The sequence below is a fragment of the Actinotignum inguinis genome, from assembly GCF_051265835.1.
Lineage (GTDB): Bacteria > Actinomycetota > Actinomycetes > Actinomycetales > Actinomycetaceae > Actinotignum > Actinotignum timonense.
Genome location: NZ_JBOZDP010000007.1, coordinates 1 through 82,284, shown reverse-complemented (window position 1 = coordinate 82,284; position 82,284 = coordinate 1). Strand labels below are relative to the sequence as shown.

Annotated in this window: 70 protein-coding genes and 2 tRNA genes; 62 read left to right on the top strand and 10 right to left on the bottom strand. The window is 62.0% G+C overall.

Annotated features, from left to right (window positions below; genetic code table 11):
• Positions 1-348: 348 nt before the first annotated feature.
• The 20 genes from ACRQFC_RS05370 to ACRQFC_RS05275 all read left to right on the top strand — a co-directional run bounded on the left by ACRQFC_RS05370 (position 349) and on the right by ACRQFC_RS05275 (position 19,196).
• Entirely contained in the window at positions 349-1,095 is a 747-nt protein-coding gene (locus tag ACRQFC_RS05370) for a hypothetical protein (protein ID WP_284900983.1), read from the top strand.
• Positions 1,092-2,015, top strand: coding sequence for a hypothetical protein (locus ACRQFC_RS05365; protein ID WP_284900984.1), 924 nt, complete (start codon positions 1,092-1,094; stop codon positions 2,013-2,015). The genes ACRQFC_RS05370 and ACRQFC_RS05365 overlap by 4 nt, the downstream gene beginning before the upstream one ends.
• Positions 2,015-3,031 (top strand): HAD-IIA family hydrolase, encoded by a 1,017-nt coding sequence (locus tag ACRQFC_RS05360; RefSeq protein ID WP_284900986.1) that lies wholly within the window; start codon positions 2,015-2,017, stop codon positions 3,029-3,031. Before ACRQFC_RS05365 ends, ACRQFC_RS05360 begins: the two co-directional genes overlap by 1 nt.
• Positions 3,028-3,249, top strand: a complete 222-nt coding sequence (locus ACRQFC_RS05355; protein ID WP_087070728.1) for a hypothetical protein — start codon at positions 3,028-3,030, stop codon at positions 3,247-3,249. Before ACRQFC_RS05360 ends, ACRQFC_RS05355 begins: the two co-directional genes overlap by 4 nt.
• A 19-nt stretch (positions 3,250-3,268) precedes the next feature.
• Positions 3,269-4,105 carry a TlyA family RNA methyltransferase gene (locus tag ACRQFC_RS05350; protein ID WP_284900989.1) on the top strand — a complete coding sequence of 279 codons (837 nt, stop codon included), beginning with the start codon at positions 3,269-3,271 and terminating at the stop codon, positions 4,103-4,105.
• A gap of 34 nt (positions 4,106-4,139) precedes the next feature.
• On the top strand, positions 4,140-4,985 hold the full coding sequence (locus tag ACRQFC_RS05345; protein ID WP_026429285.1) for an NAD kinase: 846 nt from the start codon (positions 4,140-4,142) through the stop codon (positions 4,983-4,985).
• Positions 4,982-6,697, top strand: a complete 1,716-nt coding sequence (gene recN, locus ACRQFC_RS05340; protein WP_284900990.1) for a DNA repair protein RecN — start codon at positions 4,982-4,984, stop codon at positions 6,695-6,697. Before ACRQFC_RS05345 ends, recN begins: the two co-directional genes overlap by 4 nt.
• Before the next feature lie 5 nt (positions 6,698-6,702).
• Entirely contained in the window at positions 6,703-7,878 is a 1,176-nt protein-coding gene (gene steA / locus ACRQFC_RS05335) for a putative cytokinetic ring protein SteA (protein ID WP_284900992.1), read from the top strand.
• A gap of 12 nt (positions 7,879-7,890) precedes the next feature.
• Positions 7,891-8,943, top strand: coding sequence for a copper transporter (locus ACRQFC_RS05330; RefSeq protein WP_087070731.1), 1,053 nt, complete (start codon positions 7,891-7,893; stop codon positions 8,941-8,943).
• A gap of 15 nt (positions 8,944-8,958) precedes the next feature.
• The gene (locus tag ACRQFC_RS05325; RefSeq protein ID WP_200807183.1) at positions 8,959-9,816 is read left to right on the top strand and encodes an MraY family glycosyltransferase; all 858 of its coding nucleotides are present in this window, start codon (positions 8,959-8,961) and stop codon (positions 9,814-9,816) included.
• The gene (gene murJ, locus ACRQFC_RS05320) at positions 9,813-11,453 is read left to right on the top strand and encodes a murein biosynthesis integral membrane protein MurJ (RefSeq protein WP_087070733.1); all 1,641 of its coding nucleotides are present in this window, start codon (positions 9,813-9,815) and stop codon (positions 11,451-11,453) included. The genes ACRQFC_RS05325 and murJ overlap by 4 nt, the downstream gene beginning before the upstream one ends.
• An 87-nt stretch (positions 11,454-11,540) precedes the next feature.
• On the top strand, positions 11,541-12,131 hold the full coding sequence (locus ACRQFC_RS05315) for an NUDIX domain-containing protein (RefSeq protein WP_087070734.1): 591 nt from the start codon (positions 11,541-11,543) through the stop codon (positions 12,129-12,131).
• 237 nt (positions 12,132-12,368) lie between these two features.
• A complete protein-coding gene (locus tag ACRQFC_RS05310; protein WP_234984496.1) occupies positions 12,369-13,079 on the top strand; it encodes a helix-turn-helix transcriptional regulator in 711 nt (236 codons plus the stop codon).
• A gap of 15 nt (positions 13,080-13,094) precedes the next feature.
• Positions 13,095-14,546 (top strand): Fe-S cluster assembly protein SufB, encoded by a 1,452-nt coding sequence (gene sufB, locus ACRQFC_RS05305; RefSeq protein WP_200807184.1) that lies wholly within the window; start codon positions 13,095-13,097, stop codon positions 14,544-14,546.
• The gene (sufD, locus tag ACRQFC_RS05300; RefSeq protein ID WP_087070735.1) at positions 14,546-15,727 is read left to right on the top strand and encodes a Fe-S cluster assembly protein SufD; all 1,182 of its coding nucleotides are present in this window, start codon (positions 14,546-14,548) and stop codon (positions 15,725-15,727) included. The genes sufB and sufD overlap by 1 nt, the downstream gene beginning before the upstream one ends.
• Complete coding sequence (locus ACRQFC_RS05295; protein ID WP_026429292.1) at positions 15,724-16,071, top strand: Rieske (2Fe-2S) protein; 348 nt, start codon at positions 15,724-15,726, stop codon at positions 16,069-16,071. Before sufD ends, ACRQFC_RS05295 begins: the two co-directional genes overlap by 4 nt.
• The gene (gene sufC / locus ACRQFC_RS05290) at positions 16,071-16,832 is read left to right on the top strand and encodes a Fe-S cluster assembly ATPase SufC (protein ID WP_016442707.1); all 762 of its coding nucleotides are present in this window, start codon (positions 16,071-16,073) and stop codon (positions 16,830-16,832) included. Before ACRQFC_RS05295 ends, sufC begins: the two co-directional genes overlap by 1 nt.
• Positions 16,833-18,104: a SufS family cysteine desulfurase gene (locus tag ACRQFC_RS05285; RefSeq protein ID WP_087070736.1), complete on the top strand. Its 1,272-nt coding sequence runs from the start codon at positions 16,833-16,835 to the stop codon at positions 18,102-18,104.
• A 4-nt stretch (positions 18,105-18,108) separates the two neighbouring features.
• Positions 18,109-18,675 carry a Fe-S cluster assembly sulfur transfer protein SufU gene (gene sufU / locus ACRQFC_RS05280; RefSeq protein ID WP_234984497.1) on the top strand — a complete coding sequence of 189 codons (567 nt, stop codon included), beginning with the start codon at positions 18,109-18,111 and terminating at the stop codon, positions 18,673-18,675.
• Complete coding sequence (locus ACRQFC_RS05275; RefSeq protein ID WP_087070737.1) at positions 18,672-19,196, top strand: metal-sulfur cluster assembly factor; 525 nt, start codon at positions 18,672-18,674, stop codon at positions 19,194-19,196. The genes sufU and ACRQFC_RS05275 overlap by 4 nt, the downstream gene beginning before the upstream one ends.
• 62 nt (positions 19,197-19,258) lie before the next feature.
• Here ACRQFC_RS05275 and ypfJ read toward each other — a convergent pair whose 3' ends face one another.
• Positions 19,259-20,152, bottom strand: a complete 894-nt coding sequence (ypfJ, locus tag ACRQFC_RS05270; RefSeq protein ID WP_087070738.1) for a KPN_02809 family neutral zinc metallopeptidase — start codon at positions 20,150-20,152, stop codon at positions 19,259-19,261.
• A gap of 46 nt (positions 20,153-20,198) precedes the next feature.
• Complete coding sequence (locus ACRQFC_RS05265) at positions 20,199-20,519, bottom strand: hypothetical protein (RefSeq protein WP_143231878.1); 321 nt, start codon at positions 20,517-20,519, stop codon at positions 20,199-20,201.
• A 191-nt stretch (positions 20,520-20,710) separates the two neighbouring features.
• Here ACRQFC_RS05265 and ACRQFC_RS05260 point away from each other — a divergent pair, with 191 nt between their 5' ends.
• Positions 20,711-22,324, top strand: coding sequence for an ABC-F family ATP-binding cassette domain-containing protein (locus tag ACRQFC_RS05260; protein ID WP_087070740.1), 1,614 nt, complete (start codon positions 20,711-20,713; stop codon positions 22,322-22,324).
• 99 nt (positions 22,325-22,423) lie between these two features.
• Here the strand turns inward: ACRQFC_RS05260 and glgC are convergent, their stop codons facing one another.
• Positions 22,424-23,674 (bottom strand): glucose-1-phosphate adenylyltransferase, encoded by a 1,251-nt coding sequence (gene glgC / locus ACRQFC_RS05255; protein ID WP_035277237.1) that lies wholly within the window; start codon positions 23,672-23,674, stop codon positions 22,424-22,426.
• 198 nt (positions 23,675-23,872) lie between these two features.
• On the opposite strand from glgC, the gene glgA reads away from it, so the two are divergent.
• The 6 genes from glgA to ACRQFC_RS05225 all read left to right on the top strand — a co-directional run bounded on the left by glgA (position 23,873) and on the right by ACRQFC_RS05225 (position 29,236).
• On the top strand, positions 23,873-25,120 hold the full coding sequence (glgA, locus tag ACRQFC_RS05250; protein ID WP_087071193.1) for a glycogen synthase: 1,248 nt from the start codon (positions 23,873-23,875) through the stop codon (positions 25,118-25,120).
• Positions 25,121-25,155: 35 nt separating this feature from the next.
• The gene (locus ACRQFC_RS05245; RefSeq protein WP_087070741.1) at positions 25,156-25,941 is read left to right on the top strand and encodes an ABC transporter ATP-binding protein; all 786 of its coding nucleotides are present in this window, start codon (positions 25,156-25,158) and stop codon (positions 25,939-25,941) included.
• A gap of 188 nt (positions 25,942-26,129) precedes the next feature.
• Positions 26,130-26,552, top strand: a complete 423-nt coding sequence (locus ACRQFC_RS05240; protein WP_087070742.1) for an NfeD family protein — start codon at positions 26,130-26,132, stop codon at positions 26,550-26,552.
• A 65-nt stretch (positions 26,553-26,617) separates the two neighbouring features.
• Complete coding sequence (locus tag ACRQFC_RS05235; protein ID WP_087070743.1) at positions 26,618-27,709, top strand: SPFH domain-containing protein; 1,092 nt, start codon at positions 26,618-26,620, stop codon at positions 27,707-27,709.
• Positions 27,710-27,846: 137 nt separating this feature from the next.
• A complete protein-coding gene (locus ACRQFC_RS05230) occupies positions 27,847-28,704 on the top strand; it encodes a TrmH family RNA methyltransferase (protein ID WP_087070744.1) in 858 nt (285 codons plus the stop codon).
• Positions 28,705-28,939: 235 nt separating this feature from the next.
• Positions 28,940-29,236, top strand: coding sequence for a helix-turn-helix transcriptional regulator (locus ACRQFC_RS05225; protein ID WP_051278575.1), 297 nt, complete (start codon positions 28,940-28,942; stop codon positions 29,234-29,236).
• Positions 29,237-29,367: 131 nt separating this feature from the next.
• On the opposite strand, the gene ACRQFC_RS05220 is transcribed toward ACRQFC_RS05225, so the two are convergent.
• Positions 29,368-29,841 carry a tRNA (cytidine(34)-2'-O)-methyltransferase gene (locus ACRQFC_RS05220; protein ID WP_087070745.1) on the bottom strand — a complete coding sequence of 158 codons (474 nt, stop codon included), beginning with the start codon at positions 29,839-29,841 and terminating at the stop codon, positions 29,368-29,370.
• Between the two features lie 116 nt (positions 29,842-29,957).
• Between ACRQFC_RS05220 and imuA' the strand changes: the two genes are divergently transcribed.
• From imuA' to ACRQFC_RS05200, 4 genes are all read left to right on the top strand, one after another.
• On the top strand, positions 29,958-30,797 hold the full coding sequence (gene imuA', locus ACRQFC_RS05215; protein WP_087070746.1) for a DnaE2-dependent mutagenesis accessory factor ImuA': 840 nt from the start codon (positions 29,958-29,960) through the stop codon (positions 30,795-30,797).
• A complete protein-coding gene (locus tag ACRQFC_RS05210) occupies positions 30,797-32,491 on the top strand; it encodes a Y-family DNA polymerase (protein WP_087070747.1) in 1,695 nt (564 codons plus the stop codon). The genes imuA' and ACRQFC_RS05210 overlap by 1 nt, the downstream gene beginning before the upstream one ends.
• 2 nt (positions 32,492-32,493) lie before the next feature.
• Positions 32,494-35,745: an error-prone DNA polymerase gene (locus ACRQFC_RS05205; RefSeq protein ID WP_087070748.1), complete on the top strand. Its 3,252-nt coding sequence runs from the start codon at positions 32,494-32,496 to the stop codon at positions 35,743-35,745.
• Between the two features lie 153 nt (positions 35,746-35,898).
• Positions 35,899-36,363 (top strand): hypothetical protein, encoded by a 465-nt coding sequence (locus ACRQFC_RS05200; protein ID WP_180948616.1) that lies wholly within the window; start codon positions 35,899-35,901, stop codon positions 36,361-36,363.
• Here the strand turns inward: ACRQFC_RS05200 and ACRQFC_RS05195 are convergent.
• On the bottom strand, positions 36,360-37,412 hold the full coding sequence (locus ACRQFC_RS05195) for a GNAT family N-acetyltransferase (RefSeq protein WP_087070749.1): 1,053 nt from the start codon (positions 37,410-37,412) through the stop codon (positions 36,360-36,362). The genes ACRQFC_RS05200 and ACRQFC_RS05195 overlap by 4 nt on opposite strands.
• Before the next feature lie 170 nt (positions 37,413-37,582).
• Positions 37,583-39,607, bottom strand: coding sequence for a M3 family metallopeptidase (locus ACRQFC_RS05190; protein WP_234984498.1), 2,025 nt, complete (start codon positions 39,605-39,607; stop codon positions 37,583-37,585).
• Positions 39,608-39,856: 249 nt separating this feature from the next.
• On the opposite strand from ACRQFC_RS05190, the gene ACRQFC_RS05185 reads away from it, so the two are divergent.
• A tRNA-Leu gene (locus ACRQFC_RS05185) sits at positions 39,857-39,941 on the top strand.
• A 509-nt stretch (positions 39,942-40,450) separates the two neighbouring features.
• A complete protein-coding gene (locus tag ACRQFC_RS05180) occupies positions 40,451-40,861 on the top strand; it encodes a hypothetical protein (protein WP_087070750.1) in 411 nt (136 codons plus the stop codon).
• A 6-nt stretch (positions 40,862-40,867) separates the two neighbouring features.
• Here ACRQFC_RS05180 and ACRQFC_RS05175 read toward each other — a convergent pair whose 3' ends face one another.
• Entirely contained in the window at positions 40,868-41,824 is a 957-nt protein-coding gene (locus tag ACRQFC_RS05175) for an aldo/keto reductase (protein ID WP_435734651.1), read from the bottom strand.
• A 184-nt stretch (positions 41,825-42,008) separates the two neighbouring features.
• Here ACRQFC_RS05175 and ACRQFC_RS05170 point away from each other — a divergent pair, with 184 nt between their 5' ends.
• Both ACRQFC_RS05170 and ACRQFC_RS05165 read left to right on the top strand, forming a co-directional pair.
• Positions 42,009-42,830 carry an undecaprenyl-diphosphate phosphatase gene (locus tag ACRQFC_RS05170; RefSeq protein ID WP_087070752.1) on the top strand — a complete coding sequence of 274 codons (822 nt, stop codon included), beginning with the start codon at positions 42,009-42,011 and terminating at the stop codon, positions 42,828-42,830.
• A 124-nt stretch (positions 42,831-42,954) separates the two neighbouring features.
• Positions 42,955-44,223 carry a hypothetical protein gene (locus tag ACRQFC_RS05165; RefSeq protein ID WP_087070753.1) on the top strand — a complete coding sequence of 423 codons (1,269 nt, stop codon included), beginning with the start codon at positions 42,955-42,957 and terminating at the stop codon, positions 44,221-44,223.
• A 92-nt stretch (positions 44,224-44,315) separates the two neighbouring features.
• Here ACRQFC_RS05165 and ACRQFC_RS05160 read toward each other — a convergent pair whose 3' ends face one another.
• On the bottom strand, positions 44,316-45,137 hold the full coding sequence (locus tag ACRQFC_RS05160; protein ID WP_026429313.1) for a RecB family exonuclease: 822 nt from the start codon (positions 45,135-45,137) through the stop codon (positions 44,316-44,318).
• Positions 45,138-45,201: 64 nt separating this feature from the next.
• On the opposite strand from ACRQFC_RS05160, the gene ACRQFC_RS05155 reads away from it, so the two are divergent.
• The 6 genes from ACRQFC_RS05155 (at position 45,202) to ACRQFC_RS05130 (ending at position 52,311) form a co-directional block, all read left to right on the top strand.
• Positions 45,202-46,353, top strand: coding sequence for a tRNA (adenine-N1)-methyltransferase (locus ACRQFC_RS05155; RefSeq protein ID WP_234984499.1), 1,152 nt, complete (start codon positions 45,202-45,204; stop codon positions 46,351-46,353).
• 94 nt (positions 46,354-46,447) lie between these two features.
• Positions 46,448-48,112: a proteasome ATPase gene (gene arc / locus ACRQFC_RS05150; protein ID WP_234984500.1), complete on the top strand. Its 1,665-nt coding sequence runs from the start codon at positions 46,448-46,450 to the stop codon at positions 48,110-48,112.
• Complete coding sequence (dop, locus tag ACRQFC_RS05145; protein ID WP_087070754.1) at positions 48,109-49,698, top strand: depupylase/deamidase Dop; 1,590 nt, start codon at positions 48,109-48,111, stop codon at positions 49,696-49,698. The genes arc and dop overlap by 4 nt, the downstream gene beginning before the upstream one ends.
• 167 nt (positions 49,699-49,865) lie before the next feature.
• On the top strand, positions 49,866-50,045 hold the full coding sequence (locus ACRQFC_RS05140) for a ubiquitin-like protein Pup (RefSeq protein ID WP_026429315.1): 180 nt from the start codon (positions 49,866-49,868) through the stop codon (positions 50,043-50,045).
• 14 nt (positions 50,046-50,059) lie between these two features.
• Positions 50,060-51,430 (top strand): Pup--protein ligase, encoded by a 1,371-nt coding sequence (gene pafA, locus ACRQFC_RS05135; protein ID WP_101594704.1) that lies wholly within the window; start codon positions 50,060-50,062, stop codon positions 51,428-51,430.
• Positions 51,427-52,311 (top strand): FKBP-type peptidyl-prolyl cis-trans isomerase, encoded by an 885-nt coding sequence (locus ACRQFC_RS05130; RefSeq protein WP_101594706.1) that lies wholly within the window; start codon positions 51,427-51,429, stop codon positions 52,309-52,311. Before pafA ends, ACRQFC_RS05130 begins: the two co-directional genes overlap by 4 nt.
• 83 nt (positions 52,312-52,394) lie before the next feature.
• Here the strand turns inward: ACRQFC_RS05130 and ACRQFC_RS05125 are convergent, their stop codons facing one another.
• Positions 52,395-52,988 (bottom strand): nucleoside/nucleotide kinase family protein, encoded by a 594-nt coding sequence (locus tag ACRQFC_RS05125; protein ID WP_435734650.1) that lies wholly within the window; start codon positions 52,986-52,988, stop codon positions 52,395-52,397.
• 99 nt (positions 52,989-53,087) lie between these two features.
• Here ACRQFC_RS05125 and ACRQFC_RS05120 point away from each other — a divergent pair, with 99 nt between their 5' ends.
• The 12 genes from ACRQFC_RS05120 to ACRQFC_RS05065 all read left to right on the top strand — a co-directional run bounded on the left by ACRQFC_RS05120 (position 53,088) and on the right by ACRQFC_RS05065 (position 69,288).
• On the top strand, positions 53,088-54,029 hold the full coding sequence (locus ACRQFC_RS05120) for a hypothetical protein (protein ID WP_284890175.1): 942 nt from the start codon (positions 53,088-53,090) through the stop codon (positions 54,027-54,029).
• Positions 54,026-55,045 (top strand): prolipoprotein diacylglyceryl transferase, encoded by a 1,020-nt coding sequence (gene lgt, locus ACRQFC_RS05115; protein WP_284890176.1) that lies wholly within the window; start codon positions 54,026-54,028, stop codon positions 55,043-55,045. The genes ACRQFC_RS05120 and lgt overlap by 4 nt, the downstream gene beginning before the upstream one ends.
• Positions 55,046-55,175: 130 nt before the next feature.
• A complete protein-coding gene (gene pyk / locus ACRQFC_RS05110; RefSeq protein WP_284890177.1) occupies positions 55,176-56,606 on the top strand; it encodes a pyruvate kinase in 1,431 nt (476 codons plus the stop codon).
• A 255-nt stretch (positions 56,607-56,861) separates the two neighbouring features.
• Positions 56,862-56,943, top strand: a tRNA-Leu gene (locus ACRQFC_RS05105).
• A gap of 228 nt (positions 56,944-57,171) precedes the next feature.
• Complete coding sequence (locus ACRQFC_RS05100) at positions 57,172-57,789, top strand: ANTAR domain-containing response regulator (protein ID WP_284890213.1); 618 nt, start codon at positions 57,172-57,174, stop codon at positions 57,787-57,789.
• 178 nt (positions 57,790-57,967) lie between these two features.
• On the top strand, positions 57,968-60,646 hold the full coding sequence (gene polA, locus ACRQFC_RS05095; RefSeq protein ID WP_284890178.1) for a DNA polymerase I: 2,679 nt from the start codon (positions 57,968-57,970) through the stop codon (positions 60,644-60,646).
• A 236-nt stretch (positions 60,647-60,882) separates the two neighbouring features.
• Entirely contained in the window at positions 60,883-62,367 is a 1,485-nt protein-coding gene (gene rpsA, locus ACRQFC_RS05090; protein ID WP_284890179.1) for a 30S ribosomal protein S1, read from the top strand.
• Positions 62,368-62,543: 176 nt separating this feature from the next.
• The gene (gene coaE / locus ACRQFC_RS05085) at positions 62,544-63,221 is read left to right on the top strand and encodes a dephospho-CoA kinase (protein ID WP_284890180.1); all 678 of its coding nucleotides are present in this window, start codon (positions 62,544-62,546) and stop codon (positions 63,219-63,221) included.
• Between the two features lie 173 nt (positions 63,222-63,394).
• Positions 63,395-64,741 (top strand): gluconate:H+ symporter, encoded by a 1,347-nt coding sequence (locus tag ACRQFC_RS05080; protein WP_284890181.1) that lies wholly within the window; start codon positions 63,395-63,397, stop codon positions 64,739-64,741.
• A gap of 74 nt (positions 64,742-64,815) precedes the next feature.
• Positions 64,816-65,691 carry a D-hexose-6-phosphate mutarotase gene (locus ACRQFC_RS05075; RefSeq protein ID WP_284890182.1) on the top strand — a complete coding sequence of 292 codons (876 nt, stop codon included), beginning with the start codon at positions 64,816-64,818 and terminating at the stop codon, positions 65,689-65,691.
• A gap of 196 nt (positions 65,692-65,887) precedes the next feature.
• Positions 65,888-67,966, top strand: a complete 2,079-nt coding sequence (uvrB, locus tag ACRQFC_RS05070) for an excinuclease ABC subunit UvrB (RefSeq protein WP_284890183.1) — start codon at positions 65,888-65,890, stop codon at positions 67,964-67,966.
• Positions 67,967-68,232: 266 nt separating this feature from the next.
• Positions 68,233-69,288, top strand: coding sequence for a TerC/Alx family metal homeostasis membrane protein (locus ACRQFC_RS05065; protein ID WP_284890184.1), 1,056 nt, complete (start codon positions 68,233-68,235; stop codon positions 69,286-69,288).
• A gap of 93 nt (positions 69,289-69,381) precedes the next feature.
• On the opposite strand, the gene ACRQFC_RS05060 is transcribed toward ACRQFC_RS05065, so the two are convergent.
• Positions 69,382-70,356 carry a bile acid:sodium symporter family protein gene (locus ACRQFC_RS05060; protein WP_284890185.1) on the bottom strand — a complete coding sequence of 325 codons (975 nt, stop codon included), beginning with the start codon at positions 70,354-70,356 and terminating at the stop codon, positions 69,382-69,384.
• A 72-nt stretch (positions 70,357-70,428) separates the two neighbouring features.
• On the opposite strand from ACRQFC_RS05060, the gene uvrA reads away from it, so the two are divergent.
• The 9 genes from uvrA (at position 70,429) to secG (ending at position 82,046) form a co-directional block, all read left to right on the top strand.
• A complete protein-coding gene (uvrA, locus tag ACRQFC_RS05055) occupies positions 70,429-73,272 on the top strand; it encodes an excinuclease ABC subunit UvrA (protein ID WP_284890186.1) in 2,844 nt (947 codons plus the stop codon).
• 6 nt (positions 73,273-73,278) lie between these two features.
• Positions 73,279-75,267 carry an excinuclease ABC subunit UvrC gene (gene uvrC, locus ACRQFC_RS05050; RefSeq protein ID WP_284890187.1) on the top strand — a complete coding sequence of 663 codons (1,989 nt, stop codon included), beginning with the start codon at positions 73,279-73,281 and terminating at the stop codon, positions 75,265-75,267.
• Between the two features lie 92 nt (positions 75,268-75,359).
• Positions 75,360-76,307, top strand: coding sequence for an RNase adapter RapZ (rapZ, locus tag ACRQFC_RS05045; RefSeq protein ID WP_284890188.1), 948 nt, complete (start codon positions 75,360-75,362; stop codon positions 76,305-76,307).
• A complete protein-coding gene (locus ACRQFC_RS05040) occupies positions 76,307-77,263 on the top strand; it encodes a gluconeogenesis factor YvcK family protein (protein ID WP_087070769.1) in 957 nt (318 codons plus the stop codon). The genes rapZ and ACRQFC_RS05040 overlap by 1 nt, the downstream gene beginning before the upstream one ends.
• Before the next feature lie 84 nt (positions 77,264-77,347).
• On the top strand, positions 77,348-78,334 hold the full coding sequence (gene whiA, locus ACRQFC_RS05035; protein ID WP_026429333.1) for a DNA-binding protein WhiA: 987 nt from the start codon (positions 77,348-77,350) through the stop codon (positions 78,332-78,334).
• A 245-nt stretch (positions 78,335-78,579) separates the two neighbouring features.
• Positions 78,580-79,587, top strand: a complete 1,008-nt coding sequence (gap, locus tag ACRQFC_RS05030) for a type I glyceraldehyde-3-phosphate dehydrogenase (RefSeq protein ID WP_284890189.1) — start codon at positions 78,580-78,582, stop codon at positions 79,585-79,587.
• Positions 79,588-79,662: 75 nt separating this feature from the next.
• Positions 79,663-80,853: a phosphoglycerate kinase gene (locus tag ACRQFC_RS05025; RefSeq protein ID WP_284890190.1), complete on the top strand. Its 1,191-nt coding sequence runs from the start codon at positions 79,663-79,665 to the stop codon at positions 80,851-80,853.
• Positions 80,853-81,629, top strand: a complete 777-nt coding sequence (gene tpiA / locus ACRQFC_RS05020; protein WP_435734649.1) for a triose-phosphate isomerase — start codon at positions 80,853-80,855, stop codon at positions 81,627-81,629. The genes ACRQFC_RS05025 and tpiA overlap by 1 nt, the downstream gene beginning before the upstream one ends.
• A gap of 171 nt (positions 81,630-81,800) precedes the next feature.
• Complete coding sequence (gene secG / locus ACRQFC_RS05015; protein WP_016442760.1) at positions 81,801-82,046, top strand: preprotein translocase subunit SecG; 246 nt, start codon at positions 81,801-81,803, stop codon at positions 82,044-82,046.
• The last annotated feature ends 238 nt before the right edge of the window (positions 82,047-82,284 follow it).

The following is an 82,284-nucleotide window of genomic DNA, read 5'->3' as shown; positions in this document are numbered from 1 at the left end:
GAACCCGGTAGCTAAGGTTGTTTGCGCTGATGGTACTGCACTCGGTGGGGTGTGGGAGAGTAGGTCACTGCCGCCATGTTTTTGTAGTGTGTGGGGTGTGTTTATGTCTTATCTGTTAGGGCATAGAACACACCCCACATCTTTTTAATCTCTGCGCGCCAAAATTTACTGCTCAGCGCGCGGCCGAGCTGGAGTCGGCCTAAAATAAGCACAGCATCGTGATTCTTTACAATCGAACTGCGAGGAATGAAATGTCTGACCACGAAGAATGGAGCGAAGAACGCTCCGAAGACGACCGTCCGAAAGGACAATGGAGGTCCGCACGGCAACGGCGCGAACCCTCGCAGCATGAATCCGGAGAAGGCGGTGAGGGACGCGCTTGGAGCGATCCCCGCGAAGCTTGGAATGACCGCCGCGGAGGTTCACGGCGTCGGGATAACCGTGAAGGAAACTGGAACCGTCATAACAACGACCGGCGTGGGGGCCGTGGCTATGGCCGCGACCGCGACTCGTGGGAATCACGGGAATCTCGCGATGAGCGCAACGGTGGAAACCGGCGTTCTTCGTGGAATCGGCGTGGTGATTTCCAGGACGGCCGCGATGAACGAGGCTACAAGGGTGGATTCCATAATCGCCGCGACCGCGATGACCACCGCGGGTACCGGCGCGATTGGAACGATCAGGACTCAGGCGATTCACGCCAATCGCGCGGATCCTGGGAGAGCGGCGGCGACAGCCGCTACGACCGTCAAGACCGGCGCGGAGGACGCGGTGGCCAATGGCGTGATAACCGCCGAGGCCAGGACAAGCGATTCGGGGGCCGGCGCGATAATCGTTTCAATGAGCGCCCCGACCGTGAGGATCGTCGTCGTACCGAAGAACACGAGGTACGCGAAAACAGCAGCTACGGGCGCCGCGACCACTATGATGACAAGCCGCGCTTTGAGCGGGACGAACGCCGGCGTGCCGACCATCGGCGCGATGGTCAGCGTCGCGATAACTATCGCCGTGAGGACCGGCGGCACGAAGAACGCGGTAGATACCGCGAGGAAGATAAGCGTCGGCGTGATGATCGGCGCAGCCGCGGCGGTGTGAAGGATCCTTTCATTCCCGAAACGGTCAATGCGCAGGATCTCGCGGCGGAATCGCGGCGCAAGCTCAAGGTGCTCGCGCCGGCGGTTTCCGAAAACGTGGCGCGGCACCTCGTTTATGCCGGTTCCATGATGGATCAGAATCCTGAGCTGGCCTACGAACACGCGAAAGCGGCCTACCGGCACGCCGCGCGCATCGATATTGTGCGTGAGGCGCTGGGATTGACCTCCTACCTGACCGGGCGGTACTCCGAGGCTTTGCGTGAGCTGCGTACCTACCGGCGCATGACCGATGATTATTCGCATGTGGCCCTCGAGGCTGATTCGGAACGCGGGTTAGGCCGGCCCGAAAAGGCCCTCGCTTTTATTGCTGAGATTCCGCTCAAGCGGCTCAATACCGCCACCACGCTCGAATTGGCGCTGGTGACTTCCGGGGCCCGCGCGGATGCCGGTGATTCTGAGGCTGGCTTGGCTGTCCTCGAGAAAATCAAGGTCGAGAACCTCGACGAGGAATTGCGGGCCCGTGTTGAGCTCATCAAGGCGGATCGCCTCGAAGAACTTGGGCGTGAGGCGGAAGCTGAAGAGCTGCGCGCCCGCTGGAACCCCGTCTACAACGCGGAAGGTGAAGTCGAACTTTTCACCGCGGAGGAAGCGGATCCTGAAGCGGAGTCCGAAGTGGCGCCTGAATCCGAGCCTGAATCCGAGCCTGAAACGGCGCCCGAATCCGAGGTTGAGGCCGAAGCCGATGCGGATGCGAATGTAGCACCGGAAGCTGACGTAGCACCGGAAACGGAACCGGCGCACGAAGTTGATGCCGAAGCCCAGGCCGGAGCTGAATCTGCGCACGAAGCTGAAGCTGAGACCGGTGCGGATTCTGAGGCGACATCGGAGCAGGAGTCCGAGCAGGAGTCGGAAGAAGAGTAATGGCGAGCCTGGTATCCCATTTCGACGGCGCAATTTTCGATCTGGACGGCGTCCTCTACCTCGGCACCGATCCGGCCCCGAACGCCGCCGATGCATACGCGCGCGCCATAGCGGCCGGAATGCACCCGCTCTTCCTCACTAATAACGCCTCGCGCACCCAGGAAGAAGTCGCCGCGCACCTCGCAACCGTCGGAATCTCAGCCCCGGCTTCAACGGTGCTCACCTCCGCGATGGCCAGCACTCGTCTGGCTGCCGCGCAGGTGCCTGCTGGAGCAAAAGCCCTCGTTATCGGGGGTAATGGCCTGCATCGCGCGGTGAGCGAGACCGAGCTTGTCCCCGTCGCATCGGCCGACGATAACCCGGACGTGGTCATCATGGGCTTCTACCCGACCATTGACTGGGCGGCGCTCTCGGAAGTCGCCCTGGCCATCCGACGCGGAGCGCTTTTCGTCGCCACGAACCTGGACGCCACCCTCCCCATGGAACGCGGATTTATGGTCGGCTGCGGTTCGCTCGTGGCCGCGGTTGTCAATGCCACCGGGGTGAGCCCACTGTCCGCGGGCAAACCCGATCCGGCGATTTTCGCCATCGGGATGGAAATGCTCGGTTCCACCCATCCCCTCGCTATCGGCGACCGCCTCAATACCGATATTCGCGGAGCGCGCGCCGCCGGCATTCCCAGCCTCCACGTGCTCACCGGCGTGAGCGCCGCGCGCGATATCATGCTCGCCGCCCCGGACGAACGCCCCGATTACCTCGGTGATGACCTGCGCGTCCTCAACGAGGATTACCCGAATATTCACCGGGAAGGCGAACGCTGGGTGGCCGGCGGATCCTGGGCGCAGGTTGAAGAAGGGAACGACGGCGCAGCGGCCCGCCTGGTCACCTCCGATGGACGCGGGCTACACCTGGGTCTGGATACCTACCGGGCTGCGGTGCACGCGGTATGGGAGGTACGGGATCGCGGTATGGGGGAGACCCTTGTTCTCGAGGACATCACGGTGGAGCAGCGATGACGAAGCAGGATAAAGGCGCGGTTCCCCGGCCGGCGGTTCCCGCGTCGAGGGCTGCTGGGCCAGGTGCGCCCGGGCCGGCGGCACCGCTTCCGAGCGCACCACTCAATATCGAGGCAGCCCTGGATCAGCTCACCGAGCTCGACCTGCCCGAACAGATTGAACAATTGGAGGCGATTCACGCCGAATTGGGCCGGCGCCTCTCCCGGGCGCGGGTTTAAACCAGAAAGGTGCTCGGCTATGGGGCGTTTACGGCGCGTTGACGCGGAACTTGTGCGGCGCGGACTCGCGCGCTCCCGCCAGGATGCCGCGGTGCTCATCCGCGAAGGCCAAGTATTCCTGGACGGCGCTGAGGTTACGAAACCCGCCCGCCAAATGGACCCGGCTCAGGCACTTCTTGTTAAAGAAGCCGCCCGGGATCGTTACGTATCCCGCGGGGCATATAAACTCCTCGGTGCTCTTGATTACCTCGGGGAAGCCGGCCCGCGAGTGGAAGGCGTCCGGGCCCTGGATGCGGGTGCGTCCACGGGCGGATTCACCGATGTGCTGCTGCGGCGCGGCGCCGCCCACGTGGTCGCCGTGGATGTTGGCTACGGCCAGCTCGCCTGGAAACTCCGCGAAGACCCCCGCGTCACCGTGCTCGAACGCACGAATGTGCGCACCCTGGATCCCGCGGCGGTTGCCCCCGCGCCCGATCTGGTCGTGGGAGACCTCTCCTTCATTTCTTTGCGACTGCTAGTCGCACCCCTTGCTGCCGCGAGTTCGCCACGGGCCGATTTTTTGCTCATGGTCAAACCGCAATTTGAGGTGGGCCGGGAGAAGATCGGTTCGCACGGCGTGGTTCGTGATCCGGAGTACCACGTGGAGGCGGTATGCGACGTCGCCCTTTCCGCCCGCGCCGCCGGGCTAGCCATCCAAGCAGTCGCGCCCTCGCCCTTGCCCGGGCCGGCCGGTAACGTTGAATACTTCCTCTACATGAAGAAAAATGCCGCAGATCTGCTCGGAGAGAACCTCGAGGAAAGCGTGCGGGCGGCGGTGGCAGCCGGGCCGGCCGGGCAGGGACGGCCCGCGCGGTAGCGGGTAGGATACCTGAAGAGAGGGGAGGCATTCGATGGCACAACCAAAAGTCGCCCTGGTCGTCAATCGCACGTTACCACCGCAGATGGAACGTGCCGCTCACGATGCGATTGTCGCCCTGGAAGAACGCGGAATACAGGTGGATACCAGCGAAACGCTGGCGGGGGCCCGCGATGCGGATCTCATCCTCGTTATGGGTGGGGACGGCACGATTTTGCGCGGCGCGGAGCTGGGGCGCAGCACCGATGTGCCTATCCTCGGCATCAACTACGGGCATATGGGATTCCTGTCCGAAGCGCAACCCGATGAACTACCCGCGGTGGTGGAACGTATCGCCGCGCGGGATTGGGTTATTTCCGAACGCATGACCATTGATGTGCATGTGCAACGCCCGGATGGCTCGTGCATCGTGCAGTGGGCCCTCAACGAAGTATCAGTAGAAAAAGCTTTTAACTCCCGCCTTATCGAAACGTCCATCGGGGTGGACGGCCGCGAAATTTCCGCTTTCAAAGCTGATGCGGTCCTCCTCTCCACACCCACCGGTTCCACCGCCTATAATTTTTCAGCCGGCGGCCCGGTGGTGTGGCCAAGCGTGGAAGCACTCCTGCTCACCCCGGTGGCAGCCCACGCGCTTTTCACCCGCCCGCTCGTGGTCAGCCCGTACTCCACCTTAGAAGTTCGGGTTTTGCGCGATGAGGCCATGGTGTCCTGCGATTCGCGGCGCCGGCTTGTTGCGCCCGAAGGAACTGTTATTACCGCGGTGCGGGGAGAGCGGCCCGTCAAGCTTGCCCGGCTGAATGAAACACCCTTCTCCGGGCGGCTGGTGGCACGCTTCCACCTGCCGGTGCGCGGCTGGCGCGAGCGTGAGGTGCGCGAATGATCGAACAGGTACGCATCCGCAATCTCGGCGTGATCGCGGAAGCCGAACTCAATCTGGGGCGCGGGCTGACAGCCCTCACCGGGGAAACCGGGGCCGGAAAAACCATGGCGGTTACCTCCCTTACCCTGCTTTTGGGTGCGAAAGCCAATCCGGCCCGGGTGCGGGCCGGAGCAACCCAGGCGGAAGTGGAAGGAACCTTCCTCGTGGATGCTTCCTCCCCGCTCCTGGACCGTATCACCGAGGCCGGTGGCCGCTACGATGTTGAGGGCGATACCGCCGCCGTTATTATTGCCCGGCATATCCCCGCCAAAGGCCGCTCCCGCGCTTTTGTGGGGGGCCGTTCGGTGCCCACTGCGGTTCTCACCGATATCGCGGCGGAGCTTGTGACCGTGCACGGTCAATCCGATCAGATCCGTTTAGGTAACCCCAGCCAGCAGCGTGCCGCGGTTGATGAATTCGGGGGCGACACCATCACGCGGGCAAAAGCTACCTGGGAGCAGGCCTGGAAAAACTACGGTGCAGCACGCGAGGCTCGCGATGTGTTTCAGGCCGGGGCGCAGCGCGCCGCCCAGCAACGTTTGGCGTACCGCGCTTTGCTTGACAAAGTCGAGGCGGTCAATCCTCAGCCCGGAGAAGAAGAAGCCCTGCGGGCGCGCGCCCGGATTCTGGAAAACGCGGTGGAAATGTACGGGGCCTACTCGGCTGCCGCCGAAGCCCTCAGCGGGAATGATACCGAGGCCGGTGCTATATCCGCCCTGGGCGTGGCGTTGGCGCAACTCGAGCACGTCCTTGAACTAAGCGGTTCTGATATGCCGAACGCCCAGCTCGAGGAGCTCCGCGAACGCCTGGAAAGCGCCGAAGCGGATATCACCGATATTCACGCGGATATTGCGGAACTGGCCCGCGGTACCCAGGCCCAACCTGATGAGCTCTCCACTATCTATTCGCGCCGCTCCGAGCTGGCGGGGTTACGTAAAAACCTGGGGATGAGCGGCGAAGAAATCCTGCGGGCCGCAGCTGAAGCGCGCGCGGGCTTGGAGCAGCTTGATGACCCGGCCGCCACCTTAGAACGGCTCGAAAAAGAACTCTCTCAGGCCCACGCTGCCATGGAAGAGGCGGGCGCGGCCCTGCGGGAGGCCCGCACCGCCGCCGGAAGCGAACTGGCCCGCGCGGTGGAAGCGGAACTTCCCGAACTTTCCCTGCCCGATGCGCACTTCACCGTTCAGGTTGAAGCCGCGGAACCCGGAGCTAACGGTGCGGATTCCGTCACTTTTTTGCTGGCCGCCCACCGCGGCGCGCCACTCGCCCCGCTTGCCTCCGGTGCGTCGGGCGGGGAACTCTCGCGTGTCATGCTCGCCCTGGAAGTGGGATTGGCGGCCCGGCGCGCCCAGCAGGGTCACACGTTCCTTTTCGATGAGGTGGATGCCGGGATTGGCGGCCGTGCCGCCAGCGCCGTCGGGAAAAGACTGGCAAAACTGGTCGGAAGTGCCCAGGTTATTGTGGTCACGCACCTGGCCCAAGTCGCGGCCTGTGCCGAGCACCAACTCGTCGTCGTGAAACAACTCGAAGAAAGTGCCGCGCGCACCGAACTACGTGACGTTAGCGGGCCAGAACGCGAAGCCGAACTGGCGCGCATGCTCTCCGGAAGCGATACCGATGTGGCACGCGCGCACGCAGCTGAGCTACTTAAGGCCGCGAATGTGGCACTATAAAGCTTGTGGCATCGAAGTTATGGCGAAAAAAGAAGGTCGTTGCGGAAGGAACCCTGGCCGGTCCGGCCCGGGTGGACGCGCGCACCAAGAATCTCACTCGTCGTCTCCAAGCCGGCGATGTAGCGATTATTAACCACACGGATCTGGATCGGGTCGCCGCGGAAAACCTGGTGGCCGCGCAACCCGTTGCCGTGCTCAATGCCGCGAAATCCATCTCGGGGCGCTACCCGAACCTCGGCCCCGCGATCCTGGAAGAAGCCGGTATCCCGCTTATTGATGACCTTGGCCTGGAAATTATGGATATACCCGAAGGCCAGTGGGTCGATATCGACGGGGCCCGCGTGGTGGCCGGCGGGCGCGTTATTGCCGAAGGTACCTTGCAAACTGCGCAGAGCATTGCCCGCGATAGCGAGGCAGCCCGCGCCGGCATGACCGTGCAACTGCGTGCTTTCGCCGCCAATACCCTCGAATATCTCAACGAAGAACAGGGTCTCATCCTGGACGGGGTGGGGATCCCCGATATTCGCACGTCCATGGAGCATCGCCACGTGCTCGTGGTGGTGCGCGGCTACGACTACCGGGAAGACCTGCGCGCCCTGCGCCCCTATATTCGGGAGAACCGGCCCCTTATGATCGGGGTGGACGGCGGGGCGGATGCCCTCCTGGAACTGGGTTACACCCCGGATATTATCGTCGGCGATATGGATTCGGTATCCGATAAAGCGCTGCGCTGCGGCGCCGAAGTGGTGGTGCATGCCTACCGGGATGGGCGCGCCCCCGGCAAGAAACGCGTGGAGGATTTGGGTGTGGATCACGTGGTCTTCCCGGCCACCGGCACCTCCGAAGATGTTGCCATGCTGCTGGCTGATTCCAAAGGCGCCAAGCTCATTGTGGCGGTGGGTACCCACAATACGATTCTGGAATTCCTCGATAAGGGCCGGGCGGGAATGGCCTCGACCTTCCTCACTCGCCTGGTGGTGGGCGGCAAACTCATTGACGCGAAGGGCGTCTCGCGCCTCTACCGCTCCTCGATTTCCAATTGGATGCTGGTTGCCCTGATTCTCGCGGGAGTTTTTGCGCTCTTCGCGGCCCTGGCCGTTACCGGTGCGGGCCAAACCTTCCTGTCCGTGCTCACCACTCGCCTCGGGGATCTCGCCGAGTGGTTCCGTAATCTCTTCTAGGAAAGTTAGCTGATGGTTGATTTTAGGTATCATCTCGTTTCCCTGGTCTCGGTGTTTTTGGCGCTGGCCATCGGAGTGATTCTCGGGGCCGGCCCGCTGCAAAATTCCATTGCGCACGGGCTGACCGGCCAGGTGGATTCCCTGCGCGAATCGCGCGATAAGATGCGCGTGGAGCTTGATCAACGCGGGGCGCAGCTCGATGCGGCGTCGACGGCGCTGCTCGGTGCCGGCGAACAACTCAATGCTGGAACGCTGACGAACCGGCGCGTTGCTATCGTGGCGGCGGCCGGGGCAGACGGGGCTGTCGTGGAGAAAACCCGGCAGAGCCTGACCGCTGCCGGGGCGCGTATTACCGGGGAAATCACCCTGGCCCCGGCTTTCACCGATACCGAATATGCCACGTACCGTTCCACGCTTTCCGGTAACCTCGGTTCATACGTCAAGGATCTGCCCGCGGGCGGTTCCGCGGACGCGATTCTCGGTGCGGCCGTGGATACCGTGGTGCGTTCCGCGCCGGAAGATGCGGGGGCGACGACGCTCATCACGCTTCTCACCTCTCCGGAAAATAAGCTCATTGATGTGGCGGTTGCTCCGAGCGAAGCCGCCGAGGTGGTTGTTTTTATCACCGCTGATCCGGCGGAAGCCGCACCGGCGCCCGCAGAGAAGGAAACCACCTCTCCGCATATCGCGGATACCTACCAGGCGGCCTTCGCGGCCATGGCCGGGCGTGGCCCGGCGGTAGCGGTGGGCGCGGGGACTGATGGAAACTCCGTGCTGGGAGCCGTGCGCTCGGCCAAAGCCGGCTCCACGGTGGATTCGGCACAAACCGCGCTCGGCGATGTCAATATTCCCATGGCGGTGGCCGCTGAACTACATGAACGGCACGTGCACCTCGGGGTAGCACCGGGGGCAGATAGCGCAATTGGGGAGCGCCAGAGCGCTTCCGGGCCCGCGCCCGCGCAACCTGCCCCGGCTCCGCAGCCCGAACAGGCTCCCGCGCCGGCACCCGCACCCGCGGACGGCGGGCAAGCTCCCGAAGGTGGGCAGGCCCCGGCAGGGCAGTAACGGTACCATGGGTGCATGACCCTTTCTGCTTTCTGGAGGAACCAGGTGCGCCTGGGCGCTGCCGCCCTGGCCGGATACGCCGCCGCGCGTGCCGCTGAGAAACTGCTTTCCCGGCGGTCCGCGTCCTCCTGGCAACGCACCGCGAAAGACGGGCGGAGCGTGAGTTTGCGGGAAGGCCCGGTCGCGGTGGCGGGTACCACCGCGGGCTGCGCGGCGGGGGCTCTGCTCTCCGGAGGAAGCTGCTCGGCCGGTCCGGTGATCGCGGCGCTTAGCGGAGGGCTGGCCGGATATATTGACGATTTTTACGAGAGTGCATTTTCGCGCACCTCCAAAGGGCTGCGCGGCCACCTCGGGGCACTCTCCCGGGGCCACCTCACCTCCGGGGCGCTGAAAATAGTGATCATCGGGGTGGGTGCTGCGCTAGCCGGAAAGCTACCTGCCGATAGGGGACTGCCGTCCTCCAAGCGATTTGCGCTCCACGCCGAACGCACCATTCTTATTGCCGCCACCGCGAATCTTATTAATCTCCTCGACCTCGCGCCGGGCCGGGCCTGGAAAGGAACCCTCATCGCCGCGGCTCCCTTCTCCCTGGTCAGCTACCCGCCCGCGGGGCCCGTTGCCGCGGCTCTGGTAGGCACCGGCGCAGCCTGCCTGCCCGAGGATCTCGCCGGCACGGTCATGCTCGGAGATACCGGGGCAAATGCGCTGGGGGCGGCCCTGGGCTGGGCACTGGCCAGCCGCGGCCCGTGGGTGCGGCGCGGGGCGCTGGGCGCCGTCGTCGCCCTTAATATCGCGAGCGAAAAAATATCATTTTCGCGGGTCATCGCAACCCACCCGTGGCTGCGCGCCCTCGACCAGGCGGGCCGGGCATGAAAAAAGTTCTCGGAACGGCACTCGGAGCAGCCGGAACCATAGCGATTCTCACCCTGCTCTCGCGTGCCATGGGCTTCGTGCGCGCCTGGGTGCAAAACGGGGCGCTGGGGGACTCACTCGCCGGGGAATCGTACTCAACGGCGAATACAGTCCCGAATGTACTTTTCGAAATCGCCGCCGGCGGGGCCCTGGCCGCCGCGGTTATCCCGCTGGTCTCCGGGTTCCTGGCGAAAGCCCTCGCCGCGGAAGTCTCCCGCACCGCATCCGCCCTGCTCACCTGGGTGCTCGCCATTGGAATTCCGGTGGCCGGACTGGTGACCCTGGGCGCCCACCCCATTATGGAGGTGCTCCTGGGGGCGGATTCGCCGGCCGCCAGCGTGGATTTCGCAGCCACGCTGCTGCGGATTTTCGCCTGGCAAATACCGCTCTACGGACTCTCGGTGGTGTGCACGGGGCTATTGCAGGCGCATAAAAAATTCGTGCTTCCCGCCCTCGCCCCGCTGCTGTCCTCCGTCACCGTTATTATTACGTTCCTTATTTTCACGGAACTAGCCGCCGGTAACCAGCACGATCCGGCCCGGATATCCCGCACCGCCCTCTACGTGTTGGCCTGGGGCACCACGGCCGGGGTGGCGGTTTTTTCGCTGCCCCAGCTCATCCCGGTGCTGCGGCGCATCACGTTACGGCCCACCTTCCGTTTCCCACCCGGGGTGGGGCGGCGGGCGCTACGGCTGAGCGGGGCCGGGCTGGCCGGCCTGCTCGCTCAGCAGATTCAAATCATCGCGGTTATGCTTTTCGCCAATGCGCGCGGCGACGTGGGAACCTACCCGGTTTTCACGTTCGCGAACCAGCTCTATATGGTTCCCTACGCGGTGCTGGCCGTCCCCATTGCCACCGCGGTTTTCCCGCGCCTGGCGGAAGCGGCCGCGATTCCCGGGCGGCCGGGCCTGGCCCGTATTACCGCCCGTTCCTCTCGACTTGTTTTCGATATTGGCTTGCTGTGCGTGGCACTGCTGGTGGCGGTGGCAGAGCCCGCCCAGGCGCTGTTCGCGGTGGCGCGCCCGGTGGCCCATATGGATATTGCCATGCTGGCCATGGCCCCGGCCCTCCTCGGCTACGCCTTTATTTATCACGGCTCGCGGGTGCTTTACGCGGTGGAGGCGGCCCGCGCGGTCATTATCGTCAATTCGGCGGCATGGCTGAGCGTTGTGGTGGTGCTCATGGGCGCGGCCGGCCTGGGGGTGCGCGGACGCACCGAGGTGCTCATCAGTATTGGTGCGGCGATGTCCGTGGGCATGACGGTGGGCGGTATCGGCCATATCTTCGCGATCCGGCGCGCGGTGGGCCCCGGGGCGCTGCGCGGCGTGGGCTATTCCCTACGTATCGTGCTTCCGGCCGCGGTACTTGCGGGCGGAGCCGGATACGCCACCGGGCGCGGGATATTGCGCTGGTGGGGCGAAGGTGCCCTGGGTGCGCTGGGAGCAACCGGCGCGGCCGGGGCGCTCACCCTCGCCATCGGGGGAGTGGCGCTCTACCTGGTGGACCGGCGCGCGCTACGTTTGGCGCGTGACGCAGAGGCGCCGTCGACCCAAGAAATGCCGGCCATTGCCGTGGCCCTCGACGAAGCGAATACATAACGGCCCGGCCGCAGCGCGCACGCACCCGCACGAATGGACGCACGCGCCCGCCTGCACGCACCCGCCCCGCGAAGGAAAGGAAAGACAATGAACCTCGAGCTCAGCGATGAGTACCGCCCCGAGCATATGCGGCGCCTGGAGCGGCGCAGCATACTCGAATCGCCTTTTATTAACGTCTACGAGGACACGGTGGAACTGCCCAGCGTGGGGGCGCGCATGGAGCGCTATTGGGTGGAGCACCGTGACGCGGTTGCGGTACTGGCGGTGCGGAATAGCGGCGACGGCGCAGCTGAAGAAGTGCTTCTTATCCGCCAGTATCGGATCCCGGTCTGCTCGCTCCTGTGGGAAATTCCAGCCGGCATTCTTGATATTGAGGGTGAGGATCCCGCGGATGCCGCCCGGCGTGAACTCCGCGAAGAAACGGATTATGAGGCCGGGAACTTGGAGTTCCTCACCAGCTTCTACACCTCGCCGGGTTTCACCAATGAACATATGACGGTGTATCTCACCCGCGATCCGGCCCCGGCGGCAAGTGCCTTCGCCCGCGAGGATGAAGAGGCGGAAATCGAGGCGCGGTGGGTGCCGCTCGCCCGGGTGCGCGAGGCGATACTGGTCGGGCGGCTCGGCAATCCGCAGCTGGTGGCCGCGGTACTCGCCTACCTGGCCCGCAGCGCTTAGCCACGGGCGTAACCCGCGCGCACGGCGGGCCGGCACCGGCAAGCTCGCGCCTTTTCGCGTCCGGTTAGGCTGTCCAAACTAGATTACGCAACGCCCGTGTTGTTTAATTGGATGGCGAGGTCCTAGATATGGCAGGCCGGCACGTGATAAAGCAGCGGTGAGCGATGCGGGGGAGCCTCAGGCTACGGCCCAGGGTTCCGAGCAGCGCTCACGGATGCTCGGTGAAGGTGTAGAACAGTGGAAGGGGTGGTGATCCAGATGGCAGCGGAAGAAAGCGCAGGGATCCGCCCCCGGGAAGAAACAACCCGCGAAGGAATTCTGCGCCTCATTATGGAACGCGGGCCCATTAGTGCCGCGGAACTGGCCCAGCTGGCTATTCTCACTCCGGCCGGGGTGCGCCGGCATTTAGTGGCGCTCGAAGATGCCGGTGCGATCACCGAATGCGAGAAACCCGGGCAGCGCGAGGCACGAGCCGGGCGCCCGGCCCGCTATTACGTGGCGACCGATACCGGGCAGAACGCCGGGGCAACCTCGTATCACACCATGGCGAATGCAGCCCTTGATTTTCTGCGTGAAAATCTGGGGGAGGCCGGGGTGGAGGAATTTGCGCGCCGGAGGGAACGTTCCCTGGTGGCGCGTTACCGCGATGCGCTCGGGGATACCGAAAATCCCGCGGAGCGGCTGCGCCGCCTGGCGCGCGCCCTCACCCAAGATGGCTACGCCGCGTCGGTTCGCGATGTTCCGGGCACGCAGGATGGGCCGCGCCAGATGATCCAGTTGTGCCAGGGGCGCTGCCCCCTGCGCGACGTCGCCACACACCATCACTTTTTATGCGCGGCGGAAACCCGCGCTTTTCACGAACTACTCGGGGTTCCCGTGCAACGCCTGGCAACCATTGCATCCGGGAGCCACGTGTGCACGGTGACGCTGCACGCTAACAGCGTTTAAATCGGGAGGAAACACATGGCACAAACACGGCACGAGGCAGCAATTGCGGAGGCCGTGGCGCAGCAGGAACACGTGATCGCGAACCTGTCCGGCGCCTATGAATTTGGGTGGCACGATACCGATACCGCCGGGGCGCACGCGCGCCGCGGTCTGGATGAGGGCGTGGTGCGCGCGATTAGCGCGGCGAAAAAAGAACCGGAATGGATGCTTAAGCGGCGCCTGCGTGCCCTGCGCCTCTTCGAGAAACGCCCCATGCCCACCTGGGGGGCTGATCTTTCCGGGATCAACTTCGATGACTTCAAGTACTTTGTGCGGGCAACCGACCGCCAGGTCACCGATTGGAATGACCTCCCCCCGGAAATCAAAAACACCTACGACCGGCTCGGCATCCCGGAAGCGGAAAAAGAACGCCTGGTGGCCGGGGTGGCTGCACAGTACGAATCCGAGGTGGTGTACAACTCGATTCGTGCGGACCTGGAAGAACAGGGCGTTATTTTCGTGGATACTGATACCGCACTGCGCGAGCACGAGGATCTGGTGCGCGAATACTTCGGCACCGTGATCCCGGCCGGGGATAATAAATTTGCCTCCCTCAATACCGCGGTGTGGTCGGGTGGTTCCTTCATTTACGTGCCGAAGAACGTGCACGTGGATATTCCCTTGCAGGCGTACTTCCGTATCAATACCCAGGCGATGGGCCAGTTCGAACGCACCCTCATTATTTGCGACGAGGGTTCCTACGTGCATTACGTAGAAGGCTGCACCGCCCCGATCTACTCCGAGGATTCCCTCCACGCCGCCATCGTGGAAATCATCGTGAAGAAGAATGCCCACTGCCGCTACACCACCATCCAGAACTGGTCTAATAACGTGCTCAACCTCGTGACCCAGCGTGCCACCGTGGCCGAAGGAGCCACGATGGAATGGGTGGATGGCAATATTGGCTCGCGCCTCAATATGAAGTACCCGGCCTGCGTGCTCCTGGGCGAACACGCCCACGGGGAAGCGCTCTCCGCTGCCTTCTCCGGCCCGGGCCAGCATCAGGATACCGGCGCGAAAATGCAGCACCTGGCCCCGAATACCACCTCCTCGATTGTGTCGAAGTCAATTTCGCGCGGGGGTGGGCGCTCCTCCTACCGCGGCCTCGTGCAGGTCTCGGAAGATGCCCGCGGCTCAAAATCCAATGTGGTCTGCGATGCGCTCCTCGTTGATGATATTTCCCGCACCGATACCTACCCCTACGTGGATGTGCGCACGGACGATGTAGAAATGGGGCACGAAGCCACCGTGACGAAGGTGAGCGAAGAACAGCTCTTCTACCTCATGCAACGCGGCCTGTCCGAACAAGAAGCCATGGGGATGATCGTGCGCGGCTTCGTGGAGCCCATCGCCCGCGAACTGCCGATGGAATACGCACTTGAACTCAATCGTCTTATTGATCTGCAAATGGAAGGGAGTGTGGGCTAATGGTCAGTACTGATCATTCCCAGGCGGTGCTGGCAGACGAAGGATTCCATACCGCGCACGCCGACCGCTCGGACCGTTTCGCCTCCTTCAACCCGGAGGAGTTCCCGATTCCGCGCGGAACCGGGGAGGAAGAAGACTGGCGTTTCACGCCGATGGACCGGGTTGCCCCGTTCATTCATAACGTGGAGGGCGTGCGCGATGCCACCGTGACGGCCACCGTGGTAGGTGGGGCACGCGTGGAAGAAGTGGACCGCAGCGATCCGCGCCTGGGCACGGTAGGGAAACCAGATGACCGCGCGGCAGCCCTCGCCTGGTCGGCTTTCCAGCGTGCGCATATCGTGACTCTCGACGGAAGCGAGCACGCGGACGTCGTCGCCATGATCACCGGGGAAGGCACACTGAGCGTTGCTCACACCCTTATCACCGCGGCCCCGGAGGCTAGTGGCACCGTGGTGCTTGAGCACACCGGCAGCGGCGACCTCACGGAAACCGTGGAAATTGAGGTGGGGGCGCACGCGGATCTCACCGTTGTGTCCGTGCAGGAACAAGAACGCTGCGCCTCCCAGCATTCCGCCCAGCGCATCCGGGTAGGTGAAGGCGCGAAATTCCGGCATATCGTGGTGACCATCGGCGGGGATCTTATCCGCATGACCACCGCGTGTGAGCTGGAAGGGGAGCGTTCCGATACCGAACTGCTGGGCGCTTATATCACCGAAAGCCACCAGCATCACGAACACCGGATTTTCGTGGATCACGTGGCCCCGCATTGCAAATCGCGAGCCACCTACAAGGGCGCGCTCCAGGGCGATGAGGCGCATTCGGTGTGGATCGGGGATGTGCTGATTCGGGCTCAGGCCGCCCAGACCGATACGTATGAACTCAACCGCAACCTGGTGCTTACCGAGGGAGCGAAGGCCGATTCGGTGCCCAATCTGGAGATTCTCACCGGGGATATTGCCGGGGCCGGGCACGCCTCAGCCACCGGGCGTTTTGATGATGAGCAGCTCTTCTACCTCATGGCCCGCGGCATCCCCGCGGATGTGGCGCGCCGCCTGGTGGTGCGCGGTTTCTTCGCGGAATTGGTGGAACAGATCGAAGTGGATTCGGTGCGCACCAAGCTCATGGACGCTATCGAACGCGAACTCGATTTGGCCGACGCCGGAAGCGGGGAGGAGGCATGAGCTGGCAGCAGGTGTGTACCACCGCGGATCTCGAGCCGGAAAGCGCCCTGAGTGTGGAAGTCCGCGCTGCTAGCGGCGCCGTCGTACCCGTATGTATCGCACGCGACTGCCACGGAACCTGGCACGCCGTGGGCGATATCTGCACCCATGAAGACGTTAACCTCAGCGACGGCGAAGTTTTTGATACCACAATCGAATGCCCCAAACACGGGGCGGAATTCGACCTGTGTTCCGGGCGTGCCCTCACGCTCCCGGCGGTCACACCCGTGCCCGTCTACCCCTTGACCTGCGATAATGACGGCCGCGTTTTTATTGACGTGGACACAACACCTGAGGAGAAGTAATGGCTACTCTCGATATTATTGATCTGCACGCCTCGGTCATCACCCCCGAAGGCCCCAAACCGATTCTGCACGGCGTCAATTTGCATATTGGCGATAATGAAATCCACGCGATTATGGGCCCGAACGGCTCGGGTAAATCGACCACGGCCTACGCGCTGGCCGGGCATCCCTCCTATGAGATCACTTCCGGGCAGGTGCTCCTCGACGGTGTGGATATTACCGATATGACCGCCGATGAACGCGCCCGCGAGGGGCTTTTCCTCGCCATGCAGTACCCGGTGGAAGTGCCCGGCGTTTCCGTCTCGAATTTCTTGCGCACCGCGAAAACCGCGATTGACGGGGAAGCTCCCAAGCTGCGCGAATGGTCCCAGGCGCTACGCAAAGTCACGGAAAAACTGCGGGTGGATGCCGATTTTATTAAGCGTGATCTCAACGTGGGCTTCTCCGGTGGTGAAAAGAAACGCACCGAAGTGCTCCAGATGGAATTGCTGGAACCCAAGATCGCCGTGCTGGATGAAACGGATTCCGGGCTGGACGTGGACGCGCTGCGCGTGGTCTCCGAAGGCATCGTGGACGTGCATGAACGCACCGGTAATTCGCTGCTGCTCATCACCCACTACAACCGGATTTTGCAGTACGTCAAACCCGATTACGTCCACGTTTTTGCCGGCGGCAAGATTGTGCGCACCGGCGGGCCGGATCTGGCCAGCGAACTGGAAGCCTCCGGGTACGACAGCTACATCGAAGCGGAGGCGAAGTAGGTGAACGCCGTGCGCCCGCTGGTGGCGCGGGAAGATTTCCCGATTCTGGCCCGGCCGATGCGCGGGGATCAGGCCCTCGTGTACCTAGATTCCGGGGCGACGGCGCAGCGCCCGCGCGCCGTTCTGGACGCGATGGTGGATTTTGATACGCGCTCCAACGGGGCGGTCAAGCGCGGGAGCCACCTGCTCGCGGAGGAATCCACCGTGGCCTACGAAGAGGCCCGCGCGAAAGTGGCGGCTTTCATCGGGGCGGCGCCCCAGGAAATTGTATGGACCAGCGGGAGCACTCAGTCCCTCAACCTCCTCGCCTACGCGATCTCGAATGCCACGGCGGGGCGCGGCTGGGGGAACGCGGATCGTTTCCTGCTGCGCGCCGGCGACGATATCGTGGTGACCCGCGCCGAGCATCATGCGAATCTGCTGCCCTGGCAGGAATTATGCGAACGCACCGGGGCCCGCCTCACGTGGCTTGATCTGGATGGTGAGGGCCGGATTGACCCGGCCACCCTCGCGGTCATCGGGCGGCGCACCCGCATCGTTGCTTTCACACATGTCTCGAATGTGACCGGGGCGGTTTCCCCGGTGGCGCAGATCGTGGAGGCGGCCCACGCGGTGGGTGCTTTTACGGTTCTCGATGCCTGCCAATCCGTGCCGCATCTGCCCGTGAACGTGCGGGAACTTGATGTAGATTTCGCGGCTTTTTCGGGCCATAAAATGTACGGGCCCACCGGGTTGGGGGTGCTGTACGGGCGCGAAGAACTCCTCGCGGACCTGCCGCCCTACCAATTCGGCGGCTCGATGATTGAACGGGTCACGATGGAAAAAACGCGTTACGCGCGCCCGCCGGCCCGTTTCGAGGCGGGAAGCCAGCCGGTTACCCAGATCGTCGGGCTCGCACGGGCGGTGGATTACCTCAGCGCCATCGGCATGGAGAACGTGGCGCGCTACGAAGATGAGCTGACTGCCCAGCTGCTTGCCGGGCTCGGGCAGATCCCGGGGATCCGGGTGCTCGGCCCGCGCGAGGGCGCCGGACGTACCGGGATCGCGGCTTTTACCGTGGACGGTGTGCACCCGCATGACGTGGGGCAATTCTTGGATGCGCGCGGTATTGCGGTGCGGGTGGGCCACCATTGCGCCCAGCCGATTCACGACTTCTTCGGGGTGCCGGCCTCGGTGCGCGCCTCCGTGGGGATCTACACAACAAGCTCGGATATTGACGCGTTTCTTGATGCGTTGAGCCAGGTCCGCGGCTATTTCTGGGTGGAAGGATAAAAAGTTGAGCGAACTTGATGAGCTCTACCAGCAGATTATTCTCGATGCGGCGCGCGAACGCCACGGTGAAGGTGAGCTGGCGCCGGTGGCGGCTGGCGCCGTCGTGCCGCAAGGGGAGTCCACCCAGGTCAATCCCATGTGCGGGGACGAGGTGACCCTCGAGGTGCGCCTCTCCCCGGATGGAGAGAAGATCGCCGAACTCGCCTGGCAGGGGCAGGGCTGTTCCATTTCCCAGGCCTCAATTTCCATTATGAATGACCTGGTGGCCGGGCATTCCATCGAGAACCTCACCACCCTCTACGGTTATTTCCGCGAGATGATGGACAGCCGCGGGGCGGAACTTTCAGATACCGCCGCGGACGCCCTGGAAGACGCCGCCGCTTTCCACGGGGTAGCCCGCTTCCCCATGCGCATTAAATGCGCGCTACTCGGCTGGATGGCAGTCCGCGAAGCAACCGACGAAGCCCTCCACCGCCTCAACATACCCGGCACGCCCGCGAGCACTTCAGCAGAAGCTACGAATCCCGCGGGAGCTACGCCGCCCCTAATGAAGGAGACCCCGGAACAATGACGGAGAAGAACGAAGTAACCCCGCCCGCGCCCGAGGCAACTGCTCCCGAGGCCACCCCGCCCGCAGCGGAAACTACCGCTACAGCGAGCGCGCCGGAGGCACCCGCGCCCACAGCGGAAACTACCGCTACAGCGAGCGCGCCGGAGGCACCCGCGCCCACAGCGGATGAACGGATCGGCGAAGTGGTCTACACCGACGGTGATAGCCCGATAGACGACGTTGATCCCTACCTCGTCCTCGAGGCGATGAAGGACGTTATCGATCCGGAACTCGGCGTCAATATCGTAGATCTTGGCCTCGTCTACGGGGTGACCACGAACGGCCGCCACCTCCACCTCGATATGACCCTCACCTCGCCGGCCTGCCCGCTCACGGACGCGATCACCGACGGCATTATTATCGCCACGGAAGATCTTGTGGACGACGTGGATATTAACTGGGTGTGGCTGCCGCCGTGGGGCCCGGAACGCATTACCGAAGACGGTCGCGATGATCTGCGCGCTCTCGGTTTCAATATTTAGTACGACGACGCCCGTGCGCCCAGAAAACTCTGGGCGCACGCCGCACTTCCGCCAGCGCCTCTTTAGCGCCAGGTATTGCAGGCGTTGAAATCGCCTGTTTCGTAGCCGGTTGTCAGTGCATCCATACGCTGGGCGGATGAGCCGTGGGAGAACTTTTCCGGGTTGACATCCATGCCGGCGCTTTCTTGGATATGGTCATCGCCAATCGCGGCCGCGGCGTCAATCGCGCTGGCGAGCTGGTCACGGGTGGGAGCCTGGAGAATCGGGATCCCGCTGGCCGGATCAACCGTGCTGGCGGCGTGATGCAACCAGAGGCCGGCGTAGCAATCAGCCTGCAATTCCGAGCGCACCTGCGAAGAATCCGGGCCGGTATCGCGCGGATTGACACGCTCGAATACCCCGGTGAGATTCTGGATATGATGCCCGAATTCGTGGGCGACCACATAGGCCTGAACCAGGGTGGTGTTCTCCGCCCCGAAATTAGCTTCCAGTTCATCGAAGAACGTGGTGTCAAGGTAGACGGTTCCATCGGCGGGGCAGTAGAAGGGACCCACCTGACTGGAGGCATTCCCGCATCCGGTGCTCACCCCTTCAGAAAAGAGCGCAAAGCCAGGAAGCTCGTAACGGGTGCGCGCCGCGCGGGGCAGTTCCTTTTCCCAAAATGCATCGAGGGATTGGGCTACCGCCACCATAAAGCATTCGGTGGAGGCATTGGCATCCGCTCCGGTACGGCACTTGTCCGCGAAATCGGAGGTGGTGGATTGCTGGACGGAGCTGCCCTGAGGGGAGGTGCCCTGGGTGATAGCAGCCGGCGGGGGAGCGCCGGTGACCATGTACCAAACCAGGGCAATAATAATTCCGGTGAGCCCGAAGCCTCCGCCAATCATGGCACCGCGCCCACGTCCGCGATTTTGCACTCTCGCCCCGTCGAGGCGCACGCCGTCGTTAACACTCATGGCTTCGAGCCTACCCTCCCGGCCCGGCCCCCGCGGCCCTTTTCCGTTAATACCGCGCGATAGCGTACCCGAGGGGAAGCGCCGCCACGATCACGCAGATGAGGCAGGCGAGGAAGCTCCATCCGGCCACCTTGCGGAAGCGCAGCTGCCCGGGAGTGGCGCGCTGTTCGCGCGAGAGCGTGACGGCGGTGAGAACCAGGCCCGCCACCGCGCCCAGCCAGGCGAGGAGTTGCACGAGCAGCCGGCCGTGCCCGAGGAATACACAGGCCGCCGCACATACGGATATCACCACGGGCAGCACATAAGCGCCGTGGGTTTCCGGATGCTCGCCGGGATCCGGTTCGGGCACTGAAGATGGTGTTGTCACCTGTCCATTGTCCCGCGTGCGAGCCGCGGGCACCAGTGGCGCGCTGCCGTGACACCACCTGCCAGCCGTGACACCACCTCCAAGCCGAGGCCCATCGGCGGCACAGGCGACCGGACCATCGCACGCCAGTGGCGCGCTGCCGTGACCGGCAATGCGGCCCGCGCGCGATTTTCTCGGTAAAGTAAGCCCTTGTGATTACGGCTTCTGATCTCACAATCCGCATCGGCACGCGTGAACTTGTCCAGCACGCCAGTTTTCAGGTCCACAAGGGTATGCGCGTGGGCCTGGTGGGGCGTAACGGCGCGGGCAAAACCACGATGACCCGCCTGCTGGCGGGCGAAGGCACCACCTCGGATGCTGTTGATTACGAAGGGACTCTGCACCGCAGCGGCACCATCGCCTACCTCCCGCAAGATACTCACGATGGGGATCCGAACCAGATTGCCCGGGATCGCATCCTGGAGGCCCGCGGAATCGACGCCACGATCCGCCGTATCCGCAAGGCGGAAAAGGATATGGCCGAATGCACCGGTACCCGCCAGCAAAAAGCCATGGAACGCTACGTACGCCTGGACCAAGAGTTCACCGCAGCCGGGGGCTGGGCCGCCAATGCCCAGGCTTCCCAAATGGCCGCGGCTCTGGGCCTGGACGAGCGCATTCTCAACCAGCCCCTGGGCACCCTTTCGGGTGGGCAGCGCCGCCGCGTCGATCTGGCGCGGGTGCTTTTTTCCCAGGCAGATACGCTGCTTCTGGACGAACCGACCAACCACCTCGACCACGATTCTCTCCTGTGGCTGCGCGATTACCTCGCGAATTATTCGGGTGGTTTCGTGGTGATTTCCCACTCGGTGGATCTGCTGGAAGAAACGGTCACGGCGGTATGGCATTTGGATGCCAACCGGGCGGCCCTCGACCAGTACGCGATGGGCTGGTCGGCCTACCTCAAGCAGCGCGAAACAGATGAGCGCCGGCGCCGGCAGATGCGCGCCAATGCCGAAAAGAAAGCGGATCATTTGCTGGCGCAGGCCAATAAGATGCGCGCGAAGGCCACGAAGGCGGTTGCCGCGCAGAATATGGCGAAACGCGCGGAGAAGCTTCTTGAGGGATTGGAAGAAGAACGCGCGGACGACAAAGTAGCAGCGCTGCGTTTCCCCGAGCCGGCACCCTGCGGGAAAACACCGCTGCGGGCCCGGGGCCTGTCGAAATCCTACGGTTCCCTGGAGGTGTTCACCGGCGTTGATTTGGCGATCGACCGCGGTTCGCGCGTCGTCGTTCTTGGTCTCAACGGCGCGGGCAAAACCACGCTATTGCGTTTACTGTACGGAACGGAAACCCCGGACACCGGTGAAGTGCTCCCCGGGCACGGCCTCAAGCTGGGCTATTACGCGCAGGAACACGATTTTATCGATACGGATAAAACTGTGGTTGATAATTTGCGTTACGTCGCCCCGGAGTTCGACGAAACAGGCTTACGTACCGTGCTCGGTTCCTTTTTGTTTTCGGGCGACGACGCCGATAAACCCGCCCGCGTCCTCTCCGGCGGTGAAAAGACCCGCCTGGCTTTGGCCATGCTGGTGGTTTCACGCGCCAATGTGCTGTTGCTGGACGAACCAACGAATAATCTTGACCCGGCCTCCCGGGAGAAAATCCTTGGCGCCCTGGGCAAGTACGAAGGCGCCGTCGTGCTCGTCACGCACGACGAAGGTGCCGTGACCGCGCTCAATCCCGAGCGAGTGCTTCTCCTCCCGGACGGGGACGAAGATTTGTGGAGCGACGACTATCTGGAGTTGGTTTCCCTCGCCTAGTACGGCTGTGCCCGGTACCGGAAACCGATACCGGGCACACATACTAGCCTGAAGCTAGGCAAGCGGTGCAAACACTGAATAACTCAGGCGCGCAACCGCTTAGCGGCGCACCACCGCATTCTTGGGAACCACGACCACGCCGCCTTCCGAGACGTAGAAACCGCGTTCGCGGTCATAATCGTGATTGACACCCAGCTGCGCACCTTCTTCGATCTGGACATTCTTATCCACGATGGCACGAATAACGGTGGCATTGCGGCCCACGTTCACGCCGTCCAGCAGCACCGATTCACGCACCGAGGACCAGGAATTCACCCGCACCCCGGGGGAGAGCACCGATCCGATCACTTCGCCACCGGAGACGATAACACCGGGGGAAACAATGGAATCCAGGGCGTGCCCGAGGCGTTCGTGATGCCCGTACACGAATTTTGCGGGCGGCAACCCGGTGTAGCCGGTCAGGATCGGCCAGCGCTCGTTGTACAGGTTGAAATCCGGAGTAACGGAAATAAGATCCATATTCGCCGCGTAGTAGGCATCAATGGTACCCACGTCACGCCAGTAGTCCTTATCCCGTTCACCTTCACCGGGGATGCGGTTATAGGTGAAATCGTAGACGCCGCAATTACCGGCTTCCACGAATCGCGGAACAATGCTGCCACCCATATCATGGGCGGAACTGGGATCCGCAGCATCATTCTGGAGGGCCTCAACCAGCGCATCAGTGTTGAAAATGTAATTGCCCATGGAGGCCAGGAACTGATCCGGGGCTTCTTCCAGGCCCAAACCGGAGGTATCCTGCGGCTTTTCCAGGAAGCGGGAAACCTTCTGGTGGTTTTCCGCATCCACATCAATAACACCGAAGGAAGGGGCCAGTTCCAGCGGCTGGCGAATACCGGCGATGGTCAGGTCGAAACCGGATTCCACATGCTGGTCCATCATCTGGGAGAAGTCCATGCGGTAGATATTGTCTGCTCCGGTTACGAGCACAACATCGGGCCGTTCATCATCGATGACGTTCATGGACTGGTAAATGGCATCCGCACTTCCGGAGAACCACCCCTTGCCGCGCCGCTGCTGGGCGGGAACCGGGGCCACATAATTGCCCAAGAGGTTGGACATACGCCAGGTTCTCGTAATATGGCGGTCCAGCGAATGCGACTTGTACTGGGTAAGCACGATGATCTGGAGATATCCAGAATTCACGATGTTACTCAGCGCAAAGTCAATCAGCCGGTAAATGCCCCCGAAAGGAACCGCGGGTTTCGCTCGATCTTCAGTGAGCGGCATTAAACGCTTGCCTTCGCCTCCCGCAAGGACGATGGCCAGAACGCGTAAATCTCTCCTCATGACTACAGCGTACCGTAAAACGTGAAGTTGAACACCCGCTTCCAGAAGGAACGTGGACAAGTCGTGTGCCGGTCCACGCTGTGGATAAATGGGGCCCGCGGCTGTGTTTCCGGGGGTGGTGGGTTACCCTTGAAGTAGTACGCTCGCATGATCCGCTTCGTGGGGAAGCGGACGGCGGCGAAGAAGCCGGAGGCAACCATGCGCATTGATTTACTTACTCGCGAATACCCCCCGCATGTGTACGGAGGGGCGGGAGTTCACGTGACCGAGCTTTCCCGTGTGCTCGCCCAGCATGCTGATATTCACGTACGTGCCTTTGATGGTCCGCGCGCTCCTTCTGAGAACAAAGACGTTCCCGCGGGTGTAGCGCTGGAGGGCTATGACTACCTCAAGGAACTTGAGGGCGCGAACGCGGCCGTGCGCACCATGGGTGTTGATCTCAATATGGTCACGGATGTGGAAGGTGCGGATCTGGTGCACTCCCACACCTGGTACGCGAATTTCGCCGGGCATATCGCTTCGATTCTTTACGGTATTCCGCATGTGATTTCCGCGCATTCCCTGGAACCGCTGCGCCCGTGGAAACGTGAACAGCTCGGGGGTGGCTACCAGCTGAGCTCCTGGGTGGAAAAAACTGCCTACGAATCCGCGGCCGGAATCGTGGCGGTATCGCACGCGATGCGCTCGGATATTTTGCGCTGCTACCCGAATATTGCACCCGAGCGGGTGCGGGTGATTCATAACGGTATCGATTTGAATACCTGGAAAGCTCCGGAAACCAGCGCGGAAAAAGAAGATGCCCGCCGGTATTTCGCCAGCTACGGCCTGGATCCGGATCGGCCCACTATTATGTTCGTTGGGCGTATTACCCGCCAGAAGGGCGTGCCGGGGCTGCTGCGCGCGCTGCGCCAGGTTGATAAGGGCGTCCAGGTGGTGCTGTGCGCCGGGGCTCCCGATACCCCTGAAATCTTGGAGGAAACAAAGGCTCTCGTGGCGAAGCTGCAGGCCGAACGTGAAGGCGTGGTCTGGATTGACGATATGCTCAGCCAGGATCGTATTGTCGCCCTGGAATCGTGCTGCACCACTTTTGTTACCCCCTCCATTTATGAGCCGCTCGGCATTGTTAACCTGGAGGCGATGGCGGTGGGGCTTCCGGTGGTCGGCACCGAAACCGGGGGAATTCCCGATTGCATCGTGCACGGAACCACCGGGCTGCTTGTTCCTATCGAACAGGCTCAGGACGGCACCGGCACCCCGCTCAACCCCGAGCAATTCGAGGCAGATCTGGCCGCGGCTCTCAACGAGGTGTGCTCCGATCAGGAGCGGGCCGCGCAGATGGGCCTGGCTGGCCGCCGCCGGGTGGAGGACCATTTCTCCTGGGAAGCTATCGGCGAAAAAACCATGGAGTTCTACCGCGAACTCGTGGATAACTATCCGCGGCGCTAACCGGTTATGTCGTAGCGGCACGCTATTCTAGAACCATGGGTGACGTGCTGTCTTTGAAAGATGTAACGCTGCGCCGCGGGGCTACGGAAATCCTCCGCTCGGTATCCTGGGATGTTAATTCCGGGGAACGCTGGGTGATTTTCGGGCCCAACGGCGCCGGGAAAACCACGCTCATACAGGTGGCCGCCGCGCGGCTCTTCCCCAGTTCGGGAAGCGTGGAGCTCATGGGCGAACGCCTCGGCACGGTGGATGTGCGGGAGCTGCGCAGCGCCGTGGGGGTAACCTCGGCCGGGATTGATGCCCGCATCCCCGGGGGTGAAACCGTTTTCCAAGCGGTGCGCACCGCCGCCTACGGGCATCTGGCCGCCTGGAATGAGGAGTACGACGCCGCAGATGACGCCCGTGCCCGCGCCATGTTGCGCAGGCTCGGTTTACGGGACCTCGAGGATCGTAAAGTTGCGCACCTTTCGTCCGGGGAACGTAAACGCTTAGGGATCGCGCGGGCCCTCATGCCCAATCCGGAAGTCCTTATTCTGGATGAACCCACCTCGGGCCTGGATCTGGGTGGGCGCGAACGCCTGCTGGCCACCCTCTCGCGGCTGGCCGGAGCAGCGTACGCCCCGGCCATGCTGCTGGTTACCCACCACGTGGAGGAAATCCCGGTCGGCTTTACCCATATGCTGCTCCTCAAAGCGGGCAGTGTGGTGGCGGCCGGGCCGCTAGCGGAAGTTCTGACTTCCACGCAGCTCTCGGAGGCATTTGATTATCCGCTCCGGGTGGAAGAAAACGCGGGTCGGTATACCGCGCGCGCTGCCCGCTAGGGGAATCTGGGGCGCGGTATATCTGTAGCCCGGGCTATTTCGCGGGCAGAATATCCGTTATTCCGCGCTCAGTAGATTTTCCGCTCGGTATATCCGAGGCGCAGGGTGTCCGGTAGCATGGCACCAGAGGACGAAGAGGCCCGGAGCCGAAGAACCGGCTGGGTGGAACTCTCAGGAAAGGGAGAACAATGACGTGGCAAATTTGGGTCATCGCCGGGTTAGCACTCGCAATTGTTGAGATGTTTACCCTCGATTTCACTTTCCTTATGCTGGGGCTAGCTGCCCTGGCCACCGCGGGAGTGGCCCTGGGAACAGATGTCCTGTGGATCCAGATCATCGCCTACGGAATTTTCGCTCTTATCCTCTTGTTTTTCGCCCGTCCCTGGGCGCGCCGCCACATCAACCCGCGCGGCGCCGCCGTCGGCAATGTGGAGGCGCAGGTGGGCCGGCGTGCTTACGCACTTACGGAGATTACCGAGCGTGGCGGGCGCGTGAAAATTGGCGGAGATGAATGGAGTGCCCGCACCGCTGCGGGGCGCATCCCGGAGGGCGGCGTCGTACTTGTGCAAGCAATTGACGGTGCCACCGCAATCGTGACCCCGGAATCATAAGTTTTATCTGCTTCACGTACCACCGAAAAGTCACCGAGGCCGCCTAGCGGCACAAAGGAAAAATCATGGATGCTGATATCAACGCGAGCACGGTTATTGGCGTGCTCCTCCTCTTACTCCTTCTCCTTGTGGTGGTGGCGGTGTTCCGTTCCGTCATCAAGGTGCAGCAAGGCTACCAGGTGGTTGTGGAACGGCTGGGCCGCTACCACTCCGTGCTGCAACCGGGGCTGCACTTCCTGGTGCCGTTCTTCGACGCGGTACGCCAGCGCATCGATATGCGTGAACAAGTGGTGCCTTTCCCGCCCCAGCCGGTTATTACCTCCGATAACATCAACGTCTCCATTGACACGGTTATCTACTACCAGGTGACGAACGCGTATTCCGCAACCTACGAAATTGCCGACCCGATGACCGGTATTGAGCAGCTGGCCGTCACCACCTTGCGTAATATCATCGGCACCATGGATATGGAACAGGCCCTGACTGGCCGTGACCGTATTAACGACCAGCTCCGCAGCGTGCTGGACGATGCCACCGGGCGTTGGGGTATTCGCGTTTCCCGCGTGGAACTCAAGGCGATTGATCCGCCGGCTACCGTTCAGGGCGCGATGGAACAGCAGATGAAGGCCGAACGTGACCGCCGCGCCGCGATTCTCACCGCGGAAGGTATTAAGCAGTCTCAGATTTTGACCGCTGAAGGTGAAAAGCAATCGGCTATTCTCAAGGCCGAAGGTCAAGCTCAGGCCACCGTCCTCAAGGCGCAGGGTGAATCCCGCGCTATTCTTCAGGTCTTCGACGCGATCCATAAGGGCAATGCCGATCCGAAGCTGCTCTCCTACGAATACATTAAGACGCTGCCGCAGATCGCCAATTCGCAGTCCTCGAAGCTGTGGATTGTTCCTACCGAGCTCACCGCCGCGCTCGATGCGGTGCAGAAGGGCTTCGGTGGGGGCCGCAGCGGCGGGGGAGACGAACCCAGCCCATCCGGGCCCACCGGGGTCGATTTTGAGAACGCGGCCGATGTGGCTGATGTTCTCAAGGAAACCACCCTCCCCGATATTGATTCGGCGCTGGCCGATGCACGCGGGGAAGCCAATCGCGCTGTTGATGATGCGCGCGGTTCCGTTTCCGATCCCAACCAGATCCCGAAGAACTAAGCGAAAAAACAAGCTTACCGGCGTGCGGAGTCGCGGAGCTTGATATCGATAATTGACCGGGGCCGCCCACTGCGCACAACGCGCGGGGCGGCCCCGGCCATTTGTATCCGATACCGGCGTGGTGGCACGCTTGCTATGTGTTGATTTACCTCGATAACGTTGCCGCTCCCGAACTTGATGATTATTTCCGGCTCACCGATGTGCACCTGCGCCGCTTACTCGAACCCGAGCGCGGAGTGTATATGGCCGAATCAACGAAAGTTATTGAGCGGGCTTTGCAGGCCGGCCACCAGCCGCGTTCCTTCCTCACCTCCCCGCGCTGGCTCCCGGATTTGCAAGCCTGCTTGGAGCGCTGCGGCTGGGAAGTGGACGGAGCGGCAGTGCCCATCTACGTGGGTACCGATGAGATGCTCCAGGCAGTAACCGGTTTCAAAGTCCATCGGGGCGCCCTGGCCGCGATGCACCGCCCGGAATTGGCCGATGTGGCAACGCTGCTAGCGGAGGCACGCGAGGGGCGCGGCGCGCGGCGCGTCGTCGTTCTAGAAGGACTGGTGGACCACACAAATGTGGGTGCTATTTTCCGTTCCTGCGCGGGGCTCGGGGTCGATGCGGTGCTGGTGACCGATACGTGCGCCGATCCGCTGTATCGCCGCTCGGTGCGGGTATCCATGGGGACCGTGTTTCAGGTGCCGTGGACGCGGATCCACGAGTGGCCGCGCAGTATCGAAAAATTGCACGGTCTCGGTTTCCTCACGGCCGCTTTAGCGTTAGAGGACGACGCCGAAACTCTGGACGATTTCGCGAATCGCGCTGATGTGCTCGCCCCGGATTTGCGGGTCGCACTTATTCTCGGAACGGAAGGGGACGGTCTGAGCGCGCGCACCGTCGCGAGTGCGGATACCCGGGTCATTATTCCCATGGCCGGGCACGTGGATTCCCTCAATGTGGCTGCGGCGAGCGCGGTGGCCTGCTGGGCGCTGCGCACCCGCGACTAAGGTGAAAGTGAAGCGGGAGTGGAGCGGAAGTGAAGCGGGACTGCGGTGATAGTGCCTCGGGATTGTCGCGGGATTGTCGCGAAACTAAAGGAGCGCGGAGCTAAAAGAAACTCAGAACTGAGGGAAGCCGAGCGCAACAAAACGGCAGGTAGAGCAGGCCCTTGAGAAAATAATTACTGTTAATGCCGGGTATACCCGGTGGAAAGAAGGTGCTACGCACGACGAAAGTGGAAGGGTGCAGGACAGTTCCCAAATTGATTCGCTCGTCGCGTGGCGCTTGGCGAAAACAGTACGTGACCGGCGTGAAAGCCTGGGAATGTCGCAAGAAGATCTCGCTTTGCGCGCCAATCTCAACCGCACCACGTTGCAATCGCTAGAAAGTGGGCGTTCCGATCATAAAACCGGAAAGCCGTCGAATCCGCAGCTACGCACGCTGCTCCAATTGGCGCGGGCGCTGGAGATGTCCGCCGGGGAACTCCTCGGCGAAGCCGAGCGCCTCTACGATCAGGCGCTTCGTGAGGAAGGTTTATAGCTAGTCCTATGGTGCTGTAGCGCGGCGGGAGGGGTATCGCCTGGATGTGGGCAGCCGCTAGCTTGGGGGCCGCGTGCGGCGCGCGCTTAAGGTGCGCGCGGGCAGCGGGTTGAGGTGTGCCCGGAAATGTTTTAGGAAAATTGGGCGGCACCGGGGTATCTGAGCTGGCGCCAGGCTTCGTACACGGCAATGGATGCCGCATTGGCAAGATTAAGAGACCGCAGGTGGGGGAGCATCGGTATGCGCACCGCCGCGGTGATACGTTCGTGGGCGACGACGCGCGCGGGCAAGCCGGTTGGTTCAGGCCCGAAAAGGAGATAGTCGTCGGGCTGGTAGGAGACTTCGGCGAAGTTATTTTGGGTATGCCCCGTAAAAGCAAAGATGCGAGCATCGGGCGCGCTGGTGAGAAATTCCTCAAAATTCGGGTGAATAACGAGGTTGGCAAGGTCGTGGTAGTCCAAGCCGGCGCGTTTGAGGTGCGCATCAGAAAAATCGAAACCGAGGGGTTCAATCAGGTGCAAAGTGGCGCCGGTGCACGCCGCTAGGCGAATGGCCGCGCCGGTATTGCCGGGAATGCGCGGCTCGAAGAAAACAATATGAAGCACCCATCCAGGGTACTCGCCCAAGAATTTCGCGCGCGATTTTTGTGTCGTATCCCTTCGGTAGAGTAAAGCCATACCGTAAAATCGAACATCCGTTCTAATGTGTTGTGGGGGGTGCTATGGGTGCGCAGAAATTAGCTGCCGCGCGGGCCGCGCTTGCCCGTGCGGAATCCGCGGTGGGATTAGCCGGTTCGCAACCGCAGGTACAACCGCAGTCGGGCGGGAGCAGCTGGGATCTCCCACCGGAAATTTCTCAACTTTTCCCGCGGGGCTTAGCCCCGGGGATGACTCTCGGAGTTAGCGGTTCGCGCATTGCGCTGGCCTTGGTGGCCTCCCTGGTAAGTGCGCAAGGTGCGTGGTGCATCTACCTGGGGATGCCTGATATGGGGTGGGAAGCCTGCGCCGGTTTAGGTAGTGATCTCAATCGGATTGTTACTATTCCCTACCTCCCGCCGGCCCGGAGCGGGGCGGCGCTTTCGGCCGCTATTGATCTTTTTGACGTGGTGATTGTGGGAAGCGCGCTGCGCCTGGATACGCGGGAGCAGCGCCGGCTCGCGCAGCGGGCACGTAACCGGGAAACTCTGCTTATTGCGGAAAATTGGCAGGTGCGGGATCGGGTGCAGGCGCGCTATGAATCGGTGACGGGCCCGGCCAGCGGAAGCGGGCATATCGCACATATCACCGTGGAACTCCGTTCCGCGCGCGGCGCGCGCCTGCGGATTGCGTGGGATGCTACCGGCTGGCATCCGGCCGCGGGCCTGCGGGCGGTGCCATCTGCACGCGAAGCTGCTCCGGCTTTGAATGAGGTTGCCCCGGTTCTGAATGAGGTCGCTCCGGCTATGCACGGTGTCGCTTCGCGCCGCGCGGTGCCCGAGCGCCGGATCCCGGGTGACCAGGCTCCTGGAACCGAGCTTCGTTTGGTACCGGTTACCGATGCGCGGGGGAGGCGTGGGGAATAATGCGCCAGGCAACAGTCTGGGTTCCTCACTGGCCCATTATCGCGGCGGAGATGGCGGGGATTGTGAGCAGAGAAAATCCCGTCGCGGTCGTGGAGCATCACCGGGTGGCCAGCCTCAATATCTGGGCCTGGCAGAAAGGCGCCCGGGTGGATATGCCCATCCGGCAGCTGCAATCTCTCGTCCCGCAATGCACCGTTATTCAACGGGATGGGGCGCGTGAGCTACGTTTCTTCGACCCGGTGCTACGCGCTATCTCCAATCGAGTGGCGCGTTTCTCGATGCTGGAACCGGGAGTGGTTATCTTTTCAGCCGCGGGCCCGGCACGCACCGCAGGCGGAGAAGAACGCCTATGCGAAAGCATTGTGGGGGATATCGTTGATGCCGCCGGGTGTGAGGCCCGGGTTGGAATCGCGGAAGGAACCCTTCCTAGCCTATGGGCGGCGCGCACCTCGCGCATTATCGCTCCGGGTGCTTCCGAACAAGTATTGGCCAGCCAACCGATCTCGCTTTTCCTTCTTACCGCAACGTCAGCAACCCGCCCCGCGCTCCGCGATTGCGTGGAACTACTTCATGACTTGGGGATTACCACTATCGCGGATGTTATCGGGCTGGGGCAGCGCTCCCTCGTCACGCGTTTCGGGAATATCGGGCAATACCTGTGGGATCTGGCCACAGCGCGCACCCTACCCGCACACGAAGCCACCTCGGATACCCGTGATATATCCGTGGTAGCTACCTTTGATCCGCCCCTGAGCCACGCGGAACACGCGGCTTTTGCCGCGCGTAATCTCGCCGGGCAACTCGAAACAAAAATGCGTGCCGGTGCGGCTGGCTCCGCCCGCCTGGATATTCGGGCGAGCGTCGCCTCCGGAGAAGTAATGACACGCAGCTGGCACCTCGAACTCCTCACCCAAGAAGATGTGGTGGATCGGGTGCGGTGGCAAATCTCCGCCTGGATAGCACAGCCGCGTGAGGCCAGCGAAGCTCCAGCGGAAACCCGCGGAGGTATTACCCAACTAGAGCTGATCGCCCGGGATATTACCCCCGCGGGCAATCATCCGGCGCCCCTCTGGGGTGCGCGCACCACCAGCGATGCGGCAGCCGCGCGCGGGGCTCACCGCCTCCAAAGCCTCCTCGGTGAAGAATACGTGCGGGTGCCCCGCCGGGTGGGTGGGCGCCTCCCCGAAGAAGATATACAAGAAATCCCCTGGGGCCAGGCGGTAGATACCTCCCGGGCGGGGCTTCCCTGGCCGGGCCGGCTGCCCGAACCCGCCCCGGTACAGTTCCTGCGCACCCCCTATCCGGTGGCTGTGCTCTGTACCTGCGGGCAGCCACTTGCTATTGCCGCAACCACCGCACTGCACTGCCCAGGGGAGTGCCAGCGGCCCTTTCCGGCTACCATCCGCACGGCTTCCCGCACCGGCGCGGCTTTGCCCGCAAGGCACGATGCCTCACCCGCGGGCCATGCTGCCTCACCTGCGGGCAGCGCCGGTCCTCCTACCGCATCGCTCCGCGCGCTTTTCGGCGTGGAAGGCTCCCTCACGGTAGTCGACTACGCCGGTCCCTGGGTGAGTGAACAGCGCTGGTGGGCGCACCCTACCCGGCGCGCCTATATCCAAGCGGTCACCACCACCGGGGCGGTACTTCTCTATAGAGAACAGGAGCGCTGGTACCTTGCTGCCAGCTACATCTAGCCATGACCACTCTTATCACTAGCTCTCCCTATGTCCCGTATGCGGAACTGCATGCCCACTCGGCTTTCAGTTTTCTTGACGGAGCCAGCCTGCCCGAAGACCTCGTGCAAGGCTGCCTGGATCTGCGTATCGAAGCCCTAGCCCTCACCGATCACGATGGTTTTCCCGGTGTTATGCAGCTCGCACAAGCCGGGCGAGATACCGGCCTCCCCACCATCACCGGCACCGAAATAACGCTGGATAGCACCCAGCCGCGCGAAGGCCCGGATCCGGAAGGTGGGCATCTTGTGTTCCTTGCCCGCACCCCGGCCGGATACCAGCACCTCTCCCGAGCTATCGGAACAGCCATGCTCGCCAGCGGTACAAAAGGAATCGCGCACCATACGCTGGCTCAGCTTGCCCGCAATAATGGCGATATTCTTGTCCTCACCGGCGGTTGCCGCAAAAGCACACTTCGCCGCATTCTTGACACCCAGCGCGGCAGTGAGGCCCGCCGCGCCGCCCGGCAAGAACTCGACCTCCTTATCAGCACCTTCGGGAAAGATAACGTCGTCGTGGAACTCACCTCCCACGCCGGGCCGCTTGACGCACAGCGATGCGATCTTCTCGAAGAACTGGCCCGGGAAACCGGAGTTCGCGCGGCGGTCACCGGAAACGTCCACTACGCGCATCCCGCCGACCGCCCGATTGCCGATATATTTGCTGCCACCCGGGCTCGCTGCACCCTCGATGAGATAGATCCCTACCTTCCCGCCGCCGGAGCCCATTTGCGCTCCGGCCACGACTGGCGCATCCTGCACCGCGGGCGCGAACGCTACCTGGAAGCCGCGGCCCGCATCGCCGAAGAATGCGCCTTTGACCTCTCCCTCGTCAAGCCGAATCTTCCCCCGTTCCCGGTACCGGAAGGCTATACCGAAGCCACCTGGCTGAGGGAACTGGTGCTGCGCAAAGCCCGCGAACGCTACGGAACACCGGCGGACTACCCGCGTGCCTGGGAAGTGATCGAGCACGAACTCGAGGTCATTACCCAGCTGGGTTTCCCCGGATATTTCCTCATCGTGGAAGAAATAGTGGCCTTTTGCCACTCTCGCAATATTTGGTGTCAGGGGCGCGGATCGGCCGCGAACTCCGCCGTATGCTTCGCCCTGGGAATTACCGCGGTCGATGCCGTGAAACACGCCATGCTTTTTGAACGGTTTTTATCCCCGGGGCGCTCGGGGCCACCCGATATCGACATCGACATCGAATCCTCACGCCGCGAAGAAGTCATCCAGCATGTGTACGAACGCTACGGGCGTTCTTGTGCTGCCCAGGTCGCCAATGTCATTTCCTATCGGCCCCGCTTTGCTATCAGAGATGTGGCGCGGGCCTTCGGATACCCGGAAGACCATATTGACCAATGGGCATCAGCATTCCACCATCGAAGTATCAGCCCGGGCGGCGGCGCCCAGCCCCAGCCCGCCGGGCTACCCGAACGTGTCGCCGCGCTGGCTACCCGGATACAGCAGCTCCCGCGGCATCTGGGAATCCACGCCTCCGGAATGGTGCTTTGTGACCGCCCGGTTATTGACGTATGCCCGGTGGGATGGGCCTCCAAACCGGGAAGAACAGTACTGCAATGGGATAAAGACGATTGCGCGACCGCCGGGCTCGTGAAATTCGATCTTCTCGGGCTCGGAATGCTCACCGCCTTGCGTATCAGCTTCACTGAACTCACTCGCCGCGGAATTCTCGCACCCAACGGCCAGCCCCTCGGTTTGCATAATGTACCCTCGGAAGATCCAGAGGTTTACGCACTCCTCCAAGCAGCCGATACCGTCGGAGTGTTCCAGGTGGAATCCCGCGCGCAAATCGCCACCCTGCCGCGCCTGAAACCCGAATGCTTCTACGATTTGGTTATCGAGGTGGCTCTTATTCGCCCCGGCCCCATTCAAGGTGGATCCGTCAATCCCTATCTGCGGCGCAAACAGGGGAAAGAAAAAGTGACCTATCCGCACCCGCTCCTGAAAAATGCGCTGGAAAAAACCCTGGGGGTGCCGCTTTTCCAAGAACAACTTATGCATATTGCCATTGACGCCGCGGGCTTCACACCCGCACAAGCCGACCAGCTCCGCAAGGCCATGGGCTCGAAACGCTCCGCTGCCCGCATGGAACGCCTGCGCGGTCAACTCATGGAAGGCATGGAAAAACAGGGGATAACTGATCCGGAGGTGCGCGCAGAGATCTATGAGAAACTCGCGGCCTTCGCCGAATTCGGTTTCCCCGAATCCCACGCCTTTTCCTTCGCCTACCTCGTTTATGCTTCCGCTTGGCTGAAAGTTCACCACCCGGAAGAGTTCTATATGGGTTTGCTCAATGCGCAACCGATGGGCTTTTACTCCCCGCAATCCCTCGTTGCCGATGCGAGGCGGCATCACCTCGTGGTGCGGCGGGCAGATGTCACGCGTTCGCACGAACATGCCAGAGTGGAAGAACTACCCGATACGCAAGATCGTCCGAAACGGGAACACCCGCGTATCCACGTGGATAGCCACCGCTACCTCCAGCTCGGGCTCAGCAGTATCAAAGGCCTCGGGAATGCGGCCATACAGCGAATCCTCACGGCCCGCGCCCGCGCGCCCTTCCGCGACCTCGCTGACCTAGCGCAGCGTGCCCGGCTAAAAACAGCAGATATCGAGATTCTTTCCCGCGCCGGAGCTACAGACAGTTTGGGGGTGAGCCGGCGGGAAGGCGTCTGGATTGCCCAAGCAGTGAGCAATGCTGAGGTAGTACACGGAACCACATATCAACCTGCGATCCCCGGAACCGAACCTTTCGGTGCGGTGCCCGAGCTCCCGGAACTCACCGCCGTGGAACAGGCCCATGCGGACCTGCGCGCCACCGGAATTTCTCCCGATTCCTACCCGACGCAATTCATTCGCCCAGCACTCACCGCGCGCGGAATTCTCACGGTTACCGCGGCATCCACCCATCCTGAAAAAAGCAGGTGCAAAGTGGCCGGACTGGTTACCCACCGCCAGCGGCCCCATACCGCGAAAGGAATCACCTTCCTCAACCTTGAAGATGAAACCGGGATGCTCAACGTCCTTATCACCCCGCAGCTATGGGAACGCTATCGGGAGATTGCGCGCACCTCGAACGCCCTGGTGATCCGCGGGATGGTCGAACGCGATGGCGGAGCCGCTGTTTTCCACGCCGATGGAATCGAAGCTATCCCGCTCGGGATCAACCTTCCCTCCCGGGATTTCCGATAGCCGCGCGATAAAGCTGGTGGCTCGGAAGCAGCGGCGTCGTCGCTTAAAACCTCTTAGCGAAAAGAACGCAACCGGCCGCGAACAATCGATACGATAACGGAAGTTGCTCTCGACCTGGAGCATCATCCGCACAGAATCTGGAGGCACAAGGTTATGGGTAAATATCGGGCACTGTTGCGGCTTGCGCGTCGGATCGGCCCCGCCATCGTTTTCGTGATCACGCGTTACGGACCGCAACTGCGCGCCCTCATCCGCGAGAACCCGCAGATCGCTTCCAAACTCCAGGACCGCATGCATCAACTTGCCGGAAAAAAGCCGAATGAGCGGGACGCGCACAGCCTCAGCGGCCGTATCGAGATCCTCAAAGAACACGTTACCTATCTCTACGCCTCGGCCAACACCGCTGATATTGCCGAAAAAGCCGCGGCGTGGCGCGCCGAACTCGACTCCATCGAACGGGCCATCCCCGTCCTCGATGCCATGGCCCGCGCGCAGCGGCTTACGGAACGGCGCAGGCTCTCCAAACGGATCGACGTGCTATCCCAACAGATTCTCTCCGCCAGCCTCAGCGATTACATTGAAGACGCCATTATTGACGACGACGGGAGTGCGAGCTAATCGCGCGGGGAGAGCCCCAAAGCTCGCGGGATATCCGGATTGAAGAAATTCGGGCCCTTGAGAACCTTGCCGTCCTCCCGGTAAATCGGCCGCCCGTCCGCCCCGAGCTTCGATAAATTCGAGGCCTGCACCTCGGCGAGCACATCGGCCATGGGAATTCCCAGTTCCAAGGCCATCCCGTAAATCACGTACACCAAATCCGCGAGCGCATCAGAAATCTCAACGATATCTCGGGTTTCGTCATCAAGATCAACAGCCCGTGCGAAAGCCGCGCTCACCTGTTCACCGGCCGCCTTCCCGTAGGCGGCCGTCACCAATTCGGTAAATTCCTCCGCGATAAGGGACATACGCATCGGCAGGCGCGGCCGATCCGCTTTCGGCCCGTCGGTGACAATAGGAAGCGCGTACGTTTCGTGGAATTGGCGCACCAAATCCTCTGGGCGGCGCGGATCGGGAAAAGCCGGATGCTTCTCACCGGGGCCAAACCAGGCGTGCGCGGGCTCCATGGCATCCCCGCGCTGGAGAGTGGCCTGGAACAAGCCGTAAACCTCGCCCTTATTCACCGTGACAGCCGGGCGGATACCGATGAAAGAAAAACCGAGCTTCCAGGCGACCTTCGCCGAAGCCCAATTGATATCCGAACCCTGCACTTCGCAATCCCAGTGCATTGCCGCCAGATTGGTCTTATCGAAGAAATATTCCAGGACGGTGCGCACCGCCTCCGTCACCATCCCGGTATTGCGAGCCTCTTTGGCGGCCCAAAAACCGAGCCGGCCGACGCGCCCGTTTCCCGTCACATCCACCTGCACGCAGCCCAGCGGGGCGGATTCCGGCCCGCGGCGGATCAACCACACCGGCGAACCTTCTGCCCACTTCTGCGGCGCGAACTCAGTGATGAACGCTTGGGCATCCGAGCGTGAATAGCCGGCCGGGATCGTGGTCCAACGTTGAATATCCGGGTCCGCGCAGATGGTGGCCAGCGCGGTTTCATCCGCGGGGCGCGGAGCGCTAAGAAAGTACGACGGCGTGGTTAGTGTGAACTCCTGCATGGCTTTAGTGTACGCAGGCCAGCAAGCCTACAAAAACGCGAGGCCCGAACCACCACACAGTTCGGGCCTCGCGCCAGCTCCAGGGCGCCTTTTCAGGCGCCCTCCGATGCGGCCCCTAGGGCATCACCGTGGTGCTGCAAAGGCCGCCAAGCTCAGGGCTCGCGCAGTACTTAGCTCTCCAGCAGTCCGTGCCGCTTGAGCAGCGCGGTGGCATCCACATCCCGCCCGAGCAACGCCGCGAAGGACTCCTTCGGATCACGCGAATTACCCCGCGCGAGCACCTCGCGGCGCAACTTCTCGCCAGCCTGGCGATTCAAGCCAAGATCGCCCTCGCGTGCGGCGTCGTTCTGGAACCACGCCACCGTATCCGCATCCAGAGCCTCGCACCAGGTGTAGGAGTAGTACCCGGCAGAATACCCACCGGAGAAAACGTGGTTGAAGTAGGCGCTACGGTACCGCGGGGGCACCAGGTCATGCTGCACACCCGTGGCCCGCAAAGCCTTCTCCTCGAAAGCTTCGAAGTCCGCGGGACTTGCCGGCACGTCGGCTTCACCGAGGCGATGCCAGGCCTGATCCAAAAGCACCGCCTGCTCGATTTCGCACATGCGGAAGCCGGCCCCGTAGCCGCGCGACGCAACAAGCGCCTCGGTTTGGGCTGCGGGCAGCACCTCACCGGTCTGGTAGTGGCGCGCGTACCGCGAGAGCACCTGCGGGTGCCGGGCCCAAATCTCATTGACCTGGGAGGGGTATTCCACAAAATCACGCGGAACATTCGTTCCGGCCACCGAGGGCCAGCGCACATCGGAGAGGAAACCGTGCAGCGCGTGCCCGAATTCATGGAAAGCAGTTTCCACTTCGTCCCAGCTCAGCAAGGTGGGCTCGCCGGGAGCCGGCTTGGTGATATTGAGGTTATTGCAGATGACCGAAGCGGGGGAGCCCTCCGCGGACTTCTGCACGATAGCGTGCATCCACGCGCCCCCGCGCTTACCGGGCCGCGCGTAGTAATCACCCAGGAAGTAGCCGAGGAAAGTGCCGTCCTCTTCGGCAACCTTCCACACGATCACGTCATCGGTGTACCCGTGTTCTTCAGTGCGGGTGAAAGTCAGGCCGTAGAGCCTATTGGCCGCGTAGAAAACACCTTTCTCCAGCACGTTATCGAGTTCGAGATACGGGGTGAGGGCCTCGTCATCAATGCTGAACTTTTCAGCGCGCGCCTGATTCTGGGCCCGCACCCAATCGCTGGCGGTGAAGCTCTCCTTCCCCCAGCGTTCCTTGACGAAGGCGGCCAGCTCCTCAGCTTCGGCAGCAACATTGCGGGCAATGGGCGCCATCATGGGGGAGAGGAGCGCATCGATATTTTCCAGCGTCCCGGCTGAAGAATTCGCGGCCACGTAGGCGGCATGGTTCGGGTAGCCAAGCAGCTTGGCGGCCCGGGCCCGCAACCGCACCAGTTCCAGAATGGACTCGCGGGTATCGGTGGCCGCGTCATGACCATCGCAACGCCGCAGGGACGCATCCAGGAGGCGGGCGCGGGCTGCGGCGTCGTCCAAATTATCCAGCAACGGCTGCTGGGTGGGCAGGCGCAGCGTGGCGAGATAAGCGGCCGAGCTATCCGCGGCGGCGGCCTCCCCGGCCAGGCCTTCGCGCTGCGAAGCGGACAGCCCGCTCAGTTCCGCCTCGGTGAACTCCACCGCGTCATCCAGACCGGCCTGCACGATACGCTGGCCGATCTCGGTTGAAAGCTCAGCCATGCGGTTATTGATAGCGGCCAGTTCGCCGCGCGCGGCTTCGTCGAGCCCGGCACCGGATTGTTGGCAGCGCTTGAGGTGCTCGCGGGCGGTATACGCGGTTTCCGGATCCAGATCCGCCTGGCACAGCTGCTCAAAACGCCGGTACAACCGCGGATCCATGTACAGCGCGTCCTCGTGCGCGGTCATCTTCGGGCTGAGCTCGGCCTCAACCCGATCCCACTCCGCCCCGCCAATCGAGGAACAATAGGTGTAGAAAATCGAGGCTTCTACCTCAAGCTCTGCGCCGGAGAGTTCAAAGGGGCGCAAGAAATTCTCAACGGTGGGCGCCTCGGTAACCTCGAGAAGAGAGGCGACGACGCCGCGCTGGTGCTCCATCAAATCAAGGACCGTGGCAAGTTGGGATGCCGGGGTCACATGCGAAAAATCAGGTAAGAGAGTACTCATAGGCTTAACGGTAGCGGGCCGGGCCGAACAAGTACCAGCACGGCCCGCAATCAAGGTGCCTGCACGGCCCGCGCTATAGGTACCGGCGTGGCCTGCGCTATAGGTACCCGCACGGCCCGCGCCAGAACCCGCGCCAGCCGTGCGTAAGTGGAATCACACCTGTTCCCGGCCGCATAATTTGAAAAAGCGGGCACTGGCCTGGTAGATTCTTCTCTGTTGCTCAGCACGGCGTGCTGAAGAACAATCACCGCGCGGGTGGCGGAATAGGCAGACGCGCTAGCTTGAGGTGCTAGTCCTCGTATAGAGGGTGGGGGTTCAAGTCCCCCTCCGCGCACGGTGAGAAAGCCCCGGAAATCTATGTTTCGGGGCTTTTCGCATGTCCGGGTGCATGCATGGCCGGCATCCAGGGTTAATAGACAAAAAGTGGGTCTAATGACGGCGTGTCGTTGGCTTGGATCCGGATCAGATCCGTACGAATCGGGTACACAAACGAAGTGCGAGGGAGAGCACCGTTTGTCCCCGATTTCGTGTCTCTAACGCGCACTATGGCGCCTACACGGCCCAGAAAGCGGCTCTGACGCCTCTGCCCACCCCGTGGCTGTGGCGCATGGCAGCCCGGACGGAACGAGTTTTCCGTCAAGGCATGTCACGCAACGGATGTCAAGGAAGCAAGCTTATTGAGGTGCCCGACCTCAATAAGGCCGACTTTTCGTTGGTATGACAGGGCAAACTCCCGGTATAAGACCCACCATTTGTCTATTAGCCCGGCATCCAGCCCAATCGCGGGAATTCCAGCGCCGCTAAGGTTAGCGAATCACCTGCCTTTCGGGGTATTCTAGGGCCATGGCTACGAATCCGCGCGCTGCGCTTGACCGTCTCATCGGTGCTTTCGAGGATTTCCACCAGGCGGCTACTACCGCTGATGACCCGGAAGCTCCGGCGGTGCTGGAAGCCGCCGATAAGCTGGCGGATGCCTACACCATTTACGATGACGTCATCTTCACGAATTTCGATGTCGAAACACCGCTGGATGTTTTCGATAGCGATAGTGACGATTTCTACGACGATGATGACGATTCTGAGGACTACCTCTACGACACCGATGATTATGACGATCTGGACGACGATGATGACGATTCAGACGACGATTACGATGACGATGAGGATGATGAGGACGATTACCCCGGCCTCGATGACGAAGACGACGAAGGCGACGACGCGGATGAGGCCGACGCCGCCGCTTCTCGCGCCTAAGACGGGCTAAGAAATATCGTTAAGCGCCTCGATCACCAGATCAGGCAGCTCTTCGCCACCCGCGAGGTTTCCCCCGAGCAGGCTGGTTAACTGGCTGGCGGTGCGCGCGCCTACCAGGGCGGCGCTCACCGGGGTGGCCAGGAGCCAGCCCAGGGCAACCTCGGCGGGGTTCCAATTTAGGCCCTCGGCGGCTTTCGCCACCGCCTCCACAATCCGGTGCGGTCCCTCATCCAAATAGGGCGCCACAAAGGCGGCCAAATGATCGGAGGCCGCTCGCGAAGTTGCCGGGATGGCATGCCGATATTTCCCGGTAAGCACACCCCGCCCGAGGGCCGAGGTGGCAAGCAGCCCGATCCCCATGGCCTCGCACATCGGCAGCATGGCTGTTTCAACACTCCGCTCCACCAGGGAATACTCTTCTTCCACCACGGTGAGAGCAGGTAGGTGGCGTTCGCGCAGCAGGGTTTGCATAGCCGCAACCCGCCAGGGCGCATATCCCGATACCCCGATATAGCGTGCCTTACCCCGCATCACCAGCCCGGCCAGGGCGAGCGCAGTTTCCTCATCCGGGGTGATGCCATCGGGGCCACCGGCCACTGCAATATCCACGGTGGCGATGCCGAGGCGGGCGAGGGATGCGTCAAGGGAACGTGCAATCCCGGCCCGCGCCACGCTATAGCTGGGACCGCTCGGATTATCGAGGAAACCTACGCGGGTGCAGATGGTGAGCTGCGAGCGAGCGGCGTCGTCGCCGAAAAAAGAGCTGAGCAAGGAGCCGAGCAGTGCTTCTGCCGCACCGTCACCGAAAGCCGGTGAGGTGTCCACGAGGGTGCCGCCGGCGTCAAGAAAGGCGCGCAATTGCCCGCGGGCCTCCTCCTCATCGGTATCGCGACCCCACGTGAGCGTTCCCAAGCCGAGCGCGGATACAAGAAGCCCGCTGGCACCAACCGCACGATAATCCATGACTCCACTCTAAACCACCGCGCCGGACCAGAGCTGGACCAGAACCGAATCAGAGCCGAATCAGAACCGGACCAGAACCGGGCCAGGGCCGCACTAGTGCCGCCGCACTTCGCCGGGGCGCGCTGCCAGTTCCGCCCGGACGCCTCACCGCGCCGCCGCGCCCCGCCCGCTATGCTTAGTCCCCGTGGGTTATCTAGAAGCAGCCATTCTTGGGCTCGTGCAAGCGCTAACGGAATTTTTGCCGATTTCTTCTTCGGCGCATATCCGCATTGTCGGTGATCTTTTCGGGTGGGGCGATCCTGGTGCGGCTTTCACCGCGATTATTCAGCTGGGCACCGAAGCCGCGGTGCTGTGCTACTTCTGGAAAGACATCGTGCGCATTATCCGGAAGTGGTTGTACTCGTGGACCGGGCGGGTGGCGCGCACGGACGCGGATGTGCGCATGGGCTGGGTCGTTATTATCGGCACGCTTCCTATCGGCCTCCTCGGCCTGCTTTTCGCGGACACCATCGAAACGTCGCTACGTAATCTCTATATCACCGCGGCCGTGCTCGCGCTATTCGCGATTTTCCTCGGGTTGGCCGACCGCTGGGCGAGCCAGCGCAAAGACCTGCGCGATATGAGCTATCGCGACGGTTTGCTCCTCGGTTTCGGGCAGGCTCTCGCGCTGATTCCGGGGGTATCGCGTTCAGGCGGCACGATTACCACCGGCCTGCTCCTCGGCTATACCCGCGAGGCGGCGGCGCGGGTATCCTTCCTCATGGCGGTGCCGGCGGTGCTGCTCTCGGGCTTCTACCAGCTGATCAAATACGCCGGTGACGCCTCGATTCCGGCCGGGCCCACGATTCTTGCCACGGCGATTTCTTTCGTTTTGGGGTACGCGGTGATCGTGTGGTTCTTGCGTTTGGTGTCCACGCGTTCGTACCTGCCTTTCGTGATCTATCGCTTGGTGCTGGCCGCGCTTGTGGTGGTGTTGCTCGGCACCGGCGTGCTCTCTGTTTTTTAACGACGACGCCGCAACGGCTCGCCCCGCTGCTGCTGTTCCCTGAGGGCGAGCGGCGTACTGGGTAGACTGTGCGTGGGTTCCTCACGTGGAGGACCCGCGAAGTAGGAGACTAACGGATAACCAGATGGAGACTTGGACACGCCCAGAGGTACCACAGCTGGGGTTCACCCCGGACCTCAACCTGTACGATTCCGATAATGAGGAGATTTGCCGGGTGGAAACGCGGCAACCTACCCTCTACACCTGCGGTATCACACCCTACGATGCCACTCACCTGGGGCATGCTTTTACTTACGTGAGTGCCGATACCCTGGTGCGGTACTGGCTGGCCGCGGGCTTTCCGGTTCACTACGCCCAAAACATCACGGATATTGACGACCCGCTTTTTGAACGCGCGGAGCAAACCCGGGTGGATTGGCGCGAACTAGCTGATTCTCAAGTAGCGCTTTTCCGTTCCGATATGGATGCTTTGCGGGTTGTTCCGCCCAGGAACTGGATTGCGGTCTCCGAGATTTTGGATGAGGCGGAGGCGGTGGTCCGCGATTTTGAGGCGCGTGGACTGGCGTACCGTTTGCCCAATGGGGACGGCTCGGAAGATATCTATGTTGATCTCACCCGCGATCCGAGTTTCGCCGCCGCGCCTGTTTTCGAGTACTTGGATCTGGAGCGGATGTTCGATGAACACGGTGGGGATTCCACCCGTCCAGGTAAGCGCCGCACCCTTGACCCGCTGGTGTGGAAAGGCGTGCGTGGCAATGATTTCCGGCCGGCGGGGGAGAAGCCCGGGTTCTGGCGGCCGGGCTGGCATGTGGAATGCGCGCTGATAGCCCGTACCTACCTGGGTGAACATATCACCGTGCAGGCTGGTGGGCGTGATCTGCTCTTCCCGCACCACGAGATGAGCGAAAGCCATTTGCGGGAGATGACGGGTGACCGCGGCCGGGTGGATATTCACTTCCACGTGGGAATGGTGGCCTACCAGGGTGAAAAAATGTCCAAGTCGCTGGGCAATCTGGTCCGGGTTTCGGAGCTGACCGCTGCTGGTGCGCATCCGAGCGCGATTCGCCTGGTGCTCCTGGCCAATCATTACCGTTCCGATTGGGAATACCAGGCGAGTGCGCTTGAGCGGGCCGAAGCTCGCTTGGAAGCCTGGCAGCAGGCAGCCCGCAGCGCGCTCGGAAAGTCCGCAGCCGCTGGGCCGGGCGATAATACGGCCGCGGAGTCTGAGCTGGTTCCCACCTGCCGGGCGCTCATCGAGGCTATTTCGGATGACCTGGACACCCCGCAAGCCCTGCACATCCTGGATGAGTGGGCGGCATCCGGAGCACCCGATGCGGCGCAAGTGGTGCGCGCGGTGGATGCACTCCTGGGTATCCAGTTACTTTCCGACTAATCGGGGGCCAGAGCCTGAGGTAGGTGCGTCAGGCAAGCGCGAGCGGCATCCAATGTGGCGTTCGCTGTGCCAATGCACCCTGGGCGCATGCGCTAACTATGTGCCGTGCGCATCTGCTCCACCCCCTCCGTGCTGAGCGGCGGGGGAGTTCCGCCGTAGGCCGGGCAGATCTGCTGGAAATAGCACCAATCGCACAGGCGGGAGGTGCGCGGTTCGAATTCCCCGGAATCCAGGCGCGCGGCAATATCCCGCCAGGTTTCCTCCAGATCCATGGCGATACGCCGGGTATCTTCCGGGAGGGGATCATAGGTGAGAGTGCGCCCATCCTTGAGGTAAACAAGCTGAGTGCGGGCCGGGCGCTGCCCTTCCGTCAATTCCAAAAGCAGCGCATAAAAACGCATCTGGTAGAGAGCTTCGTTCTGGTAGCGCGGATGCGGAGACTTCCCGGTTTTATAATCCACCACCCGCAAGGCCCCATCGGGAGCCGCATCGATACGATCCACGATTCCGCGCAGGGCCAAACCGGAGGGCAGGCGGGCATTGATGAATTTTTCCCGATCCCGCGGCGCCAAAAACCGCGGATTCTCCATATGGAAATAATTGCTAATAAGCGCGCGAGCCTGTTCCAGCCATTCCGAAAGCGCATCCGCCGACTCAAAAAGATCCGCATCCTGCGGGGACTTTTCCAGGTGCGCCTCCCAACGCGGCAGCAGGAGAGACTGAGCGTATTCTTCGGTGCGGGCTTGCTGCGGTGCGGCGTACAGGTACTCCAGAACCGAATGCACCAGGGTGCCGCGCAGCGCGGCGAGGGAGGGCGCTTCCGGGAGGCGATCCACACTTCGGAAACGGAAGAGCAGCGGGCACTGCTTGAAATCTTTGGCACGTGATGGTGATAGTGCGGCGTGACGAGTCATGCTTCCACTTTAACAACTCGCTACGACAGAAAAATCTGCCGGAAGGACAAACTACACTGGAGGAATGACACTACGACGAGGCCCCTTCCGCCCCGGTGAACGCGTGCAACTCACCGATCCCAAAGGGCGGCATTACACCATCAATCTCACGGTTGATGGCTATTTCCAGTCCACGCGCGGCTCTTTCCGCCACAGCGAGCTCATCGGGAAAGAGGAAGGCAGCCTCATCACCACCGAAGAAGGCCGTGAATTCCTCGCGCTGCGCCCGCTCCTGAGCGATTACGTGCTTTCCATGCCGCGTGGCGCCACCATTGTCTACCCGAAAGATGCGGCGCAAATCACCCACACTGCGGATATTTATCCGGGGGCACGGGTTTTTGAGGCCGGGGTCGGCTCCGGGGCTCTCTCCATTTCCCTGCTCCAAGCGGTAGGCCCTCAAGGTTTTCTTCTCAGCGCGGAACGCCGCCCGGAATTCGCGGAGATCGCGCAGGCCAACCTGGTGTCCTGGTGGGGGAGCCACCCGGAAAACTGGCAGGTGGAATGCGGGGAAGCGGCTGATATTTTGGCCGCTCACCCGGCCGGTTTTGATCGCGTTATCCTCGATATGCTCGCTCCCTGGGAAATCATTCCGGCGGCCGCGCAGGCTTTGGTCCCCGGTGGGGTTTTCCTCGCTTACGTTGCAACGACGACGCAGCTCTCCCGCTGCGCCGAAGATCTCAAAGCAACGGGACTTTTCACCGGCCCTGAAGCCAGTGAAACACTGGTGCGCAACTGGCATTTAGAGGGGCTCGCGGTGCGCCCCGATCACCGGATGGTCGCGCATACCGGCTTCCTTATTATGGCGCGCCGCCTAGCCGGGCCCACCCAGCTCACTCCGGCATCCCGCCCGGCCAAGGGCGCCTACGCCGAACCCATGCCCTGGGAAAACCCGGAAGCTGAACCGCTCCAGGAACGCCCGATTGCGGAAAAGAAACTTCGTAAAGTCCGCCGTGATCTAGCGCACCGGGCCGATGTGGAAGAAAGCGGGGTATCCACCCCGGGAGAACATTCCCGCCAGATAGCTGAGAAAATCGCGGCGGAAATCGCCGAACGTGAAGCCGAAAAGCGGCGGCAGGGCGAAGAGCCTCGGTACGCCGAAAAACAGCGGCAAGGCGCGGAAGCGGGGTACGCGGAAAAGTGGCGGGCAGCGGAGCCGGCACAGCACTTTGAGGACTAGTGACCTAACCGTGAGGGCACCGGGGATGCTATATCCCGGGGTGGGCGGTAAGGTAGGCCTGTCCTAGAATAAGGGGACGATCAGAAAGGAAGCCATGAGCACATCGGAGTCGAGCGCGGCTCTTGCCGAAATCGCGTCCTTGCGTGAGAAAAATGAAAGGCTCTCCACCTCGCTGGTCGCCGCCCGGAAACGCATCCAGGAATTGGGGGAGAAACTTGATTCCCTCTCCCGGCCTCCGGCTACTTTCGCCACCTTTATTCGCGGGCATTCCTCCGATCATTCCATTGACGCCCTCGTGGGCGGCCGAAAAATGAACGTAGCTGTTTCTCCGTATGTTGCTTTGGAACAATTGCGCCCCGGCCAAGAAGTACGCCTCAATGAAGAACTCGTGGTCGTCGGCATTGGAGGCTACGAAAATACCGGGCAGCTCGTTGCTGTCGAACTCGTGCTGGATCCCCAGCGGGTGCTCGTGCGGGTGCACGCGGACGAAACAAAAGTGCTGCGCATCGGCGGGAAACTCTCGGCCGGGAAACTGCGGGTCGGGGATACCTGCATGGCGGACCTGAAAACCGGGTTCCTGGTAGAAAAGGTAGAGCGCCCGGATGTCGAGCACCTGCTGCTCGAAGAAGTCCCGGATGTTTCCTATGCGGATATTGGCGGCTTGGATGCTCAGATTGAGGAAATCCGCGACAGTATCGAATTACCCTTCCAGCAACCCGACCTCTATCGAGAGCACGGCCTGCGCCCGCCCAAGGGAATTTTGCTGTACGGCCCTCCGGGAACCGGGAAAACCATGATCGCGAAAGCGGTGGCCACCTCCCTCGCGGAGAATGCCGCGCGTGCCCAAGGGGTAGCCAAAGCTTCCTCCTACTTCCTCAATATCAAGGGCCCGCAGCTCCTCGATAAATACGTGGGGGAAACCGAACGCCAGATCCGCGAAATCTTTTCCCGGGCCCGGGACCGGGCCTCCTCGGGTATCCCCGTTGTCATTTTCTTCGACGAAATGGAAGCCCTTTTCCGCACCCGCGGTTCCGGGGTTTCTTCCGATGTGGAAACAACCGTGGTGCCCCAGCTCCTCGCTGAAATTGACGGGGTGGAGCAACTCTCCAATGTCATCGTTATTGGTGCTTCCAACCGGGAAGATATGATCGACCCGGCCATTTTGCGGCCCGGCCGGCTTGACGTGAAAATCCGGGTCGAACGCCCCGATTATGCGGGGAGCGTGGATATTCTCTCCAAGTACCTCACCCCCGAGCTGCCCTACGCGCCAGCTGATATTGCAGCCTACGGCGGCGGGGCGGGGGCCGCGGCCCACCTGGCCCGCCTCATCGCGGATAAGGTTTTCGAGGCATCCCCGGAGAACCGCTTCGTTGATGTCACCTATGCTTCGGGGCGGAAAGAAACTCTTTATCTTGCCGATTTCGTTTCCGGGGCTCTCCTGGCCGGCATCGTTGATCGCGCGAAAAAAGCAGCTATCAAAACGTATTTGACCACCGGGGTGCGTGGGATTACCGCGGAGCATGCTATCGCTGCCGTGCATGCCGAAGCCCGCGATAGCTCGGACTTGGACCAGATTTCCAATCCGGATGAATGGGCCAAAGTCAATGGTAAAAACCGCGGGGAGCGGATCGTGGCGGTGCGTCCGCGCCAGAGCGATTCGACGTGCCGGGCTGAAGCGGCAGGTCAGGCCGATCCCGCACCTCACGCGATTACGAACGCAGCATCCGCACATCAGCACACGGGGGAGGAACCACGGTGACAGCACGTCGAGTCATCGGCCTGGAAACAGAATTCGGGATTATGGAACCCGCCGACCTGCGGGCCAATCCCGTGGTACTTTCGGCCGATTTCGTAGAAAGCTACGGGCACGCCGGGGCAGGGGCCGGCACGCACGGCCCGGTGGCCTGGGATTACACCGGGGAGGATCCTCTCAATGACGCCCGCGGTTTCCGGATGAGCCGGGAGGAGGCGGACCCTTCTCAACTCACCGATGATCCGGAGAATCCCGCCCCGCCAGCTGGCGTCGTCGTCGCACCTATAACGGACGACGACGCAGAGCTGCGCCGCCCGCGCGCCGCGAACGCGGTTCTCACCAACGGCGGGCGCCTCTACGTTGATCATGCCCATCCGGAATATTCCTCGCCGGAAACCGCGACCCCGCGGGAAGCCGTGCTCTGGGACCGTGCCGGTGAACTCATCGCGCGGCGCGGAATAGAACTGCTGCGCGAAGGCGGGCGCGAATTCGCGATCTACAAAAACAATGTGGACGGGAAAGGCGCGGCCTACGGCTCGCACGAAAACTACCTGGTTGATCGGGCGCTGCCCTTCACGGAAATCATCCGCTACCTCACGCCTTTCTTCGTGACCCGGCCGATCCTATGCGGTACCGGGCGCGTGGGGCTCGGCCCGCGTTCGGAACAACCCGGTTTCCAGATTTCGCAGCGCGCCGACTACGTGGAAAATGACGTCGGGCTGGAAACTACCTTCAATCGGCCCATTATCAATACTCGCGATGAACCGCATGCGGCCGCGGAGCGCTTCCGGCGCCTGCACGTCATCGGGGGAGACGCCAACCAATTCGATGTCTCTATCCTGCTCAAAGTGGGAACCACCTCGCTGGTGCTGTGGATGCTCGAACAGGACGCGGTGCCCCTCGGGCTGGAATCCGTGATTATGGATAGTCCGGTGCCCCTCACCTGGACGGTCTCCCAGGACCCGAGCCTCAGCACCAAACTTGAGGTGCATGAAGGAGAACCGCGTACCGCCCTGGAGATTCAGCAGATCTACCTGGACGCGGTCCGTGATGCGCTGGACGAACGCGGTGAGGTGGACGGCGATACTGCCGAAATTCTCGAGCGGTGGCAAAGCGTGCTGGACCTGCTTTCGCGTGATATTTTCTCTGCCGCATCCCAGGTGGAATGGGTGGCGAAATACCAGATCCTCAATGAATTACGCGAACGCGGCGGGGGCAGCTGGGATTCGGATAAGCTGCGCGCCCTCGACGTCCAATGGCATGATCTGCGCCCCGAGCGCTCCATCGTGGCGAAACTGCGGGGAGCCGGGCGGGTGGAGGAACTCTTCTCCGAAGCGGAGATCGCCACGGCGGCGCTGCAGGCACCGGGTTCGACGCGCGCGTATCTGCGCGGCCAGCTCATCTCCCGCTTCTCCGAACACGTGGCCGCGGCAAGTTGGTCGAGTGCGGTGCTGCGTAATAGCGCCGGCCAGCTCCACCGCCTCAGCCTGCCCGATCCTAACGGTGCGAACGAAGCGGCCCTGGGGGCAACCCTGGCCGGCGCCCACACGATTGACGAGGTCATTGCCGCGCTCACCGCGGCGGGATCGTAGGCGGACCGGGGCCGGCACCTGCCGCCCGGCTACGGCCTGCGTTAGGCCCGGTCACGTGACTACTTAGGCGGGCCCGGGCCGGTAACGCATTCGGGCGGGTCACGCAGCCGGCATGCACCCGCAGCCTGCACCTATCCGCACCAGTACCAGAAAAGAGGAAGGAAGAAATGTCCAGTCAAGAATTCCTGCAGCCCCAGCGCCGCCAGGAAGAAAACACCGAAGTGGAAGCCCCGCAGGCCCAAAACCAAGATTTTGGTATCGACGCGCTGCTCGACGATATCGACGCCGTGCTGGAAAGCAATGCGTCCTCCTTCGTGCAGGGCTTCGTGCAGAAAGGCGGACAGTGATACCCCGTCGCGTTATGGGCATCGAGACCGAGTACGGAATCACCTGCGCGGCCCGGCGCGGAACACGCCCACCGCTGGATGCCGAAGAATCCGCCCAGCGGCTTTTCGCGCCGGTGCTCGCCGCGCATCGGTCCACAAACACGTTCCTCGAAAACGGCTCACGCCTCTACCTGGATGTGGGCGCCCACCCGGAATACGCCACCGCCGAATGCGATAATATCGACGATCTCCTCGCCCATGACCGCGCCGGCGAACTCATTTTCGCGCGGCTCGCCAAGCGCGCCAATGAGAAATTAAACGACGACGGCGTCCCCGGGGCCATCCACCTCCTGAAAAACAATGTTGATTCCGAAGGGCATTCCTTCGGGTGTCACGAAAACTACATGGTGCACCGGCGCCCGGACTATCGCCAGCGCATCGCCCGGCTCATCCCCTTCTTTGTGACCAGGCAAATCGTGGCGGGAGCCGGAAGCCTGCACCGCGGGGAAGACGGGCAGGTCCGCTACGAATTCTCTCAGCGCTCCCACCAGATGTGGGAGGCGATCTCCTCGGCGTCCACGCGGTCGCGGCCCATGATCAATACCCGCGATGAACCCCACGCCGATGCGGAACTCTACCGGCGCATGCACGTTATCGTGGGGGATTCCAATATTTCCCAGGCGACAACCGGCCTCAAAGTCGCGGCCACCGAAGCCCTCCTCACCCTCGTGGAAGAAGGCGCGATTCTTCCCGATCTGGAACTCGCCGATCCCATGCACGCCATCCGGATCACCGGCGCGGACCTATCCGGGCGGGCCAATCTGGAACTTGCCAGCGGCGGACTCACCGACCCGATTTCGGTGCAGCAGCGGATGTATGAAGCCGCGATGAACCACCTGGATCGGAAAGGCTACCTGGCGGAACTTGACCCCACCCGGCGCTACCTCCTCGAGCTGTGGGAGCGCGCTATTACAGCGGTGGAACACCGCGATCCCAGCCCTATTGCCACCGAAATCGACTGGGCCGCTAAACTCGCCCTCCTCACTCGCTACCGGGAACGCACCGGGGCGAAACTCTGCGATGCCCGGGTGGCACGCCTCGATTTGGCGTATCACGATATCACCGAAGGTGGGTTGCGCGACCGGATGGAAGAATCCGGGCTCCTGCGCCGCGTTATCACCCCCGAACGCGCTACCGCGGCGATGACGGACCCGCCGCGCAGCACCCGGGCCGTGCTGCGCGGGCGTTTCCTGAGTGCGGCGCGGCAAGCCCGGCGCGATGTGGCGGTGGACTGGTCCACCCTGCGCCTCATGGAGGCCAATGGCAATTCCAGTGTGGTCCTCAACGACCCACTCGCCACTGAAAACGCCGAGGTCGAGGCGCTTATCGAGGAGATCACCGCGTGACACCCCACCTGAAGTACCGAGCGCTGCTGGCTGGATTGGCGGTGGCCGCTACCGCGTTAGCGGGCTGTAGCGGCCACCGCGAGCCCGGCACCCCCGGAAGCGTGGATGTCACAGGCGCTTTCGGGGCACCCGTGACCATCTCCGTGGAAGGGAACCTCCACGTGGACGGGGTCCGCCAGGAGGTCCTCAGCCCGGGAGACGGGGTGGAACTGGCGGAAGGCAGCCCGGTACTCGCCCGTATCACTTCCTTCGACTCGCGTACCGAGGCACCCGTGGAAGGTTTCGCCACCGGCGGGATAACCCTGGCCACCGTGAGCAAGGCAGGGGTAGGGGAGCTGGCTCCCTACCTCGCCGGGCAGCGGGAAGGAAGCCGCCTGCTGATTCAGCGGGAAGAATTGGTGGCCGGAGACCCGGGAGCGGTAGAAATCGTCGTCGTCGATATTCTCTACACAAATGCGCGCGGGGACGCAGCTCCGCCGCCCGCTACGCCACCGGCCGGAATGCCGGGCCTGGCCAGCGGAGAAGGCGTAGCGCCCGTGCTCACCGGGGGCGGCGGGCCCATCCCGGAATTCGCGGTGGTTCCCCTCGTGCTCGGGCGCGGGGAGCAGGTAGCCGCCTCGGATGAGCTTGTGCTCAACTACTTCCTCGTGGATCCGAATGGCCAAACGGTCGATTCCAGCTGGACCTCCGGGCCGGTGCGTGCCGCCATGGGCGATCTGATGGACGGGATGCGCAAAGGCCTGGTTGATCAGCGGGTAGGTTCACGCGTCATGATTCTGATTCCGGCAAGTCAGGCCCGCGGGGATAGCGACCTGGTCGCCATCGTTGATATTTTGGCGACGGGCCGGGCGCTCACCCAGCTTCGCGCCGGCGGGGCCTAAAGCTCGTTTCGCCGTACGCGCTCAAGCTCGCGTCGCTGCACGCGGCTCCTAGCGCGTCACCGGAAGAGTGCCGCGACCGCGGCCTAGCAACCGCGCATCTCCACGTGCAGCTGCCCCGCATCCCAGCGCGCTACCGCGTCTGCTAGGGCCGGGGCATCTCTTTCGCTCACGAGCGCAGCCTCCTGGGAAGCCCACCTATCCCACCAGCCACTCGGGTCACCCTCGCGCTCCCGCACCCGCTCCCGCCGGAGAGAATCCTCACATTCCATCCAGATCGTGGCCGTGCACAGCGGCGCGCAGGCCGCGGAAGCCGCTCCGCACCCCTCCAGCAGCAGCACCTCGCAGCGCGCATCCCCCGGCACCGCGACCGGTGCATCGTAGCAGCTCAGATACCAATTCCACGGAGCCACCCGTGCTCCCTCGCCCCGCAGAAACGGTTCCAGAATATCGTGGGCTACCCGCTCCGTGCCCCGGGCCAAGCCATCCCAGCCGGGTACGAAACGCTCCACCTCGAGAATCTCAACCGCCAGCCCGCCCTCGCGCAACCGCGCCGCAAGGGCCCACGATAGCTGGGTTTTCCCGGATCCGCTCCGCCCATCGATGCCGTAAACTCGCCGGCCTTTCCCGCGAAATACCAGGCCCGCGAGGAGGTCCAGGCCCTCTTTACTCTCTTTCATGGGTGCCACCCGTTCCTGCGTCATTTTTTGTCACACCGTGCGGGTACTCTATGTCATAACCAGCACGCGGAGCGAAGCTCACCGACACCGGGAGGCACAGTGGCGTGGTTTATTGATGAGGTAGCACAGCGGGTGCGGGCCGCCGCCAGGCAGGTCCCGGACCGGGAACGTGATGCGCTGCGGCATGCCGCCCAGGCGGCCCCGGCACCGCGCGAGTTCTACCGCGCCCTCGCGCCCAGCCCGCAACGCCCCATCGGGGTGATCGGGGAAATCCGCAGCCTCGGCGGCAGTCCCGTACCGGCTCCCGCGCAGCTGGAGGCCTTCGCGCAGGCGTTGAGCAGTGGGGGAGCAGCCGCCATCTCGGTAACCGCCCCGGTGATTCCCGGTGGGCTCGGTTTGCCCGCGTTGCGCCTGGCCCGCGCCCTCGGGGTAGGGCCGCTGCTCTACCGCGATGTCACCGTTTCCGCGGTGCAACTCCTGCGGGCCCGCGCGGCGGGAGCGGATGCCGTCTCGCTCACCCCGCGAATTCTCACAGATGTGGAACTTGAGGCCCTAGTGGAACGCGCGCGGTCCCTCGGGATGGAACCCTGCCTGGAAGTGGAATCCGAAAGTGACGTAGCGCGCGCAATGGCCTGCGCGGCGCGCGTCGTTATCGCAGATTCGCGCTCCGCCACCGATTATCCGCAGCTTTTCGAGGCGCTGCCCTACACCTGCGTGCGGGTGGTGCGGCGCGGGGTGCGCAATCCCTGCGATGTTTTCACCGCGGCGCGCCACGGCGCCGGCTGCGTTATTGTAGGGCGGGCCCTGCTTGAAACAGCAGACCCGGCCGGTTTGCTGGCTAGCATGGCTACCGCGGGCCGGCACCCGGCCGCGCTACTTATGGCAAAACGGACCGCACACGTGGCTGAAGGCACGGCTAGCACGGCCCAGCACACGGCTACTAGCACGGCCGAACTCTCAGCTAACGCAATCGAAGGTACCGCTCAGGCACCCGGGCTCGGGCACCCGCCCCACGCCCCCGGACAGGAAGAGACACGATGATTCCAACAGCTATTCCAGCTCCCGAGCATTCCGAATGGGTGCTTTTTGAGACCTCCGCATTTTCCCTCTCCATTAAGTTCTACGCGATCGCCATCGTCATCGGCATTATCGTTGCCTACGCCCTCACGGAACGGCGCTACGTGGCCAAAGGTGCCACCCGCGATGTCACGCTCTCCATCGCGCTGTGGGCGGTGATTTTCGGGATTATCGGCGGGCGGCTCTACCACGTCATCACCGACTACCAGCTTTATTTCGGCCCGGGCCGTGACCCGTGGCGCGTCTTCGACCTGCGCGGCGGTGGCCTGGGAATCTGGGGTGCGGTGGCTCTGGGTGGCGTGGGTGCCTGGATCGGGTGCCGCCGCAACGGGGTGCGCCTGCTTCCCTTCGCCGACGCCCTCGCCCCGGGTCTCCTCATCGCCCAGGCCATCGGCCGCCTGGGTAACTACTTCAACCAAGAACTCTTCGGCGGGCCCACTTCACTGCCCTGGGGCTTGCAGGTTGATGCGGCGTACCGCCCCGCGGGCTTCCCACCCGAGCAGCTCTTCCACCCCACCTTCCTCTACGAATCGCTGTGGTGCCTGGGTGGCGCCGTCGTACTTCTTCTCCTCGAAAAACGCTTCCACCTGGTCGCCGGGCAGCTTTTCGCCACGTATGTGATCGTGTACACCCTCGGCAGAGTCTGGATCGAAAACTTGCGGATCGACCCGGCGCACCTCGTGGCCGGTTTGCGTCTCAATGTATGGACGTCGCTGCTCGTGTTGCTCGGCGGAATCATCGCTCTCGTTATCTTGCGGCGCGCCTACCTGCGTGATTCTTCTCGCGATCACGTGTGGTTGCGGGCCCGCCCGGAACCGGAAACTGAAGGAACTGATGTGTCACAGAACGACGACGCCGCAGCCGGCCAGGCCGCCGTCGTACCCGAAAAAACGGAAACTTCCGGGGCCGCAAGCACAGGCGATTCCGCCGCGTCAAGCGAATCCGAACCGGAGGTGGGTAACCGCTCAGTGAACGGGTGAAGCCGCTGGGCGAGCCGTGCGCTAGCGTAAAGATGAGCTCCGCGAGCGGGGCTTATAACGGTGCATATTTACCAGGACGAGTGCCATGAGTCCCGATGGGGAAACAGGGCCCTCGGGTAAGATAGGAAACATGCGTAGAGCTAGAATTGTGTGTACGTTGGGTCCGGCTACGGATACCTACGATCAAATCCTTGAACTTGTTAAAGCCGGCATGAACGTGGCGCGTATTAACGCTTCCCACGGTTCGCATGAAGAACACGAAAAGCGCATTGATAATGTGCGTGCCGCCGCGAAGGAACTGGGTACCCCGGTCGCGGTGCTCGTTGATTTGCAGGGCCCCAAGATCCGCCTCGGCCGTTTCGCCGAAGGCCCGGTCCAGCTGAACGTGGGCGATACCTTCACCATTACCACCCGCGATATCCCCGGCACGAAGGAAATCTGCTCCACCACCTTCAAGGGCCTGGCTGGCGATTGCAATCCCGGCGATGTGCTGTTGATTGACGACGGTAAGGTCTCCGTGCGCGTCGTGGAAGTTGTGGACGGCACTGACGTGGTCACCCGCGTAGAAGTCCCCGGCCCCGTTTCCAATAACAAGGGTATTAACCTCCCCGGCGTGGCGGTGTCCGTTCCCGCCATGTCCGAAAAGGACGAAGAGGACCTGCGCTGGGGCCTCAACTACGGTGCGGATCTCATCGCGCTGTCCTTTGTGCGTGACGCCAAGGATATTGATGACGTCCACCGCATTATGGACGAAGAGGGTATTCACCTCCCCGTTATTGCCAAGATCGAAAAGCCGCAGGCCGTGGCCAACCTGGACGACATCGTCCAGGCCTTCGACGGCATTATGGTCGCCCGCGGCGACCTCGGCGTGGAACTGCCCCTCGAGCAGGTTCCGCTGGTGCAGAAGGAAGCCATTTCCCTGGCCCGCAAGCGTGCCAAGCCGGTTATTCTGGCCACCCAGGTTCTCGAATCCATGATCCAGAACCCGCGGCCCACCCGCGCTGAGGCCTCTGACTGCGCTAACGCCATCCTGGACGGTGCGGATGCCGTGATGCTTTCCGGGGAAACCTCGGTGGGTCTCTACCCGATTGAGTGCGTGAAGACCATGGCCTCCATCGTTTCCTACACGGAGGAACACGGCCTGGAGCAGATCCCGCAGCTCTCCTCCCTGCATCGCACCCGCAACGGTGTTCTTACCCGCTCCGCTCTGGATATCGGTGAGGCCCTGGGTGTCAAGGCAGTTGTGGTCTTCACGGAAACCGGGCACACCGCCCGCCGCGTGGCTCGCAACCGCTCGCGCCTGCCGATCATCAACTTCACTCCTTCGGAGAAGGTACGCAACCAGCTCGCCGTTCTGTGGGGTAGCGAAACCTACACGGTGGATCACTCCGCCGCCACCACTGACGAAATGGTGCAGCAGGTGGAGGATCGCCTCCTCGAACTGGGCCGCGCCCAGGTTGGTGACCGCGTGGTGATCGTGGCCGGTATGCCCTCGGGCGTGGCTGGTTCCACCAACACCCTGCGGGTTCACAAGATCGGTGAAGAAACGGGCGTTGCCTAAATCCGGCAGGCTCGTGTTCTCCTAGGTGCTGCCGTGTCCACGGACACAGCGGTACATCATTGAACAGTGGATAGGCGGGTGGGTGCCCGCTCGGAATAATCCGGGTGGGCACCCACCGCCGTTCCAATCGCCTCCGCGTCGCCCCATTTGAAATTTGGTGGCGGGTATGGTGAAATATTCTCTGCGTTTGCACAATAACCCGCGGTGATCCGGGCGATCCGGGCTCTCCCGCTGGTAGTATCGGCAGATGCACAAGCTCCTGTGGTGGAATTGGTAGACACACTGCACTCAAAATGCAGCGCCGCAAGGCGTGAGGGTTCGAGTCCCTCCGGGAGCACCGCGGCGATAAGCTTGAAGGCAATAACCTTGAAGTTAGCTGGGAATCTCTGGCCTGGTGTTTGCTCTGCACCGCGTGGTCTGACAGCATGGTAAGGGGCGCGTGAATTCCCGTTGCCGGTCATCAATCTCTCAAGGGTCAGAGAACACTTCGGTGTGGATGCAGGTGCAACATCGCACGCAGTAAATTTGGTTCAATCTATCCGGCATGCCGGTCGAAGGGGTCATGATGGCCAAGGGCACAGCGGGGCAATCCGCGGAGAACAAAGAAGCCATTCGGGTTCTTGTCGTTGAAGACGAAACTCTCATTCGCCTCGATATCGTTGAAACACTGGAAGATGCCGGGTATGAGGTTGTCGGGGAAGCTGGCGATGGCGAATCCGCTATCGAACTGGCCGGCGAACTCGAACCGGATCTTATTGTCATGGACGTGAAGATGCCCGGCATGGACGGCATCACCGCCGCGGACCGCATCCTGGAAGAACACCGCGTCGCTATTGTGATGCTCACCGCTTATTCCCAGCGTGACCTGGTGGAACGTGCCCGCGATGCCGGGGCGATGGCCTATGTGGTCAAGCCCTTCACGCCCGCTGATCTCATCCCGGCGGTGGAAATCGCGGTTTCGCGGAACCAGGAAATCGAAGCTCTGGAAAACGAAGTGTCCACCATGGCCGAACAATTTGAAACCCGTAAGCGGGTGGATCGGGCCAAGGGGCTGCTGGAATCGCAGATGGGCCTGACCGAACCGGAAGCTTTCCGCTGGATTCAAAAGACGTCCATGGATCGGCGCCTGACCATGCGCGAAGTGGCCGATGCCGTTATCGAACAGGTAGGCGGGAAGCACTAAGCTTGCGCCCCCGCAGCGTGCACCCGCCGAACTCGTAGCGGAAGCGGCGCACACGCGCTGCGGAACCCGCAGTACGAACCGCGAATACGCGTTGAGGAACCCGAACACGCTTTCAGCCAGCAGGCGCTCACCGGAAAACCGGTGGGCGCCTGTTTGCTATCTCGCGTAGGCTAGAGGGGTGAGTGACGAAAAATTCCTTCTTGTTGATGGCCATTCTATGGCGTTCCGTGCCTTCTACGCCCTGCGGGCGGAGAACTTCCTCACCGATCGCGGGCAGTACACCAACGCCGTTTACGGGTTCCTTTCCACCCTCCTGAAAATCATTGGCGACTACCACCCCGATTACATTGCCGTGGCCTTTGACCTGCCGGGAGGAACTTTCCGCACCCGCGTCTATCCCGATTACAAAGCGGGCCGGGCCCCCACCCCGGTGGAATTCGCCGGGCAAATTGATGTTATTAAAAGCGTCCTTGATGTTTGCGGAATCAGCTGGCTCACCTACGAAGATTACGAAGCCGACGATATTATCGCCACCCTCTCACGCCGGGCGGTGGAACACGGCGCGGATGTGTATATCGCCTCAGGTGATAAAGACTCCTACCAGCTCGTTGATGAGCACACCACAGTGCTCTATCCCATGCCGCGCTCGACCATGCAGGTCCTCGACCCGGCAGGTATCGAAAAGAAAACCGGGGTACGCCCGGAACGGTACGCTGACCTGGCCGCACTCGTGGGGGAGGGTGCCGATAATATTCCCGGCGTGCCCGGGGTCGGCCCGAAAACCGCGGCGAAATGGCTCGCGAACTACGGTGACCTCGACTCCATCCTCGCCCGCGCTGACGACATCGGTGGAAAAGTGGGGGCCTCCCTGCGCGAGCACTTGGATCAAGTCCGCCAGAATCGCTCCCTCAACACCCTCGTGCGTGACCTTCCCATAGGGGAGAACCTCGAGGAATTCCGCCCGCGTGGAGTGGAGCGGGAAGCATTGCACGAACTCTTCGACACCCTCGATTTTGATACCTTGCGCGGGCGTGTCCTCACCGAATTACCGTCGCGCGACGGCGCATCTGAATCCGATGCGCCGGCCGGATTTACTCTTGCCGGCCTGGAAATCACCACCTCCGGGGTACGCGCGTGGCTTGACCAGCACGCCGACGCCCCGTTCTTTGGCCTCGACATCGCCGGGCCGGCCAGCCCGGGTGCGGGGCGCGTGGAGGCAATGGCGATTGGCACGGCCCACGCGGCCCTGCTTCTCGATACGCACACCATGAACGAAGAGGACACCGCCCAGGTGCGGGCCTGGCTGGAATCGGATGCCCCGAAAGTGGTGCACGGCGCCAAAGAAGCCTGGCATCGGGTACGCGGGCAGGGTGCCGAATTGCGCGGCGTCGTACGGGATACCGTACTGTGTGCTTACCTTCTCTATCCCGATCAGCGCAGCTATGACCTCGGTGACCTGGCGCTGCGCCACCTCGGTGTTGATTTGGGGGACGGGGGAGTGCTGCCCGGACTGGACGGGCAGGCTGACCCGTTGGCGGCACGCGCTGCGCTCCTTGGCCCACTGTCTGAGAAATTACTCGGAGAATTGACGCAGCGCGGGGAAGATGGTGCCCTGCTCGACCTGGAAATGGATGTGGCGCGCACTCTCGCGCGCATGGAGGACACCGGGATTGCGGTAGACGGTCCCTACCTTGAAAAACTCCGGAAGGATTTTGACGGGCGGGTGGAGGCCGCAGCGCGGCTTGCCTATGATGCCATTGGCCACAAGGTAAATCTCTCCAGCCCCAAGCAGCTCCAGGGGGTGCTGTTCGACGAATTGGACTTGCCCACCACCCGGAAAACCAGATCCGGGTACACCACGAATGCGGAGGCGCTGGCTGATCTTGCCGTGCGTATCGCACCCCGGGAAGATGATAAGGCGGTGGCCGGAACCCAATTCCTCGGGGCGCTCCTCGAGCACCGCGACGCCATTAAATTACGGCAATCCGTGGAAGGCTTGCAGCGCAATACCCGAGCGGATGGAAAAATCCACACCACCTACCAGCAGGCGGTGGCCGCCACCGGGCGACTCTCCTCCACGGATCCGAATCTCCAGAATATTCACGCGCGTACGTCCGAAGGGCTTCAAATCCGCTCCGCCTTTATCCCCTCGGAGGGCTATGCGGCACTTATGACCGCGGATTACTCCCAGATTGAAATGCGGATTATGGCCTCGCTTTCCGGTGATGAAGCTCTTATCACCGCCTTTAATGAAGGCGAAGACCTGCATTCTTCGGTGGCCTCCCTCGTCTTCGGGATTCCCGAAAACGAGGTGAGTAGCCAGCAGCGCTCCCGTATTAAAGCGATGAGCTACGGCCTGGCCTACGGGCTCTCCGCCTACGGGCTTTCCCGCCAGCTCCATATTTCTGCCCACGATGCCCAAGAGCTCATGGACACCTATTTTGCGCGCTTCGGGAAAGTACGTGATTACCTCGATTCCCTCGTGGTGAAAGCCCGCGAAGATGGCTATACCCAAACCCTGCTGGGGCGGCGGCGCTACCTGCCGGAACTGCGCTCCACGAACCGCCAGCTGCGCGAAGCATCCGAGCGGATGGCCCTCAATGCGCCTATACAGGGCAGCGCCGCGGATATTATCAAGATCGCCATGGTGGCGGTGGTGGAAGCCCTGCGTGAAGCCGGGTTGCGCAGCCGAGTCCTCCTCCAGGTTCATGACGAACTGGTGCTGGAAGTAGCGCCCGGCGAGCACGAGGCCGCGGAGGAGATTGTGCGCCGGGAAATGGCCGGGGCTGCCCAGCTGCGGGTACCCCTCTCCGTCGGGGTGGGCTACGGCCCCAATTGGCGTGAGGCAGCCCACTAGAACGGTTGACAGCGGTTCACGCGAACGGCCCGCAACAGCTTCCCTGCAGGCTCGCTGAACCGCCCGCAACGCCCCGTGAGAACGGGGCTCACGCCACTCCGATTTCAGCCCGGATACCTTGCACTAGCCAAGCTTTTCCGCGTAGTATGGAGAACTGGTGTGAGCACCCGCCGCACTGGCCGATATCCATCGGTCCCAAGCAAATATTCACAATAGTGTCCGGAAGTTATCAGTTAATGACTAATACCACCCCCGAGTCTTCGACTCTCCCCGAGATTGCCGTCAACGATATCGGCTCCGAGGAAGAACTTATTGCCGCCGTCGATAAGACGATCAAGTACTTTAACGATGGTGACCTCGTCGAAGGAACCGTTGTCAAGGTCGACCATGACGAAGTGTTGCTCGACATTGGCTACAAAACCGAGGGTGTTATTCCCTCCAAGGAACTTTCGATCAAGCACGATGTCAATCCCGATGATGTCGTGGAAATTGGCGACCAGGTAGAAGCCCTCGTCCTCCAGAAGGAAGACAAGGAAGGTCGTCTCCTCCTCTCGAAGAAGCGTGCGCAGTACGAACGCGCCTGGGCTGAAATTGAGAAGATCAAGGAAGCTGATGGTGTCGTGACCGGTACCGTCATCGAAGTCGTCAAGGGCGGCCTGATTGTTGATATCGGGCTGCGTGGCTTCCTGCCCGCTTCGCTCGTTGAAATGCGCCGCGTGCGCGATCTGCAGCCCTACATTGGCCGCGAACTCGAAGCGAAGATCATCGAACTTGATAAGAACCGCAATAACGTGGTTCTTTCCCGCCGCGCTTGGCTGGAAGCATCCCAGTCCCAGGCCCGTGGCGAATTCCTGCACCAGCTCCAGAAGGGCCAGGTGCGCGAAGGTTTCGTCTCCTCCATCGTCAACTTCGGTGCCTTCGTGGACCTCGGCGGTGTGGACGGCCTCGTTCACGTTTCCGAACTGTCCTGGAAGCACATCGACCACCCGTCCGAGGTTGTCGAAGTTGGCCAGCCCGTCACCGTCGAAGTTCTCGATGTTGATATGGACCGCGAGCGTGTCTCGCTCTCCCTCAAGGCCACCCAGGAAGATCCCTGGCAGTCCTTCGCCCGCACCCACGCGATCGGCCAGATCGTTCCGGGTCGCGTGACCAAGCTCGTTCCCTTCGGCGCTTTCGTGCGCGTGGAGGACGGCATCGAAGGTCTCGTCCACATTTCCGAGCTGGCTTCCCGCCACATCGACACCCCGGAAGAGGTTGTCAAGGTGGGCGACGACGTCTTCGTCAAGGTCATCGATATCGATCTGGACCGCCGCCGCATCTCGCTCTCCCTCAAGCAGGCGAACGAAGGCGTGGATCCGAACTCCCAGGACTTCGATCCCTCGCTCTACGGCATGGCCGCTGATTACGACGAAAACGGCAATTACAAGTACCCCGAAGGCTTCGATCCCGAATCGAACGAATGGCTCGAGGGCTACGAAGCTCAGCGCGAGGCATGGGAGAATGAATACGCCCAGGCCCAGGCCCGTTGGGAAGCGCACAAGGCCCAGGTTGCTGCCGCGCTCGAAGCCGATGCTGCCGCCGGTGCCCAGGCTGCTGCCGCTGCCGAACCGGCCGCGGATATCCCGGCCAGCTACAGCTCCACCTCCGAACCGAGCGGCTCGCTTGACTCGGATGCTGATGAAGCTCTCGCCGCTCTGCGTGAGAAGCTGACCAACAACTAAGGTTCGCGTTTCCGCGGGTAGCAGCTAGACTGCCGCGCGTAGCAGGGGAACGTCCAGGCTATAGCCCATAGCAGCACGCTACCGCGAGTCAACACCTTGTACCGCCGCCGGCGTACCTCTTCGGGGGAGCGCCGGCGGCGTTTTCTTTCTCCCGGGCGCATTGTTAAGCTGAAACGGTGAACGCACTAACAATCGGGGGAGCCAGCGCACAACTGCTGCGCCCCTTCACCCACCCGCGCGGCCGCGCCCTGCGGGTCGCGGTATCCGGCGGCATCGGCGCCGGCAAATCCACTGTCACCCAGGTCCTGCGCAAACGCGGCGCGATCATCGCCGACGCCGACGCCCTCGCTCGGGAAATCACCGCCCCGGGTAGTCCTGTTCTCGCGCAACTCGCTGCCGCATTCGGTCCCGATATTTTAAACGACGACGGCGCCCTCAACCGGGCGGCCCTCGCCGCACATATCTTCACTAACCCGGTCGCCCGCCACCGGCTCGAAGCCCTCACCCATCCCGCCATCATCGCGCGGGCCCGGGATATCCTCGCCAGTGCCGCCCCTGGCCAACTGGCGGTCTACGATGTGCCGCTCCTGGTAGAAACCCGCGCTGATCGCGAAGTCGATTGCGTCATTATTGTGGCGGCCCCGGAAGAACAACGAATTGAGCACCTGCGGGGCCGGGGGATGACCCGGGCCGATGCCCAAGCCCGGATGCGCAACCAGGTAGATGATGAGGCCCGCCGCGCCCTGGCCCATATTTGGATCTGGAATGCGGGAAGCCGCGCGGAGCTGGAGAACCTTGTTACCCAGTGTGCGGAGAGCTGGCTGGCGGCGCCGCAGGCGCCGGCGTCGTCGTAAAAGAATCAAGAGAAACGCAAGTAAAAAGGTGACCGGCACCGTGTTTACTCTCAGCGTAAGAGGGAGTACCATTTACAGATAGTGAAATGACCGTTTCGCTATATGGTACGTCTCGTCGCCACGAAGCAACGATGCGCGGCGATGGGGCCTAAAATTTGAGAGGTTAAAAAGCTATGCCAATTGTTTGGCTGCTCGTGGGCATTGCGTTGATGCTCGTGCTCAACATCGTGTTCAAGGTGAATTCGATGCTCGCGCTGTTGCTCGCCGCCGTGGTGGTGGCGCTCTGTAACGGCATGGGCCCGATGGAAACTCTCAAGACCGTCACCACCGGTTTTGGTTCTACGCTGGGTTCGCTCGCCATTATCGTTGTTTTCGGTGCAGTTATCGGCCGCCTCATGGTGGACTCCGGTGCGTCTCACGTGCTGGCATCGGGGCTCATCCGCCGCTTCGGACTGCGCTTCGTGCGCATCGCCGTCATTATCATCGGTCTTATTTTCGGCCTGGCGATGTTCTACGAAGTTGCCTTCCTCATGATTGCTCCGCTCGTTATTTCTATTGCTCAGGAAGCAAAGGTGCCGTGGCTGCGCCTGGCCATTCCGGCCGTCTGCGCCACCACGGTTGCTCACTCCATCTTCCCGCCGCAGCCCGGTCCGGTTGCGCTCATTGACCAGTACCACGCGGATGCCGGCATGGTGTACCTCCTCGGTATTCCCATGGCTATCCTCTGGGTCATCGTGGGTGGCGTGCTGCTGCCCAAGGTGCTCGGCAACCTCGAGCGCCCGGTGCCGAAGTTCATGTCCGGTGATGAAAACGATAAGGAAGCCGCGGTCAATCCGCCCTCGTTCTTCGTTTCCCTCATCGTGCCGCTCAGCCCGGCCATCATTATGATCTCGGTGACCATCGCTAATATTTGGGTGGATAAGGAATCGACGCTGGGCCAGTGGCTCAACTTCTTCGGCTCCTCCCCGGTGGCCATGTCCGTGGCGCTGGTGCTCGCCATGCTGCTCTTCGGTATTCAGCGCGGGCACAAGGGCGAATGGGTTATGGACAAGTTCAATAAGGCCGTCTCCATTATTGCCGGCGTTGTCATGATTATCGGTGCCGGTGGCGCCTTCAAGCAGGTTGTTATCGACTCCGGTATCGGCGATTACATCGGCGGCTTCATGAGCGCGGGCGCGGTTTCGCCCTACATCATGGCGTGGTTCATTACCGTTCTTATCCGCCTGGCCACCGGCCAGGGCGTGGTGTCCGCGATGACCGCCGCCTCCATTATTGGTGCGGCTGTTATGGACCCGGCGACCGGCGTGATGCAGGCGGGCGTGGATCCCACGCTCCTCGTGCTCGCCACCGCCGCGGGCTCCAACTTCATGACGCATATTAATGACGCGTCCTTCTGGCTCTTCAAGGAATACTTCGATCTGTCCATCAAGGACACCCTGAAGACGTGGGGCGGCCTGCTCGCCTCCGGTTCGCTGGTCTCACTGGCGTACGTAATGTGCCTCTCGCCGTTCTTCGGCTAAGGCATGAGCAAGAAGATGCGGGCGGCCGGTATGGTCGCCCGCATCGCACACATAAAGAAAAACAAGGAGTACACATGACGCAGAGCATTCCCTTTGCCGAGCAGAATATCGCCGGCGTCAGCCTCGTCACCCGTGGGGACCTGAGCGCGCTGGAGATTAACACCGATACCGTATCTGGTACCGTTTTCCCCTACGGCGCCCACGTTGCCTCCTGGAAACCGGCTGGCTTCGAGGACGTCCTCTACATGAGCGAACTATCCGGCCTCACGCAGGGCACTCCTATCCGGGGTGGTATCCCGGTGGTAGCCCCGTGGTTCGGCCCGTCGGATAACGGCCTGCACGGCTGGGCCCGCATCCAGGATTGGACCCTCGAATCCGTGAGTGGGGATTCCACCGCGGTGGAAGCGACCTTCACCCTCGCGGGCAGCGCCCTGGGCGGAGAGCTGGGCGATTCCCTCCAGCTCGCCTACACCGTGCACCTGGGCAGCGATTTCTGGGTACGGCTGAGCGCGACCAATACCGGCACGGAAAACATTGCCCCGGAGCTGGCTCTCCACGCCTACTGGGCGGTGGATGCCCAGGCGCTTCGCATCGAAGGTATCGAAGAGGGCGGTATTGATCGCCTCGCCGATAATGCGCAGCTGCCGGCCGGGCCCTTTGAGGCACTCGAAGGCCAGACCGTGGATCGTTTCTACCCCTTCGCGGGCGATATTGTGCTCGTGGACGCGGGCGGGAACCGTAAGATCACCCTGAGCTCGGAAGAATCCGATAAGTCCGTGGTGTGGAACCCGGGCACGAAGGGCTCGGCCGCGAATGCGGATATGCCCGATGATGCCTGGAAGCATTTTGTGTGCGTGGAAGCGACCCGGGTGCGCGAAGGCGCCCCGCAGCTCGCGCCGGGGGAGAGCGCCACGCTCACCCTGCACGCCACGGTTGAGCAGCTCGGCTAAGTTGTCCCGGCGGCTCAGTTTTCTCGGTTGCTACGTTCGCCCAGCAGCGAGAAAACGTAGTTGAACGCAACCGATAGTCGTTTGTTACGACGACGGCGCCCAGTGGCCGGATACCGTCCCGAATTCTTCGGGCCGTTATCCGGCCACTGGCGTATTTCATACCCCAATCCGGGACCGGGCTAGTAAGCTCGCCACTATGGCTCTTGATTCTGAGATTGTGCGCAGCGATAAGCCTTTTGAAGTGATTTCCGAGTACCGCCCCTCGGGTGATCAGCCCGCCGCGATTGCCGAACTCACCCGCCGCATTAACGACGGCGAAAAGGACGTGGTGCTACTGGGAGCCACCGGTACCGGAAAATCCGCCACCACCGCCTGGCTTATCGAACAGGTGCAGCGCCCCACCCTCATTATGGAGCCAAATAAAACCCTGGCCGCGCAAATGGCGGCAGAATTCCGCGAACTCATGCCCAATAACGCGGTGGAATACTTTGTTTCCTATTACGATTACTACCAGCCGGAAGCCTACGTTCCCCAAACCGATACCTTTATCGAAAAAGATTCCTCCATTAACGATGAGGTAGAGCGCCTGCGCCATTCGGCTACCAATTCGCTCCTTACCCGGCGGGACACCGTGGTGGTGGCATCCGTTTCCTGCATTTACGGCCTGGGCACCCCGCAGGAATATGTTGATCGCATGGTGCAACTCCACGTGGGCCAGCAACTGGACCGCGATGAGCTGCTCCGCACCTTCGTGTCCATGCAATACACCCGTAACGATATTGCTTTCACCCGCGGCACCTTCCGAGTGCGGGGCGATACCGTGGAGATTATCCCGGTGTACGAAGAGCTGGCTATCCGCATTGAATTCTTCGGTGATGAGATTGATGGAATTTCCCTCCTCCACCCGCTCACCGGGAATGTTATCCAACGCACCGATACCGCGCATGTGTTCCCGGCCTCCCACTATGTGGCCGGCCCCGAACGCATGGAACGCGCTATCCGCTCCATTGAGGAAGAACTTGCCGAACGCCTGGAGTATCTGCGCGCCCATAATAAGCTTCTCGAGGCGCAACGCCTGGAAATGCGCACCAGCTACGATATTGAGATGATGCGCAATATTGGAACAACTTCCGGTATTGAAAACTATTCGCGGCATATTGACGGGCGTGGCCCGGGTACCGCCCCGAATACCCTCCTCGATTATTTCCCCGACGATTTCCTCCTTATCCTCGATGAATCCCACGTGACTGTTCCCCAGATTGGGGCCATGTACGAAGGGGATATGTCCCGTAAGCGCACCCTGGTGGAATACGGCTTCCGGCTGCCCTCCGCCATGGATAACCGCCCCCTCAAATGGGAGGAATTCCTCGACCGCATCGGCCAAACCGTGTACCTATCCGCGACGCCTGGCAAATATGAACTTGGCCAAGCGGACGGCGTCGTCGAACAAATTATTCGACCCACCGGTTTGGTGGATCCCCTTATTAAAGTCAAGCCCACCGAAGGGCAGATCGATGATCTGCTCGAAGAAGTGCGGCTGCGGGCCGAACGCGATGAGCGGGTCCTCGTCACCACGCTGACGAAGAAAATGGCTGAGGATCTCACCGCGTACCTGGCGGATCGCGGGGTGCGGGTCGAGTACCTGCATTCGGATGTGGATACCCTGCGCCGCGTGGAGCTGCTGCGGGAGCTGCGGCTCGGGAAATTCGATGTGCTCGTGGGTATTAACCTGCTGCGCGAGGGCCTGGATCTTCCGGAAGTATCGCTCGTGGCGATTCTCGACGCCGATAAGCAGGGCTTTTTGCGTTCCACCACCTCGCTTATTCAGACCATCGGGCGTGCGGCCCGTAATGTTTCCGGGGAAGTGCATATGTACGGGGATAGCATCACTCCGAATATGCAGCAGGCTATTGATGAAACGAATCGGCGCCGGGAGAAGCAGCTCGCCTACAACCGGGAACACGGTATTGATCCGCAGCCGCTGCGCAAACGCATCGCGGATGTGACCGATATGCTGGCCCGCGAGGATGTGGATACCGAACAGCTGCTCGCCGGCGGGTATCGCCAGGAACCCGCGCATGCCCGGGCCCGCGCTTCGGAAGCGGAAATCGCCCGCGCGCAGGGCGGGAAAGAGCTGCGCGAACTCATTACCGAGCTCACCGCGCAGATGCACGCGGCCGCCGAACAGCTCCAATTTGAGCTCGCGGCGCGCTACCGCGATGAAATCAAGGATCTGAAAAGCGAGCTGTGGCATTCCCAGCAGGCCCAAAAATAAAACGGCTGCACGGGAGCGGCACCGGAGGCACACGCGAGCCGTGCGCCCGCAAGCGCGCACCACGCACGGTACGCAAACCACATATGAAACGCGGCTCGGCGCCGCTCCCCATCGTGTAAAGTGTGCACTCGTGGAGGGGAGTATTCCCATCAACCACCGATTCGTCAGCACGAGACCCACCCGGGTCGTCCGGATCGGAGACCTGCCGCGGCCGTGCGCCCGGCGGGTGGGGAGAGACCTCCGGTCATTCCATCCGGAGGGTATTTATGCTTTCATACGCCACGGGTGTGCTGCCGTTCACGAGCACGCCCGAGCAGATGTCGGTCCATGTGGCCGAGTGGATTCTGCTTTTCGTCGTCGTTATCGGTATTTTCGCCTTTGATCTGCTGTCCCATGTGCGCAAACCGCACGAACCCAGCATGAAAGAATCGGCCGGTTTCCTGCTGTTCTATATTTTCTTGGCCGTCTGCCTGGGCGGATACCTGTGGTGGCGCCACGGAGATACCTTCGGATTGCAATTCTTCAGCGTCTGGGGCGTGGAATATTCACTTTCCGTCGATAATATCTTCGTCTTCATTATTATTATGGGCTCCTTCGCGGTTCCCCGTGCCCTCCAGCAAAAAGTGCTGTTCTGGGGCATTGTTATTGCGCTGTGCCTGCGCTTTATTTTCATCGTGCTGGGCAAAGTTATTGTGGAATCCCTGGCCTGGTCCTTCTTCCTCTTCGGTGCCTTCCTGCTGTGGACCGCATTCTCGCAGGTCAAAGAGGGGCTCTCGGAAAGCGAACCGACGGGCGAAGAAGCCGATAACTTCTTCGTGCGCCTGGCGCGCCGCACCCTCCCGGTGGCCGAGGATTACCACGGCGACCACTACATCGTGAAGCGCGGCGGCAAGCGTTATATCACCCCGCTACTGCTGTGCATTATCGCCATCGGCGGGATCGACCTCATGTTCGCCCTCGATTCCATCCCGGCCTCCTTCGGTTTCACCACCGAACCCTTCATTATTTTCGCGGCAAACGCCTTCGCGCTCATGGGCCTGCGCCAGATGTTCTTCCTGGTCGACGGCCTGCTCGAACGCCTCGTTTACCTGCACTTCGGCCTGGCCGCAATCCTCGCCTTCATCGGCTTCAAACTCATTTTCGAAGCCCTGCACCATTACGATATTGCCACCGGTTTCTTCGAGTTCACGCCGCTGAGCTCGCTGCTCGTCATCGTGGTCATTATTGTGGTGACGGTGGTGGCGTCCCTGCTTCGCTCGCGTTCTCTCGCGCGTAAGGAGAAGAACGACGACGACGGCGCAGCTGGCGGCGGCGCTAACTAAGGTGGTGCGTGCCGGTAGCACGAGGCGCGTCAGGCACCAGCCAGACTAGCGGGGTCATCGGCGTGGAACCGGGCTCATTGCTGTGGCGCCGCACTAATCGGCGCTGCGCCGCGCCAGGCGGCGAGCCAGAATCGCGCACACAAAAATTTGTAACTGGTGGAAAATAACCACCGGAACTGACAGCGGGGCGACCGTGGCCGGGGAGAATAGTGCCTTGGCCATCGGGAGCCCCGTTGCCAATGATTTCTTCGAACCGCACATGAGCACCACGATGCGATCCTCCACGGTCATCCGCGCCAGACCCCCGAGCCACCAGGTAATCGAAAGCATGGCGGCTAGCAGTACGCAGCACAGGGCGAGCAGGCCGAGGATCGTCCAGAGCGTCACCCCCGCCCAGGCACCTTCCGCGGTGGCATTGAGCACGGAGGAGAGCACGATGAGGATAATCGAGGTGTTATCAACCGTGCGCACCAGCCGCGGGTGAGCCCGAAACCAAGTGCCCACCCAGGGCTGAAGGCACTGCCCGATAATAAAGGGCAGGAGCAGCTTGAGGAGCACCGAATTAATTGATCCGGCCGAAGCGCCCTCCACGTGCAGGAAAAGCAGCACCAACAGCGGGGTGAGGAAAATCCCAGCAATATTGGAGACGGTAGCGGAAGTGACGGCGGCGGCCACATTCCCGCGGGCAATGGACACCATGGTTACCGAGGACTGGATGGTGGAAGGCAGTAGCGCCAGGTAGAGGAAACCGAGGGCGAATGCCGGGCCCAGAAAAGGCGCCACCAGGTGGCCCAGGGCAAAACCAAGAAGCGGGAAAATCAGGTAGGTGCACAGGAACACCAGACCTTGGAGTTTAATACTGCGCAGCCCGGCCAGCACGTCCCGGGTGCGCAGCCGCATCCCGTACACCAGAAAAACGCAGGCCACCGCGAGGTCGGAAACCGTACCCAGGTGCGCCCGAACCACACTGCGTGCCGGAATAAGAAGCCCGGCGATCATCGCGAGGATAATGCCGGCCACCAGGGGATCGGGCCGGTAGCGGAGGAGACGTGCTCGGTTACGTGCCATGGGAACCAGCCTAGCGTGAACATTGCACCATCCGGTTATCGAACCTGTGTTCAACCGTGTAAGCTTGGCCGGGTGAGTGATGTTATCCATGTCCAGGGCGCGCGGGAAAATAACCTCCGTAATATCACGGTCGATATTCCCCGCGATCAACTCGTTGTCTTTACCGGGCTTTCGGGTTCCGGTAAATCTTCCCTGGCTTTTGACACCATTTTTGCCGAAGGGCAGCGCCGCTACGTGGAATCGCTGAGCTCCTACGCTCGCATGTTCCTCGGCCAGATGGATAAACCGGATGTGGACCTTATCGAGGGGCTCTCCCCGGCGGTATCCATCGATCAGAAATCCACCAACCGTAACCCGCGCTCCACGGTGGGCACGGTTACGGAAGTCTATGACTACCTGCGTTTGCTGTACGCGCGGGCTGGGGTGCAGTACTGCCCGGAATGCGGCGCGAAAATCACCGCCCAAAGCGCCCAGCAAATCGTGGATACCCTCCTCACCTACCCGGAAGGTACCCGTTTCCAGATTCTCGCCCCGGTGGTACGTGACCGCAAGGGCGAATATGCGGATGTGTTCACGGATCTCGCCCAGGCCGGCTACACCCGCGCCCGGGTCGATAGCGAAGATATCCGCCTGGACAACCCGCCCAGCCTCGATAAGAAATTGCGCCATAATATCGACGTCGTTGTTGATCGCCTGGTGGTGCGCGAAGGCATCACCAGCCGCCTCACCGATTCGGTAGAACAGGCCCTCGGGCTCTCCTCCGGGCTCATGGTGGTGGAATTCGTGGACGCAGCCGAAGGCGAAGAACGCTCCCGGCGTTTTTCCGAGCACCGCTCCTGCCCGAACGGGCACGCCCTCGCCCTGGAAGAAATCGAACCGCGCACGTTTTCTTTTAACGCCCCCTACGGGGCTTGCCCGGCGTGCGATGGCCTGGGCTCCACCCTGGAAGTAGATCCGGACCTTGTAGTTCCGCATCCGGAAAAAACTCTCCGGGAGGGCGCCATCGCCCCGTGGACGAGCCACCAGGATTTCTTCACCCGCCAGATGGAAGCCCTGGGGGAGGAACTCGGCTTCGATGTGGATACCCCCTGGCAGGACCTCCCCAAGAAAGCGCGGAAGGCCCTGCTGGAGGGCAATAACTACAAGGTGACCGTCAAGTACCGCAATCGCTGGGGCCGGGAAAAAACCTATGCCACCGGTTTCGAGGGGGTCCTCGGCTACGTCAAACGCAAGCACGGGGAAACCGAATCCAGCTGGTCGAAGGAACGTTACGAAGGCTATATGCGGGAGATTGCCTGCTCGGCCTGCCACGGTGCCCGCCTCAAGCCGGATGTGCTGGCGGTGCGCATCGGAAACCTCAATATTTTCGAGCTGTGCTCCCTCGCCATCGACGACGCCAAAGCCTTCCTCGACTCCGTTGAACTCGATGCGCGCCAAGCCCAGATCGCCGCGCAGGTACTGCGCGAAATCCAGGTACGGATGGGATTCCTCGTGGATGTGGGGCTGTCCTATCTCACCCTGGCGCGGGGCGCCTCCACGCTTTCGGGCGGGGAAGCCCAGCGTATCCGCCTCGCGACCCAGATCGGTTCCGGCCTGGTGGGCGTGCTTTACGTGCTCGACGAACCCTCTATCGGCCTCCACCAGCGCGATAACGAAAAACTCATCGGCACCCTCGTTAAGCTCCGCGACCTGGGGAATACCCTTATCGTCGTCGAACACGATGAAGAAACGATTCGCACCGCCGATTACGTTATTGATATCGGCCCGGGTGCGGGAGAATTCGGGGGGCACGTTGTGTACGCCGGAGACGTTGCGGGTTTGAGTGCGTGCGAAGAATCCGTGACCGGTGCCTATCTATCCGGGAAACGTGCTATAACGACGCCGCAGCAGCGGCGCACTGTTGATCCGCAGCGGAAAATCACGGTGCGGGGCGCCCGGGAAAATAACCTCAAAAATGTGGAGGTGTCTTTCCCCCTCTCTACCTTTATCGCGGTGACCGGGGTGTCCGGCTCCGGGAAATCCACCCTCGTCAATCAGATCCTCTACCGTTCCCTAGCGAACCAGCTCAACGGCGCCCATACCGTTCCGGGGCGCCACCGGGAGGTCACCGGGGCAGGGGAACTCGATAAGGTGGTGCACGTGGATCAGTCTCCTATCGGACGCACCCCACGCTCAAATCCGGCCACCTACACCGGAGTATGGGATAAAGTGCGCCAGCTCTTCGCCCAAACCCAGGAGGCAAAGGTGCGCGGCTACGGCCCGGGGCGCTTCTCCTTTAACGTCAAGGGCGGCCGCTGTGAAGCCTGCAAGGGCGATGGCACCGTGAAAATTGAGATGAACTTCCTTCCCGATGTGTATGTGCCCTGCGAGGTCTGCCACGGCACCCGCTACAACCGGGAAACCCTGGAAGTGAAGTACCGCGGGAAGAACGTCTCTGAAGTTCTTAATATGACTATTCACGAGGCCGCGGAATTCTTCGATCCCATTACGAATATCACCCGCTATCTCACCACCCTGGAACGGGTGGGCCTGGGCTACGTACGTTTGGGGCAATCGGCCACCACGCTTTCCGGTGGGGAAGCCCAGCGCGTCAAGCTCGCTTCGGAATTGCACCGCCGCTCCAGCGGCCGCACCGTCTACATCCTGGATGAGCCCACCACGGGCCTGCATTTTGAGGATATCCGCAAACTCCTCCTGGTGCTGCAATCCCTCGTGGATAAAGGCAATACCGTGATTGTTATCGAGCATAATCTCGATGTCATTAAATGCGCGGATTGGGTTATTGACATGGGGCCGGAAGGAGGCGCCGGCGGGGGCACCGTCGTCGCCACCGGAACCCCGGAACAGATCGCCGCGGTGCCAGAATCCTATACCGGGCAATTCCTCCGCCCGCTCCTGGAGGAGACGAGGAGGTGACCGGCCGTGGCTGATCCACGCAGCTACCGCCCGGCGCCGTCGTCCATTCCCACCGACCCGGGCGTCTACCGTTTCGTGGACGGTGAAGGGCGCATTCTTTACGTCGGGAAAGCGAAGAATCTACGCAACCGGCTCCAGAATTATTTTCAGCCGCCCGAACGCCTCATCCCGCGTATCCGCACCATGGTGCATACCGCCACCAATGTGGTGTGGGTGGTGGTGGGCAGTGAAATCGAGGCCCTCACCCTGGAGTACTCCTGGATTAAGGAATTCGAACCGCCCTTCAACGTGATGTTTCGGGATAATAAGTCCTATCCCTACCTGGCGGTTTCCCTGGGGGAGGAGTTCCCGCGCGCCTATATCACCCGGGAAAAGCACCGCAAAGGCACCCTGTACTTCGGGCCGTACACCAAGGTGTGGGCGATCCGGAAAGTGCTGGACGCTCTGCTTCCCGTCTTCACTATGCGCTCGTGCTCTGATGCGGAATTTCGGCGGGGGCAGCGCACCGGCAAGCCCTGCTTCAATACCCATATCGGGCTGTGTAACGGGGCCTGCGCCGGGCTGGTGAGCGCGGCGGAGAATCGCGCCGTCGCCGAAGAATTCGTAAAATTCATGGAATCGGACGGCAGCGATTTTATTCGCGCCCGCACCGCGGAAATGAAAAAAGCAGCTGCCGTGGAAGATTTTGAACGCGCCGCGAAACTACGCGATGAAATCACCGCGATGAAAACCGCAACCGAACGCAATGTTGTGGTCTTCGATTCCAATCTCAACGCCGATATTATCGGGCTGGAATCCGATGAAATTGATGCCTCGGTCCAGATTTTTTACGTGCGCGGCGGGCGAATCCGCGGGCAGCGCGGCTGGGTGACGGAAACCGAAGGTACCAAACCGGCCGATATTATCAACGCGCTGCTCCTCCATATTTACGGCAATCCCGAATATGACTCCTACCGCGGGGTGGGCACCCAGGGGGACCGGACCGTGCGGGCCGGCACCTCCGTTGATGACCGCGACCACGTACCGCCCGGGGCCATCCCGGGGGAGATCTGGGTGCCGGTTTTCCCCACGGATCGGGCCGGGCTGGAACGCTGGCTTGCCGAGCGGCGCGGCGGGCCGGTCCACCTCAAACGCCCCCAGCGCGGGCCGAAAGCCCAGCTCGCGGATACCGTGCACGCGAATGCCAAACAGGCTTTTGACCGTAACAAGCTGGCGCGGGCCGCCGATATTACTGTTCGCTCCCAAGCCCTGGAAGAACTGCGCATCGGCCTGGATTTGGATCGCGCCCCGCTGCGCATCGAAGGCTACGATATTTCCCATACCCAGGGTCACCAACAGGTTGGCTCCATGGTGGTCTTCGAAGACGGCCTGAAGAAAACCTCCGATTACCGTCATTTCATCGTGCGCGGGCCGGAAGGCCAGGGGGCGCGCGATGATACCGCCGCGATGGACGAAGTGCTGCGCCGCCGGCTGCGCCGTTTAAACGACGACGCCGCGCACGCCGCCGATGCCGGCGGCGTGGAAGACGAAGGCGCGCCCACCGCGGTACCGCGCCGTTTCGCCTACCGCCCCGACCTCCTCGTGGTGGACGGCGGGCTCCCGCAAGTCAATGCTGCCCAGCGGGTAGTCGATGAGCTCGGTGCCGATGTGCGAGTGGTGGGCCTGGCCAAACGCCTGGAAGAAGTGTGGATCCCGGGGGAGGAGTTCCCGGTTATTTTCCCGCGTACCTCGCCCGCGCTGCGCCTGCTCCAGCAACTACGCGATGAATCGCATCGCTTCGCCATTACCTTCCACCGCAAGAAACGCGGCCAGGCAATGACCCGCTCCGCGCTCGACGCCATCCCAGGGCTGGGCCCGGCCAAGCAAAAGAAATTGCTGAACGCGCTCGGCTCGGTCAAACGCATCCGGGACGCCAGCATCGAGGAGCTCACCGAAGTACCGGGCATCGGCCCGGTGCTCGCGGCAGCCATTAAGGAAGCACTGGGTGAAGAATAACGGGGTGGCTTCGCGCAAACTGGGTGCGGTAGCCATTAACGAAGCCCCGCCGGAGGAGTAACGCGGACCGCGCCGTGTGGCATGATGGAGATATGAGTGACACGCGTGACATCAACGATACTTCCCGTATCCCCGCCATCGTTCCGGCCGCTGATTGCAGCACGGAACTACCGCCGGCCAACGTCCCGGAAATCATTATTGTGACGGGAATGTCCGGCGCGGGGCGCTCCCGAGCGGCTGCCACCCTGGAGGACCTGGGCTGGTACGTGGTAGATAACCTCCCGCCGCGCCTGCTCAGTGCCCTGGCCGGGCTGCTCTCCGGAAATGGGAAAGTGACGCGGATGGCCGCGGTGGTGGATGTGCGCTCCCGGGAATTCTTCGCCGAACTCCTGGGAGTCCTCACCGATCTCACGAATAGCGGTATTAATTACCGCATTATTTTCCTGGATGCCGATGATGCGTCGCTGGTGCGCCGCTACGAAAGCGTGCGCCGGCCCCACCCGCTCCAGGGCCACGGCCGGCTTTATGACGGCATTACCGCGGAACGCAAACTCCTCGCGGACCTGCGCAGCCGCGCCGATTCCGTGATCGATACCTCCCGGCTCTCCGTCCACGATCTTTCCCGGAAAATCCGCCACCTCGTGGGCGAAACCTCCGGAACAGAAGCCACCCGCGTCACGGTCATGTCCTTCGGCTTCAAATACGGCCTGCCGCTGGACGCGGATAATGTGGCCGATGTGCGCTTCCTGCCCAATCCTTACTGGATTTCCGAGCTGCGCCACCTGAGCGGCCACGATGAACCGGTGGCTCATTTCGTGCTGGAGCAGGACGGCGCGGAGGCTTTTGTGCGCGAGTACTCCCACCTCATCCACACCATCCTGGCCGGCTACGCCCGCGAACTTAAACCCTTCACCACCATCGCCATTGGCTGCACCGGCGGGAAGCACCGCTCGGTGGCCATCGCGGAAGCGGTATCCGAAGCGCTACGGGCGGCCGGACATTCGGTGCGCACCATCCACCGTGATTTGGGGCGCGAATAATGGGCGGGCGCGGTAGTCGCGGCCCGCGCGTCGTCGCCCTCGGTGGCGGTCACGGCCTGTACGCCTCACTTTCGGCCCTGCGACTCATCACCCAAAACATCACCGCCGTGGTCACCGTTGCGGACGACGGCGGCTCCTCGGGGCGCCTCCGCGATGAATTCAACGTGATTCCACCCGGAGATTTGCGCATGGCGCTGTCTGCTTTATGCGACGACGGCGAATGGGGCCAGACCTGGCGCGACGTCCTGCAATACCGTTTCTCCTCCGAAGGTCCCCTCAACGGGCACGCGATGGGGAACCTCCTCATCGTGTCCATGTGGGAACAATTGGGGAGCACGGTTTCCGGCCTGGACTGGGTGGGCCAGCTGCTGCGCATTGACGGGCGGGTACTACCCATGTCACCCATTCCGCTGGAGATCGAGGCGCGAGTCATTGATGAGGAAGACGGCCCCCAGCTCTATCGCGGGCAGGTGGCGGTGGCAACGGCCCGCGGCAAAGTGGAGCACGTCAGCCTCATTCCGGAGAATCCTCCCGCCCAGCCAGAAGCAATCGCCGCTATCGACGAAGCCGATTGGATCGTATTCGGGCCGGGTTCCTGGTACACCTCGGTTATTCCCCACCTCATGGTTCCCGATCTGCACGCAGCCCTGGTGCGCTCCCCGGCCCGCCGGGTCCTCGCCCTCAATCTGCGTACCGAGCGCGAAACCTGGGGGATGAGCGCCGCGGATCATATCCGTTCCTTCGCCCGCCACGCCCCTGATCTGCGCATTGACGTGGTGGTGGCCGATCCGCGCAGCGTGGACGATATTGGCGAAGTGGCCGCGGAAGCCGAAGGCATCGGGGCCACTCTCATGCTGCGACAGGTTAGAATGGGCGATAATCGCGCACGTCACGATGCGCTACGTTTGGCCGCTGCCTATCGGGATGCCTTCGAAGGCGTCATAGGAGATTCCTAAATCGGAAGCTCCCGCACGGGGAAGAATCCACAACCGGGATATTCCCTGGTCAGCAGCGGTCCCACCATAGAAGGAAGGGGAGTCGTGTCCGCGTTAACACGTACGGTGAAAGATGAGTTAGCCACCGTTACACCGGCCTCGCTTTCCGCCGCTCTGGCTGAACTCACCGCGATGTTCCGGTACGGCGGGGGATTGGCCGTGCGTTCGCGCACCCTGGAACTGGTGGCCGAAGTGGGCCACCGCCCTACCGCGCAGCGCCTGTGGGAATTGGTGCGCCAGCTTTTCTCCGTGGAACCGGAACTTCTTTCCGTCTCCTCGCAGATGCGGCAGGGCCAGCGTTTCCTGGTGCGCTCCTCGGAAAATACCGAGCGCATCGCCGTGAAACTCGGGCTCCTGGACGCGCACGGCCGGCCGGTGCGGGGGCTTCCGCCCGCGGTGGTGGGCGGCTCGAAAGCCGATGCGGGCGCTGCCTGGCGCGGAGCTTTCCTGGCGCGGGGCACCCTCATGGAACCCGGGCGCAATGCTTCCCTGGAGATCATTTGCCCGCGACTCGAGGCAGCCTACGCCCTGGGCGGGCTGGCCCGTCGCCTCGATATTCCCTACCGGGTACGCGAATCGCGCGGGGCCCACCGGATCGATATCCGCGGGGGAGAAGCGATCTCCGATATGCTCACCCGCATGGGCGCCAATGATGCCGTGCTGCGCTGGGAAGAATTACGTGTGGAACGGGAAGTCCACGGCACGGTTAACCGTCTTGCTAATTTCGACGACGCAAATATGCGTCGCAGTGCCGATGCCGCTGTTATCGCGGTGATCCGGGTCAAGCGAGCATTTGAAATTCTCGGCACGGATGTGCCGGATAATTTGCGGGCGGCTGGCGAAGCCCGCATTGCCCACCCGGAAGATTCCCTCAACCTGCTCGGGGAGCAACTCACCCCGCGCGCCACGAAAGATGCGGTGGCCGGGCGCTTGCGTCGGCTGAATTCCATGGCGGATAAACGGGCCAAGGAGCTGGGCATTCCGGACACCATGGCCGCGGTACGGGCGGCAGGGCACACGGCAATGTCCTAACGCGCGGTAGCGCGTTCGCCGTCGTCGAAATATAGAACAGTCAAAAATGGGACTAAGGGCGTGTTATGCCGTTCTCAAGTTTCGCTCTGTGCCAAAGCTCGCAAGCTCCTTCCAACTGGCATTAGCCCCAGCCGAACGTGACCGGTAGAATAGTGAGTGGTTCCGAGAGAAGTTCTCGGACGGACTTCTCAAAGACAAGAAGTCGAGTTGGAAACGCGCTAGCTGGCGCGTGAGGAGGATAAAGAGTGACTGTACGCGTTGCTATTAACGGCTTCGGCCGTATTGGTCGTGCCGCTGTCCGCGCAGCCCTCGCCGAGGGTGCGGATTTCGAGATCGTCGCGGTCAATGACCTGACCGATATCAAGACTCTCGCCCACCTGCTGAAGTATGACACCGCCGGCGGCCGCCTCCCCGTGGAGATTGAAGCAACCGAAGATGGATTCGTGCTCGACGGCAAGAAGATCAAGGTTCTTGCCGAAAAGGATCCGGCCAACCTCCCGTGGAAGGAACTCGAGGTTGATATCGTTCTCGAGTGCACCGGCCGCTTCCGCACCGGTGAAGCCTGCCAGGCTCATATCGAAGCCGGCGCCAAGAAGGTTCTTATTTCCGCCCCGGCGAAGGGTGAAGATGCCACCTTCGTTATCGGCGTGAACTCCGATCAGTACGATCCGGCCAAGCACAATATTATTTCCAACGCTTCCTGCACCACGAACTGCCTCGCCCCGGTGGCGAAGGTCCTCGTGGACAAGTTCGGCATCAAGAAGGGTCTCATGACCACGATCCACGCTTACACCGCGGATCAGAACCTGCAGGACGGCCCCCACAAGGATCTGCGTCGCGCCCGCGCGGCCGCGCAGAACATGGTCCCCACCACCACCGGTGCGGCCAAGGCCGTGGCTCTGGTTCTTCCCGAACTCAAGGGCAAGCTCGATGGTTACGCCGTGCGCGTCCCCACCATCACCGGCTCCCTCACGGATCTCACCTTCGAAGCTGAGAAGTCCGATGTCACCGTGGAAGAAATCAACGCCGCGATGAAGGAAGCCTCCGAAGGCGCTCTCAAGGGCACCCTCGCTTACACCGAGGATCCCATCGTTTCTTCGGACATCATCGGTGATCACCACCAGTCCATCTTCGATGCCGGCCTCACCAAGGTGATGGACGGCCAGGTCAAGATCGGCGCTTGGTACGACAACGAATACGGCTACGCCGCTTCCCTCGTGAAGCTTGCCAACCTCGTTGCGAGCAAGCTCTAAAGATCAAGCGATGAGCTGATGTGAAGCCCGTGCGTGCGCTAGCGCGCACGGGCTTCCCTACGCGAAAGGAAAAATATGAGGACTATTGAATCGCTCGGTGACCTCACCGGCAAGAAGGTTTTTGTTCGTTCCGATTTCAACGTTCCGCTGGACGGGGATCGCATCACCGATGACGGCCGTATCCGCGCCGCGCTGCCCACCATCAAGCGACTTCTCGACGCCAAGGCGAAGGTCATCGTTACCGCGCACCTGGGCCGCCCCAAGGGCGAACCGAAGCCGGAATTCTCCCTCGCTCCGGTAGCCAAGCGCCTGGGCGAACTCCTCGGCCGTGAGGTCCCCCTCGCGGAGGACACCGTGGGCCCGGATGCCAAGGCCAAGATTGAGGCCCTGAACGACGGCGACATCGTGCTGCTCCAGAACGTGCGTTATGACAAGCGCGAGGATTCGAAGGTCGATGCTGACCGCGAAGCTCTCGCCAAGGAATACGCCGCGCTGGCCGATGTGTTCGTGTCTGACGGTTTCGGTGTGGTGCACCGCAAGCAGGCCTCGGTTTACGATATTGCGAAGCTGCTGCCCTCGGCCGCCGGTGAGCTTGTTGCCAAGGAAATTAATTCGCTGTCCAAGGCCACCGCGGATCCGGAGCGCCCCTACACCGTGGTGCTGGGTGGCTCCAAGGTCTCCGATAAGATCGGCGTGATTGAGAACCTCCTGGACAAGGCTGATGTTCTCCTCATCGGCGGCGGTATGGCCTTCACCTTCCTGCGCGCCAAGGGTTATGAGATCGGCTCCTCGCTGTGCGAAGATGACCAGATCGAAAAGGCCCGCGAGTACCTGGAGACCGCGTCCAATAAGGGCGTGGAGCTGCTCCTGCCGGTTGACGTCGTCGTCGCCGATAAGTTCGATAAGGACGCCGAGTCCGAAATCGTTTCCGCTTCCGATATGCCCGCCAACGGTATGGGCCTGGACATCGGGCCGGAAACCGTGGCCGAATACGCGGAGAAGATCGCTTCCTCGAAGACGATCGTCTGGAACGGCCCCATGGGCGTCTTCGAGTTCCCGGCCTTCGCCGAAGGCACGAAGGGCGTTGCCCAGGCCATGCAGGACGCCGAAGGCTTCACCATCGTTGGTGGCGGTGACTCTGCGGCGGCCGTGCGCATCCTCGGCTTCGACGAAGAGAAGTTCAACCACATTTCCACCGGCGGTGGCGCTTCCCTCGAATTCCTCGAGGGTAAGACCCTGCCCGGTATCGCTGTTCTGGAGGATTAATGGCACGCACCCCCCTGATGGCGGGTAACTGGAAGATGAATATGGATCATCTTGAGGCTACCCACCTTGTCCAAAAAGTCGCGTGGACCCTGGATGACGCCGGTTTCACCTACGGTGATGTGGATGTGGCGGTTTTCGCCCCCTACACCGACCTGCGTTCCATCCAGACTCTGTGCGAATCGGATGAGCTGCGCATCGCCTACGGTGCCCAGGATGTGTCCGTGCATGACGAAGGCGCCTACACCGGCGAAATCTCCACCTCGATGCTGTCCAAGCTCGGGTGCAGCTACGTCATCGTGGGCCATTCGGAGCGGCGCGCCTACCACGGCGAAAGCAACGAACTCATCGGCCAGAAGGCACAGAAGGTTCTTGGCGCTGGCATGACGCCTATCGTCTGCTGCGGTGAAGAACTCGAGGTGCGCAAGGAAGGCCGGCACGTGGAGTACGTCGTCTCCCAGATTGACGAACTCTTCGCCGGTTTCCAGGCCGCGGATATTGCCAAGCTCGTCATCGCCTACGAGCCCATCTGGGCTATTGGCACCGGAGAAGTGGCCACCCCGGAAGACGCCCAGGAAGTCTGCGGTGCCATCCGGGCTCGCATCGAGGAAACCTTCGGTGCGGAGGCAGCTGCCGCGGTTCGCATCCAGTACGGCGGATCGGTCAAGGCGGCTAACGTCCAGGAGATTATGGCCCAGCCTGATGTTGACGGTGCCCTCGTGGGTGGCGCCAGCCTCAAGGCGGAGGAATTCGCGAAGATCGTGATGTTCCGCGGCTAAAAAGGATAGCGGCTAGGAACGATCACCGAGGTGTACCGGCCTGGCCCTCGCGTGCGGGGTGGGATTCTTCCCACCCCGCACGTTTTATTTCCCGCTGGCCGGTGTCACCAGGTACACTAGCCAAGGACTCTATTACTCTCCGGGTGCACGAAGCACCCGAAAGGACTGGAAATGAAAGCTTTGCTCATTACCTGCGAAGTACTTATGCTCATCACCAGCATCTTCCTCACGCTCTCCATCTTGCTGCACAAAGGCAAGGGCGGCGGTATCTCCGATATGTTCGGTGGAGGTATTTCCACGTCCATGCGTTCCTCCGGGGTAGCCGAGCGCAACCTCAACCGTATCACCGTGGTGCTGGCCCTCATCTGGGGCATTTCCATTATTCTTATTGGTCTCATCGTCAAGGTCGGCATCTAAGCCCCGAGAGTTTTCACAAGGCGTTAATATAGCCCTTAAGCAGCGGGGCCGGTACGTAATATCTACGTACCGGCCCCGCTTCGCACGCTGCTTCTCGCGGCTGAGTGCATCACGTCGCGTACAACAGCGCTATCCGTCTACGGCTGCAGCAGGTTATACATGGCCTATAGGACACTTGGTGTTGGTTTTATCCGGACTTTTCGGCTTGCTAGCGGGCTAAAGTCGGGTTCAAACTCGG

Excerpts from the sequence above, each read along its gene's own strand:
- ACRQFC_RS05330 (WP_087070731.1), top strand. The coding sequence starts at position 7,891 with ATGGTTGATTTTAGGTATCATCTCGTTTCCCTGGTCTCGGTGTTTTTG.
- murJ (WP_087070733.1), top strand. The coding sequence starts at position 9,813 with ATGAAAAAAGTTCTCGGAACGGCACTCGGAGCAGCCGGAACCATAGCG.
- ACRQFC_RS05325 (WP_200807183.1), top strand. The coding sequence starts at position 8,959 with ATGACCCTTTCTGCTTTCTGGAGGAACCAGGTGCGCCTGGGCGCTGCC.
- ACRQFC_RS05195 (WP_087070749.1), bottom strand. The coding sequence starts at position 37,412 with ATGCAGGAGTTCACACTAACCACGCCGTCGTACTTTCTTAGCGCTCCG.
- ACRQFC_RS05040 (WP_087070769.1), top strand. The coding sequence starts at position 76,307 with ATGGGCGGGCGCGGTAGTCGCGGCCCGCGCGTCGTCGCCCTCGGTGGC.
- rpsA (WP_284890179.1), top strand. The coding sequence starts at position 60,883 with ATGACTAATACCACCCCCGAGTCTTCGACTCTCCCCGAGATTGCCGTC.
- ACRQFC_RS05235 (WP_087070743.1), top strand. The coding sequence starts at position 26,618 with ATGGATGCTGATATCAACGCGAGCACGGTTATTGGCGTGCTCCTCCTC.
- ACRQFC_RS05080 (WP_284890181.1), top strand. The coding sequence starts at position 63,395 with ATGCCAATTGTTTGGCTGCTCGTGGGCATTGCGTTGATGCTCGTGCTC.
- ACRQFC_RS05060 (WP_284890185.1), bottom strand. The coding sequence starts at position 70,356 with ATGGCACGTAACCGAGCACGTCTCCTCCGCTACCGGCCCGATCCCCTG.
- ACRQFC_RS05190 (WP_234984498.1), bottom strand. The coding sequence starts at position 39,607 with ATGAGTACTCTCTTACCTGATTTTTCGCATGTGACCCCGGCATCCCAA.
- ACRQFC_RS05315 (WP_087070734.1), top strand. The coding sequence starts at position 11,541 with ATGAACCTCGAGCTCAGCGATGAGTACCGCCCCGAGCATATGCGGCGC.
- glgC (WP_035277237.1), bottom strand. The coding sequence starts at position 23,674 with ATGAGGAGAGATTTACGCGTTCTGGCCATCGTCCTTGCGGGAGGCGAA.
- ACRQFC_RS05175 (WP_435734651.1), bottom strand. The coding sequence starts at position 41,824 with ATGGATTATCGTGCGGTTGGTGCCAGCGGGCTTCTTGTATCCGCGCTC.
- ACRQFC_RS05160 (WP_026429313.1), bottom strand. The coding sequence starts at position 45,137 with ATGACTCGTCACGCCGCACTATCACCATCACGTGCCAAAGATTTCAAG.
- ACRQFC_RS05295 (WP_026429292.1), top strand. The coding sequence starts at position 15,724 with ATGAGCTGGCAGCAGGTGTGTACCACCGCGGATCTCGAGCCGGAAAGC.
- lgt (WP_284890176.1), top strand. The coding sequence starts at position 54,026 with ATGATTCCAACAGCTATTCCAGCTCCCGAGCATTCCGAATGGGTGCTT.
- ACRQFC_RS05025 (WP_284890190.1), top strand. The coding sequence starts at position 79,663 with ATGAGGACTATTGAATCGCTCGGTGACCTCACCGGCAAGAAGGTTTTT.
- sufB (WP_200807184.1), top strand. The coding sequence starts at position 13,095 with ATGGCACAAACACGGCACGAGGCAGCAATTGCGGAGGCCGTGGCGCAG.
- glgA (WP_087071193.1), top strand. The coding sequence starts at position 23,873 with ATGCGCATTGATTTACTTACTCGCGAATACCCCCCGCATGTGTACGGA.
- ACRQFC_RS05345 (WP_026429285.1), top strand. The coding sequence starts at position 4,140 with ATGGCACAACCAAAAGTCGCCCTGGTCGTCAATCGCACGTTACCACCG.
- sufD (WP_087070735.1), top strand. The coding sequence starts at position 14,546 with ATGGTCAGTACTGATCATTCCCAGGCGGTGCTGGCAGACGAAGGATTC.
- pafA (WP_101594704.1), top strand. The coding sequence starts at position 50,060 with ATGGGCATCGAGACCGAGTACGGAATCACCTGCGCGGCCCGGCGCGGA.
- secG (WP_016442760.1), top strand. The coding sequence starts at position 81,801 with ATGAAAGCTTTGCTCATTACCTGCGAAGTACTTATGCTCATCACCAGC.
- ACRQFC_RS05125 (WP_435734650.1), bottom strand. The coding sequence starts at position 52,988 with ATGAAAGAGAGTAAAGAGGGCCTGGACCTCCTCGCGGGCCTGGTATTT.
- ACRQFC_RS05350 (WP_284900989.1), top strand. The coding sequence starts at position 3,269 with ATGGGGCGTTTACGGCGCGTTGACGCGGAACTTGTGCGGCGCGGACTC.
- ACRQFC_RS05140 (WP_026429315.1), top strand. The coding sequence starts at position 49,866 with ATGTCCAGTCAAGAATTCCTGCAGCCCCAGCGCCGCCAGGAAGAAAAC.
- ACRQFC_RS05360 (WP_284900986.1), top strand. The coding sequence starts at position 2,015 with ATGGCGAGCCTGGTATCCCATTTCGACGGCGCAATTTTCGATCTGGAC.
- ACRQFC_RS05205 (WP_087070748.1), top strand. The coding sequence starts at position 32,494 with ATGACCACTCTTATCACTAGCTCTCCCTATGTCCCGTATGCGGAACTG.
- ACRQFC_RS05370 (WP_284900983.1), top strand. The coding sequence starts at position 349 with ATGAATCCGGAGAAGGCGGTGAGGGACGCGCTTGGAGCGATCCCCGCG.
- ACRQFC_RS05210 (WP_087070747.1), top strand. The coding sequence starts at position 30,797 with ATGCGCCAGGCAACAGTCTGGGTTCCTCACTGGCCCATTATCGCGGCG.
- sufC (WP_016442707.1), top strand. The coding sequence starts at position 16,071 with ATGGCTACTCTCGATATTATTGATCTGCACGCCTCGGTCATCACCCCC.
- pyk (WP_284890177.1), top strand. The coding sequence starts at position 55,176 with ATGCGTAGAGCTAGAATTGTGTGTACGTTGGGTCCGGCTACGGATACC.
- ACRQFC_RS05355 (WP_087070728.1), top strand. The coding sequence starts at position 3,028 with ATGACGAAGCAGGATAAAGGCGCGGTTCCCCGGCCGGCGGTTCCCGCG.
- ACRQFC_RS05155 (WP_234984499.1), top strand. The coding sequence starts at position 45,202 with ATGACACTACGACGAGGCCCCTTCCGCCCCGGTGAACGCGTGCAACTC.
- recN (WP_284900990.1), top strand. The coding sequence starts at position 4,982 with ATGATCGAACAGGTACGCATCCGCAATCTCGGCGTGATCGCGGAAGCC.
- tpiA (WP_435734649.1), top strand. The coding sequence starts at position 80,853 with ATGGCACGCACCCCCCTGATGGCGGGTAACTGGAAGATGAATATGGAT.
- ACRQFC_RS05075 (WP_284890182.1), top strand. The coding sequence starts at position 64,816 with ATGACGCAGAGCATTCCCTTTGCCGAGCAGAATATCGCCGGCGTCAGC.
- ACRQFC_RS05275 (WP_087070737.1), top strand. The coding sequence starts at position 18,672 with ATGACGGAGAAGAACGAAGTAACCCCGCCCGCGCCCGAGGCAACTGCT.
- ypfJ (WP_087070738.1), bottom strand. The coding sequence starts at position 20,152 with ATGAGTGTTAACGACGGCGTGCGCCTCGACGGGGCGAGAGTGCAAAAT.
- arc (WP_234984500.1), top strand. The coding sequence starts at position 46,448 with ATGAGCACATCGGAGTCGAGCGCGGCTCTTGCCGAAATCGCGTCCTTG.
- ACRQFC_RS05100 (WP_284890213.1), top strand. The coding sequence starts at position 57,172 with ATGGCCAAGGGCACAGCGGGGCAATCCGCGGAGAACAAAGAAGCCATT.
- ACRQFC_RS05245 (WP_087070741.1), top strand. The coding sequence starts at position 25,156 with ATGGGTGACGTGCTGTCTTTGAAAGATGTAACGCTGCGCCGCGGGGCT.
- ACRQFC_RS05200 (WP_180948616.1), top strand. The coding sequence starts at position 35,899 with ATGGGTAAATATCGGGCACTGTTGCGGCTTGCGCGTCGGATCGGCCCC.
- imuA' (WP_087070746.1), top strand. The coding sequence starts at position 29,958 with ATGGGTGCGCAGAAATTAGCTGCCGCGCGGGCCGCGCTTGCCCGTGCG.
- ACRQFC_RS05065 (WP_284890184.1), top strand. The coding sequence starts at position 68,233 with ATGCTTTCATACGCCACGGGTGTGCTGCCGTTCACGAGCACGCCCGAG.
- ACRQFC_RS05165 (WP_087070753.1), top strand. The coding sequence starts at position 42,955 with ATGGAGACTTGGACACGCCCAGAGGTACCACAGCTGGGGTTCACCCCG.
- ACRQFC_RS05240 (WP_087070742.1), top strand. The coding sequence starts at position 26,130 with ATGACGTGGCAAATTTGGGTCATCGCCGGGTTAGCACTCGCAATTGTT.
- rapZ (WP_284890188.1), top strand. The coding sequence starts at position 75,360 with ATGAGTGACACGCGTGACATCAACGATACTTCCCGTATCCCCGCCATC.
- ACRQFC_RS05180 (WP_087070750.1), top strand. The coding sequence starts at position 40,451 with ATGGCTACGAATCCGCGCGCTGCGCTTGACCGTCTCATCGGTGCTTTC.
- uvrB (WP_284890183.1), top strand. The coding sequence starts at position 65,888 with ATGGCTCTTGATTCTGAGATTGTGCGCAGCGATAAGCCTTTTGAAGTG.